The 114,143-nt window shown below is 68.1% G+C and carries 108 protein-coding genes and 1 riboswitch; of the genes, 39 read left to right on the forward strand and 69 right to left on the reverse strand.

Annotated elements, in window-relative coordinates; translation table 11 throughout:
- Positions 1-169 precede the first annotated feature (169 nt).
- The 3 genes from ACFVHY_RS18915 to ACFVHY_RS18925 form a co-directional block, all read right to left on the reverse strand.
- On the reverse strand, positions 170-1,570 hold the full coding sequence (locus ACFVHY_RS18915; protein ID WP_068970116.1) for a wax ester/triacylglycerol synthase family O-acyltransferase: 1,401 nt from the start codon (positions 1,568-1,570) through the stop codon (positions 170-172).
- 132 nt (positions 1,571-1,702) lie between these two features.
- Positions 1,703-2,527 carry a fibronectin type III domain-containing protein gene (locus tag ACFVHY_RS18920; protein ID WP_390274613.1) on the reverse strand — a complete coding sequence of 275 codons (825 nt, stop codon included), beginning with the start codon at positions 2,525-2,527 and terminating at the stop codon, positions 1,703-1,705.
- The gene (locus tag ACFVHY_RS18925; RefSeq protein WP_390274615.1) at positions 2,527-4,419 is read right to left on the reverse strand and encodes a protein kinase; all 1,893 of its coding nucleotides are present in this window, start codon (positions 4,417-4,419) and stop codon (positions 2,527-2,529) included. Before ACFVHY_RS18925 ends, ACFVHY_RS18920 begins: the two co-directional genes overlap by 1 nt.
- 105 nt (positions 4,420-4,524) lie before the next feature.
- Here ACFVHY_RS18925 and ACFVHY_RS18930 point away from each other — a divergent pair, with 105 nt between their 5' ends.
- The 6 genes from ACFVHY_RS18930 to ACFVHY_RS18955 all read left to right on the forward strand — a co-directional run bounded on the left by ACFVHY_RS18930 (position 4,525) and on the right by ACFVHY_RS18955 (position 11,093).
- Positions 4,525-5,076 (forward strand): nuclear transport factor 2 family protein, encoded by a 552-nt coding sequence (locus ACFVHY_RS18930; RefSeq protein ID WP_390274616.1) that lies wholly within the window; start codon positions 4,525-4,527, stop codon positions 5,074-5,076.
- A gap of 347 nt (positions 5,077-5,423) precedes the next feature.
- Positions 5,424-6,416, forward strand: a complete 993-nt coding sequence (locus tag ACFVHY_RS18935; protein ID WP_058253529.1) for an acyl-ACP desaturase — start codon at positions 5,424-5,426, stop codon at positions 6,414-6,416.
- A complete protein-coding gene (dusB, locus tag ACFVHY_RS18940) occupies positions 6,413-7,576 on the forward strand; it encodes a tRNA dihydrouridine synthase DusB (RefSeq protein ID WP_390274802.1) in 1,164 nt (387 codons plus the stop codon). Before ACFVHY_RS18935 ends, dusB begins: the two co-directional genes overlap by 4 nt.
- Before the next feature lie 176 nt (positions 7,577-7,752).
- On the forward strand, positions 7,753-10,008 hold the full coding sequence (locus ACFVHY_RS18945) for an LCP family protein (RefSeq protein WP_390274619.1): 2,256 nt from the start codon (positions 7,753-7,755) through the stop codon (positions 10,006-10,008).
- Positions 10,009-10,115: 107 nt separating this feature from the next.
- On the forward strand, positions 10,116-10,778 hold the full coding sequence (gene phoU / locus ACFVHY_RS18950) for a phosphate signaling complex protein PhoU (RefSeq protein WP_390274621.1): 663 nt from the start codon (positions 10,116-10,118) through the stop codon (positions 10,776-10,778).
- A 165-nt stretch (positions 10,779-10,943) separates the two neighbouring features.
- Positions 10,944-11,093, forward strand: coding sequence for a hypothetical protein (locus ACFVHY_RS18955; RefSeq protein ID WP_165629676.1), 150 nt, complete (start codon positions 10,944-10,946; stop codon positions 11,091-11,093).
- Positions 11,094-11,173: 80 nt separating this feature from the next.
- Here ACFVHY_RS18955 and pstB read toward each other — a convergent pair whose 3' ends face one another.
- From pstB to ACFVHY_RS18985, 6 genes are all read right to left on the reverse strand, one after another.
- Positions 11,174-11,950 (reverse strand): phosphate ABC transporter ATP-binding protein PstB, encoded by a 777-nt coding sequence (pstB, locus tag ACFVHY_RS18960; protein WP_004022008.1) that lies wholly within the window; start codon positions 11,948-11,950, stop codon positions 11,174-11,176.
- Positions 11,951-11,995: 45 nt separating this feature from the next.
- Positions 11,996-12,895 carry a phosphate ABC transporter permease PstA gene (gene pstA, locus ACFVHY_RS18965; RefSeq protein ID WP_390274623.1) on the reverse strand — a complete coding sequence of 300 codons (900 nt, stop codon included), beginning with the start codon at positions 12,893-12,895 and terminating at the stop codon, positions 11,996-11,998.
- A gap of 2 nt (positions 12,896-12,897) precedes the next feature.
- Positions 12,898-13,926, reverse strand: a complete 1,029-nt coding sequence (gene pstC / locus ACFVHY_RS18970) for a phosphate ABC transporter permease subunit PstC (protein WP_137810317.1) — start codon at positions 13,924-13,926, stop codon at positions 12,898-12,900.
- A gap of 142 nt (positions 13,927-14,068) precedes the next feature.
- Positions 14,069-15,148, reverse strand: a complete 1,080-nt coding sequence (pstS, locus tag ACFVHY_RS18975; protein ID WP_211540040.1) for a phosphate ABC transporter substrate-binding protein PstS — start codon at positions 15,146-15,148, stop codon at positions 14,069-14,071.
- Between the two features lie 544 nt (positions 15,149-15,692).
- Complete coding sequence (gene mshD, locus ACFVHY_RS18980) at positions 15,693-16,622, reverse strand: mycothiol synthase (protein ID WP_390274626.1); 930 nt, start codon at positions 16,620-16,622, stop codon at positions 15,693-15,695.
- Positions 16,603-17,409, reverse strand: coding sequence for a winged helix-turn-helix domain-containing protein (locus ACFVHY_RS18985; protein WP_390274628.1), 807 nt, complete (start codon positions 17,407-17,409; stop codon positions 16,603-16,605). The genes mshD and ACFVHY_RS18985 overlap by 20 nt, the downstream gene beginning before the upstream one ends.
- A gap of 211 nt (positions 17,410-17,620) precedes the next feature.
- Here ACFVHY_RS18985 and ACFVHY_RS18990 point away from each other — a divergent pair, with 211 nt between their 5' ends.
- The 4 genes from ACFVHY_RS18990 (at position 17,621) to ACFVHY_RS19005 (ending at position 21,059) form a co-directional block, all read left to right on the forward strand.
- Entirely contained in the window at positions 17,621-18,478 is an 858-nt protein-coding gene (locus tag ACFVHY_RS18990) for a DUF2993 domain-containing protein (protein ID WP_390274631.1), read from the forward strand.
- 388 nt (positions 18,479-18,866) lie between these two features.
- Positions 18,867-19,706 (forward strand): sulfurtransferase, encoded by an 840-nt coding sequence (locus ACFVHY_RS18995; protein WP_390274633.1) that lies wholly within the window; start codon positions 18,867-18,869, stop codon positions 19,704-19,706.
- 5 nt (positions 19,707-19,711) lie between these two features.
- On the forward strand, positions 19,712-20,017 hold the full coding sequence (locus tag ACFVHY_RS19000; RefSeq protein WP_010840619.1) for a DUF1416 domain-containing protein: 306 nt from the start codon (positions 19,712-19,714) through the stop codon (positions 20,015-20,017).
- Between the two features lie 340 nt (positions 20,018-20,357).
- The gene (locus ACFVHY_RS19005) at positions 20,358-21,059 is read left to right on the forward strand and encodes an FABP family protein (protein ID WP_390274636.1); all 702 of its coding nucleotides are present in this window, start codon (positions 20,358-20,360) and stop codon (positions 21,057-21,059) included.
- 6 nt (positions 21,060-21,065) lie between these two features.
- On the opposite strand, the gene ACFVHY_RS19010 is transcribed toward ACFVHY_RS19005, so the two are convergent.
- The 14 genes from ACFVHY_RS19010 to ACFVHY_RS19075 all read right to left on the reverse strand — a co-directional run bounded on the left by ACFVHY_RS19010 (position 21,066) and on the right by ACFVHY_RS19075 (position 36,669).
- Entirely contained in the window at positions 21,066-22,154 is a 1,089-nt protein-coding gene (locus ACFVHY_RS19010; RefSeq protein WP_390274638.1) for a hypothetical protein, read from the reverse strand.
- A gap of 118 nt (positions 22,155-22,272) precedes the next feature.
- Positions 22,273-24,396 carry a heavy metal translocating P-type ATPase gene (locus ACFVHY_RS19015; protein WP_390274640.1) on the reverse strand — a complete coding sequence of 708 codons (2,124 nt, stop codon included), beginning with the start codon at positions 24,394-24,396 and terminating at the stop codon, positions 22,273-22,275.
- A gap of 344 nt (positions 24,397-24,740) precedes the next feature.
- On the reverse strand, positions 24,741-25,436 hold the full coding sequence (locus ACFVHY_RS19020) for a hypothetical protein (RefSeq protein WP_390274642.1): 696 nt from the start codon (positions 25,434-25,436) through the stop codon (positions 24,741-24,743).
- Positions 25,436-26,425 (reverse strand): hypothetical protein, encoded by a 990-nt coding sequence (locus ACFVHY_RS19025; protein ID WP_390274645.1) that lies wholly within the window; start codon positions 26,423-26,425, stop codon positions 25,436-25,438. The genes ACFVHY_RS19020 and ACFVHY_RS19025 overlap by 1 nt, the downstream gene beginning before the upstream one ends.
- A complete protein-coding gene (locus ACFVHY_RS19030; RefSeq protein ID WP_390274646.1) occupies positions 26,389-27,822 on the reverse strand; it encodes an MCE family protein in 1,434 nt (477 codons plus the stop codon). Before ACFVHY_RS19030 ends, ACFVHY_RS19025 begins: the two co-directional genes overlap by 37 nt.
- Positions 27,822-29,099 (reverse strand): MCE family protein, encoded by a 1,278-nt coding sequence (locus ACFVHY_RS19035; RefSeq protein ID WP_390274648.1) that lies wholly within the window; start codon positions 29,097-29,099, stop codon positions 27,822-27,824. Before ACFVHY_RS19035 ends, ACFVHY_RS19030 begins: the two co-directional genes overlap by 1 nt.
- Positions 29,096-30,370, reverse strand: a complete 1,275-nt coding sequence (locus tag ACFVHY_RS19040; RefSeq protein ID WP_390274650.1) for an MCE family protein — start codon at positions 30,368-30,370, stop codon at positions 29,096-29,098. The genes ACFVHY_RS19035 and ACFVHY_RS19040 overlap by 4 nt, the downstream gene beginning before the upstream one ends.
- Position 30,371: 1 nt before the next feature.
- Positions 30,372-31,592: an MCE family protein gene (locus ACFVHY_RS19045; protein ID WP_390274652.1), complete on the reverse strand. Its 1,221-nt coding sequence runs from the start codon at positions 31,590-31,592 to the stop codon at positions 30,372-30,374.
- Entirely contained in the window at positions 31,589-32,647 is a 1,059-nt protein-coding gene (locus ACFVHY_RS19050) for an MCE family protein (RefSeq protein ID WP_390274654.1), read from the reverse strand. Before ACFVHY_RS19050 ends, ACFVHY_RS19045 begins: the two co-directional genes overlap by 4 nt.
- Complete coding sequence (locus ACFVHY_RS19055; protein ID WP_269555093.1) at positions 32,640-33,761, reverse strand: MCE family protein; 1,122 nt, start codon at positions 33,759-33,761, stop codon at positions 32,640-32,642. Before ACFVHY_RS19055 ends, ACFVHY_RS19050 begins: the two co-directional genes overlap by 8 nt.
- Positions 33,762-33,818: 57 nt before the next feature.
- Positions 33,819-34,670 carry an ABC transporter permease gene (locus ACFVHY_RS19060; RefSeq protein ID WP_004022039.1) on the reverse strand — a complete coding sequence of 284 codons (852 nt, stop codon included), beginning with the start codon at positions 34,668-34,670 and terminating at the stop codon, positions 33,819-33,821.
- 3 nt (positions 34,671-34,673) lie between these two features.
- Positions 34,674-35,438: an ABC transporter permease gene (locus ACFVHY_RS19065; RefSeq protein WP_065629749.1), complete on the reverse strand. Its 765-nt coding sequence runs from the start codon at positions 35,436-35,438 to the stop codon at positions 34,674-34,676.
- 63 nt (positions 35,439-35,501) lie between these two features.
- The gene (locus ACFVHY_RS19070) at positions 35,502-36,392 is read right to left on the reverse strand and encodes a 3-oxoacyl-ACP reductase (protein ID WP_277243034.1); all 891 of its coding nucleotides are present in this window, start codon (positions 36,390-36,392) and stop codon (positions 35,502-35,504) included.
- 82 nt (positions 36,393-36,474) lie between these two features.
- Entirely contained in the window at positions 36,475-36,669 is a 195-nt protein-coding gene (locus tag ACFVHY_RS19075; protein ID WP_010840635.1) for a ferredoxin, read from the reverse strand.
- A 147-nt stretch (positions 36,670-36,816) separates the two neighbouring features.
- Between ACFVHY_RS19075 and ACFVHY_RS19080 the strand changes: the two genes are divergently transcribed.
- The 6 genes from ACFVHY_RS19080 to ACFVHY_RS19105 all read left to right on the forward strand — a co-directional run bounded on the left by ACFVHY_RS19080 (position 36,817) and on the right by ACFVHY_RS19105 (position 44,040).
- On the forward strand, positions 36,817-38,019 hold the full coding sequence (locus ACFVHY_RS19080) for an acyl-CoA dehydrogenase family protein (RefSeq protein WP_390274657.1): 1,203 nt from the start codon (positions 36,817-36,819) through the stop codon (positions 38,017-38,019).
- Positions 38,020-38,191: 172 nt separating this feature from the next.
- Complete coding sequence (locus ACFVHY_RS19085; RefSeq protein ID WP_390274659.1) at positions 38,192-39,316, forward strand: acyl-CoA dehydrogenase family protein; 1,125 nt, start codon at positions 38,192-38,194, stop codon at positions 39,314-39,316.
- The gene (locus ACFVHY_RS19090) at positions 39,313-40,845 is read left to right on the forward strand and encodes a long-chain-fatty-acid--CoA ligase (protein ID WP_390274661.1); all 1,533 of its coding nucleotides are present in this window, start codon (positions 39,313-39,315) and stop codon (positions 40,843-40,845) included. The genes ACFVHY_RS19085 and ACFVHY_RS19090 overlap by 4 nt, the downstream gene beginning before the upstream one ends.
- Positions 40,846-41,634: 789 nt before the next feature.
- A complete protein-coding gene (locus tag ACFVHY_RS19095; protein ID WP_390274663.1) occupies positions 41,635-42,021 on the forward strand; it encodes a hypothetical protein in 387 nt (128 codons plus the stop codon).
- A 232-nt stretch (positions 42,022-42,253) separates the two neighbouring features.
- The gene (locus ACFVHY_RS19100; RefSeq protein ID WP_390274665.1) at positions 42,254-42,850 is read left to right on the forward strand and encodes a hypothetical protein; all 597 of its coding nucleotides are present in this window, start codon (positions 42,254-42,256) and stop codon (positions 42,848-42,850) included.
- A gap of 437 nt (positions 42,851-43,287) precedes the next feature.
- Positions 43,288-44,040 (forward strand): DUF1275 family protein, encoded by a 753-nt coding sequence (locus ACFVHY_RS19105; RefSeq protein WP_390274668.1) that lies wholly within the window; start codon positions 43,288-43,290, stop codon positions 44,038-44,040.
- Between the two features lie 49 nt (positions 44,041-44,089).
- On the opposite strand, the gene ACFVHY_RS19110 is transcribed toward ACFVHY_RS19105, so the two are convergent.
- Entirely contained in the window at positions 44,090-45,229 is a 1,140-nt protein-coding gene (locus tag ACFVHY_RS19110; protein ID WP_086537599.1) for a nitronate monooxygenase family protein, read from the reverse strand.
- A gap of 22 nt (positions 45,230-45,251) precedes the next feature.
- Positions 45,252-46,877, reverse strand: coding sequence for an acyl-CoA synthetase (locus ACFVHY_RS19115; RefSeq protein WP_065629757.1), 1,626 nt, complete (start codon positions 46,875-46,877; stop codon positions 45,252-45,254).
- 102 nt (positions 46,878-46,979) lie between these two features.
- Between ACFVHY_RS19115 and ACFVHY_RS19120 the strand changes: the two genes are divergently transcribed.
- Complete coding sequence (locus tag ACFVHY_RS19120) at positions 46,980-47,801, forward strand: crotonase/enoyl-CoA hydratase family protein (protein ID WP_058253560.1); 822 nt, start codon at positions 46,980-46,982, stop codon at positions 47,799-47,801.
- A gap of 47 nt (positions 47,802-47,848) precedes the next feature.
- Here ACFVHY_RS19120 and ACFVHY_RS19125 read toward each other — a convergent pair whose 3' ends face one another.
- Positions 47,849-48,583 carry a PAS and ANTAR domain-containing protein gene (locus ACFVHY_RS19125; RefSeq protein WP_390274670.1) on the reverse strand — a complete coding sequence of 245 codons (735 nt, stop codon included), beginning with the start codon at positions 48,581-48,583 and terminating at the stop codon, positions 47,849-47,851.
- Between the two features lie 132 nt (positions 48,584-48,715).
- Positions 48,716-49,753, reverse strand: coding sequence for an LLM class F420-dependent oxidoreductase (locus ACFVHY_RS19130; RefSeq protein ID WP_390274672.1), 1,038 nt, complete (start codon positions 49,751-49,753; stop codon positions 48,716-48,718).
- Positions 49,754-49,844: 91 nt separating this feature from the next.
- Between ACFVHY_RS19130 and ACFVHY_RS19135 the strand changes: the two genes are divergently transcribed.
- The 3 genes from ACFVHY_RS19135 to ACFVHY_RS19145 are packed head-to-tail and all read left to right on the forward strand — an operon-like array spanning position 49,845 to position 53,104.
- Complete coding sequence (locus tag ACFVHY_RS19135; protein ID WP_390274675.1) at positions 49,845-50,876, forward strand: OB-fold domain-containing protein; 1,032 nt, start codon at positions 49,845-49,847, stop codon at positions 50,874-50,876.
- The gene (locus ACFVHY_RS19140) at positions 50,876-51,919 is read left to right on the forward strand and encodes a thiolase domain-containing protein (protein WP_390274678.1); all 1,044 of its coding nucleotides are present in this window, start codon (positions 50,876-50,878) and stop codon (positions 51,917-51,919) included. The genes ACFVHY_RS19135 and ACFVHY_RS19140 overlap by 1 nt, the downstream gene beginning before the upstream one ends.
- 6 nt (positions 51,920-51,925) lie before the next feature.
- The gene (locus ACFVHY_RS19145; protein ID WP_058253563.1) at positions 51,926-53,104 is read left to right on the forward strand and encodes a thiolase domain-containing protein; all 1,179 of its coding nucleotides are present in this window, start codon (positions 51,926-51,928) and stop codon (positions 53,102-53,104) included.
- Positions 53,105-53,121: 17 nt separating this feature from the next.
- On the opposite strand, the gene ACFVHY_RS19150 is transcribed toward ACFVHY_RS19145, so the two are convergent.
- The 5 genes from ACFVHY_RS19150 to ACFVHY_RS19170 form a co-directional block, all read right to left on the reverse strand.
- Positions 53,122-53,694 carry a carboxymuconolactone decarboxylase family protein gene (locus ACFVHY_RS19150; protein WP_390274681.1) on the reverse strand — a complete coding sequence of 191 codons (573 nt, stop codon included), beginning with the start codon at positions 53,692-53,694 and terminating at the stop codon, positions 53,122-53,124.
- The gene (locus ACFVHY_RS19155) at positions 53,691-54,269 is read right to left on the reverse strand and encodes a hypothetical protein (protein ID WP_390274684.1); all 579 of its coding nucleotides are present in this window, start codon (positions 54,267-54,269) and stop codon (positions 53,691-53,693) included. Before ACFVHY_RS19155 ends, ACFVHY_RS19150 begins: the two co-directional genes overlap by 4 nt.
- Positions 54,270-54,301: 32 nt before the next feature.
- Positions 54,302-54,562 carry an RNA polymerase sigma factor gene (locus ACFVHY_RS19160; RefSeq protein ID WP_390274685.1) on the reverse strand — a complete coding sequence of 87 codons (261 nt, stop codon included), beginning with the start codon at positions 54,560-54,562 and terminating at the stop codon, positions 54,302-54,304.
- A 119-nt stretch (positions 54,563-54,681) separates the two neighbouring features.
- Entirely contained in the window at positions 54,682-55,134 is a 453-nt protein-coding gene (locus ACFVHY_RS19165) for a nuclear transport factor 2 family protein (protein WP_065629762.1), read from the reverse strand.
- Positions 55,131-56,450, reverse strand: coding sequence for a cytochrome P450 (locus ACFVHY_RS19170; protein WP_390274687.1), 1,320 nt, complete (start codon positions 56,448-56,450; stop codon positions 55,131-55,133). The genes ACFVHY_RS19165 and ACFVHY_RS19170 overlap by 4 nt, the downstream gene beginning before the upstream one ends.
- Before the next feature lie 338 nt (positions 56,451-56,788).
- Between ACFVHY_RS19170 and ACFVHY_RS19175 the strand changes: the two genes are divergently transcribed.
- Both ACFVHY_RS19175 and ACFVHY_RS19180 read left to right on the forward strand, forming a co-directional pair.
- Positions 56,789-57,952, forward strand: a complete 1,164-nt coding sequence (locus tag ACFVHY_RS19175; protein ID WP_269553362.1) for a steroid 3-ketoacyl-CoA thiolase — start codon at positions 56,789-56,791, stop codon at positions 57,950-57,952.
- Complete coding sequence (locus tag ACFVHY_RS19180) at positions 57,952-58,443, forward strand: nitroreductase family deazaflavin-dependent oxidoreductase (RefSeq protein ID WP_058253570.1); 492 nt, start codon at positions 57,952-57,954, stop codon at positions 58,441-58,443. The genes ACFVHY_RS19175 and ACFVHY_RS19180 overlap by 1 nt, the downstream gene beginning before the upstream one ends.
- A gap of 93 nt (positions 58,444-58,536) precedes the next feature.
- Here ACFVHY_RS19180 and ACFVHY_RS19185 read toward each other — a convergent pair whose 3' ends face one another.
- Positions 58,537-59,154: a TIGR03086 family metal-binding protein gene (locus ACFVHY_RS19185; RefSeq protein ID WP_390274690.1), complete on the reverse strand. Its 618-nt coding sequence runs from the start codon at positions 59,152-59,154 to the stop codon at positions 58,537-58,539.
- A gap of 94 nt (positions 59,155-59,248) precedes the next feature.
- Between ACFVHY_RS19185 and ACFVHY_RS19190 the strand changes: the two genes are divergently transcribed.
- Together ACFVHY_RS19190 and ACFVHY_RS19195 are read left to right on the forward strand one after the other, a co-directional pair.
- The gene (locus tag ACFVHY_RS19190; RefSeq protein WP_390274693.1) at positions 59,249-60,205 is read left to right on the forward strand and encodes a helix-turn-helix transcriptional regulator; all 957 of its coding nucleotides are present in this window, start codon (positions 59,249-59,251) and stop codon (positions 60,203-60,205) included.
- Positions 60,206-60,281: 76 nt separating this feature from the next.
- Positions 60,282-61,400 (forward strand): DUF5685 family protein, encoded by a 1,119-nt coding sequence (locus ACFVHY_RS19195; protein ID WP_390274695.1) that lies wholly within the window; start codon positions 60,282-60,284, stop codon positions 61,398-61,400.
- A 26-nt stretch (positions 61,401-61,426) separates the two neighbouring features.
- Here ACFVHY_RS19195 and fadD8 read toward each other — a convergent pair whose 3' ends face one another.
- Positions 61,427-63,073, reverse strand: coding sequence for a fatty-acid--CoA ligase FadD8 (gene fadD8, locus ACFVHY_RS19200; RefSeq protein WP_390274697.1), 1,647 nt, complete (start codon positions 63,071-63,073; stop codon positions 61,427-61,429).
- Between the two features lie 156 nt (positions 63,074-63,229).
- Here fadD8 and ACFVHY_RS19205 point away from each other — a divergent pair, with 156 nt between their 5' ends.
- On the forward strand, positions 63,230-63,886 hold the full coding sequence (locus ACFVHY_RS19205; RefSeq protein ID WP_390274699.1) for a GNAT family N-acetyltransferase: 657 nt from the start codon (positions 63,230-63,232) through the stop codon (positions 63,884-63,886).
- A gap of 74 nt (positions 63,887-63,960) precedes the next feature.
- Here the strand turns inward: ACFVHY_RS19205 and ACFVHY_RS19210 are convergent, their stop codons facing one another.
- From ACFVHY_RS19210 to ACFVHY_RS19220, 3 genes are read right to left on the reverse strand one after another with little or no spacing between them, the layout of a single operon-like run.
- Entirely contained in the window at positions 63,961-64,341 is a 381-nt protein-coding gene (locus ACFVHY_RS19210) for a hypothetical protein (protein ID WP_390274701.1), read from the reverse strand.
- The gene (locus ACFVHY_RS19215; protein WP_390274703.1) at positions 64,338-65,234 is read right to left on the reverse strand and encodes an SDR family oxidoreductase; all 897 of its coding nucleotides are present in this window, start codon (positions 65,232-65,234) and stop codon (positions 64,338-64,340) included. Before ACFVHY_RS19215 ends, ACFVHY_RS19210 begins: the two co-directional genes overlap by 4 nt.
- Positions 65,235-65,283: 49 nt before the next feature.
- On the reverse strand, positions 65,284-66,072 hold the full coding sequence (locus tag ACFVHY_RS19220; protein WP_390274705.1) for an SDR family oxidoreductase: 789 nt from the start codon (positions 66,070-66,072) through the stop codon (positions 65,284-65,286).
- A 91-nt stretch (positions 66,073-66,163) separates the two neighbouring features.
- Here ACFVHY_RS19220 and echA20 point away from each other — a divergent pair, with 91 nt between their 5' ends.
- The 6 genes from echA20 to ACFVHY_RS19250 all read left to right on the forward strand — a co-directional run bounded on the left by echA20 (position 66,164) and on the right by ACFVHY_RS19250 (position 72,315).
- Complete coding sequence (gene echA20, locus ACFVHY_RS19225; protein ID WP_390274708.1) at positions 66,164-66,949, forward strand: (7aS)-7a-methyl-1,5-dioxo-2,3,5,6,7,7a-hexahydro-1H-indene-carboxyl-CoA hydrolase; 786 nt, start codon at positions 66,164-66,166, stop codon at positions 66,947-66,949.
- Between the two features lies 1 nt (position 66,950).
- A complete protein-coding gene (locus ACFVHY_RS19230; protein WP_390274710.1) occupies positions 66,951-67,880 on the forward strand; it encodes a CoA transferase subunit A in 930 nt (309 codons plus the stop codon).
- Entirely contained in the window at positions 67,877-68,647 is a 771-nt protein-coding gene (locus ACFVHY_RS19235) for a CoA-transferase subunit beta (RefSeq protein ID WP_390274713.1), read from the forward strand. Before ACFVHY_RS19230 ends, ACFVHY_RS19235 begins: the two co-directional genes overlap by 4 nt.
- The gene (locus ACFVHY_RS19240; protein WP_390274715.1) at positions 68,644-69,756 is read left to right on the forward strand and encodes an NAD(P)H-dependent flavin oxidoreductase; all 1,113 of its coding nucleotides are present in this window, start codon (positions 68,644-68,646) and stop codon (positions 69,754-69,756) included. Before ACFVHY_RS19235 ends, ACFVHY_RS19240 begins: the two co-directional genes overlap by 4 nt.
- A gap of 199 nt (positions 69,757-69,955) precedes the next feature.
- Entirely contained in the window at positions 69,956-70,756 is an 801-nt protein-coding gene (locus ACFVHY_RS19245) for an ABC transporter ATP-binding protein (RefSeq protein WP_390274718.1), read from the forward strand.
- Positions 70,757-71,070: 314 nt separating this feature from the next.
- The gene (locus ACFVHY_RS19250; RefSeq protein WP_390274720.1) at positions 71,071-72,315 is read left to right on the forward strand and encodes a DUF222 domain-containing protein; all 1,245 of its coding nucleotides are present in this window, start codon (positions 71,071-71,073) and stop codon (positions 72,313-72,315) included.
- A 225-nt stretch (positions 72,316-72,540) separates the two neighbouring features.
- Here the strand turns inward: ACFVHY_RS19250 and ACFVHY_RS19255 are convergent, their stop codons facing one another.
- From ACFVHY_RS19255 to ACFVHY_RS19285, 7 genes are all read right to left on the reverse strand, one after another.
- The gene (locus ACFVHY_RS19255; protein WP_390274722.1) at positions 72,541-74,277 is read right to left on the reverse strand and encodes an ABC transporter ATP-binding protein; all 1,737 of its coding nucleotides are present in this window, start codon (positions 74,275-74,277) and stop codon (positions 72,541-72,543) included.
- Positions 74,274-76,178 carry an ABC transporter ATP-binding protein gene (locus ACFVHY_RS19260; RefSeq protein ID WP_390274724.1) on the reverse strand — a complete coding sequence of 635 codons (1,905 nt, stop codon included), beginning with the start codon at positions 76,176-76,178 and terminating at the stop codon, positions 74,274-74,276. Before ACFVHY_RS19260 ends, ACFVHY_RS19255 begins: the two co-directional genes overlap by 4 nt.
- Before the next feature lie 60 nt (positions 76,179-76,238).
- Positions 76,239-76,886, reverse strand: a complete 648-nt coding sequence (locus ACFVHY_RS19265) for a TetR/AcrR family transcriptional regulator (RefSeq protein WP_390274727.1) — start codon at positions 76,884-76,886, stop codon at positions 76,239-76,241.
- An 87-nt stretch (positions 76,887-76,973) separates the two neighbouring features.
- Complete coding sequence (locus ACFVHY_RS19270; protein ID WP_068971976.1) at positions 76,974-78,503, reverse strand: aldehyde dehydrogenase family protein; 1,530 nt, start codon at positions 78,501-78,503, stop codon at positions 76,974-76,976.
- Positions 78,504-78,987: 484 nt separating this feature from the next.
- Positions 78,988-80,145, reverse strand: coding sequence for an acetyl-CoA C-acetyltransferase (locus tag ACFVHY_RS19275; protein WP_390274730.1), 1,158 nt, complete (start codon positions 80,143-80,145; stop codon positions 78,988-78,990).
- Between the two features lie 37 nt (positions 80,146-80,182).
- Positions 80,183-81,022 (reverse strand): SDR family oxidoreductase, encoded by an 840-nt coding sequence (locus ACFVHY_RS19280; protein WP_390274732.1) that lies wholly within the window; start codon positions 81,020-81,022, stop codon positions 80,183-80,185.
- 1 nt (position 81,023) lies between these two features.
- Entirely contained in the window at positions 81,024-82,319 is a 1,296-nt protein-coding gene (locus tag ACFVHY_RS19285; protein ID WP_390274734.1) for an acyl-CoA dehydrogenase family protein, read from the reverse strand.
- A gap of 42 nt (positions 82,320-82,361) precedes the next feature.
- Here ACFVHY_RS19285 and ACFVHY_RS19290 point away from each other — a divergent pair, with 42 nt between their 5' ends.
- On the forward strand, positions 82,362-83,948 hold the full coding sequence (locus ACFVHY_RS19290) for a FadD3 family acyl-CoA ligase (protein WP_390274736.1): 1,587 nt from the start codon (positions 82,362-82,364) through the stop codon (positions 83,946-83,948).
- A gap of 98 nt (positions 83,949-84,046) precedes the next feature.
- The gene (locus tag ACFVHY_RS19295; RefSeq protein WP_390274738.1) at positions 84,047-84,505 is read left to right on the forward strand and encodes a type IV toxin-antitoxin system AbiEi family antitoxin domain-containing protein; all 459 of its coding nucleotides are present in this window, start codon (positions 84,047-84,049) and stop codon (positions 84,503-84,505) included.
- Between the two features lie 242 nt (positions 84,506-84,747).
- Here the strand turns inward: ACFVHY_RS19295 and lysS are convergent, their stop codons facing one another.
- The 3 genes from lysS to ACFVHY_RS19310 form a co-directional block, all read right to left on the reverse strand.
- Positions 84,748-86,316, reverse strand: a complete 1,569-nt coding sequence (lysS, locus tag ACFVHY_RS19300) for a lysine--tRNA ligase (protein ID WP_390274741.1) — start codon at positions 86,314-86,316, stop codon at positions 84,748-84,750.
- 59 nt (positions 86,317-86,375) lie between these two features.
- A complete protein-coding gene (locus ACFVHY_RS19305; RefSeq protein ID WP_068971970.1) occupies positions 86,376-86,858 on the reverse strand; it encodes a hypothetical protein in 483 nt (160 codons plus the stop codon).
- Positions 86,859-87,033: 175 nt separating this feature from the next.
- Entirely contained in the window at positions 87,034-88,176 is a 1,143-nt protein-coding gene (locus ACFVHY_RS19310; RefSeq protein WP_390274804.1) for an FAD-dependent monooxygenase, read from the reverse strand.
- Positions 88,177-88,257: 81 nt separating this feature from the next.
- Here ACFVHY_RS19310 and ACFVHY_RS19315 point away from each other — a divergent pair, with 81 nt between their 5' ends.
- Entirely contained in the window at positions 88,258-88,728 is a 471-nt protein-coding gene (locus ACFVHY_RS19315; protein WP_390274806.1) for a TetR/AcrR family transcriptional regulator, read from the forward strand.
- Between the two features lie 12 nt (positions 88,729-88,740).
- Here the strand turns inward: ACFVHY_RS19315 and ACFVHY_RS19320 are convergent, their stop codons facing one another.
- Complete coding sequence (locus tag ACFVHY_RS19320) at positions 88,741-89,706, reverse strand: alpha/beta hydrolase (protein ID WP_390274744.1); 966 nt, start codon at positions 89,704-89,706, stop codon at positions 88,741-88,743.
- Positions 89,707-89,766: 60 nt separating this feature from the next.
- On the opposite strand from ACFVHY_RS19320, the gene ACFVHY_RS19325 reads away from it, so the two are divergent.
- Complete coding sequence (locus ACFVHY_RS19325; RefSeq protein ID WP_390274747.1) at positions 89,767-90,354, forward strand: TetR/AcrR family transcriptional regulator; 588 nt, start codon at positions 89,767-89,769, stop codon at positions 90,352-90,354.
- Between the two features lie 39 nt (positions 90,355-90,393).
- On the opposite strand, the gene ACFVHY_RS19330 is transcribed toward ACFVHY_RS19325, so the two are convergent.
- Genes ACFVHY_RS19330 through ACFVHY_RS19345 form a run of 4 tightly spaced genes read right to left on the reverse strand, consistent with a single transcriptional unit; the run spans position 90,394 to position 93,660 of the window.
- Positions 90,394-91,197, reverse strand: a complete 804-nt coding sequence (locus tag ACFVHY_RS19330) for a type III pantothenate kinase (RefSeq protein ID WP_058249901.1) — start codon at positions 91,195-91,197, stop codon at positions 90,394-90,396.
- A 17-nt stretch (positions 91,198-91,214) separates the two neighbouring features.
- Positions 91,215-91,655 carry an aspartate 1-decarboxylase gene (gene panD / locus ACFVHY_RS19335; protein WP_058249900.1) on the reverse strand — a complete coding sequence of 147 codons (441 nt, stop codon included), beginning with the start codon at positions 91,653-91,655 and terminating at the stop codon, positions 91,215-91,217.
- 2 nt (positions 91,656-91,657) lie between these two features.
- Positions 91,658-92,605: a pantoate--beta-alanine ligase gene (panC, locus tag ACFVHY_RS19340; RefSeq protein WP_265967053.1), complete on the reverse strand. Its 948-nt coding sequence runs from the start codon at positions 92,603-92,605 to the stop codon at positions 91,658-91,660.
- A gap of 20 nt (positions 92,606-92,625) precedes the next feature.
- Complete coding sequence (locus ACFVHY_RS19345; protein WP_390274749.1) at positions 92,626-93,660, reverse strand: Rossmann-like and DUF2520 domain-containing protein; 1,035 nt, start codon at positions 93,658-93,660, stop codon at positions 92,626-92,628.
- Positions 93,661-93,960: 300 nt separating this feature from the next.
- Between ACFVHY_RS19345 and ACFVHY_RS19350 the strand changes: the two genes are divergently transcribed.
- Positions 93,961-95,373: a protein kinase gene (locus tag ACFVHY_RS19350; protein WP_390274751.1), complete on the forward strand. Its 1,413-nt coding sequence runs from the start codon at positions 93,961-93,963 to the stop codon at positions 95,371-95,373.
- Positions 95,374-95,399: 26 nt separating this feature from the next.
- Here the strand turns inward: ACFVHY_RS19350 and ACFVHY_RS19355 are convergent, their stop codons facing one another.
- The 9 genes from ACFVHY_RS19355 to hpt all read right to left on the reverse strand — a co-directional run bounded on the left by ACFVHY_RS19355 (position 95,400) and on the right by hpt (position 103,832).
- The gene (locus ACFVHY_RS19355) at positions 95,400-96,185 is read right to left on the reverse strand and encodes a hypothetical protein (RefSeq protein WP_390274753.1); all 786 of its coding nucleotides are present in this window, start codon (positions 96,183-96,185) and stop codon (positions 95,400-95,402) included.
- 124 nt (positions 96,186-96,309) lie between these two features.
- On the reverse strand, positions 96,310-97,662 hold the full coding sequence (locus ACFVHY_RS19360; protein WP_390274756.1) for a DUF6779 domain-containing protein: 1,353 nt from the start codon (positions 97,660-97,662) through the stop codon (positions 96,310-96,312).
- A 115-nt stretch (positions 97,663-97,777) separates the two neighbouring features.
- On the reverse strand, positions 97,778-98,293 hold the full coding sequence (locus ACFVHY_RS19365) for a DUF3180 domain-containing protein (protein WP_068971963.1): 516 nt from the start codon (positions 98,291-98,293) through the stop codon (positions 97,778-97,780).
- The gene (folK, locus tag ACFVHY_RS19370; RefSeq protein WP_390274758.1) at positions 98,290-98,808 is read right to left on the reverse strand and encodes a 2-amino-4-hydroxy-6-hydroxymethyldihydropteridine diphosphokinase; all 519 of its coding nucleotides are present in this window, start codon (positions 98,806-98,808) and stop codon (positions 98,290-98,292) included. The genes ACFVHY_RS19365 and folK overlap by 4 nt, the downstream gene beginning before the upstream one ends.
- The gene (gene folB / locus ACFVHY_RS19375; protein WP_390274761.1) at positions 98,805-99,176 is read right to left on the reverse strand and encodes a dihydroneopterin aldolase; all 372 of its coding nucleotides are present in this window, start codon (positions 99,174-99,176) and stop codon (positions 98,805-98,807) included. The genes folK and folB overlap by 4 nt, the downstream gene beginning before the upstream one ends.
- Entirely contained in the window at positions 99,169-100,023 is an 855-nt protein-coding gene (gene folP / locus ACFVHY_RS19380; RefSeq protein WP_390274809.1) for a dihydropteroate synthase, read from the reverse strand. Before folP ends, folB begins: the two co-directional genes overlap by 8 nt.
- A gap of 50 nt (positions 100,024-100,073) precedes the next feature.
- The gene (gene folE / locus ACFVHY_RS19385; protein ID WP_390274763.1) at positions 100,074-100,685 is read right to left on the reverse strand and encodes a GTP cyclohydrolase I FolE; all 612 of its coding nucleotides are present in this window, start codon (positions 100,683-100,685) and stop codon (positions 100,074-100,076) included.
- A gap of 9 nt (positions 100,686-100,694) precedes the next feature.
- Positions 100,695-103,097 carry an ATP-dependent zinc metalloprotease FtsH gene (gene ftsH / locus ACFVHY_RS19390; protein ID WP_390274765.1) on the reverse strand — a complete coding sequence of 801 codons (2,403 nt, stop codon included), beginning with the start codon at positions 103,095-103,097 and terminating at the stop codon, positions 100,695-100,697.
- Positions 103,098-103,268: 171 nt separating this feature from the next.
- A complete protein-coding gene (hpt, locus tag ACFVHY_RS19395) occupies positions 103,269-103,832 on the reverse strand; it encodes a hypoxanthine phosphoribosyltransferase (RefSeq protein WP_390274768.1) in 564 nt (187 codons plus the stop codon).
- A gap of 334 nt (positions 103,833-104,166) precedes the next feature.
- Between hpt and ACFVHY_RS19400 the strand changes: the two genes are divergently transcribed.
- Positions 104,167-104,871 carry a glycine zipper family protein gene (locus tag ACFVHY_RS19400; protein WP_390274770.1) on the forward strand — a complete coding sequence of 235 codons (705 nt, stop codon included), beginning with the start codon at positions 104,167-104,169 and terminating at the stop codon, positions 104,869-104,871.
- Between the two features lie 27 nt (positions 104,872-104,898).
- On the opposite strand, the gene tilS is transcribed toward ACFVHY_RS19400, so the two are convergent.
- From tilS to dacB, 3 genes are read right to left on the reverse strand one after another with little or no spacing between them, the layout of a single operon-like run.
- A complete protein-coding gene (gene tilS, locus ACFVHY_RS19405) occupies positions 104,899-105,831 on the reverse strand; it encodes a tRNA lysidine(34) synthetase TilS (protein ID WP_390274773.1) in 933 nt (310 codons plus the stop codon).
- On the reverse strand, positions 105,828-106,958 hold the full coding sequence (locus ACFVHY_RS19410) for a zinc-dependent metalloprotease (protein ID WP_390274775.1): 1,131 nt from the start codon (positions 106,956-106,958) through the stop codon (positions 105,828-105,830). The genes tilS and ACFVHY_RS19410 overlap by 4 nt, the downstream gene beginning before the upstream one ends.
- Positions 106,955-108,352 carry a D-alanyl-D-alanine carboxypeptidase/D-alanyl-D-alanine-endopeptidase gene (dacB, locus tag ACFVHY_RS19415; protein ID WP_390274778.1) on the reverse strand — a complete coding sequence of 466 codons (1,398 nt, stop codon included), beginning with the start codon at positions 108,350-108,352 and terminating at the stop codon, positions 106,955-106,957. Before dacB ends, ACFVHY_RS19410 begins: the two co-directional genes overlap by 4 nt.
- A gap of 164 nt (positions 108,353-108,516) precedes the next feature.
- On the opposite strand from dacB, the gene ACFVHY_RS19420 reads away from it, so the two are divergent.
- Positions 108,517-109,029 carry an inorganic diphosphatase gene (locus ACFVHY_RS19420; RefSeq protein ID WP_058249886.1) on the forward strand — a complete coding sequence of 171 codons (513 nt, stop codon included), beginning with the start codon at positions 108,517-108,519 and terminating at the stop codon, positions 109,027-109,029.
- Positions 109,030-109,152: 123 nt separating this feature from the next.
- Here the strand turns inward: ACFVHY_RS19420 and ACFVHY_RS19425 are convergent, their stop codons facing one another.
- On the reverse strand, positions 109,153-109,644 hold the full coding sequence (locus tag ACFVHY_RS19425; RefSeq protein WP_390274780.1) for a hypothetical protein: 492 nt from the start codon (positions 109,642-109,644) through the stop codon (positions 109,153-109,155).
- A complete protein-coding gene (locus tag ACFVHY_RS19430) occupies positions 109,641-110,561 on the reverse strand; it encodes an aminotransferase class V-fold PLP-dependent enzyme (protein WP_390274782.1) in 921 nt (306 codons plus the stop codon). Before ACFVHY_RS19430 ends, ACFVHY_RS19425 begins: the two co-directional genes overlap by 4 nt.
- Before the next feature lie 19 nt (positions 110,562-110,580).
- Positions 110,581-110,694, reverse strand: a riboswitch (SAM riboswitch).
- Positions 110,695-110,801: 107 nt separating this feature from the next.
- Between ACFVHY_RS19430 and ACFVHY_RS19435 the strand changes: the two genes are divergently transcribed.
- Entirely contained in the window at positions 110,802-111,878 is a 1,077-nt protein-coding gene (locus tag ACFVHY_RS19435) for an isochorismate synthase MenF (RefSeq protein ID WP_390274811.1), read from the forward strand.
- 18 nt (positions 111,879-111,896) lie between these two features.
- On the opposite strand, the gene ACFVHY_RS19440 is transcribed toward ACFVHY_RS19435, so the two are convergent.
- Genes ACFVHY_RS19440 through ACFVHY_RS19450 form a run of 3 tightly spaced genes read right to left on the reverse strand, consistent with a single transcriptional unit; the run spans position 111,897 to position 113,991 of the window.
- A complete protein-coding gene (locus ACFVHY_RS19440; RefSeq protein ID WP_137809956.1) occupies positions 111,897-113,114 on the reverse strand; it encodes an O-succinylhomoserine sulfhydrylase in 1,218 nt (405 codons plus the stop codon).
- Positions 113,111-113,524 carry a rhodanese-like domain-containing protein gene (locus ACFVHY_RS19445; RefSeq protein WP_390274785.1) on the reverse strand — a complete coding sequence of 138 codons (414 nt, stop codon included), beginning with the start codon at positions 113,522-113,524 and terminating at the stop codon, positions 113,111-113,113. The genes ACFVHY_RS19440 and ACFVHY_RS19445 overlap by 4 nt, the downstream gene beginning before the upstream one ends.
- Positions 113,521-113,991 (reverse strand): hypothetical protein, encoded by a 471-nt coding sequence (locus tag ACFVHY_RS19450; protein ID WP_065629636.1) that lies wholly within the window; start codon positions 113,989-113,991, stop codon positions 113,521-113,523. Before ACFVHY_RS19450 ends, ACFVHY_RS19445 begins: the two co-directional genes overlap by 4 nt.
- Between the last annotated feature and the right edge of the window lie 152 nt (positions 113,992-114,143).

Raw genomic sequence — 114,143 nt, forward strand, 5'->3', positions numbered from 1 at the left:
TGCGGAGGCCGTCACGAAGGGTCCTGGCGAGATGCGTGACAGACCCTTCGTGACGCGCCCTCCGCAAGCTCCGGCCGCTCCTCAGGGAGCAGGGGGGTCGCGCCCTCCGCAGGCTCCGAGCGTTCCTCAGGGAGCAGAACGGCACCAGAGGTGATGCGGTTCTTGCGGATCAGTCGCAGGCGGCCAGGAGCTGCTTGATCTCGTCGTCGAAGGCGTTCGCGATGGCCCAGGGGTCCGGGGTCTGATCGGTACAGCCGACGATGCCGATGTTGAGGTTGCCGTCGGCGGAGAAGACCGTGATGTTGAGTCCCAGGCCATGCATGATCGGGCCCAGCGGGTACACACCGGTCACGCGCGCGCCGAGGAAGTAGAGCGGGAAATCCGGGCCGGCGACGTTGGACACCAGGACGTTGAACACCGGCGGATGCGCCGACGCCCAGTTGCGGTCACCGTAGATCTTCATCGCGGTGGACAGCGTCGTACCGGGAGCGAACTGCGCCCAGGACCGCAGGATGTTCGCGTCGATCTCGGCGTGGTGCTCCTTCGAGGTCCGGCTCAGCTCGGCCTGCTTGCGCAGTCGCGCGACCGGGTCGGGCTCGTCGGAGGACAGCAGGGTGAACATGCCGGTCACCTTGTTGGTGCCCTCGACGACGAGGTCCTTCTCGTCGGCGCCGTGCACCGAGACCGGGACCATCCCGACCAGCGGACGATCGGGGAGCTCGTCGTGGCCGAGCAGGTAGGTGCGCAGCGCCCCGCCGACCATCGCGAGCACGACGTCGTTGAGCTTCACCTCGAAGTGGTCTTTCACCCGCTTCACATCGTCGAGCGAGAGCTGGGTGACGGCGATGCTGCGGTGCGGGGTGATGGGCGCGTTGAACCGGGTGCGTGGGGCACGGAACGGTGCGGGCATCGCCGAATCCTGTTGTGCCCGACGGAACCAGCCGACGGGCACGCCAAGCGTGCGGGGCAGCAGTTTGGCCATGGCGAGAGGCCGCTGCACGAAGTAGTTGACCGCGCCGCCGGCGGCCATCGCGACGCGCGACGACGGCCCGGCCGACTCCCCCACCTTCTCGGCGTCGAGATCCGGCGGTTCGGGCGTGAGCGTGCACATCTGGGCGAGCATCTCGGCGCCCGTCACACCGTCGGTCCCGGCGTGGTGCATGCGCAGCATCGCGCAGACCCGGCCGTCGGCGAGACCCTCGATGATCCACAGCTCCCACAGCGGCTTGCCGCGGTCGAGCGTCTGTCCGGCCAGATGACCGCACAGTTCGGCGACCTCGCCGGCGCCGCCGGGGGCCGGCACGCCGACCCGGTGCACGTGCCGCTCGATGTCGAAGTCGTCGTCCTCGATCCACACCGGGTGGTCGATGTTGAACAACGAGTTGTCGAGTTTCCGCCGGAACGCGGGTATGGCAGCGATGCGTCGCTCCATCTCGGCGCGGAGTTTGTCGAAGCGGTAGCCGCCCGGCATTGTGCTCGGATCGATCTCGAACAGACCGATGACATGCATCAGTTGCGAGCGTGTCTCGAGGTAGAGAAACGATGCGTCCAGTCCGCTCAAGCGCTGCATGGGATTCGCCTTCCCTCGACGTCGGGCACCCGACCCCGTGGGCACCCCACGCCATCATGCCGCACGTGACGACCCCTTCGGGGCCGGTTCCGGCACAGCCGTGACGGCGTCGAGATGGCAGGTGATCCGTGCTCAGAGCGGCAGCGAGTCGACCATGTCCAGAATGTCCTGTCCATCCGTTTCGAGCACGACGATCATGGCCAGCTCGCGCGACGGGTCGTCGGTGATCTTGAAGACCCCGCGTCCGTTCTCGTCGATCAACCCCGTCCCGTGCCGCCATCGCACCGGCCGCGACGTCTCCGAGGAACGCGAGTACTCCGCGTTCAGCGCATCTCGGGACGCGAACCAGAACACCCCGAAGGGGCGATCGACCGAGCCCGCGGCACATCGGACGACGAAGACGGTGCGCACCTGACCCGCTCCGGTCTCCGACGGCCCGACCTCGTCCCGTCCGCCCGAGTATCGGCGGATGCACTCGGTGTTCATCCACTGCGCCGCGGTGTCGGGGGCCTGCGGGAGCAACTCGGGGAACTGCGCCACCAGCGGCGCGAACTCCCCCCAGCTCGCACCGGTCCGTACCCGCTGCACGGGCCCGGGCTCGGAGTACACACCCGCGCGGATCGCGATCACCCGGTAATCATGTTCTCCGGCAGGCACACTCGTGTCCACGGCCGAGGTCTCGGGACCCTGGTGGACGACGTAGCCGTCGCCGCGGAGCAACTGGTATGCCGACGCCCCGGACACCGGGTCCCAGGATGCGACCACCCGTCCCGGTCGCGCCTGCAGGGTCAGGCCGCCGGGGGTGTCCGGCGCGTCGGGCGCGGTCACCGACCGGACCACGACGAAGCCGCCGACGGCGACCACTGCGGCGACGAGCACGATCAGCCCGATCAGCCACGGCCCCGACTCGAAACGGCGTGTCGTGGTGGGAGATGTCGAGGGTGTCGGTGAAGTCATCAGATCGGCAGCCTTCTCAGGACGTCGCCGGCTGCGGCGGCGGGCTCACCCGGGACGACCACCCACACCACCGACCGGGCATGGTCGCCGTCGTTGAAAGTGAGGATCGCCTGCCCCTGATCCCGCTGCTTGTCCGACAGGTACAGGGTGCCGGTGTGTCCCTGCGCGGTGGTGTAGTCGACGCCGCGGAGGTCGTGGGCGGTCACCTTCGCCGCCGAGACCGCTTCCTCCGGGGTCTCGTAGGTATCGACGATCACCTGATACGCCGCCACACCCGGGTCCGACGGCCGCCCGCTGTCGTCGCCGGTCGCGGCGTCGGCGTCGCGGGTACACGACACGGTGCGTTTGCTCGACGAGAACGCGAGATCGCCGTCCTCGCCCCAGCAGCGCATCGCGTCGAAGCCGTTGGTGCTCAACGGCGTGGCCGGGATCAGGTCGTGATACAGGTCGGCGATGGGTTGCAACTCGCCCCATGTCATGAAGACATCGACCTGTTCGGAGTTCCGGGAGAAGTCCGACACCCGGCCGCCGTCATGCGCGGCGACCTGATACGTGTACGTGCCGGGCACCGGCCGGGGCGCCGTGAACTCGGTGGCGGGCCCGGAATAGATCACGTCCTCGTTCTGGGTGACCACGTAGTCGGTGGCCCCGGCCACCCCGTTCCAGGTCAGTTCGACTGCGGTGGTCGTGACCTCCACGTCCGGGGGATCGGGGGTGTCCAGGGAGGTGGCCGACATGCGCGCGAAACCGATTCCGGCGCCGAGGATCCCGGCGACGAGCACTGCCACGATGCCGATCGCGGCGAGGTGGCGGGGCCGACGGACGGGAGTGGGTTGCGTCGCATCGTCATCGGGTGGCCACATCTGCGACGGACCCGGTTGCACGGGCGGTGGCGTGTACCCCGCGCTCCCCGCGAGGCCGGCGCCGACGTGCCGGAACCCCGGGCTCGGTTCCGGACCATCCGGTGGCGTCCCGGCGGAGGTCCCGGCCGGGGGCTCGGTCGGGGGCTCGGGCCGGATCGCCGGGCCGATGAGCGTTGCGCGGGAATCGAAGACGTCGGTGAGCGCGGCGGCGAACTCCCCCGCCGTCGGGTGGCGACGACCCGGCTCCTTGGCGATCGCCCGCGCGAGCACGGCGTCGACCCCGGCGGGCAACGCCCGATTGCGGGCGCTCGCCGACGGGGGTTCGTGATGCATGTGCGCGGTCATCAGTCCGTGCAGCGACGGCGAATCGAACGGCGGTGCACCGGTGAGGAGTTCGTACGCAGTGGCGGCGAGAGAATAGATGTCGCTCCGGCCGTCGACGCGCAACCCCTCGATCTGCTCCGGCGAGGCGTAGCGCATGGTCCCGATGGTGATCCCGGTGCCGGTCAGGTGGGTCACCTCGTCGAGGACCTGGGCGATGCCGAAGTCGGTGAGTTTGACGGCCTCCGGGGCGCTGTCGGTGGCGCCGTCCGCGCCCGGCGTGATGAGGATGTTGGCCGGTTTGATGTCCCGGTGCATGACGCCGCGCCGGTGCGCCGCGTCCAGGCCCGCCGCCGCCCCGGCGATGATCGTGCACGCGAGACCGGGGTCGAGGGGCGACTCCCGGGCGAGCATCCGGGCCGCGTCGGTACCCGGCACGTACTCCATCGCGATCCACAGCAACTCGTCGAAGACGCCACGGTCGTAGACGGCCACGATGTTGGGATGGTGCAGCGGCGCGACGATGTCGGCTTCGCGTTCGAACCGCGTGCGGAAGACCGGGTCCGCGGCGTGGACCGAGCGGAGCACCTTCAGGGCGTCGGCGCGCGGCAGCCGGGGGTGCGCGGCCTGATAGACCTCGCCCATGCCGCCGCGACCGAGCACGTCGAGGACGCGGTACCCCGCGATCAGGTCCCCTACCTGGTACATGACGTCCTCACCGATCCGTGTGCGGTGGCTGTGCTGGGGACGAATGGTACCGATTGTCGCGAAACGCGGTGGACCACACCGGTGCGGACTCTACGATCGGCGGCGATGGAAACCACCGAGACCCCGACCCCCACGACCGCCGAATTCACCCCGGCAGAGCTCGACGAGGCCTTCGCGCAGTTCCAGCGCACGGTCGCCGAGATCGCCGTGAGCCGGGACTGGGATCGCTTTGCCGAACTGTTCACCGAAGACGCCGACTACATCGAGCACGCCCTGGGCACCATGCGCGGCCGCGAGGAGATCCGGACCTGGATCTGGCGGACGATGACGTCGTTCCCCGGCAGTCACATGACCGGGTTCCCCTCGCTGTGGCATGTGGTCGACGCGCCGACCGGCCGGGTCATCTGCGAAGTCGACAACCCGATGCGCGATCCGGGCGACTCGACGCACATCACCGCCACCAACATCACCATCCTCACCTACGCCGGCGACGGCCGGTGGAGTCGCGAGGAGGACGTCTACAACCCGATGGAGTTCGGGCGCGCGGCGATGCGCTGGTGTGAGAAGGCACGCGAACTGGGCACCATCGACGAACCGGCCACGGCGTGGATGGAGACGACGGGCGCGATGTTCGCCTCGCGTCCACGTTCCGGTTGAGGGCCCGCCGACCTGCGCGAACACCGGTTCCCGCGTCGCCCGTACCGACGTGACCGACACCACCGGCCGGACGCGTAACGCGGCGCGCGGGCGAGAACGACACCCAGGCGACGGACTTGGGACACCGGTGTGCGTGCCGTACGCTAGAACTTTGACCAGTGGCGACGGGGCGGCGCGGGGGACCCGGCCCGACACACCACGGTTCGGTGGGCGGGGTGCGCACCTCCCCACGATGACGTCGTGAACCACGGTCGTGGCCGCCGGCCACGCACGTGGATCGATACACACGACGCACGACGACGACACGCAATGACGACACACGCGGACACCGTTCGGAGGACATCTACATGGCACGCGACCTGACGCAACTCGAGCTACTCAAGGAGCTGGCCCCGGTTGCCGAGGACAACGTCAACCGCCACCTCAAGATCGCCAAGGACTGGAACCCGCACGACTACGTGCCATGGGACGAGGGCCGCAACTTCGCCGCGCTGGGCGGCGTCGACTACGACCCCGAGCAGTCGCAGCTCGACGAGGTCGCCAAGGCCGCGATGATCACGAACCTCCTCACCGAGGACAACCTGCCGTCGTACCACCGTGTCATCGCCGACAACTTCTCGATGGACTCCGCCTGGGGCCACTGGGTCGGTCGCTGGACCGCCGAGGAGAACCGCCACGGCATCGTCATGCGCGACTACCTCGTGGTCACCCGCGGTGTCGATCCCGTCGCCCTCGAAGAGGCGCGAATGATCCACATGACCAATGGTTACGACCCGATGCTGGCCGCCGCCGGACGCGTGGACGAGCTCGAGGAGCACGCCGACGAGCTCGGTCTGCTGCATTCGGTCGCGTACGTGACCTTCCAGGAACTCGCTACCCGCGTCAGCCACCGCAACACCGGCAAGGCGTGCAACGACCCGATCGCCGACAAGATGCTGCAGCGCATCGCGGCCGACGAGAACCTGCACATGATCTTCTACCGCAACATCTGCGGTGCGGGCTTCGACATCTCCCCCGACCAGACGCTGCGCGCCGTCACCGACATCGTGACCAACTTCCAGATGCCCGGCGCCGGCATGCCCAACTTCCGTCGCCACGGCGTACTCATGGCCAAGCACGGCATCTACGACCTGCGCCAGCACCTCGAAGAGGTCGTCATGCCGGTCCTGCGCAAGTGGAACGTCTTCGAACGCGACGACTTCAGCAGCGAGGGCGAGAAGACCCGCGAGGAGCTCGCCGCCTTCCTCGAACAGCTCGAGAAGGACACCATCCGCTTCGAGGAGATGCGCGACCGTTCGCTCGCCCGCGAGGCCAAGAAGCGGGAGCAGCAGGCATCCTGAGCACCACCCTCGCTCCGCACCCGGCGCTGCGCATCGGGTCCATCGAACTGGCCAGCCCGGTCGTGCTGGCCCCGATGGCCGGTGTCACCAACGTCGCGTTCCGGACGCTGTGCCGCGAGCTCGAGCTCGCCCGTACCGGTACCGTCTCCGGGCTGTACGTCTGCGAGATGGTCACGGCCCGCGCGCTCGTGGAACGGCACCCGGTCACGATGCACATGACGACCTTCGGACCCGACGAGAACCCGCGGTCGATGCAGCTCTACACCGTCGACCCGGAGTACACGTACCAAGCCGCGAAGATGATCGTCGACGAGAATCTCGCCGACCACATCGACATGAACTTCGGCTGCCCGGTCCCCAAGGTGACCCGCAAGGGCGGGGGGTCGGCGATCCCCTACAAGCGCACGCTGTTCCGCAAGATCGTCGCGGCGGCCGTCCGAGCCACGGAGGGCACCGACATCCCGGTGACGGTGAAGTTCCGCATCGGCATCGACGACGATCACCGCACCCATCTCGACGCCGGCCGGATCGCCGCCGAAGAAGGTGCCGCGGCCGTCGCCCTCCACGCACGCACCGCATCGCAGCGATACTCCGGTGAGGCCGACTGGGACGAGATCGCCCGCCTCAAGGAGCACGTCACCACCGTCCCGGTGCTCGGCAACGGCGACATCTTCGAACCCGCCGATGCGGTCGCGATGATGCGCCGGACCGGCTGCGACGGCGTCGTCGTCGGTCGCGGTTGCCTCGGCCGGCCCTGGCTGTTCGCCGAACTCGCCGCCGAACTCGGCGGTTTCGACGCTCCCGCACCGCCGAACCTGGGCGAGGTCGCCGACATCATGGTCCGGCACTGCCAGCTCCTCGTCGATCACCACGGCGAGATGAAGGGTTGCCGCGAGATCCGCAAGCACGTCGCCTGGTACCTTCGCGGCTTCCCGGCCGGCTCGGAGATCCGGCGGCGGATGGCGCTCGTCGGCAGCGTCGACGAACTACGTGAACTGCTCGCCGAGCTGCCGGCCGACGCGCCGTTCCCCTCCGACGGTCACGGCCCGCGCGGTCGGCAGGGTTCGCCGGCGAAGGTCGCGCTGCCGGACGGCTGGCTCGACGACCCCGACGAGGACGTGATCCCCGCAGGCGCCGAGATCATGCACTCCGGCGGTTGAACCGGATTGCGAAAACCGTCACAACCGGTGCCTGGCTGAGACGCTTTCTCAGGTGGGATCAGTACTATTGCGCGGAGGTCCCGGCCGCCGGGGCCTCCATTCTGTGCGCACCGCGCTGGTCGAGCCCCGATCCGCGGTGACTCCGCGACACGACCACGGGGCATGAGGAACGTGCATTGAGTCGTAGGACACCGGGCCCGGACGACCCCGAGGTGGGCGACGCCGATCGCTCTCGTCGTGGTCGACGCGCCGGACGCTCCCGCGACGACTTCGAGCCCGTCCCCGGTCCGGACGCACCCGGCCCCACCGACCCGGGCTCCACTGCCCCGGCGCACCCCAGCCTCCGCGAGCCACGCTCGGCAGATCGCTTCGTCCGGGGACGCACTCGCCTGACGGTCCGCCAGCTCATGGAGCAGATGAACGCGGAGGAGTCGTCGCCGTCGGAGCCCCCCGCCGGCGCCGGCCGGTCCGGCACCCGCCGCGCGACTCCGCCGCGCCCGGAGTCGCGAACGTCCGAGCCCCCGTCGTCGACCCGCGGGCGGTCCCGCCGCACCGCACCGCCGTTCGGTGGGAATGCCACGCCACCGTCGGCCCCGGGCGGGCGGGTCCCCGCCGCCCCGCAGCCGGCGCCCGACGACCGCCCGACGACCGCCCATCGTTTCGACAACGAGGTCACCCAGAAGATCCCCACCGTCGGCGACGCCGCGCCCGACCTGTCCGATCGCGCCACCGAGCAGCGGGTGATCGAGGAATCCCGCGCCCAGGAGCCGGTCGCCGGCGGCCCCGCCGGACCGCCGGCCCCACAGCCCCCGCTGGAACGCACACCCGACCTCACCGAACCCCTCGCCCTGCGTTCGGCGCCTCGACGCCATCCCGGACGCGACGAGGACCGGCAGGGCGCGATGCTGCGAAAGACCGCCGCGACCGGACGCATCCTGGTCGCCATCTCGTGCGTGCTCGCACTGGTGGGCACCGGCTTCGTCTGGGGCTACCTGCAGTCGTGGAACGGCAACTGGCGCAACGTCACCGCTGTCGACCCCGACGACCAGAACATCCGGAACAAGGACGCCCAGTACGGCGACGAGACCTACCTCATCGTCGGTACCGACACCCGCGGCGGCCAGAACTCCAGGGTCGGCGCCGGCACCACCGCCGACGCCGAGGGCGCCCGTTCGGACACCGTCATCCTGGTGAACATCCCGGCCAACCGCAGTCGCGTCGTCGCGGTGTCGTTCCCGCGAGACCTGCAGGTCGACCAGCCGGCCTGCCGCGCCTGGGACAACACGACCGGCGCCTACGGCGCCGAGATGCAACCCGCTTACGACGTGAAACTCAATGGCGTCTACGCCGCGGGCGGCCCGCAGTGTCTCGTGCGCGTGATCACCGCGATGAGCGGTTTGAACATCAACCACTTCATCGGGATGGATTTCGTCGGCTTCGAGAAGGTGGTCCGCGCGATCGGCGGCGTCGAGGTCTGCTCGACGGTGCCGCTCTACGACTACGAGATCGGCCAGATCCTGCGTAAGCCGGGCAAGCAGAAGCTGACCGGCCGGCGCGCGCTGAACTACGTGCGCGCCCGCAACATCAGCACGGAGGGCAACGGCGACTACGGGCGGATCAAACGCCAGCAGCTCTTCATGTCGTCACTGTTGCGGTCGAGTCTGTCGGGCAATGTGCTGTCGAACCCCAACAAACTCAACGGGATCGTCAACACGTTCATCGAATACAGCTACGTCGACGGCGTCGACACCCAGTCGCTCATCAACCTGGCCGAGTCGATGCAGGGCATCGAGGCCGGCCGCGTCTCGTTCCTGACGATCCCGACGTCGGGCACCTCCACCGACGGCGCCAACAACGAGATCCCGCGCACCAACGACATCGACGCGATCTTCGACGCCATCATCGACGACCTGCCACTCCCCGGCGAGCAGGCGCGCAAGAAGCCGCCGTCGTCGTCGAAGGCGCCGACGAGTCCCGGCGCACCGAGCACCGACTCGAACGCCAGTGCTCCCGGACCCGTGACCGCGACCGCCCAGAACCCCGGTAATGTCGGCGTCCGGGTTCTCAACGGCACGGGCCAGACGGGCCTCGCCACCGAGGTGTCCGAGCAGCTCACGCCGTACGGTTTCGACGTGCGGGGTGTCGCCGATGCCTCGGAGAACCGGGACGACACCGTCGTGCGCTACGGGCCGGGACAGCGCGACGCCGCCGCAACGCTGGCCGAGATGTTCCCGAACGCGAGCATCCAACTCGACCGCACGGTCAAGTCGGGTGTCGAGCTCATCGTCGGTGCGGATTTCAGCGGCTCTCTGGAGTCGGTACCGGCCTCCGGGGCGACCCTGACGGCGAACCAGCTCGCACCTGCGGAGAACACCGGCAATCTGCCCAACGACCTGGCCATCACGAACGCGGGCGACACCACCTGTACTTGATCGCAGGGCGTCGGTGCACTCGCAGGTGGATGGATCTGCACCCGACGTTCACTGGACGTTCATCGGTCGGAGTCGGCCTGGAGTGATCGCGCACGTATCCTGGGACCATGCGTACCGCCTACCAAGAGCAACTCGAGGCGCTGACCTCGGTATTGGGTGAGATGTGCGAGCTCGCCGGCACCGCGATGGCGCGCGCCACGCAGGCACTGCTGCAGGCCGATCTCGCCATCGCCGAAGAGGTCATCGGGGACACCGACCGGATGAGCCGGCTGACGGCTCGCGCGGAGGAACAGTCCTTCGCGCTCCTCGCCCTGCAGGCCCCGGTCGCCGGTGACCTGCGTGGAGTCGTGAGTGGATTCCAGATCGTCGCCGACGCCGATCGGATGGGTGCACTGGCGCTGCACGTCGCCAAGGTCGCCCGCCGGCGGCATCCCGCCAAGGCACTGCCGGAGGAGGTCAACGGCTACTTCGCCGAGATGGGCCGCCTGGCCGTCACCCTGGCCAAGAACGCACATGAGGTCCTCGTGACCAGCGACCCGCAGGCCGCCCTTCGTCTCCAGGAAGACGACGACGCCATGGACGACCTCCACCGCCACCTGTTCACCGTCCTGATGGACCGCGACTGGAAGCACGGCGTCGCCGCCGCGGTGGACGTGACCCTGCTCGGCCGCTACTACGAACGGTTCGCCGACCACGCCGTACTCATCGGACGCCGCGTGGTGTTCACCGCGACGGGCAAGACCCCGGAGCAGTTCCAGAGCGTAGGGTGATTTCTCTCGCTCGGTGCTGATCATCGAGCGAGGACCACACCGAAAAAGGCCGAGAATTCAGTTTCCGACACTGAATCTCGGCCTTTTTTCATGTCCGTGAATATCTGAGCCCCAACGAGGTCGGGGAGATTTCACACGCGCCGAGGTCGTCGTTAGGGTGGCGACATGGCCCAGCACTATCCGACCGAGCCCGACTTCAATGCGGTGACCGACGAGGACGCAGAGGCTGCCGCCCACCGCCGCAAGATCCTGGCGTACCTGGGTGTGACCGCTTCGCTGGTCGCCCTGCTGGTGATCCTGCTGCTCAACATGTGACACCCCGACACGACGACCCAGGCACGACGAGGCCCGCTCCCCCGGACGGGTGAGCGGGCCTGTTCGTGTCCTGCGGAACCTCAGCCGAAGCGGCCCGAGATGTAGTCCTCGGTCTCCTTCTTCGTCGGGTTCGAGAACATCGTCTCGGTGTCGTTGATCTCGACGAGCTGTCCCGGCTGGCCGACCGCCTCGAGATTGAAGAACGCGGTCTGGTCGCTGACGCGGGCGGCCTGCTGCATGTTGTGGGTCACGATGACGATGGTGTACTCCTTCTTGAGTTCACCCATCAGGTCTTCGATGGCCAGCGTCGAGATCGGGTCGAGCGCCGAACACGGCTCGTCCATGAGCAGGACATCGGGAGAGACCGCGATGGCGCGGGCGATGCACAGACGCTGCTGCTGACCACCCGACAGTCCGCCGCCCGGCTTGTCCAGGCGATCCTTGACCTCTTCCCAGAGGTTGGCGCCGCGCAGGCTCTTCTCGGCGACGTCGTCGAGCTGTGATCGGTTCCGCACACCCTGCAGACGCAGGCCGGCGACGACGTTGTCGCGGATCGACATCGTCGGGAACGGGTTCGGCCGCTGGAACACCATGCCGATGGTCGCGCGCACGCTCACCGGGTCCACGGTCTTGCCGTAGATGTCCTCGCCGTCGAGCAGCACGCTGCCCTTGGCGTAGGCACCCGGGGTGACCTCGTGCATCCGGTTGAGGGTCCGGAGCACGGTCGACTTGCCGCAGCCCGAGGGGCCGATGAACGCGGTGATGCAGCGCGGCGGAACCTCGAGGGTGACGTCCTTGACCGCGTGGAAGTCGCCGTAATAGATGTTCAGGTCTTTGATGTCGAGGCGCTTTGCCATGTCATTGGTCCGTTCTGGAAATGATGACCCGAGAAGGGTGGGAGGTCAGGAAGTCTTGGGGGCGAAGAACTTCGACACCACCTTGGCGCCGAAGTAGACGATGGCCACGAGGATCACCAGCGTCATCGCTGCTCCCCACACCTGGTCGAAGGCGCCCGGCCCGTTGTTGTACTGCTGCACCATCATGAGCGGCAGCGACTGCTGATTGCCCTCGAAGGGATTCCAGTTCATCGCCCGGGTGGCACCGACGAGGATGAGCACCGGTGCCGACTCGCCCATGACCCGGGCGATGGCCAGCATGACGCCGGTGACGATGCCCGACAGCGCCGTCGGCAGGACGATCTTCACGATCGTCTTCCACTTCGGGATACCCAGGGCATACGACGCCTCCCGCAGGTCCTGCGGGACGATCTTCAGCATCTCCTCGGTGGCACGCACCACCAGAGGGACCATCAGCAGCACCAGCGCGATGGCCACCACGAAGCCCGACCTGGGAAGGCCGAGCGTGGTCCGCCACACCGCGTAGACGAACAGCGCGGCGACAATCGACGGGACACCGGAGAGGATGTCGACCATGAAGGTGGTGACGCGGGCCAGGAGCGATTTCTTGGTCGCGTACTCCACCAGGTAGATGGCGACGAAGATGCCCAGCGGGATCGAGATGACGGCGGCGAGCGCGGTCTGCATCAGGGTGCCGACGATCGCGTTGGCGGCACCGCCGTAACGCTCGGACTGGGTCCACCAATCGATGTCGAGGATCGTCTCGATACCCCGCGACACCAGCGTGAAGACCAACCAGAGCAGGGGAACCAGCGCCAGCAGCAGGGCGCCCATGACGGCGACGCGGACGGTGCCGTCGGTGAAACGCCGACGCCCGGACATCGGGGTGAAGCCGGAGGGCTTCTTGACCGGATCGGCCGCGGAAGTAGTCGTGGTCACAGACATGGTCACTTCTTTCCGGCGACGACCGCGCGGGCGGCGGCGTTGACGATGAAGGTCAGGACGAACAGGGTCAGGCCGGCCGAGATGTAGGCGCCGGTCTTGGCGGGCGAGTCGAATTCGGCCGCGTTGTTGGCGATCTTGGTCGCGAAGGTCTCGCCGCTCTCCATGAGGTTGAAGTTCATGGGACCGGCGGTCGAGATGATGAGCAGCAGCGCCATCGTCTCGCCGAGCGCGCGACCCAGACCGAGCATCGAACCGGAGATGTAGCCGGAGAACCCGAAGGGCAGCACTGCGACCTTGACGACCTCGAACTTGGTGGCGCCCAGGGCGAGCGCGGCCTCACGATGACCCTTGGGGGTCTGCATGAAGACCTCGCGCGTGACCGCGGTGATGATCGGCAGGATCATGACCGCGAGAACGATGCCCGCGGTCAGCAGCGTGCCGCCGGTGCTCATGTTCGCGATCTGGGTGGGCTCCTGGAAGAACGGCAGGAAGCCGAGATTGCCGACCAGCCACTCGTTCACCGGCACCAGCGCCGGGCCGAGCACGAGGATGCCCCAGAGGCCGTAGACGATGGACGGCACCGCGGCGAGGAGGTCGACGGTGTAGGTGATCGGGCCGACGAACCGCTTCGGCGCGTACTCGGTGAGGAAGATCGAGATACCCAGCGCCACCGGCATGGCGATCAGCAACGCGATGACCGACACCACGACCGTCGCGTAGAACAGCTGGGGGATACCGAAGGCGAGCTGATCTCCGCTGGTGATCCACTGCCCGGTGTAGGTGAAGAAGTTCTCCTCGTTCTGCGCCAGCGACGGAATCGCCTGTGCGAGAAGGAAGAGTGCGATCAGCGCGATGACGATCGAGACCACGAATCCCGAGCCGACGGCCAGGGTGCGGAACACCCGATCGGCGACGCGGTGATGCGCGGCCGCGTGGAGCGAGGATCCGGGTTGGTCGGGCGATGACCCGGGGGCCTGGAATTCGCCGGTGTCCGGCGGAATCGCGCCACCCTCTTTGCTCAGCGAGGTCATGCGTCCTTCTTGTGATTCGGCTCTGGTCATTGGGGCCACTTCCCGCCGTCTCGTGGACACGCGAAATGTCGTGTCAGTGTGTCAACCACACGCGCGGGGCCGCAACCGAGGCGGCCCCGCGCACGTGATCAGAGGGGATTGATCAGGCGTTTCCGGACCCACCGGACAGCGAGTCGATGGTCCCCTGCAGCTTGGTCTTGAAGGCGTCGGGCACCGGCACGTAGCCGATCTCCTCGAGGCCGGCCTGGCCGTCGTTCAGGACCGCGGTGAACGCGTCCTTCAGCGTCTGGCTGGTGGCCTCGTCCTCGTAGCCCGCCGAGCAGACGATCGAGTACGGGGTGAGCAGCAGCGGGTAGGCGCCCGGAGCCTTCGAGGCGAACAGGGCGTCGGTGTCGACGACGAGGTCCTTGCTGGCCGGATCGGCGAACGCGAGCGACTCGAGGGCGTTGCCCGCGCTCTCCGCGTTCAGCGTGACCGGGCCGGCACCGAAGTCGACCTGGGCGACACCGAGGTCGTTCTCGGTGGCGAAGCCCCACTCGACATAGGTGATCGAACCGGGGGTCTTGCTGACGGTGTCGCCGACGCCGGTCGACTTCGAGGCACCGGAGCCGACACCCTTGGGCGCGAATTCCTTGCTGTGCTCATACGGCCAGTCAGCCGGAGCCGCGTTCTCCAGGAAGCGCTGGAAGTTGTCGGTGGTACCCGAGCTGTCCGAGCGGTAGACCGGGACGATGTCGGTGGTGGGCAGCGACACACCGGGGTTCAGCGCGGCGATCTTGGGATCGTTCCACGTGGTGATCTTGCCGTTGAAGATCTGCGCGATGACGCTGGGGTTGAGCTTGAGGTCCTCGACACCGTCGAGGTTGTAGGCGACCGCGACGGGCCCGACGACCAGCGGGAGGTGCCAGGGGGCGTTGCCGTTGCAACGTGCGGTGGCGTCGGTGACCTCGTCGTCCTTGAGGGCCGAGTCCGAGCCGGCGAAGTCGACGTCGCCCGCGATGAACTTCTTGATGCCGTCGCCCGAGCCGCTACCGGTGTAGTCGAGCACGATGTCGCTGTTGTCGGTGAGGACCTGGCTGAAGTGCTCCATGGCCTTCTGCTGCGCGGTCGAGCCCTCGCCGCTGACAGTCTGTTCGCTTCCCCCACCGCCGCACGCCGTGACGAGTGTCAGTGCCGCGATCGCCGACACCGACGCCAGGGCGCCGTTCCGATTGATTTTCACCGCTGGTGTTGCCTTTCCGTTCGCGTTCCCCGCACCGACTGGCGTCGGCTCCGGAGTGTCCGAGTGGAAAGCTATGGGGGCGTGGTGGACTGATCCCCTCCAAAAGGTGAACGACAGGTGAACTGGCCAAGGCAGACGGGGTGCGACCTGCCCAGGCGTGATCGTACGTGATCTGCGTAACCCGAGATTCGAGACTCAGGCAAGCCTTGCTGGAATTCTGGCTCCGGCGTAACCGAAGCGCGGGACCGACCAGTTGCACGAACACAACCGGGCGCCGCTGGTCATCGACCCCCTGGACCTGTCGTCCCGCGCGGTCGCCGCCGAACGGATCGTCCGCCCGCACGAATCGGTCCACACATTCGGGTCGGGCTCCTGCCCCGCCCCACCGGGACGCCGGGTCTTCGATCCGGACGTCGGTGTGGCGCCGGCACATCGTGACCGGGGACGTCGACGTCCTCCGTCTCGAGTGAAATCACCTGTCCGTGGTTCGCGGGCCCCACATCGGCGACGTCGTCGACGCCATCGGCGCCGTACTCGGGCAGCCTCAGCCGTAGGCGACGTCGACGGCGTATCGGGTGAACCCGAGGCGCTCGTAGGTGTGCAGCGCGGCGACGTTGTCGCCCTCCACGTAGAGGTTGATCTCCGAGACGCCCTCGCGCGCGAGATGATGCAGGCCGGCGAGCGTCAACAACCGCCCCAGTCCGCGACCCTGCGCCGCAGGATCGACGCCGACGATGTAGACCTCGCCGAGGTCCGCGTCGTGCCGCTTCGTCCAGTGGAACCCGAGGAGCTTGCCATCTCCCCCGCCCGATCCGTCGCCGGCACGGTCGAAGGCGAGGAACAAACCCGCCGGATCGAACCAGTCGGCGGCGACCCGTTCACGGATCTGCTCCGGCGACCAGCCGCCCTGCTCGGGATGCCAGTCGAAGGCCGCGTTGTTCACACGCAGGATCTCGGCGTCATCGGCCGGTCCGGCATAGGACCGGAGATCGACCGTCGGGTCGACGACGAGTTCGGGGAGTTCGTCGCCGGGGCCGACCGGCCGACGCAGTTGCAGTAGTTCGCGACGTTTCGTCAGGCCCATCGCCGCGGCGAGCGCCACCGCGCCAGGCAGGTCACCGTGTGCCCACACCCGGACCCCGGACCCCGTTTCGGGCGCGGACGCCGCCGCGAACGCCGCATCGAGCAGCGCTCGGCCATGTCCCTCCCGTCGGTGCGCCGGGTCGACAACCGCCTCGATCATCGCCGGCTCGCCGTCGCGACCGGGGACGATGACGGCGTACCCCGCCTTCGACCAGACGTGCACGATCGGCGAACCCTCGGGGGCGTCGATCGCGGCGACCGCCCCCTCCGAGAGCGGGGCGACACCATCGGCGTCGTTCGCCTCGCGCACCAGCCGGTGAGCGAAGTCAGCGACGTCGTCGGGCAGTGCGCCTCGACGCACCTGCGGGTCCTCAGTTCCCGGCACTGGCACTGAACTCCTCGTCGAACGGATCGGGACCGTCGAGCGCGTCGTCGTAGTCATCGGTGTCGACCGCATCGGGGCCGGATGCGTCCTCGGACAGGTCGGCGTCGGCCGCGGGCGCCCGGCCACGCGTCGGACGGACTGCCTTGTATCCGACGTTGCGGACGGTTCCGATCAGCGACTCGTGCTCGCTGCCGAGTTTGGCGCGGAGTCGACGGACGTGGACGTCGACGGTGCGGGTGCCGCCGAAGAAGTCGTACCCCCACACCTCCTGGAGCAGCTGGGCGCGCGTGAACACGCGACCCGCGTTCTGCGCCAGGTACTTCAGGAGCTCGAACTCCTTGTAGGTCAGGTCGAGCGGACGTCCGCGCAGGCGTGCGGTGTAGGTCCCCTCGTCGATGACGAGTTCCCCCAGCGTGACCTTGCCCGAGGACTCCTCCGCGGCAACCCCGCGGGTACGGACCACGAGCAGGCGCAACCGGGCGTCGAGTTCGGCCGGACCGGTACCCGGCAGCAGGAATTCGTCGATGCCCCAGTCCGCGTTGACCGCGACCAGCCCGCCCTCGGTCAGCACCGCCGCGACCGGCACCGAGGAGCCGGTGCTGCCCAACAGGCGGCACAGCCCGCGGGCCGCCGCCAGGTCGGCGCGGGCATCGACCAGCGCCACATCGGCGTTCCCCGCCTCCATGAGTGACGACACCTCGGTCGGAGCGGTCCGCACCGTGTGCGCGAGCAGCGACAACGACGGCAAGACCGACTCCGGATTCGGGTCGGCCGTCAACAACAAGAGATCCACCCAGCACTCCGATCTCGTTCGTCCCCGTCCCGGACCATCCAGATCGCTCACCACGACGTGAACGCCACCCGCGCGTGGCTCGGCGATTGTTTACGCCGCCTTACCAACGTGTGCGAGATAGGTGACAGAATAGCGCCACCGGCGCGCTCACCTGTTAACAAGGCGACCACGACCGCCGGATGACCACGACGGGGAGGGTGATCGGCCGAGCATGCCGCGCATCCGGAAAGTGCTTGTCATCGGTGTGGTCGCCGCCCTGGCCGCCGCGGGAGTAGCGCTCGGCGCCGACGTCGGGGCCGCCGTTCGCGGGGAGCATCAGTTCTCCCGCGCCCTCGCCCAATCCCCTCGCGTGACATTCGATCCCGAGGTCACCATCGCGGGTTTCCCGTTCACCTCGCAGTCGTCCGCCGGTCACTTCGACGGGGCCACGATCGCCGCCCGCGGCGTCGAACTACCCGGATGTCCGCCCGCCCGCGGCGTCTGCCGCGGTGAGCTGGGTGCTTCTCTCGGCCCGTTCGACGTGGCCGACGGCAGCGGATTCTCGGCGAGTGATGTTCTCCACACCGGCTCGATCTCGGCGTACACCCGCCTCGATGCCGTCACCCTGGCCCGGTATCTGCGCATCGTCGACCTGACCGTCAGCACCCCGGGACCGGACGACACGGCGGGCGCAGGCGGGCCCCAGGACGGCATCGTCAGTCGCGAGAGCGGCGTCGTGCTCACCGGCACGGTCGCACTGCCGCCGGGCGACGGGCTCGATCCCGCCGACCCGCCGTCGGCGTCGTCCTACGACGGCCCCAAGGTGCGCGTGAGTGTGTCCGTCGACCTCTCGGTCGTCGACGGCGCACTGGACATCCGAGCCACCGGCTTCTACACCGGCCCCGAACGCCACGTCGACCCCGAGGTCCCGGCGGAATTCCACGCCGCGGTGCTCGATCGGTTCAGCCTGACGCTCCCGCGCCTGCCGATGGCCTGGGATGTCGAACCCGATCGCGCGGAGAGTTTCGGCGGGGACGTCCAACTGGTCGGCGACTCCGGTCCGGCATCGGTGCGTCTCGACCGCTTCTGAGCAGTTCAGACCGTGTTCTCCCAGCCTCGGCGGCAAAGCACCCCGGCCGTTGGGGGCCCGATCGGCTCTGTTGTACCCTCGTGGGCATGCAGCAGCGCCGTGAGTACTTGCTCACACGACGCCGGGCGATCGACTTCTGTCGTGTCGCCGACTGCTGTTGTCGCACTCGCCGTTGACGGTGTGACCACCCGTGCTGCGCGAGCAGCCGGTCCGCCCACACCGTCGATGAGAACGGGGGCGTCTCCACCGAGGTCTGCGACCTCGTTCCCATGCGCCGTCACCCCGTGCTCATCTCACCGAGACGCGGACATCCTTCTCGCGCCTCATCGTCTCCACCATCTCCATCCGTTCGACGACCATCACCGATCCACTCCGAAAGGACACCGCCATGGCACGTTCCGACGTCCTGGTCAGCACCGAATGGGCTGAGCAGAACCTCAATGCCGACAAGACCGTCTTCGTCGAGGTCGACGAGGACACCTCGGCCTACGACGGCGGGCACATCGCCGGCGCCGTCAAGCTCGACTGGAAGACCGACCTGCAGGATCCGGTCCGCCGCGACTTCCTCGATGCCGAACAGTTCGGCAAGCTGCTCTCCGAGCGAGGGATCGCGAACGACGACACCGTGATCCTCTACGGCGGCAACAACAACTGGTTCGCTGCGTACGCCTACTGGTACTTCAAGCTGTACGGCCACAACGACGTCAAGCTCCTCGACGGCGGCCGCAAGAAGTGGGAACTCGACGGGCGCCCGCTGTCCAGCGACGCCGTCAGCCGCCCCGCCACGACCTACAAGGCCGGCGAGCCGGATGTCAGCATCCGCGCGTTCCGCGATGAGGTCGTCGACGCCATCGGCACCAAGAACCTCGTCGACGTGCGTAGCCCGGACGAGTTCTCCGGCAAGATCCTCGCGCCGGCCCACCTCCCGCAGGAGCAGAGCCAGCGTCCCGGTCACATCCCGAGCGCGATCAACGTGCCGTGGAGCAAGGCCGCCAACGAGGACGGCACCTTCAAGTCCGACGAGGAACTCGAGGAGCTCTACGGCGAGGCCGGACTCGACGGCTCGAAGGACACCATCGCGTACTGCCGCATCGGCGAGCGGTCGAGCCACACCTGGTTCGTGCTGAAGGAACTGCTCGGCCAGCAGAACGTCAAGAACTACGACGGCAGCTGGACCGAGTACGGCTCGCTGATCGGCGTCCCGATCGAACTCGGAGAAGGAAAGTAAGAGATATGTGTGCTGCACCCAAGCAGGGACAGAAGCTGCCCGCAGGCGTCGATGTGGAGAAGGAGACCGTCCTGACCGGACAGGTCACCGACGGCTCGGGTTCGCCCGTCGCCGGCGCCTTCGTGCGTCTGCTCGACTCGACCGGTGAGTTCACCGCCGAGGTCGTGGCATCGCCCACCGGCGACTTCCGTTTCTTCGCCGCCCCCGGCACCTGGACGCTGCGCGCCCTGTCCGCGGTGGGCAACGGCGACGTGACGATCAGCCCCGAGGGCCCCGGCATCCACGAGAAGGACATCACCGTCTCGAAGTGACGCCACGCTCGACCCGGCAGCCCGGTCACCGCACCCGCGGTGACCGGGCTGTCTCGTTCTCACCGCCCCCCGAGGAGGGAGCCTGCGACCGTCACCGCCCCCTGAGGAGGGAGCCTACGACCGTCACCGCCCCCTGAGGAGGGAGCCTGCGACCGTCACCGCCCCCTGAGGAGGGAGCCTGCGACCGTCACGAAGGGTCCACCCCTCGACGGCGCCCTGACCACGCCGGGGTTAGAATTTCCCTCGTGGTCCTCTTCTTCGAAATCCTGCTGATCCTGGCCGCCGTGCTGATCACCTGGTTCGGTGTCTACACCCTGTACCGTCTGGTGACCGACGAGTCGTGACGTCCTCACCCGGAGATCCGGCCGCGGACGGTCCCGCCGGCGCGGAGTCATCCGGTGACGGGTTCGCCGCCGAAGCCCGCCGGTCGGGCGACGAGGCGATCAGTCAGGCCGAGGCACGGGCTCTGGAGTCCGGCAGCCGTGAGCGCAACGTCCCCACATGGGACGACCTGCCGCTCCCTGCCGACACCGCCAACCTCCGCCTCGGCGCCGACCTCCACCCGGGCCTCCTCGCACTCCTCCCGCTCGTCGGCGTATGGCGCGGCGAGGGCGAAGGCCACGATCCCGGGACGGACACCGACTATCACTTCGCCCAGCAGATCGTCGTGTCCCACGATGGCCAGAACTTCCTCACCTGGGAGTCCCGCTCATGGGTGATCGACGACGACGCGGCCTATCAGCGGCCCGACCTCCGCGAGTCCGGGTTCTGGCGGATCGGTGAGGACGACACCATCGAGTTGCTCCTCGCTCACGCCGAGGGCTCGATCGAACTCTTCTACGGCGCTCCCCTGAACCAGACCACCTGGGAACTCGCCACCGACGTCGTCATCAAGGCCGAGTCCGGTCAACGCACCGGCGGCGCCAAACGCCTGTACGGGCTCGTCGCCGACGGCGACCTCGCCTACGTCGAGGAGCGCGTCGACGCCGACGGGGACCTCACCCCACGGCTCTCCGCCAAGCTGCGCCGCCACGTCGGCTGATCCACCTCATCGACCGAGCCCGCGGCAGTGACGCGCGCCCTGTTCCCGACGGCTCGCACACTCGCCCCGCTCGCTGCGCTCCCGGCGGCTCGCACATTCGCCCCGCTCGCTGCGCTCCCGGCGGCTCGCACATTCGCCCCGCTCGCTGCGCTCCCGGCGGCTCGGCCCTCTGCTCCCTGAGGTGCGAGCGAAGCGAGCCTCGAAGGGCCGCCGATCCGAGAACGCAAGGTACAGATTGCGTTTCGGCAGCGCGCTGTACACCGGCGCGCCGAGCATGACGACGACCGAACCGTAGGCGGTGACCTCCCCCGGCCGACCCGCCCAACCGGGATGCACGGTTCCCGACCTCGACATGTACGGTGCGTGCCCGGCCGTGCCGCCACCCCGGCGACCGACGACCGAGAACACCTCGGCGCGGGCGGACTGCGGGGAGAGTTCGAAGACGGCACGCTCACCCGGTGGGCATTCGACGAACGTGAACTCCGTGCCGGACCGGTGGACCACCCCGATCCAGTCGCTGCCCGAGTTGCGTACGACGAACGTCGAACCGCCCGTCCGGTACTGGTACGAGACACCGGCCGCCGCGGCATCGAGCATGTGCCGACCGGAGACACCGCCGTTCCACTCCGCGCTCCACGGGGTGAGATATCGCTGGTCGAGGAACTCGCGGCGGGTGGGGATCGGAACCGTCACCGGCATCACCCGCCCGTCGCGCACCCACACCGCGCCGTACAGAACCGGCCGGCCGTCCGCGGTGCGGGGGGCCTCGAGGTAGGTGAGCGAATCCATCTCCGGCAGAGCGATTTCCGAACCGGGAGTCAAGAGTTCGACATACGACCGTCCATCCGCGAGCAGGACCACGGCAGCCACGTCGTGAACGCCGCGGTTGTGGACGGCGATGCGGTCACCGGCCTCCCGCGACAGGTCCTCGGCGTGGAACAGGCCGGCGGCGTGCGGGTCGGCGAACGCGAATCGGGGTGCCGACGCCGTCCCGAAGTCCGGGTCGCCCGGGGTCCAGTAGTTCTCGCCCACCACGGATTCGATGCGATCGCGATCCTGTGTCCCGACCGCCGCGGCGACATGCATGGTCACCATCTCTTCTTCTCCCTCTCGACGCCGCGGTGGGCGCCGTGGACTGTGCTGTGCTCCCAGTCCAGCGGTTTCACGCCGCGGTTTCGCGAGTACTGCGCTACGCGAATCTTGTAGCGCTGCCCTACCTGCGCCCGGGTCGGTTTCGGATGGAACCGGGACGCAGATCGAGTCGACGCAGCAGCTGTGCGTTCAACGCCACGACCACCGTCGAGGCGGACATCAGGATCGCGCCGACACTCATGGGCAGGACGAACCCGATCGGCGCCAGGATCCCGGCCGCCAACGGCACCGAGATGAGGTTGTAACCCGCTGCCCACCAGAGGTTCTGCGCCATCTTCCGGTAGCCGGCACGCGACAGCTCGATGACCGACAGGACCGACCGCGGATCAGAGGAGGCGAGGATGACGCCGGCCGAGCCGATGGCCACGTCGGTGCCGGCACCGATCGCGATCCCGACGTCGGCCTGCGCGAGTGCGGGGGCGTCGTTGACGCCGTCGCCGACCATCGCGACACGACGACCTTCGTGCTGCAGGTCCGCGACGATGGCGGCCTTGTCCTCGGGCCGGACCCCGGCGTACACCCGGTCGATGCCCAACCGGCCGGCGACATCGTCGGCCACCGCCTGCGCGTCGCCGGTGATCATCACGACCTGCACGTCGCGAGCGTGGAGTTCGTCCACGGCCACACGCGACTCCGGACGGACCTCGTCGGCGAGCCGGAACGCCCCCACGACACGATCGTCGATGAGCACGTGCAGGATGATCGCCCCCCGCTCCCGCCACGACGACGCGACGGGCAGTTCGTCGAGGCCGTGCTCGGCGAGCAGGTTGGGTCCACCCACCCGAACCCCCTGACCGTCGACGGACGCGGACACCCCCACCGCAGGCGACGATGAGAAGTCCTGTGCGACGGGCAGATCGATTCCCTCATCTCGAGCGGCCCGCACGATCGCCGAGGCCAGCGGATGCTCACTGCCCGTCTCCGCGGCGGCCGCGAGGGTCAGCACTCGACGCCGGTCCTGCCCGGGAGCCGGTTCGAGCTCGAGGACGGTCGGTTCTCCCTTCGTCAGGGTGCCGGTCTTGTCGAAGAGCACGGCGTCGACGTTGCGCATCGACTCGAGGGCGAGCCTGTCCTTGATCAGGACCCCGGCACGCGCGGCTCGCTCTGTCGCGATGGAGACGACGAGCGGGATCGCGAGCCCCAACGCGTGGGGGCAAGCGATGACCAGCACCGTGATCACGCGCACGACAGCCTCGTCTGGCGATCCGACCGCGGTCCAGGCGATCGCGGTGAGCACCGCGGCGCCGAGTGCGAACCAGAACAGCCACCCGGCCGCGGTATCGGCGAGCCGCTGGGCCCGTGACGACGATGCCTGCGCATCGGCGACGAGGCGTCCGATCCCGGCCAGCGCGGTGTCGTCGCCGGTCGCGGTCACGCGGACCCGCAGTCCGGAATCGGTCGCGACGGTGCCGGCGACCACGACGTCACCGACCTCCCGCCGAACGGGTGCCGACTCCCCGGTGACCATCGACTCGTCCATGCTCGCCGAACCGTCGACGATAGCGCCGTCGGCGGGCACGGACCCGCCGGGCCGGACGACGACCACGTCGCCGACGACCAGTTCGTCGGGAGATACCGAGATGATGTCGCTGCCCACGACCATCTCGGCCTCGTCCGGGAGGAGCGCGGCGAGTGAGTCGAGAGCCGATGTCGTCCGGGCCAGCGAGCGCATCTCGATCCAATGACCGAGCAGCATGATCACGACGAGCAGTGCCAGCTCCCACCAGAAGTTCAGGTGGTGGTCGAACAGGTGCAGCGTCGAACCCCAGGACGCAACGAAGGCGACGGTGAGCGCGAGGGAGATCAGAAGCATCATCCCCGGGCGACGAGCTCGGAGCTCGGCGGCCGCGCCGACAAGGAACGGGCGCCCGCCCCACACGTAGAGAAGTGTGCCGAGCAGCGGTGACACCCACCGGACCCACTCCGCGTCGGGCAGACCGTAGCCGAGTATGTCGGCGAACATGTCGTTGAAGGCCACTGTCGGGACCGCCAACACGAGCATGATCCAGAACAGTCGCCGGAACTGCGCGACGTGGTCGCCGTGGCCCGCATGGCTGTCATGTCCGCCGTGGCCGGTGTGGCCGGTGTGGCCACCGTGGTTGTCGTGTCCTGCAGTGGCCCGGGGGCGGTGCGCGTGGTCAGCCGTGTTCCCCGTCGTGTGTAGATGGTCGTGGCGCGTGTCCATGCGTCGAGACTATACCCCGGTATGGTATTGCGCCAGGGATACTTCTACCCTGTAGGGGTATTCTTGCAGCAACCCGCCAGCAGACATGGAACGGCCCCCGCACCGCCCTCGAAGGGCCTGCGCCGACCGGACCGGGTCGGGATGCGGGGGCCGGGTGACCACCTGGTATTCGCTTGCGCCGACCGGCGGGAATCCCGCCTCGGTGCGACACGAATGCCACACGGTCAACTGCTAACGGATGGTCACCTCACATGTCCGACGAGAAATCACTATCAGACCACCTCCTTCCTTGTGTACCCGCGAACGTACGCCCGATTCGGGCGGGCCGCAACGGATTAAGGCGGTCAGGGAGTCGGCACCGGCGCCACGGACGGGCCGGGAGCCGGGGACGGCGCACCGGCGGGTGCCGAGCTCGGGCCGGGCAGCGGCTTCGCGTCGGGCGGCAATGACTCGACGACCTCGATCTTCGATCGGAACGTGTCGTCGGTGATCACCTCGATCGAGTTGATCATCCAGCGGTCGCCCTCGCGTTTCATGTCGAAGGTCAGCCGCGACGGGTTGATGCTCACGAGTTCCTTGTTGCCGCGGGTCACCGACTGGTTCATGAAGATCAGGACCTGCGAGGTGTCCGCGGTGTTGGTCACCACACCCGCGTCCTGGATCGTCACCTCGGACACCACCGACTGCTTGCGGACCTCGGCGGCGAGGTTGTTGTCGGTGATCAGCTTCGTGTACTCCGGCTTCGCCGGCCCGGTGAGCACACTCATCGACTGGTCGATGTGCTCGGTGACATTCTCGGCGTTGTACCCGAACATCGTCGTCGCATAGTCCCGGGCCGCCGCCAGCGACGATGCGCGGGCGTCCTCGACCGCGCGGCCCTGGGTGAAGCGAAAACCGAGAAATGCGGTCACGGCGATCGCGGCGACCAGCACCACGCCGAGTGCGATCAGACCCAGGCGCCCCTTGCGCAGGGCGAATCGAGACCCGGTCGACTTCCGCGCGGACTCGGATCGGGGCGCGGACTCGGAGCGGGCCGCCATCACGCCACCCACTCGAAGTCGGTCATCTTGAGGTCGCCGTTGATCCGCGTCATGTCCACCCGCCAGCGGAACACCTTCTCCTGTGACGGCACCTCGCCGTCGAGCGATCGCTGATGCCAGCCGAACACCATGATGACCGAGCCTTCGTCGGGTTCGGCCTTGGTCACCGCGGACGAGAGGATAAGCGAGCGGGTCTCGAGCTTGCCGTCCCGGACAAGGGCCGCCACCTGCTGGATGTTGTTCTCCACCTCTTGCTTGACCTTGCCGCTCGTGTCCTCCTGGACCGACGTCAGCGTCTGGTCGACGGTGTCGGGATTCATGCTGGTCAGATTCACGAGAACCTGCGAAGCGAACGCGGAATACTCGGCCCGCAGGTCGTCGGTCCGGTCCTGGCGCGCGATGCCGAGCGCGAACACCACCGATGCGATGGCGCACACGACGATGACCACCAGTGCCACGACAACGCCCACGACGGCGCGCGGCGAGCGACGCCCCGACCCGCGATACCTGATGCCGCGCTTGCGTTTCGGCGTGCCCGTGGACGCCGACGCCGCGGCCGTCCGGGCACGCCGGCGCTCACGGTAGCTGACGGTCTTCTCGACCTCGGACGGGTCGGGCGCGATCGCCGCCCCGACGGACTCGGGCTCCGGCGCGGTGTCAGCCGCCGGGGACGCCGTCGACGTCGCGTCCTGCGTCGCTTCCGCGGGCGTCGTCGGTGGCGCGGGCGTCGGCTCCGCGGATGTCGGTGAGGCGCTGTCGACGTCTTCCGCCGCGGTGCCGGGCTCGTCGACCGGCGGCACCGAAACCGCCGGCGTCGACGACTTCTTCCCGGCCGGACGTCCACGCCGGATCGGCGCCGACCGCACGGGCCGCTTCGTGTTCCGGCGATCGCCCGAAGCCGCACGATCCGCCCCGCTGCGACTCGGAGACGTCGTGCCGGGACCGTCGGGCGTCACGGGGTGACCGTCCCGCTGATCATCGTCTGCCATGTACTGCTCTGTTCCTGCTCATCGCTACCGGCCCCGGCGTTGTAGGTCTTGCCGTCGGGTCCGATGAAGTTGCCCGAATCCGGGTCGTAGGTCGTGGCATACACCGCAGGCTCCGCGTCGAAATCCTTCGGTGTGCCCGGTGTCACCGTACCGGAGGACGCCGGCTGCCATTTCAAGCCGAAGGGCAACCCGCTCTGGAACGGGTCGACCGAACCCGGCTTCGGCACGTAACCGGTCGCGCACTCCGCCGGCGTGGGGGCTCGGCGTCCCGGGAACTCCGCGCACGGATAATTGCGCGCACCGCGGACCGCGATGTTGGAGTTCTGCGGCACCCGGCACAGCATGCCCGGCGGCAGCTCACGAGCGGTCTGCTCCGACGGCCAGCGCCAGTCCTCTTTGGGCAGGAAGCCGATGTTGCACGGCGGCCGATCCTGGAACGCGAGCGAGAAGTTCACGTTCGGACCGAATCTGGTGGTACCGGTGTTCAGCGCCGTGATCAGTGAATTGACCAGTCGCGGATATAGAACCAGCACCTGCTTCCAGTTCGGCAGGTACACCACCTGGGTCTTGGCGATGGTCCCCAGGTTCGACACCAGCAGCGGGTACGACGCGCCGAGGGACTCGAACAGCTCCTGGCTCTTCGATGCGGTCGACGGACCCTTGCGCAGGATGTCGCCGATCTCCGGCCGGTTCGCGCGCAGCTGATCGGTGAAGGCGGTGACGTCCCGTGTCCAGGAACGGATGTCGTCAGCCGTCCGCGACTGGGTGGCCAGCAGCGGGGCGCCCTGCTCGACGAGCTGGATCGTGACGTCGGTGTTCTTGTTCGCCTCGTCGACGAACAAGACCATCGAGTCCAGCAGTCGCTGAAGGGCTTCCCCGGTGCCGTTGAACGCGACGAAGGCCTCGTCCATCAGCGAACGCAACTTGGTGTCGCCGATCTCGGCCAGCAGCCGGTCGGCCTGGTCGAGCATCGCCGAGATCTCCACGGGGACCTGATCGGTGGACACCGTGGCGCCGTCCTGCAGGTACCCGTCGGACTCGCCGGCCTCGGGATCGGGGGTGAACTCGACGAACTGCTCACCGATCGCGGACACACTCCGCACCGACGCCGTCGCCGACGCCGGGATCTCCGCCCCGTTCTCGATCGTCAGTTGCGCCTCGACACCGGTGTCGGTGAGCTGCACCGAGTCGACCTTGCCGACGTAGACGCCGCGATAGCTGACATTGGCGTTCTGGTACAGACCACCGCTGGTCGGAAGCAGCAGCTGCACACGGTAACTGCCGACCCCGAACATCGACGGGATGCGGATGTAGAACAGGGCCATGACCACCATCGCGACCACGGTCACGATCGCGAAGATCATCAGCTGCATACGCACGAACCGCGTGATCTTCATCAGCGACCACCTTCCGTGGCCGGCACCGGGGTGACCACCGGGGCCTTCGGGACCATGTTCGCCGGAACCGGTTCGGCGGAGTCCGGCAGGCGCTCACCGCCCGGCTGCAGCGGGGCGACGAACGGGTCGAGTCCCCTTGCGGCCGCGCCGGCGGGCCGGCCGAAGACTCCCTCGGGACCGGTGACGCCGAGGCTCGCGAACATCGTCTTGCTCAGGCGTTCGAGGGTCAGGTCGAGTGTGAGGTCCGAGTTCACGTAGTCACCCTTGACGATCCGCCGGATCGTCGGTTCGTAGAACGGGAAGGTCAGCAGGATGTTCAGCGACTGCGTCATCGCGGGTCCCGCGGCCTGGAGCTGATCGAGGGCCGGCTCGATCCCCTCCACGATCGTGACGATGTCCTCGGAGTTGGCGTCGAGGATGTCGTTGGCGGTCTTCGACAGCGTCGTGACCGAACCGAGCGTGTCGAGGAACTGCTGACGCTGGTCGACGAGCAGCTGCAGGATCTGCGGAGCGTCGGCGAGCGCCCGCTCGATGGTGCCCTTCTGCTCGTTCATGGTGCGCGACAACCGGTCGAGTCCCTCGGTCGCGCGGATGATGTTGCCCTTCTGTGCATCCAGATCGGCGACGAGGGTGTTCAACCGCGGGATGAGTTCCTTGATCTGCTCCTCGCGTCCCCCGAAGACATCGCTCATCTCGTGCACGATGTCGCCGATCTGCGACAGCCCACCGCCGTTGAGCACCACCGACAGCGAACTCAGCACCTGCTCGGTACTGGGGTAGGTACATGCCGACACCTGTTGTGCCGCATTGATGTCGGGTACCGCGGGCACCGACGGGTCGGTCACGATGTTGGACTGCTCGGGACACTTGGTCAGGGGGATCTGGTCACCGGGTTCGAGCCGGCCGCCCTCGGGCTCGGCCGGTTGCACGATCTCGAGGTGCGTCGAACCCAGCACACTGGTCAGCCCGACCATGACATGCGAACCGCGCGGGACGATCACGCCGTCGTTGAGCCGCATCGTGACGAGCGCGTTCCAGTCCTGGACCTCGATGTCGCCGATGCTGCCGACCGTCGCGTCGTCGATGAGCACCGGCGCGTTGTTGACCAGTCCGGCCGCCGACGGGATGACCGCGGTGATCTCGTAGGAACCACCGCCGGTACCTTCGGCCCCCGGGACCGGGAGTGAATTGGGGCCGTCGAAGGAACATCCGGCGAGGACGAGCGCGAGGCTCGCCGCGCCCGCGATGAGCGAACCACGGGGTCGTGCCGATCTCATCGCTCACCCCCGAACGGCACCAGCAGATCCTCGAGCGGACTGCCCCGGTTGTCCCGCCGGGTCTCGTTGTCCAACCGGGTGACACCGGCGTTCGCCCGTGCGCGAACGCTGGCGTTCTGATACTCGAGCTGACTCGGCAGAGCGTTGCGACCCTGCACCGGATTCGTCAGGAACGGAGGGTAGTTCATCGAGATCGACGACAGGACGGGCGCGAGGATCTCCACGCACTTGTCCACGTCGGCCATCGTGGTACCGGGCCGTTTGGTCGATTCCATCGAACCGCACAGCAGCGTGATCAGGTTCGTGCCGTTGCCCAGGCCGAACACGCCCGACAGCGAACCCGACAGCGGGTTGTAGATGTTGTAGAAGTTCGCGAGCTGATTGGGTGCCGAATGCAGCACGCCGCGAACCTGTTCGTCCTTGTCCGCCACGATCTTCGTGCTCGCGGCCAGGCGTTCCACCGACGACGCCAGCGCCGTCTTGTTGGTGTCGATGAAGAGCTGCACATCGGTCATCGCTGCGTCGAGACCCTTCAGCGCCTCGTCGAGCTCGGTCGTGTTGTCCGCGAGAACCGAACTCACCGAAGCGATCCGGCCGTTGAACTGCACGAGCTGCTCGTGACTGCCCGACAGTGCGTCGGTGAGCTTCTGCAGGCTCTGGATGGTGGCGAACAGGTCTCCGCTGCCGGCCGCCAGGGTGCCGATGACGTCGGACACCTCGCGGATCGAGGAGTTGATCGCCTCCCCGTTGCCCTCGAGGTTCTCGTCGAAGACGTTGACCGCCTTGGCCGCCGAGCCCGGGTCGGCCCCCTCCGGTCCGATGGCCTCGGTGAGCCGGGTGAGCTGGGCCTTGATGTCGTCCCACTCCATCGGCACCGCGGTGCGGTCCATCGGGATGTCGGCACCGTCGGACATCTTCGGACCGCCCGAGTAGACCGGCGTCAACTGCACGAACCGGCCCGACACCAGGCTCTGGGCGACGATGACGGCCTTCGCGTCCTGCGGGATGTCGACGCTCTTGTCCACGCGCAGTTCGACTTTCACGTCGTTCTCGCGCGGCGTGATCGCGGAGACACTGCCGACGTTCACACCGAGCACCCGGACCGGGTCACCTTTGTACAGGCTGGCGACACCGGCGAAGTAGGCGGTGAAGGTGTTCGTCGTCGACTTGGTGAACACCTTCCAGCCCACGAGGATCAGCGCGATGGCCAGGACCACGGCGAGCACACCGAACAGCACCTTGCGTCCGATCGAGAGACGTCCGACGGTCATGTCACCTCCCCCTCGTGGTCGGTGCGGGCGATGGATAGGTCGGCGAGGGCAGCGGACCGCGGGGCGGATCGCTGCCGACCGGCGGACCGGGCTTCCACGCGTCCGGGAACAGCGGGAAGCTGGTGTACATCAACGACTGCCAGAGCTGCGGATACCGGCCGCGCAGGGCATTGAGGAAGACCGCGGTGTAGTCGCCGAAGGTGTTGAGCCCGACCAGCGAGTCGAAGTTCGGACCCGACGCCACGGCCTCGCCGAGGGTGTTGGCGAACGGCCCGAGCCGGTCGATCGTCTCCTTCAGTTCCTTCTCCTGATCGGTGAGGATCGTTGCGACACGGTCGAACTTCTGCAGGACCGGCGTCAGCTGGGCGTTGTTCTCGGCGATGAAGCCGCGCAGCTGGGCGGTGACGTCACCGATTCCCTTGATCAGCTGGTTCAGCGCGTAGCGACGCATCTCGATCTCGCCGACGAGCGCGTTGGCGTCGATCAGGAGCCGGTTGATCTGCTCGTTGCGGTCGCCGACGATCCTGCTGACCTGGTTGGCCTTGGCCAGCAGTGCCCGTAACTCGTTGTCGCGGTCGGCAACTGCTTTCGACAGCCGGGCCACCCCGTCGACCGCGCCCTGGACCTGATCGGGGGTCTCGGAGAAGGTGATGGTCAGGGTGTTCAGCGCCTCGTTGAGTTGGTCGGTGTCGGTCTCGGCCACGGTGTCGGTCGCACCTTCGAGCGCATCCTGCAGCGAGTAGGGCGAGATCGTGTTGCCGACCGGGATCGAGCCTCCGGGCTTGATCCGATCGCCACCGTGCGGGATGACGGTGAGATTGCGTCGGCCGAGCACGGTCTCGGTCCGGATCGCGGCCTGAGAGTCCGCACCCATCTCGACGGTGTCGTCCATCCGGAATCCGACCTTGACCTTGGTCCCGTCGTCGGTGCCGGCCAGTTCGATCGACTCGACGGTGCCCACCTGGACGCCGGAGACCGACACGATGTCGCCCTTGGTCAGCCCGCCCGCATCGTCGAAGTAGGCGCTGTAGGTGCTGATCGGCGAGATGTAGGGCAACTTGTCCATCTGCATGGCGGTGATGACCACCAGGCCGATGACCACGATGCCGATGACGCCGACCTGGGCACGGCTGCGTTGCCCGCGCTTCTCCTCACGGGCGACGTCGGCCTCGTCGGACTCGGATCTGCGGCTCGAGAACATGCCGCCGAAGGGAAGACTCATGAGCCGTCACACCTTCCACCGGCCGTCGTGGAGTTGCCCATCACGTTGTTCGACGTGTACAGGATGGTCTGGCCACCGGGCGCCGGGAGCATCAACCGGATGCGGCAGAAGTAGATCTGCAGCCAGGCACCGTAGGAACCCAGGTTCGACAGCGTCTTGTAGTCCTCGGGGAGTCGGGAGATCAGGTTGCGGATGAAGGGCTCCGCGGCGAGCAGCTCCTCGGAGACGCGGCCGGTGTTGGTCACCATCGACTGCAGGGTCGGCCGTGTGGTCCCCAGGAGGTCCGCGAGGCCGTTGGTCACCCGCGAGGTCTGCGTCAGCGCGTTGCCGACGGTGCTCTTCTGCTCCGCCAGTCCGGTGACCAGCTGCTGCAGGAGGTCGACGCTGGTGTCGAGGCCTTCGCGATCGCCGTCGAGTGTGGCGAGGGTCGTGTTGAGGTTGTCGATCACGTCGCCGATCAACTGGTCGCGGTCGGCGAGGGAGTCGGTGAACGACGCGGTGTTGCCCAGCAACGTGTTCAGGGCGCCGCCCTGGCCCTGGAAGACGGCGATGAGCGAACTGGTCAGGGCGTTGGCGTCGTCGGCGTCGAGGGTCCGGAACAGCGGCTTGAAGCCGCCGACGAGCTTGTCGAGATCGAGAGCGGGCTCCGTGTTGCCGACCGGGATCTGCGCACCGTCGGCGAGGAAGGTCGAGGTGTTGCCGGTCCCCTGCTGCAGCTCGAGATACCGGTCGCCGGTGAGGTTCTCGTACCGGATGAGTGCGCGGACCGATTCCGGGAGCGGGTACTGCTGGTCGACACTGAAGGTGATCACGGCCTCGTTGGCGCGGTTCAGTTCGACGCCGCCGACGGAACCGACCTCGACGCCGGCGATCTTGACCTTGCTGCCGGACTTCATCGCCGACGCGCTGGTGAAGACGGCGCTGTACTCGTTGGACGCGCCGGAGCGATAGCGGCTGAAGACGACGACCAGTGCCACGAACACCAGGATCATCACCACCGTGAAGGCGCCCAGCTTGATCAGGGTCGCGCGGAACGCGCGAGCGCGGTTATCCACGGGGCGGCTCTCCGAACAGGATCTGGAACAGCTTCTGCGAGTTCGCTTTCGGCTTGGTCCTGGGCTGATAGGGCTGCGGCGCGTTGTCGCCGACGTAGAACGGGGCGGGCACCGTCGTGGCGGGATCGCTGAGCCCGCCCTGGCACGTCGGCGGTCCCTCGACCCCGACGCGCGGCAGGTCGTAGGGGTAGGCGTAGGGGTCCTTGCCCGGCAGCAGACCGGCGTCGAGCATCAGCATGCCGTTGCGTTCACCGAGGAACGGGGCGGCGACCTCCGAGGCGATCGCGCCGGCGGTGAGGAAGCACTTGATCCCGGGCGCGTTGTAACCGAGCAGGGCGGCAATGGGATCGAGGTCCGAGAGCGCCCCGATGAGCGTCTTCTTCGACGGCGCGATGACCCCGTCGATGGTGTTGGCCATCCCGGTTGCATTGATGAGCAGCGCGTCGAGGTTTGATGTGTTGTCCACCAACGTGTTCCCGACGACGGTGAAGTTGTCGACCGTGCGCAGGAGATCGGGCATCGAGTCGGCGTAGACGTTGGTGACGGTCGCGCCTTCCCGGAACAGCCGGTTGAGGGCCGGCAGATGCGGGTTGGTCTTGCCGAGCAGCGCGGTCAGCTGTTCGAGGGCGACGCCGATCTCCTCGCCCTGCCCCTGCAATGCGGTGTTGATCGCACCGAGCGTCGCGTTGAGTTTCTCCGGCTGCAGCTGGGCGAGCACCGAGACGAGTTGCTGGTACACGGTGTTGAGCTCGACGACCACCCGGTCGGCGGGGATCTCCGCACCCGCGGTCAGCGTGCCCTCCGGCTCGCCCGGCACCACGAAGTTCACCGCCTTCGCACCGAAGATGGTGTTCGACTTGATGTCGGCGGCGACGTTGGCGGGAATCTTCGCCATGTCGGCGTCGGCGATGTCGAGGGTCAGGATCGCGTCACCGCCGCGCTCGGTGATCTCCGCGACGCGCCCCACCTCCACGCCGCGCAGTTTGACCTTGGCGTCGGGGTTCATCACCAGTCCCGCGCGGGGGGCCACGAGGGTCACCTGCTGGGTGCCCTTGAAGGCACCGAGGAACGACGCGCTCGCCCCGATGATCAGGGCGAGCAGCACCGCGACCATGACCACCGCCGCCGTCCGGCGGGTGGCCCGTGAACGTTCTTGTCTCCTGCTCATCTGTCAGCCCGCCAGGTTGAACTTGCCGTCGGCGCCATAGATGGCGAGGGAGGTCAGCAGTGTGATCACGACCACAACAACGAGGGACGCGCGGACCGCGTTCCCGACCGCGACGCCGACGCCGACCGGCCCGCCCGAGGCGTTGTAGCCGTAGTAGGTGTGGATGAGCATGACGGCCACCGCCATGCAGATCGCCTGCACGAACGACCACAGGATGTCCGACGGTATGAGGAAGGTGTCGAAGTAGTGGTCGTAGACGCCGGGCGACTGTCCGTACAGGAACACCGTCGCCGACCGGCTCGCGAGGAACGACGCCAGCGAAGCCAGCGCGTACAGGGGGATGATCGCGATGAGGCCCGCGATGATGCGCGTGGACACCAGATAAGGGATGGACGAGATCGCCATCGTCTCCAGGGCGTCGATCTCCTCCGAGACCCGCATGGCGCCGAGCTGCGCGGTGGCGCCCGCGCCGATGGTCGCGGCGAGCGCGATGCCGGAGATCACGGGGACGGCGATGCGCACGTTGATGAACGCCGAGAAGAAGCCCGTCAGCGCCTCGACGCCGATGTTGGCCAGCGAGCTGTACCCCTGGACCGCGATCGTCCCGCCGGTGAACAGGGTCAGGAACCCGACGACCACGACGGTGCCGCCGATCATCGCCAACGCGCCGGTGCCCATGGAGATCTCGGCGATGAGCCGCAGGGTCTCCTTCTTGTAGTGCTTGATCGCGCGCGGGATCGACACGACGCTGTCCCAGTAGAACAGCGCCTGATCGCCGATCTGATCCCAGTCCTCGCCGGCGCGCTTGACCGCGACCCGCGCGGTCCGGAACCGGGTGGTGAACGGAAGTACCATCGCTCAGCCCGCCGTTGCCTTGAGACCGACCGCGGTGACCACGACGTTGACGACGAACAGCGCCATGAACGAGTACACGACGGTCTCGTTCACGGCATCGCCGACGCCCTTCGCACCGCCCTTGACGTTGAGCCCCTGATAACAGCCCACCATTCCGGCGAAGAGCCCGAACAGCGCTGCCTTGACCATCGAGATCATCAACTCGCCGAATCCGGTGAGGAGGGTCAGGTTGGCCACGAACGCACCGGGATTCACGTCCTGCAGGTACACGGAGAAGATGAATCCGCCGCCGATGCCGATCGTGCAGACGAGGCTGTTCAGCAGCAGCGCCACCCCGGTGGAGGCCACGATCCGCGGCACGACCAGACGATGGATCGGGTTGATGCCGAGGACCTTCATCGCGTCGATCTCTTCGCGGATGGTCCGGGCGCCGAGGTCGGCGCAGATCGCGGTGGCGCCGGCACCGGCGACGATCAGCACGGTGACGATCGGGCCGATCTGGGTGACGGTGCCGAGAGCGGCACCCGCGCCCGACAGGTCCTGCGCGCCGATCTCGCGCAACAGGATGTTCAAGGTGAAGCTGACGAGAACCGTGAACGGGATGGCGACCAGGAGGGTGGGCACCATCGACACGCGGGCGATCGCCCAGGACTGTTCGACGGTCTCCCGCCACTGGAACGGACGGTGGAACAGCTCGCGCGCCGACTCGACGCCGAGCGCCACGAAATCACCGATCCCACTGAGGGGTGTGGCCAGTTTGCTCAGCATCGCCCAACCCCCTTCACCCTCGCACCATCGCGAAACCTATCACGCACAATCGAGCTGAATTGGTCAGTTGACCAGAGCGCTTGCCGAGAATGTGCGTCCCGGATCGCGGTCGGCGAAGTGTCCCGTCAGGGTCTTCGCGAGGTCCTCGGCGGACCACGCATCACCCTCGGCGACGAAGACCTCGTCGACGGTCGGCGCGGCCATCAGCGTGACCTTGGGGCCGTAGACGACGAACACCTGGCCGGTGACGGCGTCGGAGTCGGGGCCGGCGAGGTAGGTGACCAGCCGCACGACGTGCTCGGGATCGAGAGGGTCCACTCCGTCGGTGGGTGCATCGCCGAAGACGGCGGCGGTCATCGCGGTCCGCGCCCGCGGGCAGATGGCGTTGGCGCGCACGCCGTATCGCTTGAGGGCACGCGAGGCCGACAGCGTGAGTGCGGTGATGCCGGCCTTGGCGGCGCCGTAGTTGGCCTGCCCTTCGGGACCCAGCAGCCCGGCCTCCGAGGCGGTGTTGATGATCCGGCCGTATACCGGGCCGCCCGCCTCCTTGGAGGCCGCGCGCCAGTGGGCCGCCGCATTGCGGGTGAGCAGGAAGTGTCCGCGCAGGTGTACGCGGATCACCAGGTCCCACTCGTCGTCGGTCATGTTGAACAGCATCTTGTCGCGCACCACGCCGGCGTTGTTCAGGACGATGTCGAGCGAGCCGAGCTGGTCGGTCGCCGTCGTCATGATGGCGGCGGCGGTGGCCGAGTCGCCGATGTCGCCGGGCACCGCGACCGCGCGGCCGCCGGCGGCGGTGATCGTGTCGATCACGTCGCTCTGATCGAGCGCCGCGGGGAGGTCGTTCACGACGACCGTGGCCCCCTCGGCGGCCAATCCGATGGCCTCCGCGCGACCGAGACCAGCACCTGCACCGGTGACGACCGCGACGCGACCGTCCAACGAGTAACCCACCCGATATCCTCCTGAGCTAAAACTAGAACCTGTTCTAGCATGATTCACGGATGGATGGAACAGATCGGCGTTTTCGCTCGGGTCAGTCCTCGACGACGGCCAGCGCCGACTTCGGACAGTTGGCGGCGACCTGACGCAGTTCCTCGACACGGTCCGCGGGGATGTCTTCTTGGAGAATCACCAGGTAGTCGTTGTCATCCAGATCGAAGAAGTCCGGAGCCATCCCCACGCAGATGGCGTTGGACTCGCAGAGGTCGAAATCTGCCTTGATACGCATCGGAACCGTCTCCTCGTCGATGGGTCACCTGTTGACTGGGCTGTGAGAACAGGTTAGAACGTGTTTCAGAAGTGCACGAGCACTTCGTCTGTCAACTTGACCATAAGCCGGGACCGGACGCTAGCCGATCCACCCCTTGGAGTGTCGATGCGCATCGCCTATACCGACCAACAAGCCGAGCTCCGAAGGGAACTCCGCGACTACTTCTCCGGCCTCATGACCGAGGAACGTCGTGCCGCCCTGTCCGGCGGCGACGGTGAACTCGGCGAGGGCGACGCGTACCGCGACGTCGTCGCGCAGATGGGCGCCGACGACTGGCTCGCCCTGGGTTGGCCCACCGAGTTCGGTGGCCAGAACCGGTCGATGATGGACCAGCTGATCTTCACCGATGAGGCGGCGATCGCGGGTGCACCCGTCCCGTTCCTCACCATCAACTCGGTGGCGCCGACGATCATGAACTACGGGTCGGACGAGCAGAAGGCGTACTTCCTCCCCCGGATCGCGGCGGGCAAACTGCACTTCTCGATCGGGTACTCCGAACCGGGTGCCGGCACCGACCTCGCCGCACTGCGGACCACCGCGGTCCGCGACGGCGACGACTACGTCATCAACGGCCAGAAGATGTGGACCAGTCTGGTCGCCTACGCCGACTACATCTGGTTGGCCTGCCGCACCGATCCGTCGACGCTGGAACCGGGCGGCAAGAAGCACAAGGGCATCTCGATGCTCATCGTGCCCACCACCGCCGAGGGCTTCAGTTACACGCCGGTGCACACCATGTCGGGGGTGGACACCAGCGCGACCTACTACCAGGACGTCCGGGTCCCCACGTCGTCGATCGTCGGCGAGGAGGGCGGCGGGTGGCCGCTGGTCACCAACCAGCTCAACCACGAGCGGGTCGCGCTCTGCAGCGCGGCGCCGATCCAGACCGCCCTGCGCGAGACGATCGCGTGGGCTCAGCAGACCAAGACCGGCGACGGGCATCGGGTGATCGACGCCCCGTGGGTGCAACAGAACCTGGCCCGCGTCCACGCCAAGGTCGAGTTCCTCAAGCTGATCAACTGGAAGATCGCCTCGGTCGCGAGTTCCGGCGGATCGCCGAGCCCGGCCGACGCCTCCGCGACGAAGGTCTACGGCACCGAGTTCGCTACCGAGGCCTACCGACTCCTCATGGAGGTCGTCGGACCGGCCGCGACGCTGCGAACCGGAAGCACCGGCGCGCACCTGAACGGTCGCCTGGAGCGGTTCCAGCGCACGTCGCTGATCCTCACGTTCGGCGGCGGCACCAACGAGATCCAGCGCGACATCATCGCGATGCTCGCCCTCGGCCTCCCGCACCAGCGCAGATAGCCCCGCCCGCTGGTCGAGTAGCCAGCGAGCACGCCCCCCCCGCTGGTTGAGTAGCCCCGAGCGAGCGCAGCGAGCACCCGCCCCACCCGCTGGTTGAGTAGCCCCGAGCGAGCGCAGCGAGCACGCGGCGTATCGAAACCACCACCCGCACCCCTGAACCTGGAGACCCACCATGGACTTCTCGCTTCCCGAATCCGGCGCCGATGTCCGCGGGCTGGCCCGCGACATCGCGACGTCGATCAGCACCCCCGAGCGGGTCGCCGAACTGGAGACCGCTCGTGCCGCGCTCGATGCGGACCTGTGGCGCGAACTCGGCGGCGCCGGACTCCTGGGCCTCGAGTTGTCCTCCGAGACCGCCGGGGATGCCGGCGGCGACCTCGGGGTCGTCGAGAATGCGCTCGTGGCAACCGAACTCGGACGCGTGCTGGCCCGCGTACCGTTCGGTCCGCACGCGATCGCCGCCCTTCCGGTGATCGCCACGCACGGCTCGTCGGAACTCCGGGAGCGGATCCTGGGGTCGGGGGCCACCGGCGACTCGGTGCTCACGGTCGCGGTCGAGGAGGACCTGGCCACCGACTTCAGCTCGCCCGCAACCACCTTCTCGTCCGACGGCGGCCTGACCGGCGTGAAGGTCGACGTCCCCTACGCCGAGGCCGCGGACATGTTCGTGGTCACCGCGTCCGGACCCGACGGTGTCGTCGCGGTGGTCGTGGCCGCCGATGCCCCGGGCGTCGTCGTCACCCCGACCCCCGCCACCGGGCTGATCCCGTCGGCGCAGGTCGAATTCGACGGCACACCGGTGTCCGACGACGCCGTTCTCGACGGCGGCGCCGACACGGCCGCGACGCTCATCGCGCGTGCGACCCTGGCCTGCTGCGCCGAACAGACCGGCATCGTCGAACGCGGCCTCGAGCTCACCGCCGAGTACGCCCGCGAGCGCGAACAATTCGGCCGCGCCATCGGGTCGTTCCAGGCGGTCGCCCAACGTCTTGCCGACGGGTACATCGATGCCCAGGGGCTGGCACTCACGACGACGCAGGCGGCCTGGTTGCTCGACCATTCGACCGGCTACACCCCGGAGCTGCAGAATGCGGTCGCCACCGCCAAGTTCTGGGCCGCCGAGGCCGGGCACCGGGTGGCGCACACGGCCGTGCATGTGCACGGTGGTGTCGGCCTCGACACCAGTCACCCGGTCCATCGTTACTTCCTGCGCGCCAAGCACAACGAGTTCGCATTCGGCTCCGCGACCGCCTCGGTGCGGGCCATCGGAGCCGAACTGGCCGCCACGCCGGCGTGAACCGACCGGTCGCGGCGACCCGCGCCTCGACGGTCGCCGATCTGCTCGCTCCGCTGATCGAGGTCGACGACCGCGGGGCCTGGTTCGAAAGCGAATTTCGTTCCTGGACCGATCATCTCGTCGACGCGGCGCTGCTGGCCGGGGCGTTGGGCGGCCGGTTGTCGGATGATCGTCCGCGTCACGTGGGCGTGCTGCTGGCCAACACGCCGGTGTTCAGCGCGCTGTTCGCCGCGGCGGCACGTCACGGATTCGTGCTGGTCGGCCTGAACACCACCCGCCGCGGCGACGCGCTCGCCGCCGACATCGCCCGTGCCGAATGCCAGATCGTGCTGTGCGGCGACGACACCCGGCATCTGCTGGACGGCCTCGACCTGGGCGGAACCCGCGTTGTCGATGTCGATTCGCCCGAATGGGCGGCCGCGGTGGCCGCGGGTGAGCCGGCACCCTGTGCCGAGGCGGCGCCGGACGACCTGTTGATGCTGATCTTCACGTCGGGGACGACCGGCGACCCGAAGGCCGTGCGGTGTACGCACCGGACCTTCGCGACCAGCGGTCCGATGCTGGCCGAGCGCTTCGGTATCGGTCCGGACGACGTCGCGTACCTGTCGATGCCGATGTTCCATTCCAACGCGATGATCGCCGGGTGGTGCGTCGCGGTGGCGGGCGGGGCGTCGATCGCGTTGCGGCGCAGCTTCTCCGCGCGGGGGTTCGTCGACGACGTCCACCGGTACGGCGTGACGTATGCCAACTACGTCGGCAAACCGATGCACTACATCCTCGCGACCGATCCGCGCCCCGACGACGCGGCAAGCCCGTTGCGGGTCATGTACGGCAACGAGGCGTCCGCACGCGATCGGCTCCGGTTCTCCGAACGCTTCGGGTGCCGGGTGATCGACGGTTTCGGATCCACCGAGGGCGGCGTGGCCATCACGCGCACCCCTGACACACCCGATGATGCCCTGGGCCCACTGCGCGAACCGACCGCGGTCGTCGACGTCGACACCGCCGAGCCCGTTCCGGCCGGCGTGGTCGGTGAGATCGTGAACCTCTCGGGGCCCGGCCTTTTCGCCGGCTACCACAACGATCCCGACGCCACCGCCGAGCGCATGCGCGGCGGGATCTACCACACCGGCGACCTCGCCTGGGTCGACGACGCCGGTTACCTGCACTTCGCCGGACGTCTAGGCGACTGGCTGCGCGTCGACGGCGAGAACATCGGCACCGGCCCTATCGAGCGAATCCTGCTGCGCCACCCGGCGATCCGGCAGGTCGCCGTGCACGGCGTGCCGGTCGAGATCGGGGACGAGATCGAGGCGGTCCTGGTCGCCGACGAGCTCACCGCCGACGATTTCAGCCAGTTCCTCTCCGCGCAGGAGGATCTCGGCCCGAAGCAGTGGCCGCACCGGGTGCGGCTCGTCGACGAACTCCCCGAGACCGCGACCTTCAAGACCGTCAAGCGGCTCCTGGCCTCCGATGCCACCCCACCGACGTGGGTGCGGGACGGTCGGGTCTATCGCGCGCCGACGTAGGACCCCCTCCGCTCCCTAAACCGAAGTAACCGCATAACACTTGGTCCCTGAGGTGCGAGGAGCGCAAGCGACAGCACCCCTGCTCCCTGAGGTGCGAGGAGCGCAAGCGACCCACCCCTGGTCCCTGAGGTGCGAGGAGCGCAAGCGACGAGCCACGAAGGGCCCCGTTCGGATCCGTATGACGTAACGCCCGGTTTCCGGGCACAACGTCACACGGATCTTCTGCCCCCTGTGGATGGCGTTCCGCGTTCGCGATCGTCACGCACTACGTTGACAGCGCACAGTTCTGGTAAGCGCTGATCGTGCTAGCTTCTACGCACACTCTCGGGGGGGAGACGATGGCAGATCTGACCGTAGATCCGGCGGCGCTGGTCACAGCCGCCATGGAGATACAACAGTGCGCTTCGAACATCGGGGGGTTGCACCTCAGTGCAGGACTGGGGACCACCTACGCGACCCAGACGTTCGGTGGCCTCGCCGGCTCCTTCCGAGGCGCGACCGTGAATGCACGCGGAAATGATTCATGATGAACGACCAGACCGACGGCGTCGCAGCCCAGGGCGCCAGTCAGATAACGTACGTCGCCCAGTCGGTGGCTGCAGTCGCGGTCGCTGTTTCCACTTACGTCTGCCTACTCCTGTTCGATGAGAACCGACGTGTAGTCATACTCATAGCGGCTACCGCGACACTAGTTTCCGGATGCCTACTTGCTATTTTCCCGCGCACTCGATCATGGGGAGGCGTCGTGGCCGCTGCCGGCCTCGCAATCTATTCAGTCGCGGCACTGAGTTGACCACCTCGCGTAGCCGTCCGCAGGTCACACCCCTTTTTGGGCCCGTCACCCCGTACGCCACAATCGCCTCACTGTTTCTCGCACTGACCACCTTCGCTTACCTATGGGCCCTCGGTATTGTGCTGAACGTCGTGCTTCTTTTTGTCGGTATCGCCCTCACGGCCAATCGGGACAAGGTACGTCAGGTCGGGACCGGAATGACCATCGGTTATCTGGTGTTCGTGGTCGGTTTCGCACTTCTCATCTTCGTGGACTACCTCAAGACAAAAGACCTGTCCGCAGAGTCATCATCTGATGGCACTTCAATCTCGCGGGTATTAGACGATCGTCGGGCTTCTTCATCGGCCGACACCTTCACCACATCTCGTCCCGAGTCGAATTGAGTCGACACTTGGATTGCGGTGCTTCCAGCCGAGCTGTCAATGATCGCTCCGACCACGTGCCGCAGGGGCCCGCCACCCGACATCGTCAACGATTTGAGGGCGAGTACGCATCTCCGTGGGCGCACACCAACCACACGAACCCGATCAAGCGATGGCGAATGTGTCCGTCAGTGGTGGGTTCACAGAGGTTCGGGGACACTGACACCACCCACGTGACGAGAGGCACGACACCATGACCGGTAGGTACCTGCTCCGCACCCTGGGCATCGCACTCGGATGTGCAACCGCGGCAATCCTCTCCCCCACGATCGCGAACGCCGCACCGGACGACGTGACGATCACACCGTCGGTGTCGGGCAACTCGGTCACCGTGACCGTCACGAACCGGTCCACTGCGGTGATCGGGTGCAAGATGTTCGGGCTGCCGGCCGGGTCCGTGGCCGACAGCGACTCGCGACCACCCTTCGGATACGTCAATCCGGTCGACCCGCGCGCATTGATCGCGCCGGGCGGCACGCGCACCGTGGCGCTCGAGGTGTTCACCGACGAGGGCCCGAGCGGGTCCACCGTCCTGCCCGACGGCGCCTACGACCTGTACTGGGGATGCACGACGGTGCCGGGCTTCGACGGCGTCGAACAGTGGGGCACGCTGGGCCCGACCGGAAAGCCGTCGACCGCACGAACCACGCGGCTGACACTTCCCGCCGAAGTCGGCACCCTGATCGCGCCGACCCCCATGCCGCCCGGGCCGTGCCCCGACGCGAGCTGCCTCCCGCCCGACGTCGCCGACATCGTCGACGACCTGTGGGGCGAGTACACCTCGCCCTAGTTTGAGCGAAGCGGCGAGCCCGTTTCCGTCGGGGACACTCGCCCGGTCACCCAGTGGCTTCGACTCGGCTCCTCGCTCCGCTCGGTGCCGGCTCAACCAGCGGGGGGTGGCCGACCGCGCGGGCACCAGCCCGCCGGCTCAACCAGCGCGGGGTGGCCGCTGGCGCGGGATCAGACGACTGGCGGCCACGACGCAACGGTCGTTCCGCTGTGTTGGTTCCGCCGACACCGCGATCGGTGACGAACTGCCCGGCGTGGGCGTGCATGTGGTCGGACTCACGTGGCGCCGACGGCCGACTTCCGGTGCTCTGGGAGATAGGGAACCGCTCAATTCGGGATTCCCCGACGGGACAGACCGCCGATGCCGCCGGGACACACACTCCCCGTTCGAAGGCCGATCACGACCACAGCCCTACCGACAGGACTGGAGCCGATCCGATGACCGTTGTCGAACGCACCGCATCCACTTCCGACTCTCGCAGCGGATCAACCCGAAAGGAATTGCTGGGTCCCTTCCACGACGGGCGGGAGATGGTGCTCGCCGCCGTCCTCGCCGCGTTGGCCGGCGCCACCGGCGCCGCGGCGTGGCTGTACTCCTCCGGGTGGTACGTCACCTTCATGACGGGCAACAGCGAGCGGCTCGTGCTCGAACACGTCAAGGGCGCGCACCGGCTCGGCTTCACGGCTCTGCTCACCGTCGTGGTGTTCGTTCTCGGCGTGTTCGTGGCCACCCTGGCCAGGATGTACGTCTGGCGCAAGGCCCGGCACGGGGCGACAATGCTGACCGCGGGCTCGACGATCGCCGCGTGGCTCATCGACATCAACCTCGACAACGGCAACCGAGAATTCGGCGCCGGCCCGGTGCTCTGCCTGGCCTTCGGTCTCGGCGCACTCAACACCTCGATCAGCCGCAAGGGCGAGGTCGTCATGCCCTTGTCCTACGTGACCGGCACCCTGGTGAAAATCGGCCAGGGTGCCGGGTTGCACGTATCCGGCGCCAAGCGATGGGGATGGGTCGCTCACCTGAGCACCTACGCGGGATTCCTCGCCGGTGCAGGATTCGGCGGCCTGCTGTTCAACGCCTTCGACGAACGGAACTCGCTACTGACCCTGGCCGTGGTCGCGGTGGTCGCCGCGGCGATCACCTGGCGTCTGGATCATCCCAAGTTCTTGCGTGCCGACGTCCGCTGACATGACTGGCCGCGTCGTCGGCCGGTCGCGTCGACTCCTGGACAGGCGATCAGCCGCCCAGCGTCTTGTTCATCCGGCCGACGGCCTCGTCGTATTCGCTGACGAGGTCGGCGATGAGGTCGGCGACGGGCGTGATCGCGTTGCAGCGTCCGACGATCTGACCGGCCGGCATGGCGACGACGTCGGGGTTGTCGGCCTGTGAGATCCGTGCGTGCGCCTCGGCGACGAGGAGGTTCTGCAGCGGCATCGGCAACGGTTCGGGCGCGGACTCGGCGTCCCAGGCATCGGTCCAGGCCGTCTTCAGCAGTCGCGCAGGTTTTCCCGAGTAGATGCGGCGGCGCACGGTGTCCCGCGACGTCGCCTTCAGCAGTGCCTGCTGGACGGTCGACGGCTTGTCGGAACCCTCCGGCACGCCGAGCTTGTACTCCGCCGCCGTCAGCCAGTACGTGCCCATCCACACGCCCTGCGCACCGAGCGCGATCGCCGCGGCGATCTGGCGGCCACTGCCCACGCCACCGGCCGCGAGGACCGGCGCGGTGTCGCCGACGGCGTCGACGAGATCGGGCCACAGGATCATCGAGGTGACCTCACCGGTGTGCCCGCCGCCCTCGTAGCCCTGGGCGATGACGATGTCGACGCCGGCCTCGACGTGATGCAGCGCATGCTCTTTCGCGCCCGCGAGCGCGGCGACCAGGACGCCGTTGTCGTGCGCGGTCTGGATGACGTCGGCCGGCGGCGAGCCGAGTGCGTTGGCGATCAGCTTGATCTGTCCGTACTTACGACGATGCTCCATCGCGACGTCGACATGCGAGCGCGCGACCGAGTGCAACCAGCCGAGCACCCCGGCGTCGACCCGGTCTCCACCCGGGAGCGGGGGCACACCCAGATCGTCGAGCGTGCGTTCGACGAACGCGCGGTGCTCCGGCGGGATCATCGAGTCGAGGTCCATCTTGGAGCCCTCGGTCGGGATCTTGGCGGGCATCACCACGTCGACGCCGAACGGTTTGCCGTCGGTGTTCTCGTGCATCCACTCCAGGACTTCGTCGAGCTCCTCGGCCTCGTTGAAGCGGACACAACCCAGCACACCGAGGCCACCGGCCCGGCTGATCGCCGCCGCCACGTCCTGGCTGGGGGTGAATCCGAAGATCGGATACTCGATGCCGAACTTCTCGGCCAGTTCAGTACGCATGTTTCAGCTCGCTTCCGGCGCTCTACTGCGCCTCGTCGGCGGGACGTTCGGTGGTGACCGACGCTCCCCATCGATAGTCGGGTTTGCCTGCGGGAGAACGCTTGATCTCGTCCACGAACCACACGCTGCGCGGACACTTGTAGCCCGCCAACTCTTTTCGGACGACGTCGTTGAGACTCGTGAGCGACGGGCGCGCCCCGTCCCGAGTGGCGATGACCGCTGCGACGCGCTGACCCCACCGGTCGTCGGCCACACCCACCACGACGGTGTCGAACACGTCCGGATGGGCCTTGAGCGCCCCCTCCACCTCCTCGGGGAAAACCTTCTCGCCGCCGGTGTTGATCGACACCGACCCACGGCCGAGCATGGTGATCGTGCCGTCGGCCTCGAGGACGGCGTTGTCGCCGGGCAGCGAGTAGCGCACGCCGTCGAAGACCTTGAACGTCTTCGCCGACTTCTCCGGGTCGTTGTGGTAGCGCAGCGGTACGTGGCCGGATCGCGCCAGCACACCGACCTCGCCGCTGCCCGGCTCGACCGGCGTACCGTCCTCCCGCAGGACGTGGGTCTCCTTGTCCGCCTTCACCCGCGGACCGCCGGTGTGCGGTGTGTCCTTCGCGACGACGCCCATCCCGCCGAAGCCGGTCTCCGACGATCCGATCGCGTCGATGATGACCGAATTCGGGAACCGGTCGAGGAACTGTTCCTTGACGCTCGGTGAGAACAGGCAGGCCGACGACGCGATCGACAGCACGCTCGACAGGTCACGGTCCCCACCGCTCTCCAGCGCCTCGATCATGGGGCGCCCCATCGCATCTCCGGTGATGAACACGACGTTGACCTTGTGTCGTTCGACGATGTCCCACGCCGACGATCCGCTGAACTCGGGGTACACCACCGCTTTTCCGCCGGCGAAGAGGGACTGGAAGATCGCCCACTGCGAGCCGCCGTGAATGAACGGCGGAATCGGGTACCGGACGAGCTGCCCGCCCTCGGCACCGGTCTTGGCAAGATGCCACTCGTCGGGTACGGGTTCGCTGGTGTACCAGTCGATTCCACCACCGAGGACGCGCCACACGTCTTCCTGCCGCCACACCACGCCCTTCGGCTTCCCGGTGGTACCGCCGGTGTAGAGCATGTACAGGTCGTCGTCGCTGCGTTCCTCGAAGTCGCGTTCGGTCGACGACGCCGCGATCGCCTCCTCGAAACGGATCGCATCGCTGTGGCCCGCGCAGCACAGGTCCTCGTCCGACCCGTCCTCGATGACGACGCGGTACTCGAGATCGGGCGCTTTCGGCAACGTGTTGCACACGCGACCGGCGAAGCTCCGCTCGTGGATCAGCACCTTCATCCCGGAGTCGGTGAAGATGTGTTCCAACTCGGCTTCGACGTAGCGGTAGTTGACGTTGACCATCACCGCGCGCGCCTTGAAGATGGCGACCATCGCCTCGACCGACTCGATGGTGTTCCTGCTGTACAGACCCACTCGGTCGCCCGGTTGTACGCCCAGTTCCCGGAGTTTGTGGGCGAGGGCGTTGGCACGCGCCTCCAGGTCGGCGTAGGAGCGCAAGCGGTCGCCCGACTCGAGCGCGACGCGCTCGGGAACCAGGTCGACGGCATGCTCGATGAGGTCGGCGATCGTGTAGGCCATGGGTTCAAAATTAGAACGTGTTATCGTTCTGGGCAAGCGGCAAAACACGCCCGCCGCCATCACCTGATCACCACCCGAGCACAGCGACACCGGAGTGCAGCGATGACCACAGCAACCCCCGCCGAGTCCGTCACCGAAAAGGCACCCGAGTGCCTCGTCGAGAAGCGCGGGCACATCCTGATCGTGACGATGAACCGACCGGAGGCGCGCAACGCGTTGTCGACGGAGATGATGCGGATCATGACCGAGGCGTGGGACCAGGTCGATGCCGATCCCGACATCCGGGTGGCCATCCTCACCGGCGCCGGTGGGTACTTCTGCGCGGGCGCCGACCTGAAGAGCATGAACAAGAACGCTCCCGGCGACACCGTCGACTCCGGTGCGTGGAATCCGGCCTCGTTGCCGGCCCTGCTGAAGGGACGCCGCCTCACCAAGCCGCTCATCGCCGCGGTGGAGGGACCCGCCATCGCCGGCGGTACCGAGATCCTGCAGGGCACCGACATCCGGGTCGCCGGCGAGAGCGCGAAGTTCGGTGTCTCCGAAGCCCGTTGGGGCCTGTACCCGATGGGTGGCAGCGCGGTTCGACTCGTCCGGCAGATCCCGTACACCGTGGCGTGCGACATCCTGCTGACCGGCCGCCACATCACCGCGCGCGAGGCGCTCGAATACGGACTGATCGGCCATGTCGTCGACGACGGGACCGCTCTCGACAAGGCACTCGAACTCGCCGGGAAAATCGCGGCCAACGGTCCGCTCGCGGTGCAGGGCATCCTCAAGACCATCCGCGACACCGAGGGCCTACACGAACTCGACGCCTTCGAGATCGATGCGAAGATCGGTATCTCGGTCTTCAAGTCGAAGGATGCGAAGGTCGGACCCCGCGCGTTCGCGGAGAAGCGCACGCCGGAGTTCACCGGGGAGTAGCGGCACCGGGCGGTCGCGCCGCGCAGCGACTTCCGCGACGCCCCCGGTCAGCGGACGGCGTTCGACGTATCCTCCGACGACCTGCGTGGACGCAGCACGATCTCGTCGAGACGCCGACGATGATGCTCTTCGATGGTCATGCCCGCCTGGATCTCGTCGACGAGGGCTGCGGCGACGTCGCGGATCTTCACGTTCTCCTGCTGTGAGCGCCACCGGAGCACGTCGAACGCAGGGTCGGCGTTGACTCCGTAGACCAGCATGAGCATGCCCTTGGCCTGCTCGATCACGCCGCTGCTGTCGCGGAAGGCTCGTACCTGGTCGTCGACCCGCCGTTGCACCACGGCCATCTCGGCGTCGGTCAGGTCGAGGTAGAAGCCCTCGGTGCCGATGGCCCGCCCCGTGGCGTCGGTGATGGAATGCGCGATGACCGCGACCGGTCGGACCCGCCCGGACGTGTCGACGATGCGGTGCCGACTCGAGAACGGCGCGTGATTGGTGAGCATCTCGGCCAGCACGGCGTCGAAGTGGGCACGATCGTCGGGGTGCTTGTGACGACGCATGAGTTCGGTGGTCGGTTCGACCTCCCCCGGCGCGTAACCGTGCAGGGCGGCGACCTCATCGGACCATTCCCACTTCTCGCCCTCATAGAAGAAGCGGAAGTCGCCGATACGTTGCATGCCCGACGGCATCCGGCCGGACCGGTCGGTCTGCCGACCCGCCGGGAGGCCATCCCGTCCGTGGTCGGCGTCCCCGCAACGGGGGCCGTGATCACTTGGCTGCACGCGAGAAATTCTATGGTTCGATGTCCGGTCACGGCCGGAGTTCGCCGGTTACGGCTGTCGCCGACGACGGTCGCACGCGGCGGATGACCGATACCGTGTCCCGTCGGGCACACGCCGACACCGGGTGCGTCGTCACACCAACGTCGCGAGTTCCCGGATCGTGTCGGTGTCGCGGGCGGTGACCATGAGCATGGTGACGCCGGCCGCCTCCCACTCCTTGATCTGAGAGCGCACCTCGTCGGCCGTGCCGACGAGCATCGTCTCGCGGACCATCTCGTCGGGCACCGCGGCCATCGCCTCGGCCTTCTTGCCGCTGAGGAACAGGCTCACGATCTCGTCGACGGCGTCGGCGTAACCCATCCGCTTGTACAGCTCGGCATGGAAGTTCTTCTCCTTGGCGCCCATTCCGCCGACGTAGAGCGCCGTCGACGGCCGGTAGCGATCGATGGCCGCGGACACATCGTCGGTGATGACGACCTGGACCGTCGCGGCCACCTCGAAGTCGTCCCGGGAACGCCGTGCCCCCGGCCGGGCGAACCCCTCGTCGAGCCACGAGTTGTACTGGTCGGCAAGGCCGAGGCTGAAGAAGATGGCCAACCAACCGTCGGCGATCTCGGCGGTCTGCGCGACGTTCTTCGGCCCTTCGGCGCCGAGCCAGATCGGCACGTCGGCACGCAGCGGGTGCGTGATCGGCTTGAGCGGTTTGCCGAGCCCGGTCGCACCGGGCGCGTCGGCCGGATACGGCAGCGGATAGTGCGGACCCGAGTTGGTCACCTTGTCCTGCCGGGCGAGCACGTCCCGGACGACACGGACGTACTCGCGCGTGCGCGCCAACGGTTTTGCGAAGGGTTCGCCGTACCAGCCCTCCACCACCTGCGGGCCCGACACCCCGAGCCCGACGATGTGCCGGCCGCCGGAGAGATGGTCGAGGGTCAGCGCGTGCATGGCGAGCGAGGTCGGCGGCCGCGCCGACAGCTGGGCCACCGCCGTGCCCAGACGGATGCGCGAGGTCGCCGCGCCCCACCAGGCGAGCGGCGTGTACGCGTCGGAGCCCCACGATTCGGCGGTGAAGACCGCGTCGAACCCGCATTCCTCCGCGGTGGCGATCAACTCCGGCGCTTCTCGAATCGGATCGGCACCCCAGTACCCCAGTTGCAGACCGAGCTTCACAACCACTCCCCTTCTCGCCGGGCCGCGCTTCCCACGGCCTGACATGCATCTTGTGCCCAATACTAGAACGTGTTCTACTCGAGATGTGAGCATGAGCGTAACGTCTCCGGCCGCCCCGAATCCCGTCGCCGAGGTGCCCGAGCCGAAGTCCCCCATCCTGACCGCTCCCCTGACCAACTCCTTCGACTACACACGGTCGCTGGGCCCGGTCCTGAGCCAGTTCGCGCTCGCGTTGCGCGACGGCCGGATCATCGGGTCCAAGGGCAGTGACGGCAAGGTGTCGGTTCCCCCGGTCGAGTTCGACCCCGTCACCGGCGTCCAGTCCGCCGAGTTCGTCGAGGTGTCGACCGTCGGCACGGTGACCACGTGGACGTGGAACCCCGAGCCGGTGCCGGGTCAACCGTTGGACACGCCGTTCGCGTGGGCGCTGATCCGTCTCGACGGGGCGGACACCACACTGCTGCACGCGGTTTCGGCCGACTCGCCCGACGACCTGTCGACCGGCCTGCGGGTCCACGCCGTCTTCGGCGCCGCGCGCATCGGCCGGATCGACGACATCGCGTACTTCGCCCCGGGCGAGGAACCCGCCACCGCTCCGGCCAACACCGCCGACGCCCCCCAGGGCGCGGAGGCGGGGCTGCTCGTCATCCCCACCCCGGTCAGTACCGCGATCACGCACTCGGCCAACGAGGAAGAATCCGTGTACCTCGAAGGGCTCAAGGCGGGCAAGCTGATCGGCACCCGCATCGGTTCGGGAGTCGACGCCGGGCGCGTGTACTTCCCGCCCCGCGGCGTCAGCCCCGCCGACGGTTCACCCGCATCCGAACGGGTCGAGCTGGCTCACACCGGGATCGTCACCACCTTCTGCATCGTCAACGTGCCCTTCCAGGGACAGCGGATCAAGCCGCCCTACGTGGCGGCCTACGTGCTCCTCGACGGGGCGAACATCCCGTTCCTGCACCTGATCCTGGATTGCGAGGCCTCCGAGGTCCGGATGGGCATGCGCGTCAAGGCCGTCTGGCTCCCCGAGGACGAATGGGAGTACTCGATCGGCAACATCAGTCACTTCGCGCCCACCGGAGAGCCCGACGCCGAGTACGAGACCTATAAGGACCACCTCTGATGACACTGCCACCCATCGCGATCATCGGTTTCGCGCACAGCCCCAACGTCGTCGGCTCCCACGGCACCACCAACGGCGTCGAGATGCTGATCCCCTGCTTCGACAAGCTCTACGCCGAACTCGGCATCGCCCGCACCGACATCGAGTTCTGGTGCAGCGGTTCCTCCGACTACCTTGCCGGACGGGCGTTCTCGTTCATCTCCGCGATCGATTCGATCGGTGCGATGCCGCCGATCAACGAGTCCCACGTCGAGATGGACGGCGCCTGGGCGCTGTACGAGGCGTGGGTCAAGATCGCGACGGGCGAGGTCGACCTCGCCCTCGCCTACGGATTCGGCAAGGCCACCGCGGGCAACGCCGACCAGACGCTCACCCTGCAGACCGATCCGTACACCGTCGCCCCGCTGCATCCGGATGCCCGGTCGCTCGGCGCCCTGCAGGCTCGCGCCGGCCTCGACGCGGGCGTGTGGACCGAGGCCGACATGGCCGCGGTCGGTGCGCGGACCTTCGGCGGTTCCGTCGACGAGCTGCTCAACCGCGACTACGTCGCGAACCCGCTGCGACAGCACGATATCGCGCCATACACCGATGCCGCCGCAGCGGTCGTCATCGCCAGCGAGCGCAAGGCCCGCGAGCTGGTGGCCAACCCCGCCTTCGTCACCGGATGGGATCACCGCATCGACACACCCAACTTCGGGGCGCGCGACCTCACCGTCTCACCGTCGACGAAGCTGGCCGGCGACACCGCATTCGGCGACCGCAGCCGAGCGGTCGACGTCGCCGAGATCAACGCGTCGTACACGCACCAGGAGATCATCGTCCGCAACGCACTCGGACTCCCCGACTCGGTGCGGATCAATCCGTCCGGCGGTTCGTTGGCCGGCAACTCGCTGTTCTCCGCGGGTCTCCAGCGGATCGGGTACGCGGCCAACGAGATCCTCGGCGGCAACGCCGGCACCGCGGTCGCCCACGCCTCGAGCGGCCCGCTGCTGCAACAGAACATGGTGGTCACCCTGAGTGCCCAGAACAACGAGGGGGCCTGAGAACTGATGGGACACAACAATCGTGCCGCGGTGCTGGGCACCGGGCAGACACGGTACGTCGCGAAGCGGTCCGACGTCACGATGGCGGGCATGGTCCGCGAGGCCATCGACGCCGCGCTGATCGACTCCAAGGTCTCGCTCGACGACATCGACGCGATCGTCATCGGCAAGGCCCCGGACCTCTTCGAGGGGTCGATGATGCCGGAGCTCGCGATGGCCGAGGCCATCGGCGCGGTCGGCAAACGCCTCATCCGCGTACACACCGCGGGTTCGGTCGGCGGTTCGACGGCCAATGTGGCCGCGTCGCTGGTCTTCGCGGGCGTGCACAAGCGGGTCCTGGCCGTCGCCTGGGAGAAGCAGTCCGAGTCCAACGCGATGTGGGCCCTGTCGATCCCGGTGCCGTTCACCAAGCCGGTGGGCGCCGGCGCGGGTGGCTTCTTCGCCCCGCACGTCCGCGCCTACATCCGGCAGTCCGGCGCGCCCGAGCACATCGGGGCGATGGTCGCCGCCAAGGATCGCCGTAACGGCGCGCTGAATCCGCTTGCGCACCTGCACCAACCGGATCAGACGGTCGAGAAGGTCATGAGCTCGCAGATGCTCTGGGACCCGATCCGTTACGACGAGACCTGCCCGTCATCGGACGGGGCCTGCGCGGTCGTCATCGGCAGCGAGGATGTCGCCGATGCCGCGATCGCCGCAGGCGATCCGGTGGCGTGGATCCATGCCACCGCGATGCGCACCGAGCCGCTGTCCTACGCGCACCGCAACGTCGTCAGCCCGCAGGCCGGTCGCGATGCCGCGGCCGCGTTGTGGAAGGCCGGCGGCATCAGCAACCCGCTGGAGGAGATCGACGCCGCCGAGATCTACGTGCCCTTCTCCTGGTTCGAGCCGATGTGGCTGGAGAACCTGGGATTCGTGGCCGAGGGCGAGGGGTGGAAGCTCACCGAATCCGGCGACACCGAGATCGGCGGGCGCATCCCGCTCAACGCGTCCGGTGGTGTGTTGTCGTCGAACCCGATCGGGGCGTCGGGCATGATCCGATTCGCCGAGGCCGCCATCCAGGTCATGGGCAAGGCGGGCGACCATCAGGTCCCGGACGCCCGGAAGGCACTGGGCCACGCCTATGGCGGTGGCTCGCAGTACTTCTCGATGTGGCTCGTCGGCGCCGACAAGCCCCTGCACTGAGCGGAACTTCGTGGCATTCATGCGCCATGTGCGCATGAATGCCACGAAATACGTTCGGGAACAGCGCAGGCGAGGCCGTCGGCCATTCCCGTGGGTCGCACACCCAGCGACTGGTTGAGACGCGCCCGCTGATTCTCCCAGGCCACGGTCATGGCGAGTTCGACGATCTGCGTCTCCGAGAGATGTTCGGCCAGCCGGCGGCGCAGCTCCGCCAGATCGTCGCCGACAGCCGGCGTACGGGTCATCGCCTCGGCGTAGCCGATGACGAGTTTCTCCAGATCGGTGTAGGCCGTCGACTCCTCATAGCGCGGCAGATCGCGGAGTTGCTGCTCGGTGATCCCGGCGCCGGACGCCAGCGCGGAGCCGATGTCGAGGCAGAACTCGCAACTGACCATGCCGGCGGCCTTGAGCTCGGCCAGTTCTTTGACTTTCGGGTCCATCCGGTTGGACAGCAGCATCGCGCTCTCCATCCCGGCGATCCCGCCCGCCAGCAGCGGCCGACGAGCCAGATGGCCGACGAGTTCGGTGCGATGACGCCGGGCCCGCCGCATCGCGCGTACATGATTCCGGATTCGATGCAGTGCTCTCATACCCGTCCTTCCCGATCCGGCCGAAAGCTGTAACGCCGCCCCAGCACATAGGTGACCAGCAGCACCAGCGCAACCACACCGACCGCACCGTGGGCGACCGCACCCCAGGCGAAGACGCCGATCTCGTGGAGACCGCGTCCGCCCATGACGAGTCCGAGCGGCACCCCCATGATGACGGCGACGGGTAGCCACTGCCGACGCGTCGAGGCGACCGCGATCGCCGCGCCGACGGCGATGAACGCCAATCCGCCGTCGACCATCGCGTGCTTGTTGACCGGCTCGCCGAGCGACGCCGAGATCCATTCGCCGGCAATCATGTTCCCGACGCCATGGATGATCAGGATCGCGCCGAGCACGGCCGCGGCCACCTGCGCAGTCGACCACCGCCCTCTCCGACGCCCGGCAGGCAAAGGATGGAGTATCCGGTCGACCGCCGCGTAGGTCGACGCGGGCGGGTCGGGCCGCAAGGCACCGGCGAGCAACTCGAGTTCCGGGTCCGGAGCATTCGGGACGTCCCGCCCGTCGAGAACTGCCGATATCGCGTCATCGAGTCGTTCGGCCGCAGCGATGTCCACGGGGTCGAACTGTTCACTCGGATCGTGAGGCGTCACCTCGGCATCACCTCCCTCAACTTCGCCACCCCGCGATAGACGAGCATCCGTGCGGCCGTCGCCGAGATCCCCATCGCCGCGCCGATCTCCTCGGAGGTGAGTTCGGTGGCGAATCGGAGGGTCACGGCTTCTCGTTCGCGCGCCGTCAGAACCCACAACCGGCTGCGCACGTCGTCGGCCGCGGCGGCCCGCAGCATCGCGGTCTCGGGATCGCCGTCGTACCCGGCGTCGCCGAGGTCGACCTCGGCGACCGGCACCTCGCGGGATCGCCGTGCCCACCAGTCCGCGACGACGGATGGCAGAAACCCGGCCCACAAACGACCGCGGGCGGGACAGGGTGAGCACCCTGTCCCGCCCGTGGCGGCTCGTGTTGCGACTATCCGGCCTTGCGCACCGAGTTGATCGTCTTCTCGACTTCCCAGAAGGCGCGCAGCGCCGACAGCTTGCCGTCGGCGTCGGCGCGATAGGTGAACACCCCTCGCGCCTCGGAGACGTGGCCGGCGATGTGGGTGACGATGCTGCCGATGTAGGCGACCTCGTTCCCGCAGATGATCTCCTCGTCGAAGCGGAACTCGATGCTCTCGGTCGTCCCGATCGATTTGTCCCAGAACTCGGAGATCTGCTCGTGCCCGCGGAATCCGACACCGTCCGGGTCGAACATCGACGGGCCGACCGGGTCCTCGACCGTGGCGTCGGCCGCGAAGTTGTCGATCCAGGCCTGTTTGTCCCGGGATTCCACGAACTCACGCGAACGACGACCCGCCACGACTGCGGGATGGTTCTCCCGGTCGATGCCGAGATAGGCCGGCGTCTGCTCTGCTGCGGTCACTTGGTGCCGTAGTCGACGCGGAGTTCCTTGACGCCGTTGATCCAGCCATGGCGCAGACGGCGCGGGGCGTCGAGCTTGGTGATGTCGGGCACCAGGTCGGCGAGCGCGTTGAACATCAGGTTGATCTCCATCCGCGCGAGGTTCGCACCGACGCAGAAGTGCGCACCGTTGCCGCCGAACCCGACGTGCGGGTTGGGATCGCGCATGATGTTGAACGAGAACGGATCGTCGAAGACGTCCTCGTCGTAGTTCGCCGAACCGTAGAACATGCCGACGCGCTCACCCTTGGCGATGTCGACGCCGCCGATCTGCGTGTCGCGCTTGGCCGTCCGCTGGAAGCAGTTGACCGGGGTCGCCCAACGCACGATCTCGTCAACCGCGGTCGCCGGGCGCTCCTTCTTGAACAGTTCCCACTGATCGGGGTTGTCCAGGAACGCGTTCATCCCGTGGCTGATGGCGTTGCGGGTGGTCTCGTTGCCGGCGACGGTCAGCAGGATGAAGAAGAACCCGAACTCGGTCTCGTCGAGCGACTGCCCGTCGATGTCCGCGTTCACCAGCGTGGTGACGATGTCCTCGCCGGGATTCTTACGCTTCTCCTCGGCCATCGTGTAGCCGTAGCCGAGGATCTCAGCGTTGGCCTGCTGCGGATCCGTCGTGTAATCCGGGTCGTCGGCGTTCATCATCGAGTTCGACCAGTCGAACAGCTTCTCCCGATCCACCTCCGGCACGCCGAGGAGGTCAGCGATGGCCAGCAGCGGCAGGTCGACGGCCACGTCTTTGACGAAGTCACCGCTGCCCTTCTCCGCGGCCTTGGCGACGATGTCGCGGGCGGCGTCGTCGAGCTTCTCCTCGAGTGAATGCACGGCGCGCGGCGTGAACAGCTTGGAGACCAGCTTGCGCAGGCGGGTGTGCTCCGGCGGATCGTGGTTGATCAGCAACGCCTTGGTGATCTCGATCTGATCGGCGGTCATGTCGTCTTCGAAACGCATGATGACGCCGTTGGCGTTGGTTTCCCAGTCCTCGTTGTTCTTGGAGATCTCGCGGACATGGGCGTGCTTGGAGATCACCCAGTACCCGCCGTCGTGGAAACCACCGCCCTTGCCGGGCGCCTGGGCATTCCACCAGACCGGCGCGGTCTTGCGCAGTTGCGCGAACTCCTTCACGGGGATTCCCTGCTCGAGCAGATCGGGGTTGGTGAAATCCCACCCCTCCTGCTCCATGAACGGGCACTTCGCGACTACGTCGGAAGGGCTCGTGCGCGCAGAATCCGCCGGGGTCGGCTCGCTGCCGATCGGGGCGCTCTGGGCCTGGGTCACGTCACACCACCTCGCTGTGAGATTTAGAACCTGTTTCAATCACATTGAAGCACACTGTGACGCATACGACACCCTCAGACGAGAACTTGTTCTAGTTTTGTTCCCGACCCGGTATCCCGACCTGCGATCTTCTCTCACAGATTCGTTCGCGTTCGTCGTCGTGCAGCGTCGACGCATTGCGTCGAACACCCGCCGAGTGGGCCGTCCTGCCCGCATCATCCACCCCAGCGTAGACGCAAACATAGAACGTGTTCTAGCGTGATCACAGCGGCCTCGACGGACCGTCGTGGCCTCATCCGTGGACATCCGGGTTCACCGGTACGAACGAAGGAGTGGCGATGGGCGTTCCCGTCATCGTGGAAGCGGCGCGCACGCCGATCGGCAAGCGCAACGGTTGGCTCTCGGGCCTGCACGCCGAGGAGTTGCTCGGCATCACCCAACGCGGCCTCCTCGAGAAGGCGGGCCTCGACCCCGCCCTCGTCGAGCAGGCGATCGGCGGCTGCGTGACCCAGGCAGGCGCCCAGGCCGGCAACATCACGCGCAAGGCCTGGCTGTCCGCGGGTCTGCCGGAGGCGACCGGAGCGACCACCATCGACGCGCAGTGCGGTTCGGCGCAGCAGGCCAACCATCTGATCGCCGGGCTCATCGCCTCCGACGCGATCGACATCGGCGTCGCCTGCGGGGTGGAGACGATGTCGGTCGTTCCGCTCGGTGCGAACGTCGGCACCAATGCCGGTCCGTATCACGCGGATTCGTGGGACGTCGACATGCCGAACCAGTTCGAGGCCGCCGAACGGATCGCCAAACGCCGCGGTATCACGCGCGCCGACATCGACGCGCTCGGCGAGCGCAGTCAACGCAACGCCCGTAAGGCATGGGACGAGGGTCGGTTCGACCGCGAGGTCCTGAGCCTCAAGGCGCCCGAGCGCACCAAAGAGGGCGAACTGACCGGGAACATCCTCGACGTCAGCCGTGACCAGGGTCTGCGCGACACCACGCTCGAATCCCTGTCCGCGCTCAAACCCGTTCTCGAGGGCGGTATCCACACCGCTGGAACGTCGTCACAGATCTCCGACGGCGCGGCCGCCGTGCTCATCATGGACGAGTCCCGGGCACGCGAGCTGGGCCTGACACCGCGCGCACGCATCAAGGCGCAGGCGCTCGTCGGCGCGGAGCCGTACTTCCATCTCGACGGTCCGGTCCAGGCGACCGAGCGCGTCCTGGCCAAGTCGGGTATGTCGTTGTCCGACATCGACATCGTCGAGATCAACGAGGCGTTCGCGTCCGTGGTTCTCAGCTGGGCCCAGGTCCACGGCGCCGACCTGGACAAGGTCAACGTGAACGGCGGTGCCATCGCCCTGGGACACCCCGTGGGCAGCACCGGGTCTCGCCTGATCACCACCGCCCTGCACGAACTGGAGCGTCGGGACGGTCAGACCGCGCTGGTCACGATGTGCGCCGGCGGCGCCATGGCCACCGGCACCATCATCGAGCGCATCTGATGCCCGCACTCGACCCGAACAACAAGCCCGCGCAACTCGATTCGCCGATCGTCAGCAAGATCATCAAACTGGGATCGAAGGCGAACACCGCGCTGTACAAGGCCACCGGTGGTCGCGTCGGGGGCACCTGGCGGGTGGGTGCGGGTCTGCGCAAGCCCGCGCCGGTGTGCTTGCTGACCACCATCGGCCGCAAGTCGGGACAGCCGCGCACCGCGCCGCTGATCTACCTGCGGCGCGGGGACTCCTTCGTCGTGGTCGCCTCCCAGGGCGGCTCGGCGAAGAACCCCGCCTGGTACCTCAATCTCCGGGACAACCCGCAGGTCACCATCCAGATCGGCAAGGAGAAGCACGACCTCGTGGCGCGCACCGCCACCGATGCCGAGCGCGCCGAGCTCTGGCCCGATCTCGTCGACACCTACGCCGACTACGACACCTACGCCGCCTGGACGGAACGAACGATCCCGGTCGTCATCTGCGAGCCGGCTCGATAGCGCCGATCGCGTTGCCGCGGTGCTGTTTCCGTCCCGCTTATCGGATCTGATCAGCGGGACGTAAACGAGCTCGCGGGAGTGCCGGTCGGCCGGTTAGACCACCCAGCCCACGGACTGCCGGCCGGTCCAATTGGCCAGTCGCTCGGTGGGTCCGGCGCCGGGGCGGGGTTCGACGACGACGCCGAACGGCACGTTCGGGTCGGTGCGGATCTCGGCCGGGATGAACTGCTGCGCGACCGCGAGGGTCGCCTCGGCCGTCTCGGGATCGGCTTCCGCGGGTTGGCCCGTCGCGACGGCGAGGTCCCAGCCGTGCACGAGGGTCTCGCTGACATAACCCCAGAGCGCGCCCGCGCCGGGTACCTCACCCCACGGCACCTGGACCATGCGGGTCAGCGACGCATCATCGGCCCATCCCTCCAGGGCGGCCTCGACCAGCGCAGAGTAGGTGGCAGCGTCGTGCTCCTCGGCGATCGTCCTCATCGTTCGGACGTCGAGTCCGTCGGCGAGGGCCCGGGCACGCTCGGCGGTCGCCACGACGTGCTCCGAGAGTGTCCGGACGTCGAAGTCCTCGCAGGGAGTGGGCGCTTCCAGCTGCTCGTCGGCGATTCCGGTCAGCAGTGCGGTGACCCAAGCAGTTGCCACTCGGAATGCGGGACGGGGGTCGGCGGGTGCGGCCGGGGCGGGCACGGCCTCTGGTGTGGTTGCGGTCATGATGACGTCTCCTCCTGGTGGTTGGTCGGTCTGACACCAGTGAATCCGCAATACACGACATCTCCTGTCATGTATTCGCGAAATAATCACACTCGTGCGCGCCGAACGTCTCATCGCCCTACTGATGGTGCTGAAGAAGCACGAGCGGGTGACCGCTGCCGAGTTGGCCGCCGAGCTCGGGGTCTCCGAACGAACCGTGCTCCGCGACATCGACGCGCTGTCGCTGTCCGGCGTGCCGGTCTACGCCGAGCGCGGCCGGCACGGCGGCTTCGCGTTGTTGCCGGGATATCGCACCGATCTCACCGGACTGACCGTCGACGAGGCCACGTCGTTGCTCGCCGGTACCGGACGGGTCGACTCCCCCGCGTTCACCAGCGCCATGCGCAAGGTGACCGCCGCCCTGCCCGAGGCGCATCGAAGTCATGCCGTGCGCGCCGCGCAGCGGATCCTGGTCCGTCCGGAGGGTTTCGTCAGAACCCCGGAGATCCTCGACGGCCTCCAGGCCGTGCAGCTCGCCGTGTTCGAGGGCCGACGAATCCGTGTGAGCTACCGCAGCCGGGGTGCGCCCACCCCGCGCGAGCACGTCCTCGACCCGATCGGACTCATCGTGGCGGGCGAGACCTGGTACCTCGTCGCCACCTCACCGCGCAGCACGTCGCACGACGGCGCCGGCTCGGCGGAACGCATGTACCGCGTCTCCCGGATGAGCGACGTGGACGTCCTCGACGAACCGGCGCACCGGTCCGAGGACGTCGACCTCGGCGAGATCTGGGAGCGGCATCGTGACGCGTTCCGACGCTCCTTCGAACCCGTCGACGTGGTGATCGACTGCTCGGCCGACGATGCCGAGCAGATCGAGTCGATCGCCGCCGCAACATATCTCGACCGCTCACCAGACCGACGATGCCGGCTCGGACTCCGGTTCGCCGACCGTCGCCACGCCACGCGCGCGTTGTGGGCGTCGATGTTCGACCACGACTTCGTGGTCTGCGAGCCGGAATGGCTCCGAACCACGCTCGCGGCCCGCGCCCGCGTTGTCGGCGGCGACTAGGCGAGCACATCGGGCCGCCTGCACCGAACGAATGAATCCTCTGGCGAGGCCCCCGTGCCTGTGGTCTGATTCTCGAATGTTCGGGGTTCTCACTCCATGTCGGCACGCACTCGACGACGACCTGATGGACCAGTGGCGCTCTCACCTGTGCGGGGTCTGTCTGTCGCTGCGCGACAACCACGGCCAGTCGAGCAGGTTGACGGTCAACACCGATGCGGTGATGGTCTCGATCCTCACCGCGGCCCAGTCGACGGCGGAGTGCGCCTCCACCGAGGCCGGTCGGTGTCCCCTACGCGGAATGCGCACGGCGACAGTCGTGTCCGCCGACGAACCGGGTGTCCGCCTCGCCGCGACCGCCTCCCTCACCCTCGCCGCCGCGAAGGCGGCCGACGTCGGCAACGAGCAGCGGCACGCGCTGGCGCCCCGTCGGCCGGTACGCGCCAAGCTCGCCGACTATGCCGGGAGCCACCTGCGCCGCAATGCCGCGGCCGACACCGAGGTCGCCCGACGTCTCGATGTCGACGGGATGATGACGACGCTCTCTCGTCAAGCCGAGATCGAGTCGACGAGCGTCGTCCTCGACGACCTCACCCAGGCATCGGCAGTGGCTGCGGCACAGGTCTTCTCCGCGTCGGCGCTGCTCGCCGACGCACCCCGCAACGAGGCAGCGCTCTCCGACATCGGGGCCGATTTCGGCCGGATCGCGCACCTCTTGGACGCGGTCGACGACCATGACTCCGACGCCGAGCAGGGGCGGTACAACCCACTCCGGTCCACCGGAACGTCGCCGGAGACCGCGCTCGAGCAGTGCCGGCGACTGGCCTCCGCGATCCGGACCCGCTACTCCGACCTCGAACTCGTCGACGACCGACTCCTACGGGTGGTGTTGCTCGACGGACTGCGCCACGCCATCCACAAGCGCATGCACCCGCACGCCGAGGCTCCTTCGGTGGTCGCCGACTCGCGCACCCAGTGGCCGCCGCACCGGCCGTTCGGCTACCCGACCGAGTGGCCGTACCCGCCACCCTTCAAACCGAATCGATCGTTCCACGAACGGATTCTGCCGTTCATCGGCGTCTCGTGCTTCGGCAAGGCCTGCTGCGTCGACCACTGGAATCACTTCACCGACAAGTACAAGGACGCGGTCTGCGACGACTGCGACTGCTGCGATTGTTGCGACTGCTGCGACCTGTGACCCGCCCGGGCGGGCGGGTCAGAGACCTAGCCGACGCCGCGGTCGGAGTCGGCCCAGTACTGGGACCGCAGCGCCTTCTTGTCCGGCTTGCCGAGCGCGGTCAGTGGCAGGGCATCGGCGAAGATCACCCGCTTGGGTGACTGCACCGCACCCTTGCGGTCCTTCACGGACTGCTGGATCTCGGCGGTGATCCGGTCCTTCGCCGCGTCGTCGGCGTCGGCATCGTTGCGCAGCACCACGATCGCGGTGACCGCCTCGCCCCACTTGTCGTCCGGGACTCCGATGACGCCGACCTGACCCACTGCCGGGTGTTCGGCGACGACGTCCTCGACTTCGCGCGGGAACACATTGAAGCCACCGGTGACGATCATGTCCTTGGTGCGGTCGACGATGAACCAGAATCCGTCCTCGTCCTCGCGGGCCACGTCGCCGGTGCGCAGCCAGCCGTCGCGGAAGGTGTCCGCGGTCTGTTCGGGGAGGCCCAGGTACCCGCCGGCGAGAAGTGGTCCCGCGACGCAGATCTCGCCGGGTTCGCCCTGCGGGACCGGCTTGTCGTCGGGCCCGAGCAGGGCGGTACGCAGGAAGGCCGACGGCCGTCCGCAGCTGCTCAGCCGACGCTGGTCCTCACCGGGACCCGGATGATCGCCCTTGGCCAGGTAACTGATGACCATCGGCGCCTCGGACTGGCCGTAGTACTGCGCGAAGATCGGACCGAAGCGTTCGATGGCCTCGGCGAGCCGGACCGGATTGATCGGCGACGCACCGTAATACACGGTCTCCAGCGAGGACAGATCACGCGTCTGGGAGTCCGGGTGGTCCATCAGTGCGTACAGCATCGAGGGCACCAGCATGGTCGCGGTGATCTTCTGCTCCTCGATCGTGCGGAGCACCTCGGCCGGGTCGAATTTGGACAGGACCACCATCGACCCGCCCTTCATGAGGGTCGGGACGAAGAAGGCGGCGCCGGCGTGCGAGAGGGGCGTGCAGAGCAGGAACCGCGGATGTTCGGGCCATTCCCATTCGGCGAGCTGGATCTGCGTCATCGTCGACATCGCGCGCGCCGTCCCGATGACGCCCTTCGGCTTGCCGGTGGTGCCGCCGGTGTAGGTGATGGAGACGACGTGGTCGGGTGAGAGATGGGCGGCGACAAGGGGCTTCGGCTCGAAGTTGTCGGCTTCGGCGATCACGTCCCGCGCGTGGGCGGCGAGTTGCTCCGGCACCGGCCCGAGCGTCAGCACCTGCTTGAGACCGGGAACCCGTTCGAGCAGTGCCGCGGCCCGCTCGACGAACATGGGCACCGGGTCGATGATGAGAGTCGACACGCCGGCGTCGGAGAGCACGTACGCGTGGTCGTCGAGTGAGCCCAGGGGATGCAGTGCGGTGCGGCGCCATCCCTGCGTCTGGCCGGCGCCGATCACGAATAGCACCTCGGGCCGATTCAGCGCGAGCAGGCCGACCGCGGTTCCCGTACCGGCCCCCAAGCCCTCGAACGCCTGGATGTAGCGGCTGATCGACGCCGCCATCTCACCGCCGGTCATCTCGGTGTCGCCGAGAGACAGCACGGTGCGGTCGGCGTGCCGCCGCAGCGCCGCGACCATCAGGTCGCCCATGTGCGTGCCCCCGCGCAGGTGATCGAAGTCGGCCGGTGCTGTCGTCGTACCCTCGTTCGTCATGACCACCAGACTAGGACGTGTTACAGCTCTAGGGAAGAATCTCCACCAAAACAGCACCGCCACTCACTAGAACGTGTTCTAACAATCGCTGACGGATGTGACTTCCGCGCACCTGATGTCCGCCACCGGTGAGGAGTGGTGACCTAGGATCGAACCATGACTGATCTCGACCTCGCCACCACCCGGCGTGACATCGCCGACGCCCTGCTGACCGCCCTCGAGCGCCGCCACGAGGTCCTCGATGCCATCGTCGACGCCGAGGATCACGACGAGGCCGTCACCGCGATCGTCGACCTGCTCGGCAAATCCAAACTCGGCGCCGAGGCCATCCTCGACATGAAGCTCGACCAGCTCACCAAGGACGACCGCCGCAAGAACCAGGCCGAACTCGACGACCTCAACAGCGCTCTCACCTTCACGCTCGCCGAACGTCCGGCCAGCAGCGGGGACACCCTTGATCTCCGTCCGTTCGACCCGTCCGCCGACGCCGAACTGTTCTCGGCGCGTACCAACGAGATCGGCACCGCCGGCGACGGTTCGGGCGCTCCCGCCGGCGATGTCGCGGCCGAGATCGATGCCGCCACCGCCCGAGTCGACGCCGAGGAGGCCGTCTGGCTGGTCGCCGTCGAAGGCGAGTCGAAGGTCGGCTTCGTGTTCGGCGAACTGAAGGACGGCGAGATCGACCTGCGCATCTGGATCCACCCTCAGTTCCGCAAGTCGGGTTACGGCACCGCAGCGCTACGCAAGTCCCGTTCGGAGATGGCGGCGTACTTCCCCGGCGTGCCGATGGTCGTCCGCGCGCCCAGCGCCTGACGGTCCACCTACAGTCGACGAACCCACCGCCCGTTCGGGGTGGTGGGTTCGTCTGTTGGTTGCGTGCCGGGCGGTCAGGCCCGTTGGGGCCGCGGGAGGCCGAAGTGGGCGACGATCGCGCGGATCCGGTTGTCCTCGTCGACCACGAAGGTCTCGGACACCGTGGCCCCCAGCCGAAGGGTCTTGGGTCGGACGTGGACGACGTAGCGCGTGGTGACGCTGTGCCCGTCCACCGTGGCGGTGAAGTCCGAGATCCGGTGGATGAGGCGGAATTGCGGGCCACGCGCCAGGCTGCGGGCGATGTGGTCGCCGTCGCGCCCGGTCCGCACACCGAACTCCACGCGGGTGCAGTCCGGATGCAGGACGACCTCGGACGGATCGTGACTCACCAAGGCGTCCACATAAGCGCGCGCCGCGGCGATCCGCTCGGCCGAGGGATCTCGGGGCGAGGTCATCGCGCGCCGTACACCGGCATCGGCACCGGCGCCTTGGCCAGGATCTCCTCGATCACCGGGCCGAGCTCGCTGGCCTCCCACCGAGAACCCTTGTCCCGCTCGATGCTTCGCTGCCAGCCATCGGTGACCGAGATCTTGCCGCCCTCGACTTCGAACACCCGGCCGGTCACCGAGCCCGCCGCGGGCGAACCCAGCCAGACCACGAGGGGCGAGACGTTCGCCGGATCCATCGTGTCGAAGGAACCGTCGGCGGGCGCCGCCATCTGAGCGGCCATCGCCTCACCGGCACCCATGGTCATCTGGGTACGGGCGGCCGGAGCGATCGCGTTCACGGTCACACCATACGACCCCAGTTCCGCGGCCGCCTGGATCGTCAGGGCCGCGATGCCGGCCTTCGCCGCGACGTAGTTGCCCTGCCCCACCGAACCGTACAGTCCCGCACCGGAACTCGTGTTGATGATGCGCGCCTGCGGAACGTCGCCGGCCTTCGCCTGGGCGCGCCAGTGCGCGGCCGCGTGCCGCAGACCGACGAAGTGCCCTTTGAGATGTACGCGGACGACCGCATCCCACTCGTCCTCTGACAGCGAGACCAGCATCCGGTCGCGGACGAAACCCGCGTTGTTGACCAGTATGTCGAGGCGTCCGAACGCGGAGAGTGCGGTCTCGACCATGGCCGCACCCGAATCCCAGTCCGCGACGTCGCCCACCGACGCGACTGCTTGCCCGCCGGCGGCGACGATTTCGTCGACGACCTCACTCGCCGGGTCCTCGGCGTAGTCGTTGACGACGACCTTCGCGCCGTCAGCGGCGAACGCGAGGGCATGGGCGCGTCCGATGCCCTGGCCGGCACCGGTCACGATGACGACACGACCCTCATTCAACTTGCTGGTCACTGATGTTTCCTTTCCGAAGTGTCTGCGGCCCCGAACCGCACACCGGGTCTCAGACTGCGTTACCGGCCGTGGCGGCGTCGAGGAATGCCGGCTTCTCGCCACCGCCGTGCACGGTCAGCGTCGAACCGGTGATGTAACCGGCGAGCGGCGACAACAGGAAGGCGACCGCGTGGCCGACATCGGCGGGCGTGGCCATCCGCCCCATCGGGATGGTCTCGCCGACGGCTGCGACACCGGCGTCGTCGCCGTAGTGCAGGTGGGACTGCTCGGTGACGACCGGGCCGGCCACCACCGAGTTCACCCGCACCCGCGGCGCCCACTCGACGGCGAGTGAGCCCATCAGGTTGTCGAGTCCGGCCTTCGCAGCACCGTAGGCCGAGGTGCCGGGTGACGGCCGGTGGCCGCTCACGCTCGAGATGTTCACGATCGCTCCGCCATCGGGCTGCGTCTGCATCACCGCGTTGGCCGCGCGGGCCACGGCCAGCGGGGCGAGCAGATTGAGGTCGACGATCTTGCTCGCGAACCGGACCGACGCGTCGGCGGCCAACGCGAACGGGGACCCGCCGGCATTGTTCACGACACCGTCGATGCGTCCGGCCCGCCCGATGATGTCGTCCATCATCGCCTCGACCGCGTCTGCGTCGCGGACATCGCAGGACACGAAGTCGAGATCGCGGAGGTCGTCGGCGAGATTGTCGGCGTTACGACCGCAGATCACCGGACGGGCGCCGAGCGAGCCCAGGACGCGGGTGATCCCGGCACCCACCCCGCGCGCCCCGCCCGTGACCAGGATGACCTTCCCGACCAGGCCCAGCTCGACCTGTGACTGCGTCTGCATGGGTGCTACCCTACCAAACAACCAAGCACTTGCTTGGTGCGCTTCCACAGTCCCCCCGGACTGTTCGGACCGCCCCATGAGAGGAGCCCGCGTGCCGATCACCACGACACGTTCCGATACCGGGATCGTGACCGTCACCGTCGACTATCCGCCGGTCAACGCGCTGCCATCGGCCGCATGGTTCGAACTCGGCGACGCCTTCACCGCCGCCGGTCAGGACCCCTCCACCCACGTGGTGGTGCTCCGTGCAGAGGGTCGGGGCTTCAACGCGGGCGTCGACATCAAGGAGATGCAGGCGACCGACGGCTTCGACGCCCTGATCGGCGCCAACCGCGGATGCGCCGCCGCATTCAGCGCCGTCTATGACTGCGCCGTACCCGTCGTCGTCGCCGTCAACGGGTTCTGCGTGGGCGGCGGCATCGGCCTCGTCGGGAACGCCGACGTCATCGTGGCCTCCGACGACGCCGTCTTCGGACTACCCGAGGTCGACCGCGGAGCACTCGGCGCGGCAACACATCTCGCACGTCTCGTCCCCCAGCACATGATGCGCACCCTCTACTTCACCGCCAAGAACGTCACCGCCCAGCAACTCGAGCACTTCGGTTCGGTCTACCGGGTCGTGCCCCGCGAGGAACTGCTCGGCGCGGCACTCGAGGTCGCAGAGGCCATCGCCGCCAAGGACACTCGCGTGATCCGCGCGGCCAAGGAAGCGATCAACAACATCGACCCCGTCGACGTCAAGGCGAGTTACCGCCTCGAGCAGGGGTACACCTTCGAGTTGAACCTGGCCGGCGTCGCCGATGAGCACCGCGACGCGTTCGTGTCGACCGGCAAGCCACTTGCCGCGAATTCCGCCTCGGATGGAGGACGTGCCTGACATGCCCACCGACAAGACAAGCACTTTCGACGACGTCATCGCCGAGCTGCGCGACGGCATGACCATCGGCATCGGCGGATGGGGTTCGCGCCGCAAGCCGATGGCGCTGGTCCGTGCGCTCGCCCGCTCCGACGTCAAGGACCTCACCGTGGTGACCTACGGTGGCCCCGACCTCGGATTGCTCTGCGCGGCAAAGAAGGTGCGCCGCGCGTACTACGGCTTCGTCTCCCTCGACTCGGCCCCGTTCTACGATCCGTGGTTCGCCAAGGCGCGCACCAACGGCGAGATCGAGGTACGCGAGATGGACGAGGGCATGGTGAAATGCGGCCTCGAAGCAGCCGCCGCACGCGTGCCGTTCCTGCCCATTCGTGCCGGCCTCGGCTCCGACGTCCTCAACTTCTGGGAGGGTGAGTTGAAGACCGTCACCTCGCCCTATCCCGACGCCGACGGCCGGACACAGACGCTGGTGGCCATGCCGGCACTGAAGCTCGACGCCGCCTTCGTGCACCTGGATCTGGCCGATGCCCACGGCAATGCCGCCTACACCGGGGTCGACCCGTACTTCGACGACCTCTACTGCGCGGCCGCCGAACGACGCTATCTCGAGGCCGATCAGATCGTCTCCACCGAGGTGCTCGTCAAAACCGTCCCGCACCAACGTCTTCTGTTGAACCGGATGGCCGTCGACCGGGTTGTCCACGCACCGAACGGGGCGCACTTCACTTTGACGGGCGCCGGGAGCGGAGCGAGCGGGCCCAATGGCACAGCCGAGTACGGCCGGGATGAGAAGTTCCAGCAGTTCTATGTGGCCTCGGCCAAGGAACCCGAGACCTGGGATGCGTTCTCCCGCCGGTTCCTCCAGGTCGACGAGGAGACCTACCAGCGCGAGGTCACCGCGTGGCAGGCCGAGCAGAAGGAGAACGAGCAGTGAGCACCGCCGAGACCCAGACGTCCACGGACGTCACGCGCGCCGAGTACTGCGTCATCTCCTGCGCCGAGATCTTCTCCGGGGCAGGCGAGATCATGGCATCGCCGATGGCGCCCACTCCCCTGCTCGGCGCCCGCCTGGCACGCCTCACCACCGAACCCGATCTGCTGATCACCGACGGTGAGGCGCTGATCCTGGCCGACACCCCGCCGATCGGGAAGAGCGGGCCCATCGAGGGGTGGATGCCGTTCCGCAAGGTCTTCGACGTCGTCGCGTCGGGGCGTCGTCATGTGGTCATGGGCGCCAACCAGATCGACCGTCACGGCAATCAGAATCTGTCGGCCTTCGGACCGCTGCAGCACCCGACGCGCCAGATGTTCGGTGTGCGTGGCGCGCCCGGCAACACCATCAACCATCCGACGAGCTACTGGGTGCCGCGGCACTCGGCACGCGTCTTCGGCGAGTCCGTCGACATCGTGTCAGGCGTCGGCTTCGACAAGGTCGATCCGGAGAACCCCGCCTTCGACGATCTGAACATCCACCGCGTCGTCACCAACCTGGGCGTCTTCGACTTCGGCGGCGCGGGCCACACGATGCGGGCCCTGTCGCTGCATCCGGGAGTCACGGCCGACGAGGTCGCCGAGAACACCGGCTTCGAGATCGACGGCCTCGCCGATGCACCGGAAACGCGCAGGCCGACGGCAGAGGAGCTCGGCCTGATCCGGGACGTCCTCGATCCGAAGGGCATCCGCAACAAGGAAGTCCGATGAGCGAACCCACCGCCGCGCATCCGAGCCCGGCACGTGCAGCCGGATTGTCGACGTCGTTCACCGAGCTCGTCGGCATCGAGTACCCGATCGTCCAGACCGGCATGGGATGGGTGTCCGGACCGTCGCTGACCTCGGCCACCTCGAACGCCGGCGGGCTGGGCATCCTGGCATCGGCCACGATGACGTTCGCGGAACTCGAGGCGGCCATCACCAAGACGAAGTCGTTGACGGACAAGCCATTCGGCGTGAACATGCGCGCCGACGCGACCGATGCCCCCGAACGCATCGACCTGTTGATCCGAGAGGGCGTCAAGGTCGCCTCCTTCGCGCTGGCCCCGAAACCCGAACTGATCGCGAAGCTCAAGGACAACGGCATCGTCGTGATCCCGTCGATCGGTGCGGCCAAACATGCCGTCAAGGTCGCCTCGTGGGGTGCCGACGCGGTGATCGTCCAGGGCGGCGAGGGCGGTGGTCACACCGGACCGGTCGCCACCACCCTGCTGCTGCCGTCGGTGCTGGATGCGCTGTCCGCCAAGGGCATCGACATGCCGGTGGTCGCCGCGGGTGGGTTCTTCGACGGCCGTGGGCTCGCCGCCGCACTCGCCTACGGGGCTCAGGGCGTGGCCATGGGCACCCGGTTCCTGCTGACGTCGGACAGTGCCGTGCCAGACTCGGTCAAACAGGAGTACCTCGCCCGCGGACTCGGGGACACCGTCGTCTCGGTCAAGGTCGACGGTATGCCGCACCGCGTGTTGCGTACCCCGTTGGTGGAGGCGCTCGAGAGTGGGAGCCCGGCCCGGGCCCTCGTCGCCGCGGCCCGCAACGCCAACGAGTTCAAGCAGATGACCGGCATGCGTTGGACGACGATGCTCAAAGACGGTCGCACGATGAAGAAGTCGGGCGAACGCACATGGCAGCAGGTCATCATGGCGGGCAACACCCCCATGCTGCTCAAAGCCGGCCTCGTCGAAGGTGACACCCGCGCCGGCGTGCTCGCCTCCGGCCAGGTCGTCGGCATGATCGACGACCTGCCCAGTTGTGACGAGTTGATCCAGTCGATCATGACGCAGGCACACGAACGGCTGAAGGCTCTCGGGTCGTTGGGCTAGGCACCCGCTCCCTGATGAGGCCCGGAGCTTGCGGAGGGCCGTCACCCTCCGCTCCCTGAGGAGGCCCGGAGCCTTCGAGGCTCGTCGCTAACGCTCCTCGCACCTCAGGCAGCGTAGGGAGGGCCGTCACCCCCCCCGCTCCCTGAGGAGGCCCGGAGCTTGCGGAGGGCCGTCACGAAGGGTCCGGTACCTTCAGACCGTGACGACCCCGGAAGTACTGCGCCTGGAATCGGTCGACTTCGTGCGGCAGTCCCGCGCGATCCTCGCGGACATCGACCTCACCGTCCGCGCCGGCGAGCGGTGGGCGCTCATCGGCCCGAACGGCGCCGGCAAGTCGACGATCCTGAGCCTGTGTGGCGCGGAACAGCATCCGACGCGCGGGACCGTCCATGTGCTAGGACACCAACTGGGGCGCGCCGAGACCCGGAAGCTGCGCGAGTCCATCGGCCACGTCAATCCGCGGCATCCGCTGCGGTCACCGCTGACGATCCGGGAGGTGGTGCTGACCGGTGCGACCGGCACGACCGAGCTGATGGACCACCGGGAACCCGCACCGGAGACACTGGCCCGCGCCGACGAACTGATCGAGATGCTCGGCCTGAGCGCGCTCGCGTCGGCGCCGTGGACGAACCTGTCGCAGGGCGAACGCGGCCGGACCCTGATCGCCCGGGCGCTGCTGTCCGATCCTCGACTCCTCCTGCTCGACGAACCGTCGACCGGCCTCGATGTGGCTGCCCGCGAGCGTCTTCTGCAGACCGTCGACCGGCTGCACCACACGCATCCCGATCTCGCGACGGTGCTCGTCACCCATCACCTCGAGGAACTACCCGAGACGACCACCCACGCCGTGCTGGTGACCGGCGGCCGAGTCCTCGCCGCGGGGCCGGTTCACGACATTCTCACCACAACCCTGGTGACCGAGTGCTTCGACTACCCGATCGAGATTGCCCATCAGGAAGGGCGGTGGTCGGCGCGGGGCGTCGCGACCACCGCTCCCTGAACTCGAGCACCGCGAGTACGGGCCCCGCCAATCCCCGAGCAGTTGGCAGAGCGGACACGCTCCTCAGGTCCCCAGTGCGAAGGCCGCCGGCGACGAGATGGCCCTGCAGATTTCGTGCGCTCCAAGGTCGGTGGCGAACCCAGGCCCTGTGCTCGGCCAGCCGCCGTGTGACTGCTGGGGTTTCTGTTCACCACGGTTCACTGCGGTTCACCGCTGATGCGTATGTGGCATCGGTTGTCGCGCAGTAAAAATCGACGATCTTCGCGCTGTGGAGAAACCTCGTCGTCGAACGTTTTGGCGAGTACCTTGGAGTCATGACCCCGATCACCGAGCTCCGCGACACCCTCATCGGTCTGCAACCCCCACCCGACGACGGAAGTGGTCGCGCGGTGGTCGAACGTCTCGACGAACTACGCGTGCTGCGCAACGTCCTCGATCACCAGATCGCCGTCCACATCGCCCGGCTGGACGACTCGGGGGCACCAGCACGAGCAGGGTCGACGACCCGATCCTGGCTGATCGAGATGGGCCTGCCCCCGACGGCCGCGCACCGCGGTGCACGCATCGCCGCCGGACTGGGATCGTTGCCGAAAGTCGCCGACTGCGCCGCCGACGGGTATCTATCTACCGAGTGTGTTGATGCGATGGTCCGCGGCATCGCGTTCATCGACACCCACGCAGCGACTCCGTTGTCCGACAACGACCAGTCGGCGTTCGAGAGCGAACTGCTCGCGCAGGCGTTCTCCGGTGCCACCCCCGCCGAGATCAACACTCACGCCCGGAGTATCGCCCTGCGGGTCGCCGATGACGATCCGCACGCGGTCGCAGCAGCCGATGATGCGTCGCTGAACACTGTGCACACCAGGGTGACCGACGAAGGCCGGGTCGCGATCACCGCAGACGTCACCGCAGTGATCGGCGAGAAGTTCCTGGCGATGATCGACGAACGCTCCTGCCCGCGCCCCGAACCCGACGGCGCCGACGACCGCCGCGATGCCGGCCAACGCCGCGCGGACGGTCTGGAACTCCTGCTAGACCAGGCCGCCACCGGTGCAGCGATGACCACCGCAGGCGCACCACGAACGCAGCTACTCATCACCATTCCCGCTGATGGCGTTGGCCAGGCAACGTTGCCGTGGGTCGGAGCAGTGACAGGCTCGACAGCACAACGACTGTCGTGCGACGGCGCGGTGGCCGAGATCGTCCTCGACGACGAGGGGGTGCCGCTGCGGATGGGAACCACGAAACGGTTGTTCCCGCATCATCTCCGTCAGGCGATCGTCGTGCGGGATGCGTGTTGCGTGAAATGCGGTGCACCAGCGGCACACACGCAGGTGCACCATCTGGTGCCCTGGGCTGACGGCGGACCGACCGATCTGGACAACGGATGTCTACTGTGTCAACGCTGTCACACCCAGGTGCATCATCATGGGTGGCAGGTCGTGATGGGCCCCGACCGTCATCCCTGGCTCATCCCGCCCGCCGACATCGACCCGCGGCGTCTACCCCGGCCAGCCTACAACCGGCGCACCATGCGCCTGGACGACGCCCTCGTCTAACCGCACCCCGCCCCCACCAGACCCACCGGCGTCGGCACCGACCGACGCCACACGACCCTTGACAACTCCACAGTGTGAAAACAAACCCCTGCCCACCGGGATCTGGTAGCGAAAATCGTTTGCGCAGTGCGCAATTTCGCTTCGGGATCCCGGTGGGCGGGGGCGATCGGTCTTGGAACGAGGTCGACAGGTCCAGCCCGCTCTCACCGCCTCGGAAGGGCGCGCCTAAGCCGACGGCGTCAGCGTCCAGCCGGCGGCTGCGGTCCGCTGGTTCCAGAACTCGGTGTATCGCCCACCGCGGGTGAGCAGTTCGTCGTGGGTGCCGATGTCGTCGACGCCGCCTAGATCGTCGAGCACGACGATCTGGTCGGCGGCGATCACGGTGGACAGCTTGTGCGCGATGACCAGCACCGTGCTCCGGTCGGCGAGGCGGCGGATGGATTCCGCGACGTGGGACTCGTTCTCCGGATCGAGCGCGCTGGTCGCCTCGTCGAACAGCACGATCGGCGCGTCCTTCAGCAGGGCGCGTGCGATCGAGACTCGTTGCCGCTCACCGCCGGACAGGGCAGAACCGCCCTCACCGACGGCGGTCTGCCAGCCTTCGGGCAGCCGGTCGACGATCGAGGTGACCCCCGCGGTCTCGGCGGCTGCTCGGATCTCGGCGTCGGTCGCATCTGGCCGTCCGAGTTTGATGTTCTCCCACAGGGTGTCGTCGAAGAGATAGACGTCCTGGAACACCTGGGACAGCTGCCCCATCAGCGCACCCGTCTCCTGCTCGCGAACGTCGACACCGCCGACCTTCACGACGCCGCCGTCGACGTCGTAGAACCGTGCGATGAGACGGAAGATCGTCGACTTGCCCGACCCGGACGGGCCGACGAGTGCCGTCATCGTTCCCGGGCGGGCCCGCAGGGACACATCGCGGAGGACCTGCGCTCCGGTCTCGTATCCGAAAGCGACACCGTCGAGTTCGACAGCACCCGGTTCTTTGATCGGCGTGGGTTGATCGGGGGTGGGCATCCGGTCGGTGTCGAGCACCCCGGTGATGCGGTTGATCTCATCGGTGGACATGCGCAGGGTCGAACCGAGTTCGGCGAGTTCGCCGATCGGGCCGAAGAAGCGTGCGGCGAGGCCGAAGACGGCGATCAGCAGGGCCGGCTCGATGTGGCCCGCCACCGCGAGCCCCGCGCCGAGCGCGAGCACGGCGCTGAAGACGACCTGCACCGACAATCCGTTCAGCAGGATGCCGAGGATCGAGCGCCAGAGCATCGACTTGCCCACGCGTGCTTGCTGCCCGAGTGCGTCGGCGAGCGGCTTGTGCGCGGAGTCCGAGTCGCCGAAGGCCCGCAGCACCGCCTGACAGCGGGCGAACTCCAGGACCCGGTTGTTGACCTTGACGGCCTCGGCACGCTTACGGCCCTCGGACTTCGCGAGGAACGAACTCGACAGCTTGCCGACGTACATCAGCAGCAGCGTCCCGGCGACCATCAGAAGGCCGATGCGCCAGTCGAAGAAGCAGATACCGATGACGACCACGACGGAGCTCACCATGTTGACGACGACCGGCGTGATGTAGTGCGCCCCGGTGCTGCCCACGAACATCGTTCCCTTGACCGCGATCTGGGAGACGTCACCGACGCGGTCGCGGGTGAACCAGCCGAGCGGCAGCGTGACCATGTGATCGCCGAGACGGTGGTGCAGCATGCGCATCGCGTAGAGCGCCATCGTCATGCCCTTGAGCGACTGCACGTAGGCACTGACCGCACAGATGACGACCAGAACGGCCAACGGCCACAACCACATCGCGGCGGCGGAGAGGTCACCGGTCAACAGGTGTTCGACGATCGGGACCAGGGTGAGCATCGCCAAGCCCTGCGCGACGCCGTAGACGACCACCCAGGTCAGGAAGACGACCATCCGGGCACGTTCGGAACCAAGGATCGTGTAGAAACCGCGGATCATCGTGCCACCTCGTTGCTCGTGACCGCGCCCCGCGCGATCTCCTCGTCCTGCCTGGTGGTCCCGGCCTCGTAGGAGGCCCACATCGACGCGTACAGCCCGCCGCGGGCGACCAGTTCGTCCTGCCGGCCCTGTTCGACGACCCGACCCCGATCCAGGACGACGATGTTGTCCGCGTGCGTGATCGAGCCCAGACGGTGCGCGATGACGAGCACCGTGCGCCCGACCATCAACGCGCCGATGGCCTGCTGGATCTGCGCCTCCGACTCCGGGTCGGCGAAGGCGGTGGCCTCGTCGAGGACGAGGATCGGGGTGTCGGCGAGCAGGGCCCGCGCGATCGAGACACGTTGCGCCTCACCGCCGGAGAAGTGCGCCCCGTCGCCGACCACGGTATCGTAGCCGTCGGGCAGCTCCAGGATGCGGTCGTGGATCTGGGCGGCGCGGGCGGCGTCGTAGACCTGCTCGTCACTCGCGTCCGGACGGCCGAGCCGGATGTTGTCGCGCACCGACATCGTCAGCAGCTGCACATCCTGGAGCACGAACCCGACGTGGCGATAGAGCTCGGTGGGCGCGATGTCGCGGACATCGACCCCACCGATGCGCACCGCACCGGAGTCGGGATCGCCGAAGCGAGGCAGCAGCGTCGCAAGCGTCGACTTACCGCTTCCCGACGGTCCGACGAGAGCGGTCACGGTTCCCTCGGCCAGTTCGACACTGACCCCGTCGAGCGCCTTCACCCCGGACGGGACCCCGAGGCGCGGCGGATAGGTGAAGTGCACGTTCTCGACCCGCACGTCGTGCCCGGCAGGCACCTGGGGGTTCTCCGGAACGGTCAGCTCCGGTTCGGCGAGCAGCGAGGCGATACGCAGGGCGGCGGCCGAGGCCTGCTGACGGGTGTGCACCGCGGTCGAGACCGTGAGCAGCGCGGTCGGCAGCACCATCGCGATCAGCGTCGACCCGACGAGCTCGATCGGCTGGACCCAACCCCGGTCCACGAGCCAGTACCCGACTCCGAGGTTGACCAGCAGGATCAGCGGCGCACTGATCAGGACGGTGGTGACCGCCTGTACGCGGAGCATCGGCCCCATGTAGCCGGCGAAGTCGTCGTTGAACTCATCGGCGGCATCGACGAACCGCCGGTGCGCCTTGCCGGTCTGCCCGAAGGTCTTCACGACGGCGACGCCCGAGATGAACTCGACGATCGTGGCGCTGATCCGCGCGACGCCCTTGTCCATCTTCTCCATCTCGGTCGTGAGGTCCCGAGCCATGTAGGAGTAGGTCAGCGCGTACAGCGGCACCGTCGCGATCGCGAGTAGCCCCAGGCGCCAGTCCAGGTAGAAGCAGTAGATCAGCGCGAAGATCGGCGAGAGCATCGCGGCCGTGGCCTCGACGGTCGCATGCGCGACGAGGTAATGCAGGTCGGCGACGTCGTTCTGCACCGACTTGCGGACCGCACCCGAGCTGGTCCGGCTGAACCACCCCAGCGGCAGCCGACCCAGCTTGTCCGCGATGCGGATTCGAAGTCGCGCCTGGAGATCGAGATCGGCGAAGTGGGTGATCGCGAGGGCGAGGAAGCTGAAGGCGGCGCGAGCGCCGAGCCCACCGACCACCAGCCACACGACCAGCCAGACGCGCCCGGAGTCGACCGGTCCCGCCTCGAGCAGGATGCGCCCGAGTTCGACGATCCCGATGAACGGCACCACCGTGGCGGCGGAGGCGAAGATCTGGACGAACTGGGCGAGCAGCGTGCGCTTCTTCACCGGGGCCAGGACGTCGGCGAGGGCAGCGGCTTTCGCCTTGGACTCGGATCTGGCCTGAGCGCGCGCGGCTTTCGGATCGTCGGGTTCGACGTCGACGTCGGAGACTGGTGCCGGCGCGGCCACATCGGTTCCGCCAATTGTCATACGCGCACAATAACGGCCAGACGCTGGGAAAGGAAAGCTACCCTAACTCGACGTCGGCGCTCAGCGCGGCAGGATGCCGTCGAGAACCACCGACAGGTACTGATCAGCGATCGAATCGACCGACATTGTGCCGCCGGGCCGGTACCACCGCACGGCGACCCACACGGTGTCACGCATGAAGCGGTAGACGAGTTCGACGTCGAGATCGGCCCGGAACTCCCCGTTTTCGACGCCGCGCTGCAGCACCGACTGCCACAACTGCCGGAACTCGACGTTCAGTTCGGAGATGTAGGCGAACCGTTCCTGGCCTGAGAGACGCTTCGCCTCGTCCTGGTAGATCGCGACCGCGTTGCGTTCGGCATCAATGGACTCGAACGACGCGATGACGAGCCCCCGCAGGGTCTCGGTCGCCGACTTGCTCGACGCCGCAATCTGCCGGTAGCGAGCGAACAGGTCGTCGAGGAAGCTCCGCAGGATCTCGTCGACCATCGACTCCTTCGAGTCGAAATGGTGATACAGACTCCCAGAGAGGATTCCGGCCGCATCGGCGATGTCCCGGACCGTCGTCGAGCGCAGCCCTTGCTCGGCGAACATGCGCCCGGCGGTCGCCAACAACTCGTCCCGGCGGGACGAACGAGCCGGCGCGTCGGCGGTACTCGCAGCGGTCCGTCCGTTCGCGTCGATCCTGGTCTGACCTCGTGGTGACAAGCGCATCCTCCTGGAAGAGTCTGCGCTCACCCTAGCAAGCGCTTGGCCGGGACCGTCGGACGACGATCCCGGCCAAGTGCACCGATGTTATGCGCCGAGACGCTTGCGCACCTTCTTCATGGCGCGGTTGTTGAAGAACTTCCACAGCTTGAGCTGGTTGTTGGTCAGTCTGGTGTCCTTGGGCAGGAACGGCGGCGACATCATCTCGGCCACGCTGACCGGCAGTGTCGAGAACGCGACGGCCCGAGCATGGCTGAAGGTCTCGAAGCCGGTGCGGCCGTGATACCCGCCCATCCCGCTGTTGCCGACGCCCGCGAACGGCAGTTCACCGCTGAACAGGTGGATGGCGAAGTCGTTGCCGTTGATCGAACCGCTGCGGGTGTTGTCGGCCAGCTTCTGGAACCGCTCGTTCTGATCGCCGCACCAGTACATCGTCAGCGGATGCGGGTGTGAGCCGATCTGGCTGATGACCTCGGACAGGTCACGGTAGGGGTACACGGTCAGCACCGGACCGAAGACCTCGTCCTCCTCGATCTTCATCCCCGCCTTGACACCGGTGAGCAGCGTCGGGGGGATCTTGCGGCGTTCGGCGTCCGGCAGCGGTTCGCCGCCGGGGATCACCTGACGCTTGGTGGCGCCGAGCTGTTCGGCGTCGTCGATGAGCCCGAGGATCCGCTCGTAGTTCTTCTGGTTGATCGTCGACGTGAACTGCTCGTTGTCGATGATCGTCGGGAAGTTCTCGGTCCACCGCGCGACGACCTTGTCGGTGAATTCACCGAGCTTGGCTTCAGGGACGAAGACGTAGTCCGGGCACAGGCACACCTGGCCGCCGTTGACCATGCGGGCGTCGGCGAGCATCGTCGCGGCTTTGTCGATGTCGGCGTCGACATCGACGACGGCCGGGTTCTTGCCACCGAGTTCGAGGGTCACCGGGATCAGGTTTTTCGCGGCTTCCTGGGCCACCGAGGCGCCCACGCCGGGCGAGCCGGTGAAGAACATGTGGTCGACCTTGAGCTTGGCGAAGTCCGATCCCGAGCCGTGCTTGGAGGTGGCGATCGCCAGCTCCTCGATCGAGAAGTAGTTCGGTGCGTGCTTGGCGATCACGTCCGTGGTCTTCGCGGTCACCGACGACGGTCGCATGATGACCCGGTTGCCGGCCGCGAACGCCGAACCCGCGGGCACGACTGTCAGCTGCAGCGGGAAGTTCCACGGCCCCATGATGCCGACGACGCCCAGCGGGTCGTGGCGGATGCTCTGCTTGTATCCGAGCAGGCCCTGCACCTTCGCGACCTTCGACTCGGCCATCCACTCCTTGACCCCGCGACGCTGGTGGGCGAGGTCGATCATGCAGCCGGCGACATCGGCGGCGAGTGAGAGCTCGCGCGGGCGGGCACCGAAGTCCTCGGCCAGCGCGGCGGCGATCTCGTCGGCGTTGTCGAGGAGCAGGGCCGCGAGCCGCGTGATGCGGTCGATGCGGGTGTCGGCGTCGGGGATCCCGTCGCGCAGGAACGCCGCGCGCTGGATCTCGACCAGTTCGGTCAAACTATGCGCTTCCGACGAGACGCCACGCGTCGCGCCGGTGGCGCCGGTGCTGGTGTGCTCAGCAGGCTTGGTCATCGAGATCCCCTCAGCTAGGTCGTGCTGCACCTGACGTGTGGCGGTTGGAACGAAATAGTCCGCCTGTGCCACAGAATAGTATGCACCAGATCACACCCGTATGTGGGCACGCCTGTTGTCAGAATGGTACGGCCTCGAGAGGGGAACGTCGAGGATCGCCCCCTGCTCCCTGAGGAGCGAGCTTGCGAGCCAACCCCCTGCTCCCTGAGGAGCAAGCTTGCGAGCCAACCCCCTGCTCCCTGAGGAGCGAGCTTGCGAGCCAACCCCCTGCTCCCTGAGGAGCGAGCTTGCGAGCGTCACGAAGGGTCTTCGCAGCCCAAGTCACCAGACCCTTCGTGACGCGCCCTCCGCAAGCTCCGGGCGCTCCTCAGGGAGCAGAGGGGTGGCCCTCAGGCAGCAGAGGTGGTGACTCTCAGCCGAGGCGCTCGATGATCGTGACGTTGGCGGTCCCGCCGCCCTCGCACCCGCGGCTGACCGCCGCAGCTCAGCCGAGGCGCTCGATGATCGTGACGTTGGCGGTCCCGCCGCCCTCGCACATCGTCTGGAGTCCGTAGCGGCCGCCGGTGCGCTCGAGTTCGTTGAGGAGGGTGGCGAACAGCTTGGCGCCGGTGGCGCCGAGGGGGTGACCGAGCGCGATGGCGCCACCGTTGGGGTTGACCTTCGCCGGGTCCGCGCCGGTCTCCTTGAGCCACGCGAGCACGACCGGCGCGAACGCCTCGTTGATCTCGACGACGTCGATGTCGTCGATGGACATGCCGGTCTTGTCGAGGGCGTACTTGGTGGCCGGGATGGGCGCGGAGAGCATCATCACGGGGTCGTCGCCGCGCACGGACAGGTGGTGGATGCGGGCCCGCGGTGTCAGGTTGTGTTCCTTCAGTGCGCGTTCGGAGACGACGAGGGTCGCCGACGACCCGTCGGCGATCTGCGAGGCGACGGCCGCGGTGAGCCGGGACCCGTCGGCGAGGACCTGCAGGCCGGCCATCTTCTCCATCGAGGTCTCGCGCGGGCATTCGTCGACGACGCAGTCACCGAGGGCGACGTTCTCGTTGTCGAACTTGCCGTCGGCTATCGCGGCCCGGGCCCGCTCGTGCGACTGCAGCGCCCAGCGCTCCATGTCCTCGCGACTGATGTCCCACTTCTTCGCCATCATGTCGGCGCCGAGGAACTGCGAGATCTGCGCGTCGCCGAAACGCTCTTGCCAGCCGACGGATTCGGCGGTGGGCGTGGTGAATCCGAACTCCTTGCCGGAGATCATCGCCTGCGAGATGGGGATGGCGCTCATGTTCTGCAGGCCGCCGGCGACGACGATGTCCTGGGTTCCGCTCATGATGCCCTGCGCCGCGAAGTGGATGGCCTGCTGGCTGGACCCGCACTGCCGGTCGACGGTGGTGCCGGGCACCTCGAGCGGGAGACCGGCTGCGAGCCAGGCGGTCCGGGCGACGTTGCCGGCCTGACCACCGATGGTGTCGAGGCAACCGAACACCACGTCGTCGACGGCTGCCGGGTCGATGCCGGTGCGCTCGACGAGGGCGGAGATGATGTGGGCGCCGAGGTCGGCGGGGTGGGTTTTGGCCAGTGAGCCGTTACGCTTGCCGACCGGGGTGCGGACGGCGTCGACGATGTAGGCCTGGGGTGTGGTCATGGTCGGTGCTCCTTGGTTCGGTGGAAGTCGTTGTCCGTCAGGCGCGTTGGCTGGAGATCGAGACGACCTCGCCGGTGAGGTAGGTGGTGTAGTCGCTGGCGAGCATGGCGACGGTCGCGGCGACCTCCCAGACCTCGGCGGCGCGCCCGTAGGCTTCTCGGGACGCGAGTTCGTCGAGGAGGTCGTCGCTGGTGACCTTCGCCAGGAACGGGTGTTTGGCGATCGACGGTGCGATCGCGTTGATGCGCACCCCGACGTCGGCGGCTTCGAGTGCGGAGCAGCGGGTCAGTGCCATGACGCCCGCCTTGGCCGCGGCGTAGTGCGCCTGTCCGCGTTGGGCACGCCAGCCGAGGACGGAGGCATTGTTCACGATCACCCCGTTGTGTTCGACCGAGCCGAAGTACCGCAGGGCGGCGCGGGTGGCGCGGAAGGTGCCGGTGAGGGTGATGTCGAGGACGCGGTCCCATTCCTCGTCGGTCATCTCGGCGACCGGGGTCTCGCCGCCGAGCCCGGCATTGTTCACCAGGACATCGATGCGTCCGAGCCGGGTTGCGGCGTCGGCGATCAGCGCATCCACCTCGGCGGTGACCTGGACATTGCAGGTGCGCTGGGTGATCGTACGGTCGGGGAATTCCGCCGCGAGCTTCTCGGCGGCCTCACCGAGACGCCGCTCGTGCCAGTCGCTGATGAGCACGTCCGCACCCTCGAGCAGTGCGCGACGTGCCGACGCGAAGCCGATGCCCGTTCCGGCGGCGGCGGTCACCACGACTTTCTTGCCCAGCAGCAGGCCGTGGCCGGCGATCTCGTCCGGCGGTGTGGCCAGCGGAGAGACCGCCCGGCCGCCGACATGCGCCCCGTTGACGTCGATTCCGGTCATCTCAGCGTGCCTCTCGGGGTAGGCCGAGCACCCGCTCGGCGATGATGTTGCGCTGCACCTCGTTCGAGCCGCCGTAGATCGTATCGGCGCGCGTGAAGAGGTACAGCCGTTGCCATTCGTCGAGTTCGACGTGCTCGGGGTCGGTGATGTCGTTGACCCGGCCCTCGGCCGTCGCGGCCGGGCCGATCAGCGCCGGTGCGCCGACGACGTCCATGGCGAGTTCGCCGAGATCGCGATGCCAGTTCGCCCACAACAGCTTCGAGACCGACGCCGCGCCCGCCGGATTGGGCCCGCTCGCTCCGCTCCCGGCGCCCGCTTGCGAGGTCACGTCGCCGTCGAGTGTCCGCTGGGCGTGGGCGCGCATGACCGTCAACCCGATGTCCGCCCGGGCCAGCCGCGACGCGATCTCCGGGTCGTCCAGCGCCCCGTTGGCTCGCGCGAGATCGGTGAGATTGCCCAGCTCGCGCGCGAATCCGACCTGCTGACCCAGCGTCGACACCCCGCGCTCGAACTGCAGCAGCCCCATCGCCACCTTCCAGCCGTCGCCCGGGTCACCGACGATGAGATCGGCATCGGTTTCCGCGTCGTCGAAGAACACCTCGTTGAATTCCGAAGTGCCGGTGAGCTGTTGGATCGGACGGACGGTGACGCCCGGTTGGTCGAGCGGCACCAGCAGGAAACTCAGTCCGGCATGGCGCGACGATCCCTTCTCGGTACGCGCGATCACGAACACCCATTGCGCCACGTGGGCGAGCGAGGTCCAGATCTTCTGGCCGTTGATGATCCACTTGCCGTCTTCGAGCCGCGCCGACGTGGACACGCCCGCGAGGTCCGATCCGGCGCCCGGCTCGGAATAACCCTGCGACCACAACTCGGTGACATCGACGATGCCGGGCAGGAAACGCCGCTTCTGCTCGTCGGTCCCGTAGGCGATGAGCGTGGGGCCCAACAGTTCCTCGCCCAGATGATTCACGCGCGCAGGTGCGTTTGCGCGTGCGTACTCGCGATGGAAGATGATGCGCTGTTCGAGCGTCGCACCACGACCGCCGTACTCGACCGGCCAGCCGATGCAGGTCCACCCGGCGCGCGCGAGGTGACGATCCCATTCGAGGCGCTCGGCGAAGAACTCGTGTTCGCTGCCCGGCCCCCCACGACCCTTCAGATCGGCGAAGTCGCCGGCGAGGTTCTCGTCGAGCCACGCACGCACCGCGGCCGCGAACTCGGTGGTGGCGTTCGGTGTCGATTTCGCCCATTCACCCAGGTCGACGGCACGATCGGCGAGATTCGTCGTGGTCATGGGCGCTAGCATAACGCACCAAGCAAGTGCTAGGTTGGGCGCATGGCGCAGACCCCACTGCACGAGGTCCTCCCCACGCCCACGACCCCGGCCGCACTGCGCCGGGCGGCGCAGACCTGGCCCGACCGTATCGCTCTCGTCGACGGTCAGTGGCAGTCTTCGACGCATCCGCGCATCGAGTCGACCTGGACCCGTCTCCACGAGTCCGTCCGGGATTTCGCGGCAGCGTTGGTGGCCTCGGGTATCGAGGCCGGCGACCGGGTCGCCATCTGGTCGCCGAACAGCTTCCACTGGCCGATTGCGGCGCTCGGGGTCCACTACGCCGGTGCGACGCTCGTCCCCTTGAACACGCGCTACACCGCGGGCGAGGCGATCGAGATCATCGAACGGTCCGGGGCCCGGGCCGTCGTCGTGTCCGGCGAGTTCCTCGGTGCCGATCATGCGGCCGAGTTGTTGCGCGATCACCGCGCCACGATGCCCGACGTCGTGATCCGGGTGTCGCTCACGGACGACGCCGCCCCGCTCGACGGTGCCGTCGACTGGGATGAGTTCCTCAGTCGGGCGGCAACCCCCGACGCACTCGCCGAAGCCGACCGACGCGCCGATGCCGTCTCCCCCGACGATCTCTCCGACATCCTCTTCACCTCCGGCACGACCGGAAAGTCGAAGGGTGTGCTGGCGACCCACCGGCAGACCCTGACCGGCTCGTACGGCTGGGGCGCGAATGCCGGCCTGGGCCCGGACGACCGCTACCTGATGGTCAACCCGTACTTCCACACCTTCGGGTACAAGGCGGGCATCCTGCCGAGCGTGCTGTTCGGCGTGACCATGTTGCCACTTGCCGTCTATTCACCGGACCAGGCGATGAAGCTCGTGTCCGACGAGCGCGCGACGGTCTTCCCGGGCGCGCCCACCATCTTCCAGACCATCCTCGACGACCCAAAGCGCGCCGACCACGACCTCTCCAGCCTGCGCATCGTCATCACCGGCGCGGCGATCGTGCCCGTCGTCCTCGTCGAACGCCTCCAGCACGACCTGGGCGTCGACACCGTCATCACCGCCTACGGCCTGACCGAGGCGAGCGGCTTCGTCTCCACCTGCACCCCCGACGACGACGATGCGACGGTCGCCAACACCTGCGGACGTGCGTTCCCGGGCATGGAGATCACGCTCTCCGACGACGGTGAGGTGCTGGCGCGCGGAGACATGGTGATGGTCGGCTACCTCGACGACCCGGAGGCCACCGCCGCGACGATCGACGCCGACGGGTGGCTGCACACCGGCGACATCGGGACCCTCGACGAGCGCGGCAACCTCAAGATCACCGACCGGCTCAAGGACATGTACATATGCGGCGGGTTCAACGTCTACCCCGCGGAGATCGAGCAGACCCTCGCGCGGCTCGACGGTGTCACCGAGTCCGCGGTCGTCGGCGTGCCCGACGACCGGCTCGGCGAGGTCGGCCGCGCCTACCTGACGGTCCGGGCGGACGCCGACCTCGACGAGGCGCAGGTCATCGCGTTCGCCAAGGAACACCTCGCCAACTTCAAGATCCCCCGGTCGGTGGTCTTCGTCGACGAGTTCCCCCGCAACGCGTCGGGCAAGATCCTCAAGCGCAACCTCACCTGACCCCGGGATTTCGTAGCGCCAATGCGCGCTATTCACCTACTGACGCTACGAAATTCGGGGCTGGGAACCGGCCGGACGTGCGGTGCGTCGAAGTGTGTATGACCGACGACCTGCGCGCCATGATCGCTTCCCACGACGGCGTCTTCACCACGCATCAGGCACACTCGCACGGCGTATCGGCCGACGGCATCCGGCATCGGGTTCGGACCGGACAGTGGGTCCGGGTCACGCGAGGTGTCTTCCGGGTGGCCGACCGAACGGTCGACGATCGGATGCGGATGCGGCTCGCCGTACTCCAGACCGGACCGGGCGCAGCCCTGGCCGGCGCCGCAGCCGCGTGGTGGCACGGCCTCGTCAGCCGGGTTCCGGATGTCCCGGTCGTGGTGGCACCGCACGGCCGGCACGGGACCCGCGTCGAGGATGTGACCGTGTGGCACCGTACCGTCGCGCCTCGCGATCTGACCGAGGTCGACGGGCTGACGGTGACCGGCCTCGAGTTGACGGTGCTCGACGCCTCGGTGGAGCTCGGGGTGAAGGTGATGGACTCCGCGCTCTGAACAAGAAGGTGACCGTCGCGGCCCTCGACACGGTCCAGTGCCGCAACGCGGGTCGTCGGGGTTCGCCACGCGCGCGGGCGATGCTGGAGGCGATGTCGTCGGGCGCGAGGTCGGAGGCCCGAGACCGCACCCGACAGAACGACCTCGTCGCCAACGGCTGGACTGTCCTCCGGTTCACCTGGACGACGGAAATCCGTAGCGTAGATGCGGATATAGCGCGTATCCGCGCTACGAAATACCGGTCAGGAGCGGGGCTTCACCAGCGGGAACAGGATGGTGTCGCGGATACCGAGACCGGTGAGGGCCATCAGCAGGCGGTCGATGCCCATGCCGGTGCCGGTGGTCGGGGGCATGCCGTACTCCATCGCGGCGAGGAACTCCTCGTCGAGGACCATCGCCTCGTCGTCGCCGGCGGCGGCCAGGCGGGCCTGATCGGCGAAGCGCTCGCGCTGGATGACGGGGTCGACGAGTTCGGAATATCCGGTCGCCAGCTCGAAGCCGCGAACATAGAGGTCCCACTTCTCCACGACGCCGATCTGCGACCGATGTGCGCGGACGAGCGGCGAGGTCTCGACCGGGAAGTCGCGGACGAAGACCGGGCGGTCCAGCTTCGCGCCGACCATGTGCTCCCAGAGTTCCTCGACGAGCTTGCCGTGCCCGTATCCCTTGTCTTTCGGCGTCTCGAGGCCGACGCGCGCCGCGATGGCCAGCAGCTGCTCGACGGTGGTCTCGCCGTCGGCGCCGGCCGGGACGATCTGCTCGCCCAGCGCCTCCGACAGCGACGGGTACATCTCGAGTGCGGTCCACTCACCCGAGAGGTCGTAGGTGGAACCGTCCGGCATGGTCGGGGTCTGGGTGCCGAGCGCCGCCTGCGAAACCTCTTGCACCAGTTCGCGGATCATGACGGCGGAGTCGTCGTAGGTGCCGTAGGCCTGATAGGTCTCGAGCATCGCGAACTCCGGCGAGTGCGTGGAGTCGGCACCCTCGTTGCGGAAGTTGCGGTTGATCTCGAAGACGCGCTCGATGCCGCCGACCACACAGCGCTTGAGGAACAGCTCCGGTGCGATGCGCAGGAACAGGTCGATGTCGAAGGCATTGGAGTGCGTGACGAACGGTCGCGCGGCCGCCCCACCGTGCAGGGTCTGCAGCATCGGGGTCTCGACCTCGAGGAAACCCCGACGGCCCAGCGCCGCACGGAGTTCGGCGATCACCGAGATCCGGGTGCGAGCGATGCTGCGGGCCTCCGGACGCATGATGAGGTCGACGTAGCGCTGCCGGACGCGAGTCTCCTCGTTCATGTCCTTGTGCGCGACGGGCAACGGCCGCAACGACTTCGACGCCATCTGCCAGCCGTCGGCCATCACCGAGAGTTCGCCGGTGCGCGAGCTGATGACCTCGCCCGAGACGAACACGATGTCCCCCAGGTCCACCTCGGACTTCCACCGCGCCAGCGCTTCCTCGCCGACGCCGTTGAAGCTGACCATCGCCTGCAGCTGCGTGCCGTCGCCCTCCTGCAGCGTGGCGAAGCAGAGCTTGCCCTTGTTGCGCAAGAAGATCACGCGTCCGCTCACGCCGACGTGCTGCCCGGTCTCGGTACCGGCCTCGAGGTCGGTGTAGGCGGCGCGGATCTCACCGAGGCTGTGGGTGCGCGGGATCGCGACCGGGTAGGCCTCACGACCCTCGGCCAGGATCCGCTCACGCTTCTCGCGGCGGATGCGCAACTGCTCAGGAGTCTGCTCGTCGGTCGCTTCGGGGGTGGCGGTACTGGTCGGGCTGTCACTCACCCCACGCACCCTATCGGGGCCGGTCATCGACTCCAACTCACCGCCTCGCGGTGACCGCGGCCACAACCGGGTCGGCCTGGGCGGGTTCAGCTCTCGTGAGCGGAGATGACGGCGAGGTCGTCGGGCCGAATCCGACCGTTGACCCGTGCCGACCGCATCCGACGGTGCCCGCCGACGACGAACACCGCACCGTGCACCCCGCGCGCCTGCAGGTGCCAGGCGAGCCATTCGGCCTCGTGCCCGTCCTCGCTGACGAGGATCCATCGTGATTCCGGCCGGGCGACGCGCAGTGAGTCCGGGGTGTCCGGCGTGAGCCGGTCGAGAACCTCGACGGCGTCGATGGCCAGGGCCCCGAAAAGTGCGCCGTCGAGCTGACGGCGCCGGTGGGAGCGGACGTCGACGGGGGTGGCACCGGCGGCGACGGCGGACGCGTAGTCCTCGACCCGCAACGACAGCGGCGCAGACGGGGCCGGGGCGACGGTCGGCGGTACAGCGGCAAACACCGAAGCAGGGGCAAACACCGAACCGGCGGAAGAAGGACGAACAGAAGAAACAACCGAAGCGGTCATGAGAGGGAGTCCTCAGGTGATCGAGATCGAGCGGGGAGCGCGAAGGAGGGCAGCCGCAGACGCGGTATCAGCCCTGACAACACTCCCGACAGCTCGTGATCACGGCGACGAGTATGCCACAGCACACCCCAACCGGCCAGACCCCGACCCGACCGAGGTCGTCACACCGACGTCGTCACACTTCCGGCGGCTGCCACCGCTGCACGCGTCGCATCTGCGCGTTCAGGACGGCGTCGGGCGCCATGCGCAGAGCGAGATCGCGCGCCCAGACAGCGGGGCCGGCACGCAGTTGCCCGACCCGGCCGATCGTCGACGCCTGCCGCGCGATCCGCTGGGTCCGCGGGCGTCGGAGCCGGTCGTAGGTGCGCAGCGCCTCGTCGAGGTCACCGCGGCCGTGCCGGCGTAGCAGCGCCGTCAGGGTGGCCGCGTCCTCCATCGCCTGATTCGCGCCTTGCCCCAGGTTCGGGGTCATCGCGTGCGCGGCGTCGCCGACGAGAACACTCGCGCACCCCCGGCCCGCTCTGACGAACGTGGGCAGCGGCTTGGCGAGCTCCTCGATCGGCAGGTATCCGACGGTCGCCGGATCGGTGGCGTCGAGCAGCTCCCCGATCGGTCGATGCCACCCCGAAAACCGTTGCCGCACTGCATCGAGACCGCCCGCCGTGTCGCCCCCGTCGTCCGACACCGAGGCGAACCAGTAGACATGCCCGTCAGGGAGCGGCGCGATCCCGAAACGCGCCCCACGTCCGGTCGTCTCGCCGGCCGCGTCGACCGACACCGGGGTCGTCGTGATGGCCCGCCACGCGGAGTAGCCACATCGCCGGACGCCCGGGTCCTCGACGACCGCGGCACGCACCCGGCTGCGCAGCCCGTCGGCGCCGACGATCAGGTCGCAGTCGCCGATCTCGGAACCGTCGACCAGCCGCACGAGACCGCGGTCGGGCGCGATGTCGTCGACCCCGGAACCGGTCCTGATGTCCACGACGTCGGCCGCGGCCGCAAGGAGGGCCGCGTGGAGATCGGTGCGGCGGACGACGCGCATGTCGGTCAGCGACGCCGGATCGAACCGACTGAGCCATCGCCCGCCCGGTGTCCGGGTTCCGCTCGTCGGCGGGGTCGCCGCTGCGGCGTCGCCGAGGACCGACCGCATACCCAATGCGTCGAGTGCGCGGACCCCGTTGGCGAAGATGCTCAGGCCGGCACCCCCGCCGCGCACCTCGGGCGCGCGCTCGACGACCGTCACCCGGGCACCCGTCGACGCCAGTCCGACCGCGCTACACAGGCCGGCGATCCCGGCTCCCACCACGACGACCTTCATCAGCTTCTTCTCCACATGGAGAAGACGCTAGCAGATAAACTTCTCCGCGTGGAGAAATCAGCCAAAGGGTCGACGCGTGATCTGCTGCTCGACACCGGCATCACCCTCATCGGCACCGTCGGGAGCCGGCAGGCGTCGGCACGCGCGGTCGAAGACGCGTCCGGGGTGCCACACGGGAGCGTTCGGCATCATTTCGGCGGTCAGAGCGGTTTTCTCGCGGCTCTCGTCGAGCATGTGTTCAGCGCCGACCGCGCTGCGGAGGGCGAGTCGACCCAGGAGGTGATCGCCCGCTGGCTGGGCAGTGACCGCGTCCGTACCAGGGCGAGGTATGAGCTCATGCTCCTGGCGACACGCGACGAGGACCTGCGACGGGCGATGGTCGGGCATCGGGAGCGCTACGTCGACGGACTCGTCGACGGCGGGTTGACCCGTACCGAGGCCCGGCAACTGGTCGCCGCGCTCGACGGCCTCGTCCTCGACGCCCTCCTGCGGAACTCCGACGGCACCGACTCCGACCACGATCCCACTCCCCTGCTGCGTGCGTTCCGCTGACGATCCCGGATGTCACTGCGTCCCGATGAGATCGGCGGCCAGCGCACGAAGGTGTGCCGCGAGTTCGTCGACGCCGGGCTGTTCGACCGGGAAGTGCCCGCACCCGGTCAGCAGATGGATGTCGGCGCGCGCCGCGATCCGCCGCGCGAAGCGCACGCTGACCTCCGGCGGCGTCCACGAGTCGGCCGCCGGGTGGACCAGCAGCACACGCGGTCCGCGGTACGTCTCCGGGGCAGGCACCTCGTGCGTCATCAGGTCCGCCAGGAACCCCAGCGACACCGACGATCCGGCACCGAGACGGTCGTCGACACAGGCCCGGGACAGGTCCGGATCGCGACTCATCGCCGACATCGGCGCCACCCAGCGGATCGGAAACCGCATCCGGGCGAGCACCCCGACGCGGGCGAGCACCGGCATCAGCGGGGTGAGGCGACCGAGCGCCGGCGTACGCGCGACGGCTCGACGCGCGTCGGGTTCCCCGGCCAGATCGAGCAGGCAGGTCGCGACGACCGCGGCCACCCGTCCGGTCCGGCTCGCGACCTCGTAGGCGAGCATCCCACCGAGACTCGCCCCCAGCACGATGAGCGGACGCGGATCGTCCTCGGTCTCGGCCGCCACGAGATCGCAGATCAGATCGACCCAGTCCTGGTAGCGGACCCTCCCCGGATCGGCCACCCGCGTGCGTCCGTACTGCGGCAGATCGGGGGCGAGGACCTCGAACCCCTCGTCCGCGAGGATCGCGCCCAGCGGCCAGACCAGGGCACTGTGTCCGCCACCGCCGTGCAGCAGCAACACGCGCAGCGGTGCCGCGCTCCGGCGCGCCCGCAGGATGTGGACGTCGACCTCCCCGCACGGCCGGCCGGAGCTCGACGGCCAGGTCCACCAGGTGGATTCGGCCGCGACCCCGGCGGCGACGGACCGCCACGGCTCGGGCAGGAACCGAAGGTAGGATTCGGGGGTTCCGGATCGGCGAATCATGTATCCATCGTCGAACCGGCGGCGGGACTCCACAACTCGCATTCCCCGAGGATCGATCAGATGCGCAAAAGGCCACGGCAGCAACGCTCTTCGTTCACCGTCGACACGATTCTCGAGGCGGCCACTCAGCTTCTCGACACCGAGGGCGCGGAGATGACGACCAACCGCATCGCCGAGAAGGCCGGGGTGTCGGTGGGGTCGATCTACCAGTACTTCGGCGACAAGCAGGCGATCTTCGACGAACTGGCGCTCCGCCATCTCGACGCCGCCGCCGGGGCGATGACGGCCGTCCTCGACGACCACCCGCCCGGTTCGTGCCCGTGGCCGGAGGTGCTGCATGCGGTGATCGAGGTCGCGGTCCGCGAGAACTCGACGCACGGCCGCGCCCATGGGCGGCTGCGCGAACTGGCCGACCCGACACGCCTGGCCACGGAGTACACCACCCTGATCGATTCGCTGATCGACCAATTGAGCGCTCATCTCGTCGCCGACGGCTGGACGGCGCAGTCCGCGGCAGCTGACCTCCGGCTCGCCTTCGCCGCGGTCGACGCACAGATCCACCAGCTGGCCGGCACCGACCTGACCGCCCGCGAACTGACCGACCGCATCACGGCCTACACCGAGGCAGCACTCCGCGCGCACCGTTGAAACAGCGAATCCCCGTGCCGCTGTTCGGTTCGCCGAGATCTACTTCCCGCGACGCGGATTCGCCTTAGCCCGTTCGTGGACCAGACGTAGACCATCCAGGGTCAGGTGCGGGTGATGATCGGTGAGGGAACGACATTCGTCGAACATCAGCGGGGCGAGAAATCCGGTGGCGACCACTGTCACGTCGTCGCCGTCGAATCCCGGGACGGTGTCGCAGACGCGGTCGACCAACCCGTCCACCTGACCGGCGAAGCCGTACAGGATGCCGGACTGCAACGCTTCGACGGTGTTCTTGCCGAGCACGCTGCGGGGCGGCATCAACTCGACCTTGCGCATGGTCACGGTGTGCTCCGACAGCGCCTCGACCGCGAGGTTGACGCCCGGTGCGATGGCCCCGCCGAGGAACTCGCCCGTCGCCGAGACCGCGTCGACGACCGTTGCGGTACCGAACGCGACCACGATGCAGGGCCCGCCGAATTCCGTGTGCGCGGCAAGGCAATTGGCGACCCGGTCGGTGCCGACCTCTTTCGGGTTGTCGACCAGGAGGGGAACCCCGGTCCGCACACCCGGTTCGAGCAGCACGTGTGGCCCGTTGCCGAAGTAGCGCGGCACCATCACGCGCAGTTCGCGCAGGAGCGACGGAACCGTCGACAGCGCACTCACCCCGGTCACCTGCTCGATGTCGTCGCCGAGCATGCCGCGGAACGCCCACGCCAGTTCGTCGGCGGTGTAATGCGGGTCGGTGTGGATTCGCCAATCACGCACCAGGCGCGCGTGATCCCCGACCCCGGCGTACACGCCGAGATGGATGTTGGTGTTGCCGACGTCGACGGTGAGCAGCATCGAAGGTCGTCGCCGCGTCAGAGCGAGGCGTCGGCGAAGACCGGACCGTCGAGGTGACGCGGGTCGAGTAGGCCCGACCCCGCGGGTACGTCGGCCGGATCGTCGCCCGTGGTCACGATGCGGTTCTGCGCGTCGACGAACACCACGTTCGGCGAGTACTCACGCAGCTCGGCCGCATCGAGCATGCTGTAGGCGATGATGATGACCAGGTCGCCGGGGTGAACGAGATGCGCTGCCGCACCGTTGATCCCGATGACACCACTGCCGCGCTCGCCGGCGATCGCGTAGGTCACCAGCCGGGCGCCGTTGTCGATGTCGACGATCGTGACCTGCTCACCCTCGAGCAGACCCGCGGCGTCGAGCAGATCGGAGTCGATGGTCACCGAGCCGACGTAGTGCAGGTCGGCCTGGGTCACGGTGGCGCGGTGGATCTTCGAGGTCATCATGGTGCGCAACATGGTCATCGTCCCTCTGTCGTGGTTGTGGTGGCATTGGTCCAGGCGATTTCTTCTTCGAGCGCGGCGACGCCGCCGACCGTCACGCCGACGTTGTCGATCAGGCGTGCGCCGCCGAGCCGGGCGGCGACGAGCAGCCGTCCCGCGCCCTTCTCCGGTGGTTCCTCGAGCTGGCGCCCGCGCAGGTCCAGGTAGTCGACCTCGATCTCCGGGACCGTGGCGAGCACCGACCGTGCGGCGGCGAGGATGGCTTCGCGTCCGCCTTCGGCCGCGTGGGCCCCCGCGACGAGCGACGCCGAGAGCGTCGTCGCCAGCTCCCGCTGCTCCGGGGTGAGGTAGCGGTTGCGTGACGACATCGCCAGCCCGTCGGACTCGCGGACGGTCGGGACGCCGACGATGTCGACGTCGAGGTTCAGGTCGGTCACCATCTGCTTGATGAGCACCAGCTGCTGATAGTCCTTCTCACCGAAGAACGCCGCATTGGGTCCGACGATGTTGAGCAGCTTGAGGACCACCGTCAGCATCCCGGCGAAGTGTGTCGGCCGCGAGATCCCGTCGAGGATTCGGCCCACCTCGCCCGGGTGCACCGTCGTCCGCGGACCGTTCGGGTACATCGACGACGCGGACGGCGCGAACACCAGCTCGACGCCCAGCGGCTCGAGGAGCGCGAGGTCGGCGTCGAGGGTGCGCGGATAGGCGTCGAGGTCCTCGCCGGCGCCGAACTGCAACGGGTTGACGAAGATGGACACCACCACCACGGTGTTGCCCTTCGCCTTGGCGGCCCGGACGAGCTGCAGATGGCCGGCGTGCAGGGCACCCATGGTCGGGACGAGCACCACACGTTTGCCCGCGGCCCGCAGCGCGCGGGTGACGCGGCTCAGGGACGCCGGCTCTCGATGCACGGTCATCGTGCCGGCCGAGTAGGTGGGCTGTGCGTCGGACGGGCCGCTCACGCCGTCTCCTCCGCTTGATGTCATCGGTCCTCCAATGCGTCGATCAACGCCTGCGGTGCGTGGCTGTGGTCCGCGGCGCGCCGGGCGAGTGTGCGATATGCCTCGGCGATGCCGTGCGGTCCCGGGCCGGCGGGGACGGTGCGCAACGCCGCCAGGTGTCGGGCGACCGCGGGCGCGTCACCGCGGGCGACGGGCCCGGTCAGCGCCGACGGGCCGAGTTCCAGCACGTTCCGCAGCGACGCCGCGGCCAACGGCCCGAGGATGCGTTCGGCGAGGCGGTTACCGTGTCCGTCGACGGTCGCGGTGTCGCGGCCGGAGTGGTCGATGGCGGCGTTGAGTGCGAGGACCGCGTCGGAGATCAGGGCGATCAGGTGGTTGGCGCCGTGGGCCAGTGCGGCGTGGTAGAGCGTGCGATCGGCTTCGGCGATCCGGACCGGGTCACCGCCCATCTCCAGCACCAGCGACGACGCGATGGCCTCGCCGACCGCATCGGCGGCGGTGATGGCGAAACAGGCGTTGGTGAGGCGCGCGGTGTCGTCCTCCGAACCCACGAACGTCATCGCCGGATGCAGTGCGATCCCGAGTGCACCGCGGTCGGTCAGCGGTTGCAGCACGGCCACCCCGTGCGCGCCCGCGGTGTGCGCGACGATCGTCCCCGGACGGAGCGAGTCGGACGCCGCGATCTCGTCGACCACGGCGGCGAGCTCGGAGTCGGGCACGCTGACCAGCAGCAACTCGGATCGCGCGACGACCGCGTCGAGGTCGAGGACCTCGGAATCGGGGAGTCGACTCACCGCGCGGGCCCGGGACTCGGGCGACCGCGCCACCACGGCTCCGACCACATGCCCGGCCTTCTCGAGCGCCTCACCCAGAGCGGTCCCGACGCGGCCGGCGGACACGAGGCCAACGGTGAGGCGAGCGGGTGTCGGCAGATTCGTCATGCCGGGAAACGGGTCGGTGAGACCGGAACGGAGGTGCGAGCCATCGCCGAAGGCGTCATCGCCACCGGTTCGCCGTGCAGACGGCATACCGGCATCACCGCTCGGTGAGGTCACCGCTGTCCTCCAGAGTGTCGTTCCAGTCCCGCCTCTGCCGAGACGTCCGTCGGATGAGCGGACTCATCGCGGCGGCGTCGGCACGGGTACCAGACGTTGCAGAGCAAGAGTAGGTCCGACACCGCGGCCGGTGCCAACGTCTGTGACAGGTGTCACCTCGAGGGCGTCCGGTCGTGCCGACCGATCCACCGAACCACCGGTGACCTGGGCCGACGCGGCGTAGTCTGAGACAGCCGCAATCCGCCCAGGACTGCCGGCCCGGACGACATCGACACACCCGCGCACACGAAGGTCCCGCCCATGAGCTTGGAACCGGGCACAGAGTTCGCCGGTTACCGGGTCGTGCGCAGGATCGGTGCGGGCGGGATGGGTGAGGTGTACCTCGTCCGCCATCCGCGACTCCCGCGCCACGACGTGATCAAGGTGCTCGCCGAGCAGGTGTCGAACGATCCGATCTTCCGAGCCCGGTTCACCCGCGAGGCCGACCTCGCCGCCCAGCTGGACCACCCGTGCATCGTCAGTGTCTACGACCGGGGCGAAGTGGACGGACGACTCTGGATCTCGATGCAGTACGTGCCCGGCACGGACGCCGCGGCACTGCTCGCCACCAGCCCCGGCGGGCTCCCGCTCGCCGACGTCGCGGCCGTGGGCGATGCGATCGGCGCGGCGCTCGATCATGCGCACCGCTCCGGACTGCTCCACCGCGACGTCAAACCGGCGAACATCCTGATCAGCCCCGGGGAGTCCGATCCGCGTCTCCCCCAGCACGTCACGCGCCGGCGTATCCGGCTGGCGGACTTCGGGATAGCGCGCCCGACCGACGGTGGTGCCACCTCGCTCACCTCGACAGATCTCGTCATCGGCTCGTTCCCCTATTCGTCACCCGAACAGCTCTCGGCCGAGACCCTCGATGCCCGCAGCGACGTCTACTCGCTGTCCTGCACCGTCTTCGAATTGATCACGGGCGCAGTGCCGTTCACCGCACGGACCCCCGCCATGATGATCCACCACCACCTCAGCACCCCGCCCCCGGAGCTGTCCGACCTCCGTCCAGACGTGCCGAGGGCGGTGTCCGACGTGGTGCGCTCCGGTCTCGCGAAGAGCCGGACCGACCGTCCGTCGTCGGCGGGCGCCTTTGCCGCCGAGCTCCGTTCGGCGATCGACTCGACGGTGTTCGCCCCGGCGCCACCGCGGCCGGAGCGCACCGTGCGCGGCCACGCCGCGGCGGCACCGATGTCCGGTCCATCGATGTCCCGACCCGCACCGCGGGCGCTGCCCCCGACCGCCTTCGCACCCACTGCTGCGATCCCGGTCACCGGTGCCACCCGGCCGGGGGACGACGGGTCTCGGCCCACCATCGCACGGGGCGCGACGGCGTACTCCGGACTCCCCGGACACGCTGTCCCCCAGCATGATCCCGGGTCGTCGACGGTCCGCGCCTCGCGCGATCTACCGGTGCTGGACCCACCTCGGCCCGGCCCGGGTGCGACCCGGCGGACCACCGCGTCGCTCGCATGCGGTGTGGCGGCGATCCCGTTGAGCGTCGTCGGTGGACTGGGCCTGCCGGTAGGCGTGGCCGGCTGGTATCTCGCCGGCCGTGGTCAGCCGGGTTCGGCCGGGCGGTTCGCCCGTGTGCTGTGCGTCCTGGGCGTCGTGCTGAGCCTGGGGTTCATCGCGTTCACCGTCGGACGCGCCGTGGCGATGCAGTTCTGACTTCGACGTCGTGGCAACGGATTTCGTCAGCGCCAGCTCCCCGGCCGGGACTGCTGCGGCTCACGCGCCTGCCTGGACAACGCGCCGAACACGGCGTCGACCACCCACAGGGTCAGGATGCCCGCCACGATGTCGACCACGTCGTCGAACGGTGAACGGAATCTCGGCGAGAACGGGTCCAGTACCTGCGAGGCCGGGACGTCGAGGAGTCTCCCGGTGCCGTCGACGATCGCGTCGACCGGGTTCGACGCCCAGCCCTCGTACGCGTTGATCGCCAGCAGCATGATGACCGGAATGGCCAGCACCCACCAGAATCCACGTCGACGCGCGACCGACCACGCCACGATCAGCATCACGACGAAGGCGGGCATGTGCTCCGAACAGAACGTGAGCACGGGGTAGTCTCCCGATCGCACCAGGACCGGGACCTGACCACCCCAGAATCCGAGTGCTCCGACCGCGCCGATCACCACCGCGATCCCCGACCGCATCGGATTACGAGCCCAGATCCCCAGCACGAGAACCATGTACAGCGGCATCAGAGCCGTCAGCGACCAGATGAGCAACAGGCTCGCCTCGGGACCGTTGGCCTGGAGGTTCGCGTGGTACTCGGGGAACGGGGTGCCGTCGAGCGGGTCGAAGGTGAAGAGCCACAACACCGTCGGCCACCACGCGATGACCGGCAAGAACACCGCGGTGCTCACCAGCGACTGCTTGACCGCGTTCCCGCGCTCGGTATGGCGGATCGCGGCCATCGACGGATCGGACCCCGGCCCGAGACCGAACTCCCCACCCGCGAGCGTCTCGCTCATACGGGAATACTAGGGCGATCGTCCAACTCGTATCGGCGAATCCGCGGCAACGCCGCAGATGCACCCGGACGGATGACAGAGGCATCGGACCGCGACCTGGAACTGCCGCAGGTGGCCGGGCGGATCAGCCGTTCCGTCGGCGCCGTCCGCCGCCGGAGGACTCCGTCTGTGACCGCAGCTGGCTCAGGAGCTCGGAGACGGGCAACCCCGCCGAGTGTGCCGATTCCGCGTCGTCGGCGACCGCACGGCGTCGACGACCACCGCCGAAGGACTCCGCGGGCCGACCGCCCGGCTGATTCTCGTGTCGTCCAGCGGACCCGAGGAAGGGCGGGGGCTCCACGTCGTCGGAAGCATCCGCGACGCCCGGGGTCTCATCGCTCTCGGGTGCTTCGCCCGACGCCGCCCGGGTCGACCATTCGTCGGTCGGGGTGTCGTCGGTGTAGAGCGGTTGATTCGCGTCCGCGACCGGCGACTGCGATCCCGGGCCTGGGGTATCCGCCGCGTCGGTGTCGTTCCCGAGGTAGAAGCCCCCGGAGAACGGCAATGACGCGGACTCTCCGGCGCCGGTCGACGCACCGTCCGCACCCGAGGTCTCGGCGCCTGCGGAGGCCTCCGGGCCGTCGGCGTGATCGGTGTCGACGATCTCGGCGTCGGAGACGTCTGAGTCGGACGTCCTCCCGGACGTCCCCGTCGCGGCAGCGGGTTCGGCCGGCGCGCTCGTCGCCGCGGGCTCGTCGGGCGATACCTCGGTGGCGATGCGGCCCGAGATCGGGTCGTCGGTGACGACCGGGATCACCTCGGTCATCTCGTTGGGATCGACCGGTCCCGTATGCCTGCCGTCGTCCGCGGTCGGAGCCGTCGCCGCGAAGTCGCGCGCGGCGAGCACCCCGTCGTCGGCGTAGGTGGCGCCGTAGGACGACACGCCACCGATATCACCGGAGAAGCCACCGCCGTAGGGTGCACCGGATCGACGACCCGCGCGTGATTCGTCGTTCAGGCCCGAGGCCAGTTCGCGCATCTTCTCACTCGACAGGGCGACCCGCTGATCCGGCAGCGGTTCACCGAGGAGCATCTCCAGGCTGGAACGCAACGCCAGCACCTGGGCCTTGAGCTCGGAGAGTTCTTCGTTCGACTCGGCGGTGACCTCCTTGCGGATGGTCGTCTCGACATCGAGTTCGTACTGCCGACGCGCGGCGATCTCGCGTTCCAGCTGCAGTTCGTAGACCAACCGGAGGTCACGGCTCTTCGCCTCGGCGCTCTCGGCCTGTCGACGGAACTTCGTCACCAGGATCGCGCCGATGACGGCCGCCCACAACGCCGCGATGACTGCCAGCGAGCCGGTGATCGACAGCCTGTCGGTGAAGACCATCAGGATGCTGGCGATCAACGCGAGCACGATCAGGAGGCCGAGCAACCACTGAGCCGTCGACCGACTCGAGCGGCGCGAGTCGGCGGCACGGCCGTTCGAGGTCGTCATGATCGTGAATTTACCCGCTGTGAGTGCATTCGGACCGCAGGCGGGTGCGGAGTTTCTCCGATAGTCGACATGTTAGGCGACGAGTGCGCGGGGCGTCCGAGACTCGCCCCGACTCTCACGGACCGCCGACGGCGGACGGATCGTCGGGTGCTCGGCAGCAGTACTCGAGCCACAGCGCGGCACCGACGAGGACCACCCCGCCGATCAGTCCGACGATCGCGCCCGGCCGGTCGTGGTCGGCGGCGGCCAGATCGTGTTGGCCGAGCAGGAAGGCCAGCAGACCCAGCCACACCCCGACGGCGATCGCGCCGAGGATCGCAGAAGCCTTGGCCAGGGCCAGCACTCGCGCGGCCGTGAGTGGATGGAGCTGTCCCCGCGCGCGACCGACATCCCGCGAATCGACCCGGGAACGGACGACGAAGGCGATGACGATCTCGAGTGCGGCAAGCACATACAGCACCACACCGGCGAGCAACGGCAGCGGCGGGAAGTCGGAGTAGTTGTACCGCACCAGGATCCACGCGACGATCGCCGTGACCGCCGCGATGACGGCGAGATCGCGGACCCGGGTGGGACCGAGACCGGTCTCCTCGTCGTCCTGATCCGGCCGACGCGGGTCCGGCGCGGTCACGACTCGACCCCGGTCAGGCGGCCGACCGGCCGCACCGCGTCCCGCTCTGCGGCGTCGAGCCCGGCCACGAGATCGGACACCGCGCGCGCACCGTCCATAGTCCAGAGGGTGGCATCGGGTTCGATCTCGAGCCACGGGACGAGGACGAAAGCCCGTTGCGCGGCACGGGGATGGGGCAGCGTCAGGTCCGGGTCCTCGGATACGACGACCTGGCCGGACTCGGACACGGTGATCACGTCGACGTCGAGAGTTCTTGGCCCCCAGCGGATCTCGCGCGTCCGATCGGCGGCCCGCTCGAGTTCGAATCCGCGCTCGAGCCACCCGCGCGCATCATGCGGGCCGTCGACGACGAGCGTGATGTTGCGGAAGTCCTCCTGCTCGACCCCGCCCCACGGCGGCGTCGCATAGACCGCGGACACCGCGACCAGCTCGTCGGCGAAAGCCTCGACGACCGAACGCAGGTGCGCGGTCGGGTCACCGATGTTGGAACCGGCCGACAGCACCGCGCGGCTCATCGCGTCCCCTTGCGGGAACGCCTGGTCACCACCGCGACGTCGTCGAAGGTCAGTGGGATCGGCGCCGACGGCTTGTGCACGGTCACCTCGCAGGCATCGATGCGCTCGTCGGTCATGATCGACTCCGCGACCTCGGCCCCCACCTTCTCGATGAGGTTGCGCGGTTCGCCCCCGACGATGCCGGCGACCTGCTGCGCGAGCGCGCCGTAGTCGACGGTGTCGGCGAGGTCGTCGGACTCGCCGGCGGCCCGTAGATCCAGCCAGAGCACGACGTCGATGTAGAAGTCCTGGCCGTCGACCCGTTCATGGTCGAACACACCGTGATTGCCGCGGACCTTCAGGCCGCGCAGTTCGATCCGGTCAGCCATTCGAGTCTCCTACCGAGGACGAGGTTCGGGAACCGCCGGTGCGCCAGGCCGCCGCGACCGCGACCGCGTCACGACTGCTCGCGACGTCGTGGACGCGCACCCCCCACGCGCCCGCGGCGGCGGACAGCGCCGAGACCGACGCGGTGGCGACATCACGTCCGGCGGGCGGCCGGTCCGCACCGTCGCGACGCAGCAGCGCCCCGAGGAAGCGTTTGCGGGAGGCTCCGACCAGCACCGGGAAGCCGAGACCGGTGATGGTGGGCAATGCGTGCAGCAGGGCCCAGTTGTGCTCGGCGGTCTTGGCGAAGCCCAGCCCCGGATCCAGGATGAGGCGGTCGGCATCGACGCCGGCCGACACCGCTGCGTCGACTTGGGCGAGCAGTTCCCCACTCACCTCGGCGACCACGTCCCGGTACCCGTCGACGTCTCCGCTGCGGTGCGTGAACCGGCGGTCCGCGCTGTCCCCGGCCGGGCGCCAGTGCATCAGGATCCACGGCAACCCCGCGTCCGCGACGACCCGCGCCATGTCGGCGTCGGCACGCCCGCCGGACACGTCGTTGACGATCGCGGCGCCGGCCCGGATCGCGGCGGCCGCGACCGGGGCGCGCATCGTGTCGACCGAGACGGTCACACCGCGCGCGGCGAGTTCGCCGATCACCGGGACCACGCGCTCCGCCTCGAGACCGGGGTCGACCCGGACCGCGCCGGGCCGGGTCGATTCGCCACCCACGTCGATGAGGTCGGCACCCTGCTCGATGAGTTCGAGCCCGTGTGCGATCGCCGCATCGGCGTCGAGGTAGCGGCCGCCGTCGGAGAAGGAGTCGGCGGTGACGTTCAGGACGCCCATCACGAGAGTCCGGTGCACACCGCCGCCGGCGGGGACTGCGTGCGCCTGCGTCACCGGGTGATCAGGTCGAGGGCTTCGCCGCGGGACACCGCACTGGTCTTGAAGATGCCGCGCACCGCCGACGTGGTGGTCGTCGCGCCGGGTTTGCGGATACCGCGCATGGCCATGCACAGGTGCTCGGCCTCGATCACCACGATCACCCCACGGGGTTCGAGCTTGCGCATCATCGCGTCGGCGATCTGGCTGGTGAGCCGCTCCTGGACCTGCGGACGCTTCGCGTACAGGTCGACCAGGCGTGCCAACTTGGACAGCCCGGTCACCCGGCCCGAGGTGCCGGGGATGTAGCCGACGTGGGCGACACCGTGGAACGACACCAGGTGATGCTCGCAGGTGGAGTACATCGGGATGTCCTTCACCAGCACCAGCTCGTCGTGGTCCTCGTCGAACGTCGTGGCGAGGACCTCGTCGGGCTCGGTGTACAAGCCGGCGAACATCTCCCGGTAGGCGTTCGCCACCCGCGTGGGCGTCCGGATCAGACCTTCCCGATCCGGGTCCTCGCCGACGGCGAGCAGCAACTCGCGGACCGCGGCTTCGGCGCGGGCCTGGTCGAAGTCGGACCGGGGTCCCTCGAGTACGGCGTCCCGCCGCTCGCTGATACTCATCCGGCCACTTTACGAACTCGGACGCGAGTCGTCGTCACCGGCGCGATGGCCCCAGCCGTTCGTGTCGCCGTTGCGACCCGTCCGCGGGTCGGGCTCGGGCGGCCAACCGGGTGCGGACCAATCGCGCGGCGCGCCGTAATCCGGGCGCGTGCCGCCCCCGTACGGCCCGCCCGACCCGGGTGCCGTCCGGCCGTTGCCCGGGTCCGGATACTGCGGGTTGGGGTAGTTCGGGTTCGGATACTGGGGGTTCGGATACTGCGGATTCGGATACTGCGGATTCGGATACTGGGGGCCGGGATCGGCCGGCGGATATCCGTGGTCGGGGTACCGCGGTTCCGGATTGCCCTGCGTCGGGGGGGTCGGACCACCCGGCTCGGGATACATCGGCGGGTAGTTCGGCACCTGGCCGGGGACCTGCGGCCCACCGGGATAACCGGCACCCACCGGCTCGGGGATCTTGGCCTGCTCCGGCGGCGGCCACGGCTCACCGCGTTCGATCGCCAGCTCTCCGGGCGTCTTCACCGGCGGTTTGTCGCTCGGGGTGCGTTCGCCGAAGTCGTTGAACGCGGTGATCCGCGGACGCTTGTCGACGTCGGCGAAGATCTTCTCGAGGTCCTTGCGGGTCAGCGTCTCCTTCTCGAGGAGCTGCGTCGCGAGCACGTCGAGGGTGTCCCGGTACTCGGTGAGGATGGCCCACGCCTCGGTGTGCGCGGCCTCGATGAGCCGGCGCACCTCGTCGTCGATCTCGCTCGCGATCTCCGCGGAGTAGTCGGTGTGCGAGCCCATGGACCGGCCGAGGAACGGATCGCCCTGGTCCTGGCCGTAGCGCACCGCACCCAGCTTCGAACTCATGCCGTACTCGGTGACCATCGCACGCGCGATCTTCGTCGCCTGGTCGATGTCCGACGACGCACCGGTCGTCGGCTCGTGGAAGACCAGTTCCTCGGCGGCACGGCCGCCCATCGCCATCACCAGCCGCGCGATCATCTCCGAGCGGGTCATCAGGTCCTTGTCCTGCTCGGGGACGGCGAGCGCGTGGCCGCCGGTCCGCCCGCGCGCCAGGATCGTGACCTTGTAGATCGGGTCCAGGTCGGGCATGGCCCAGGCAGCGAGGGTATGGCCGCCCTCGTGGTAGGCCACCACCTTGCGCTCGTGTTCGCTGATGATCCGGGACTTGCGGCGCGGACCGCCGATGACCCGGTCGACCGCTTCCTCGAGGGCCTCGGCGGTGATCGTCTGCTTGTTCTCCCGTGCGGTGAGCAGCGCCGCCTCGTTGACGACGTTGGCCAGATCCGCTCCGGACATCCCGGGCGTGCGCTTGGCGAGACCGTCGAGATCGGCGTCGGAATCGATCGGCTTGCCCTTGGCGTGCACCTTCAGGATGGCCCGGCGACCCGCCATGTCGGGGTTGCCGACCGGGATCTGCCGGTCGAAACGTCCGGGACGGAGCAGAGCCGGATCGAGGATGTCGGGCCGGTTGGTGGCCGCGATCAGGATGATGCCCGAGCGGTCGCCGAAACCGTCCATCTCGACGAGAAGCTGGTTGAGCGTCTGCTCACGCTCGTCGTGGCCACCGCCGAGACCCGCGCCGCGCTGTCGGCCGACGGCGTCGATCTCGTCGACGAAGATGATGCACGGACTGTTGTTCTTGGCCTGCTCGAACAGGTCACGCACACGCGACGCGCCGACGCCGACGAACATCTCGACGAAGTCCGAACCGGAGATCGTGAAGAACGGGACGCCCGCCTCGCCGGCCACCGCGCGGGCCAGCAGCGTCTTGCCGGTACCGGGAGGGCCGAAGAGCAGTACACCGCGCGGGATCTTGGCGCCCAGCGCCTGATACCTCGTAGGGTTCTGCAGGAAGTCCTTGATCTCGTAGAGCTCTTCGACGGCCTCGTCGGCACCCGCGACGTCGGCGAAGGTCGTCTTCGGCATGTCCTTGGTGAGCTGCTTGGCCTTCGACTTGCCGAAGCCCATCACGCCGCCGCGGCCACCGCCCTGCATACGGCTCATCACGAAGAAGAACAGACCGAACAGCAGGATCATCGGCAGCACGAAGATGAGGATCTGCCACAGGACGGACTGCTCGTTGACGTTGGTCGTGTACGGGGCGCCGGTGCCCTGGACGGCCTCGAAGACCTGGTCCCCCGCCTGCGCCGGGTACTTGGCGCTGATCTTGTCGGCGTCGGCGTCGTTGACCTTGATCGGGGTGTTCAGCTCGATGCGCAGCTGCTGCTCGCGGTCGTCGATGCTGATGAACTTGGTGTTCTTGTCGTTGAGTTGCTGCAGTGCGACAGAGGTGTCGACGCCGCGGTACTCCCGACCGGAGTCGCTCATCACGCTCCAGCCCCACAGGGCGAGCAGGATGAGCGCCAGGATGGCGAGGTTGCGGAAGACTGTCTTACGGTTCATGCCAGTTGGTGGGGGTCGTGCGGGCTCACGGGATCGAGTCCCGGTGCCGACGCCGTTCCCATGTCCTTCCCGTCGACGTACACATTGAGGCTACCGGTCAACGATCGCGCTGGTGAAACCGTTCCCTCGCAGGTCGGACACGCGGGCGCCGCGTCATGCGCCGGCGATGGATCAGTGCGTGTACACCGACGGCTTCAGTCGTCCGATGTAGGGAAGGTCGCGGTATCGCTCCGCGTAGTCGAGGCCGTATCCGACGACGAACTCGTTGGGGATGTCGAACCCGACGTCGGCGACCCGGATGGTGGAACGCACGGCGTCCGGCTTGCGCAACAGAGCGCACACCTCCAGGCTGCGTGGCGACCGTGTGGCGAGATTCTTCATGAGCCAGGACAGCGTCAGACCGGAGTCGATGATGTCCTCGACGATCAGGACGTCGCGTCCCTCGATGTCGCGGTCGAGGTCCTTGAGGATGCGGACCACACCCGAGGACGAGGTCGACGACCCGTAACTGGAGACCGCCATGAACTCCATCTGCGACGGGATCGGCAGCGACCGGGCGAAGTCGGTCATGAACATGATCGCGCCCTTGAGGACACCGATGAGAACCAGATCCTCTTCGATGTCGGCGTAGCGCGACGCCACGGAATGGGCGAGTTCGGCGGTGCGCTGTTTGATCTCGTCCTCGGTGATCAGGACAGCGTCGATGTCGGCGGCATACGGATCGGCAAACTGCACGGTCCCAGCTTCGCATGTTTTGGCCGCACCGCGATGAACGGGGGCCGCACCGGGGTCGCCGCCGTAGGCCGAAGAAATGACCGACCGTCCACCTGGGGGTTTTCCGAGAAATGCCTGATCAAATCATTGTCGCCCTTTCATATCGACATTTCGCCGAATTGCCGTGCAGATAACGGTCGCATAACAAGTCGCCACACCGGCACCATTCCGAGTGGTTGCGTTTCGGAGTGGATCAAGCGTCTGACATTCTCGAGAACAGAGGTCTGAGTAACCAGGCCTCGAAATTCCCCTCCCTTCTCACGCCCTGTCCTCGTGAGGACAAGAAGGAGCGCTCGTGTCCCCCACTTCGCGTTCTCCCCTGCGCAGAAAACGTTTCAGCGCCATTCTGTGCCTGGTCACCGCGGTCGTCACCGTATTCGCCGCGACCGCCGAAGCCGCACCTCAGCGGGCCTCCGCTGCGACCTACGATGCGTCGTGGAATGCCTCGGCCCTCACTCTCACGGTGCACAACGCATCGGTCAGCACGGAGAACGGAAATCTGACGATCCGGGACACCGCCGGCGCGGAACTCTTCCGCATGCCGCTCATGTATCGCAGCGAGTATCGGCAGTTCCCGATCGACACGCGGACGACGGGAAACAAGGTGACCCTCATTCCGTCCCGTGAGGTCGCACGTTCGACGGCACTCAATCCGACCGCGGTCGATCAATTACGCGGGGCGGCCCGACACAATGTCGCGGCGCCGCAAACGCGCCAGGAACGTGACGACCAGGCACTCGACCGATTCCGGTCCCAACTCGCCACCGGAACCTCGATCGGGACATTGGTCGGAACAATCGTCGGTGCCATTGTCGGCGGAGTGATCGGCTGCGTCATCGGACTCGCGGCCGCGGTGGTCGGCTGCCTGGTGGGTGTTGCACCGGCAGCCGCGATCGGCGGCCTCGCTGGACTCTCCCTGGTCGGCGGCGGCACGCTCATCGGTGCCGGCATCCACTACTTCCAGACGATCAACTCGCCGTTCACCCCGCCGCGTCGCTGATCGCCAGTAACCACACGACGGTCCGTCTCACCTTGCGGTGAGGCGGACCGTCAGTGTTTCCCCGGCACGTACGACGACGCGTCGTGCTTCGGGGTCGCCGCCGATGGCCACCTGCGACCGCGCGTTCCCGGTGGTCGCCACCAGATCGTCGACGGCCGAGATGACGCGGTGCGTCGGTTCGGTGGCGCCGACGACGAGCAGCCAGGCTCGCAGGACACGCGTCCGGACCGCGAGCGGCACGGCGAGCAGCGGCGCGATCGCCAGCCCCTCGTCTCGGCCGGCCCCAGCGAGGACACCGGCCGCCCACTCGTCCAGCGCGTCGTTGTCGGCCCGCAGGCCCTCGGCGGTGCGACCCAGCGCGTCGACGACCCCGCCGTGCAGAACCTCCTCCAGCAGCGGCAGCACCTCGGTTCGCAGTCGGACACGGGTGAACCGCGGATCGTCGTTGTGCGGATCGCGATGGGGCGCGAGACCGAGTTCGGTGCAGGCCGCCAGCGTCTGCCGCCGGCGGACGCCGAGCAACGGCCGGGCCCAGGGGTCGTTCCACGCACGCATACCCGCGATCGAGCGGGACCCGGACCCGCGGGCCAACCCGAGCAGCACGGTCTCGGCCTGGTCGTCGGCGGTGTGGCCGAGCAGGACGGGCCGATCGGCGCGGGCCTCGTCGAGCGCCGCATACCTGGCCTCACGGGCTCCGGCTTCGAGGCCGCCACGCCGCCCGACGCGCACCGGTAGCACCCGGACGCGGGCACCCAGACTCCCCGCCACGTCTCCTGCCGCCGCGGCGACCTGAGCAGAGTCCGGCTGCAGTCCGTGGTCGACGATCAGCGCGGTGACGTCCAGACCCGCGCCGACGGCGGCCGCGGTCAGCGCGAGCGAGTCCGGTCCGCCGGAAAGGCCCACACAGACCTGCGGCCCGGAGAGATGAGCGGCCGCGAACTCCGCGACCGCCCGTCTCACAAGACCCGCTGAATCCATGCCTGCGGGTCGTCGATCTCGCTCGGCAGCGGCATCGTGTCCGGCGAGGTCCACACGACGTTGAACCGCTCCATCCCGACGGCCTCGACCACCGCGTCGACGAAGGTCTTGCCGCGGATGTACTGCGCGAGCTTGGCGTCCATCCCGATGAGCGCCCGGATGAGCCGCTGGACCGGGTTCTGGGGTGCGGTGCGTCGTTTGTCGAAGGCGGCGCGGATACTCGCCACCGACGGCACATGCGCCGGTCCCACGGCGTCCATGACATGGTCGGCGTGACCCTCGAGCAGCGTGCCCAGGACCATCATGCGTTGGAAGGCGGCGTGCTGCTCCGGGCTCTGCAGCAGTTGCATCGCCCCGATCACACCCTTTTCGCGCGGACCGTCGGAACCCTTGAGCGCCTTGGTCATCCGCGTGACGATCTCGGTGGTCGACTCGCCGGCGTCGGAGGTCAGCACGGCCACGTTGTCCTGCATGTAGTCGCGCAGCCACGGGTTGGCCGAGAACTGCACCCGGTGGGTGACCTCGTGCAGGCACACCCACAGGCGGAAGTCCGACGGGATCACCTTGAGCTGACGTTCGACGTTGATGATGTTCGGCGTCACCACCATCAGCACACCCGGTTCGCCGGTCTCCGGGTCGGGCGTGAACGGGTCGTACTGGCCGAGGATCGCGGTGGAGAGGAAGGCGAGCAACCCGCCGGCCTGGAGGCCGCCGAATCGCGCCCCGAGTCCGGGCGATCCCGCATCGATCGACTCGTCGGAGCCGAGCATCGAGCGCATCGACCGGGACGCGGCGTCGATCCACCCGGCCCGGTCGAGGACCCGGGTGGTCGGTACGCGCAGGCCGTCGGCGAGCCCGGTGACCTCACGGACCGGGGCTTCGGCCCGGGTCGCGGCGTCGGCCAGTTCCGCACGGGCCGCCTCGTAGGTGTAGGCCGTGGTCTTGGGACCGGGACGGGCGAGACGTTTCGCGGTCGACGCCGCGAGCGACCAGTCGATCTGCGACCCGATGCCCGGTTGACGGTCGGCGGTCTCGGCGACCTCGGCGGTCCCGGTTCCGGTGATCCCGGCGTCGGTGACGTCCGATCCGGCGATTCCTGAAGTGGTCATCGGCACCCGCACTCTCTCAGTTGACCCACCACGGCGTCGAGGGCGGGTCGCGCGTCCGCCGGCGAGGTGCCGCCGGACATCAGGGCGAACGACAGCACACGGCCGTCGACTGTCTGCACTATGCCGGTCAACGAACTGACCCCGGTGAGTGTTCCGGTCTTGGCGCGTGCCCAGCCCGCGCCCGGATTGCCCGGGGCGTCGAACCGGTCCGCGAGCGTACCGGTGCCACCGGCGATCGGCAGCCCGTCGAGCATCGGGCGCAGCGCCGGCCGGCTGGGCCCGCTGGCGGCCGTCATCACGGCGTCGAGCAGTTCCGGCGTGGTGCGGTTGGCGTAGGAGATCCCCGACGCATCGTGCAGGGTGGTGCCCGCCCACTGGTCCGGGAACATCGACGACAGGACTTGTTCGATCGCCTCCACGCCGCCGGCGTGCGTGGGCGGCCCGCCCCGGTGCACCGACAGTTCGATGGCCAGGGTCTCGGCGAGCACGTTGTCGCTGTAGCGCAGCATGTCGTTGACCCGGGTGACCAGCGGCGCCGACTCGACCTTCGCGATCACGCGGTCGTCTCCGGCCCCGGCGGTACCGGTCACCTCGGTGACGGGCCCCTCCACGCCGAGAGCCGCGGCCAGGGCCTCACCGGCCATGATGCCCGGTTCCGCGGTGCGCGGCGAGTACTCGTCGAGCGGTTCGAGCCGGGCGCCGTCGACCATCAGCGATTCGATCGGCGCGATGTCGCCACCCTGGATGTCCCGGCGGTCCCAGGTGGTGTCCATCGTCGGACCCGAGAACGCGCTCAGGTCGACGGCCACCGACGTCACCGGGATCTCGGTGTCCTCGATCTGCCGCGCGAGGTCGGCGATGCGACCGGGGTCGGTGTAGAAGGTGTCGGTGCCGGCGGGCTGTGCGGACAGGGTCGGGTCACCCGCACCCCGGAGGATGATCTGCCCGTTGCTGCCGGCCACCACCGTCGTGGTCAGTCGCTGATCGTGCGGCACGGCTTCGAGGACGGCCGCGGCCGAGAGGACCTTGGCGTTCGACGCGGGGATCCGCGGACGCTCGGGGTTGCTGGTCCACAGGACGGTGCCGGACAGCGAGTCGCTGATCATGCCGGTGAGTTCGCCGAGCGCCGGATCCCGCAGTGCCGGCGCGATGGCCCGCGACACACCGCTCGGCGTGGGCTCCGGCGCGGAGGCGACCACCGGGTCGATCCGGGGGTCGACGGCGATCGCGGCGGGCTGCGGGGGAACCCCCGGCGGCAGTTCGGGTTCCCGGTCGAGCCGGAGCGCGATGACCACCGAGGCCGTCGCGACGAGGGCCAGGATCACCACCGCGGTGATCGTCCACCACAGAAGTCTCCGACCGGAACGACCGCCGTTTCGGGTGGATGCGCCCACAAAGCCTCCGGGTCTCTCGCGGTTGACGGTCGATGGAACGGCCCGGACATACGCACAACGAGGGGTACGAACATCGAGGTCGCCGGACCAACAGTATCGTTGGGGCAGCGTGCGGGCGTTTCGGCCCGACGCGGCATCCCCGATCAAGACTGCCAGGAGGAACTGTGGAATTCGATGTGACCATCGAGATCCCCAAAGGTGGCCGCAACAAGTACGAGGTCGACCACGAGACGGGCAAGGTCTACCTCGACCGCTACCTGTACACCTCGATGGGCTACCCGGCCGACTACGGCTACATCGACGGCACCCTCGGTGAGGACGGCGACCCGCTCGACGCGATGGTCCTGCTCCCCGAGTCGGTGTTCCCCGGCATCATCGTGCGCGCACGGGTCGTCGGCATGTACACCATGACCGACGAGGCCGGTGGCGACGACAAGCTCCTCTGCGTCCCGGCCAAGGACGTGCGCTGGGACCACATCAAGGACATCTCCGACGTGTCCGAATACGAGCTGGGACCCATCGCCCACTTCTTCGAGCACTACAAGGACCTCGAGCCGGGCAAGGAGGTCGACCCGGGCGGATGGGTCGGCCGCGACCAGGCCGAGAAGATCGCACAGGAGGCCATCGATCGCCTCGCTGCGCACCCCGACGCGGCCAACGAGCCCTCGCGCGGCTGATCTCTCCCGCACACGAGACCGCCGGCACCATCATTCGAGGTGGTGCCGGCGGTCTTGTCTGTTCACCAAGTGGCTTCGACTCGGCTCCTCGCTACGCTCGGTGCCGGCTCAACCAGCAGTGGGTCAGGCCACGCGGTACCGCTGCTCGGCGAGCACCGGCAGGATCTGTTCGCGGATGCGGCGTTCGGTGGCCGCGCCGTCGATCGGGATGAGGATCACGGCGTCGGCGACCTCGGCTGCGTAGATGTCGCGGACCAGCGTGATCAGTCCGTGTGTCGTCCCGATGTAGCGGATGGTCCCCGAACTCGTCTCCGACGACGCGTCCTCCGCAGCAGCAGCAGCCACGCGCGCCGACGCGGCATCCGGCGCGACGGTCACCTCCACCTCGAGTGCGACCACGAACTTGGCCTGATCGTGGCTGCCGGCCCGGAGCAGGGAGCGGGCGCGCTGCGCCTCGCGGAGGGTCTCACGCCGCACGACGATCGGAAACGTCTGTGCGAGTTCGTCTCCCGCGAGCGCGATCTGGAATCCCGGACGTCCGATGCTGATCGGGGTGGCAGTCGGTGCGGCGATCACGGTGCCGCGGTCGGCACGTGCGTCGAGTTCGATGGTCATCTACTCACCCCTGTTCGGTCGGTCTGTTCGGTTCGCGCCCGGAATGCGTCGAGAATCCGGTCGATGTCGTCGGCGGTGGTGCCCGCTCCGAAACTCGCGCGCACCGTATCGGCCGGCGGTGTGAGGCCGTCGACGGTGTAGCCCGCGACTCCCGCGCGGTCGGTGGAATCGGTGAAGATCCGCCGCGGCGTGAAGCCGCCGATCGCGGCCAGGCCGGCATCGAGACGTTCGGCGAGGCGGCGTTCGTGCAGCCCGATCGTCTCGGGTCCGAGATCGGCGAGCACCCGACACGCCTCGGCGACCGCGATCGCTTCGGAAACGCCGTCGGCGTCCGGCGAGACGTAGACGTCGGCGGCGTCGAACCAGTCACGACGACCGATGAGGACGCCGGCGCCGCCCGTCTTCCGCCCCGGTTCACCGAACGCCAGGTAGTCGATGCCGTGGCTGACGACGGAGACGGGCCGGTGCCCGACGAGTTGCGCGGCGTCGACCAGGATGCGGGCCCCGGACCGGTGCGCGAGCGAGGCGAGCCGGCCGATCGGCAGCACCTCGCCGGTGATGTCCGATACCGCGGTCACGACCAGGAGCGATGCCGGCGCCGAGGCGAGCTCGGTCTCCAGCGCGACCAAGGTGTCCTCGATGGTCTCGCCGGCCGGGACGAACCGCGCCCGGTCGCGCCCCTGCCGTGGTGCGCACCACCGCAGCAGGTCGGCGCCCTGCCCGATGTCGAGGACGACGACGTCGCCAGGAGTGATGCGCGCCGCGAGGTCGAGGGCAACGGCGGCATCGCGGGTGAAGACGACGGTGTCGTCGACCCGCGCACGGACGAACTGCCGCACCGATTCCCGGGCGGCGTCGAAGCGGACGTCGACTGCGGGCGACAGGCGACCGGCGGGTGCGGACAGGACAGCGGTCACGGCAGGAAACTCCTCAGACAATTCGCGCTTGCCGCGTCCGGTCGGTACGCGGCCGGGTCGTCACCCGGAGCACCCCACCGCGAAGGAGGGTTGCCGACCAGCGAGCCGGGGCTTGTCACTGGCACTCATGACCTACGACCAAGGGTCGTCGATCTCGCGCGGACGTGTCAATTTTCACTCAACGTGATCGGAAGTTAGGGCACACTTACCTGTAGCGTGTCAGGGGTGTCAGCGACTGATGTGTTCGTGTTGTCCCGCCCGCACGGCACCGTGCGGGGCATGGGCGCGGTCCGTGCGTTCACCGACGTCGACGCCGCCTCGGCCGCCCTGCGCGCCGGGACCGTCGACGGTCTGACCGGCGCGATCCCCTTCGACCTCGCCGACCCCGCCGCGCTGGTGGTGCCCGAAGTCCTGCACGTCGACGCGGCGCCGCTGGCAGGCACACCACCGCTGACGCGCACCCCGGTGTCGACGACCCTGCACCCCACGGCCGACGAGCACCGCGAACGTGTCGCACACGCGGTGAAGCGGATCGTCGCCGGCGACGTCGGCAAGGTCGTACTCGCCCGCAGCGTCGACATCGTGCTCGACGCCGAGGTCGAGCCTCTGCAACTCCTCGACGCATTGGCGGGCGGCAATGCCGGACACAACGCATTCGGTGTCGATCTCGGCGCGGCCACCGGCTCGGGTTCGTGGCTGTTGGGCGCTAGTCCCGAAGTGCTGCTGCGCAAGTCGGGTTCAGTCGTCACCTGCCACCCGTACGCGGGATCGGCGCCGCGGTCACCCGACCCGGTCGTCGACCGCGCCGCCGCCGACGGATTGTTCTCCTCGGCAAAGGATCTCGCCGAGCACGCCTTCGTCGTCGACCACTTGCGGGACCGACTGGGACACCTCTGCGACGACGTCTACGCACCGTCGACCCCGCAACTGCAGTCGACCGGGGAGGTCTGGCATCTGGCCACCCCGATCCGCGCTCGGCTTCGGGACCCGGCGACCACCGCGCTCGATCTCGCACTCCTGCTCGGCCCCACCCCGGCGGTCTGCGGCACGCCGAGTGATGTTGCCGCGCAGATCATCCGCGAGGTCGAGGGTGAGCGCGGCTTCTATGCGGGGGCGGTCGGCTGGTGCGACGCCGCCGGCGACGGGGAGTGGATGGTCACCATCCGGTGCCTCGAACTCGAGGCCGATCGTCGCAGCCTCCGGACGTGGGCCGGCGGCGGCATTGTCGAACACTCCGACCCGCAGGGCGAACTCGAGGAAACCGCGTTCAAGCTGCGCACGGTCCTGAACGCGTTGGGCATCGCCGCACTCGACTGAGTCGCCCTCTCCCGCTTCTCAGCCCAGCGCGTGGTCCAGGTCGCCCAACAGGTCGTCGACCCCTTCGAGACCGACCGACAGCCGCACCACCGAGTCACTCAGACCGATCGCCGCGCGTCCCTCGGGACCCATCGCACGATGAGTAGTGGTCGCCGGATGCGTGATCAGCGACTTCGAATCTCCGAGATTGTTGGAGATGTCGACGATCCGCAGGCCGTTGAGGACCTCGAAGGCGCGTTTCTTGCCGTCGATGCCATCGTGGTCGTTGAGCTCGAAGGTCACCACCGTGCCGCCGCCGGACATCTGCGACTTCGCCAGGTCGTACTGCGGATGTGACTGCAGGAAGGGGTATTTGACCCAGCGCACGCGCGGATCGCTCTCGAGGAACTCGGCGATCCGCAGCGCCGACGACACCGAGGCGTCGACGCGCAGACGCATCGTCTCCAGCCCCTTCACGAGGGTCCAGGCGTTGAACGGACTGAGTGCCGGACCGGTGTGTCGCATGAGTTGCTGCACCGGACCGTCGACGTACTCCTTGGTTCCGAGTACCGCGCCACCCATGACGCGCCCCTGGCCGTCGATGTGCTTGGTGCCCGAGTACACGATGACGTCGGCGCCGAGTTCGAGACCCCGCTGCAGCAGCGGGGTGGCGAAGACGTTGTCCAGCACCACCTGTGCGCCCGCGGCGTGCGCCAGTTCCGAGACCTTCACGACGTCGACGAGACTCTGCATCGGGTTCGACGGTGTCTCGAAGAACACCGCGTCGGTGGGCTTGGACAGGGCCCGCTCCCACTGCTCGAGGTCTTCGCCATCGACGAACTCGGTCTCGATCCCCCAGCGCGGGAGGATCTCGTTGCAGACCACGAAGCAGGAACCGAACAGGCTGCGGGCGGCGACGAGACGGTCGCCGGCCTTCAACAGTGCACCGAGCGCGACGAACACCGCGGCCATGCCGCTTGCGGTGGCGAAACACGCCTCCGCGCCCTCGAGCCGGCGCAACCGCTCCTGGAACATCTCGACGGTCGGATTTCCGTAGCGCGAGTAGACGAATCGTTCGTCCTCGCCGGTGAAGGCTCGCTCGGCGGCCTCCGCGGAGTCGTAGACGTAACCGCTCGTGAGATAGAGCGCCTCGGCCGTCTCGTGGAAACCCGAACGCGCCAGCCCGCCGCGAACCGCGATCGTGTCAGCCGAGAGCCCTTCAGGCAGTTCACGACTGACGGGCAGATCAGAACTCACGATTGCCTCCACGGCAGGTTCTCGGCACGCCAGCCCGACGTCCCGCGGTGGTCGTTCTCGTCGAGGGCGCCTTCGAACCCGTCGATCACGTTGTACGCTCTGGCGATACCGTCGGCGGTCGCAGCTTCCGCAGCGCCGATCGACCGGTGCCCCGAACGGCAGATGAAGATGACCTCCTGGTCGTCGGAGACACCGGAATCACGCAGCTGTGCCACGAAGTCGTCGTTGCGACGCCCCTCGGGGAAGGTGGTCCACTCGGCGAAGATCGCGCGCTTGCCCAGGACCTCGAGGTCGGGCACGCCGACGAACGACCACTCCGCCTGCGTGCGACAGTCGACCAGCACCGCATCCGGGTTGTTCTCGAGCTTCTCCCACGCCTCGCGCGGGGTCAGGTCACCGGCATAGCTCATGAGGAACACACCTTCCACTCGCCGTTCTCGCGCACCACGATCGTGTCCACGACGTTCACGTCATCGGGGGTCTTGTCATAGTGCCAATGAACCTTCGCGGTCGCCCGGTCACCGTCGACCACCAGCTCGGTGATCTCCGGGATCTCGATGTGACCGTTGGCGAGCAGCGACTCCCGGTTGTCGGCGAGGAACTGTTCCTCGGAGACGAAGTCGGCCGCCTCGACGTCGGCCGCGCAGGTGTTCGCCCGGTATTCGCCGAAGTTCGGACCGTTGCGCGCGGTGTAGATGTCGTTGATCGCGTACTGAACCTGAGCCGAGTCGCCGGCCCGGTCCTCGGCCGGACGGGTCACATTCGACAGCACGACGCCGAGCACCACGAGTCCCACGACGCCGGCCGCGACGAAGAACGGCCAGGCGTTCTTCCACGACGGGGGCTTCTGGTCGCCCTCACCTGCAGCTTCGGCCATGGCGGGCAGTCTATCGAGCGTCCCGGCGGCGGTTGAGACCGGCGTCGTCGGAGCCCGGACACACCGGGCGGAGCGCCGAACGACGTCGACATCGAACACGTCCTGCGTAAGGTGGCCCTAAGTTCCGCGGCGAACGACGTCGCCGACCGCAA

It is taken from the genome of Gordonia sp. NPDC127522, from assembly GCF_042672305.1.
Classification (GTDB): domain Bacteria; phylum Actinomycetota; class Actinomycetes; order Mycobacteriales; family Mycobacteriaceae; genus Gordonia; species Gordonia hongkongensis.

What these genes read in the sequence shown, in the direction of transcription:
- ACFVHY_RS18915 (WP_068970116.1), bottom strand. Translation starts at nt 1,570, where the DNA reads ATGCAGCGCTTGAGCGGACTGGACGCATCGTTTCTCTACCTCGAGACA.
- ACFVHY_RS18920 (WP_390274613.1), bottom strand. Translation starts at nt 2,527, where the DNA reads ATGACTTCACCGACACCCTCGACATCTCCCACCACGACACGCCGTTTC.
- ACFVHY_RS18925 (WP_390274615.1), bottom strand. Translation starts at nt 4,419, where the DNA reads ATGTACCAGGTAGGGGACCTGATCGCGGGGTACCGCGTCCTCGACGTG.
- ACFVHY_RS18930 (WP_390274616.1), top strand. Translation starts at nt 4,525, where the DNA reads ATGGAAACCACCGAGACCCCGACCCCCACGACCGCCGAATTCACCCCG.
- ACFVHY_RS18935 (WP_058253529.1), top strand. Translation starts at nt 5,424, where the DNA reads ATGGCACGCGACCTGACGCAACTCGAGCTACTCAAGGAGCTGGCCCCG.
- phoU (WP_390274621.1), top strand. Translation starts at nt 10,116, where the DNA reads ATGCGTACCGCCTACCAAGAGCAACTCGAGGCGCTGACCTCGGTATTG.
- ACFVHY_RS18955 (WP_165629676.1), top strand. Translation starts at nt 10,944, where the DNA reads ATGGCCCAGCACTATCCGACCGAGCCCGACTTCAATGCGGTGACCGAC.
- pstB (WP_004022008.1), bottom strand. Translation starts at nt 11,950, where the DNA reads ATGGCAAAGCGCCTCGACATCAAAGACCTGAACATCTATTACGGCGAC.
- pstA (WP_390274623.1), bottom strand. Translation starts at nt 12,895, where the DNA reads ATGTCTGTGACCACGACTACTTCCGCGGCCGATCCGGTCAAGAAGCCC.
- pstC (WP_137810317.1), bottom strand. Translation starts at nt 13,926, where the DNA reads ATGACCTCGCTGAGCAAAGAGGGTGGCGCGATTCCGCCGGACACCGGC.
- ACFVHY_RS18990 (WP_390274631.1), top strand. Translation starts at nt 17,621, where the DNA reads ATGCCGCGCATCCGGAAAGTGCTTGTCATCGGTGTGGTCGCCGCCCTG.
- ACFVHY_RS18995 (WP_390274633.1), top strand. Translation starts at nt 18,867, where the DNA reads ATGGCACGTTCCGACGTCCTGGTCAGCACCGAATGGGCTGAGCAGAAC.
- ACFVHY_RS19000 (WP_010840619.1), top strand. Translation starts at nt 19,712, where the DNA reads ATGTGTGCTGCACCCAAGCAGGGACAGAAGCTGCCCGCAGGCGTCGAT.
- ACFVHY_RS19010 (WP_390274638.1), bottom strand. Translation starts at nt 22,154, where the DNA reads ATGGTGACCATGCATGTCGCCGCGGCGGTCGGGACACAGGATCGCGAT.
- ACFVHY_RS19015 (WP_390274640.1), bottom strand. Translation starts at nt 24,396, where the DNA reads ATGGACACGCGCCACGACCATCTACACACGACGGGGAACACGGCTGAC.
- ACFVHY_RS19020 (WP_390274642.1), bottom strand. Translation starts at nt 25,436, where the DNA reads ATGGCGGCCCGCTCCGAGTCCGCGCCCCGATCCGAGTCCGCGCGGAAG.
- ACFVHY_RS19025 (WP_390274645.1), bottom strand. Translation starts at nt 26,425, where the DNA reads ATGGCAGACGATGATCAGCGGGACGGTCACCCCGTGACGCCCGACGGT.
- ACFVHY_RS19030 (WP_390274646.1), bottom strand. Translation starts at nt 27,822, where the DNA reads ATGAAGATCACGCGGTTCGTGCGTATGCAGCTGATGATCTTCGCGATC.
- ACFVHY_RS19035 (WP_390274648.1), bottom strand. Translation starts at nt 29,099, where the DNA reads ATGAGATCGGCACGACCCCGTGGTTCGCTCATCGCGGGCGCGGCGAGC.
- ACFVHY_RS19040 (WP_390274650.1), bottom strand. Translation starts at nt 30,370, where the DNA reads ATGACCGTCGGACGTCTCTCGATCGGACGCAAGGTGCTGTTCGGTGTG.
- ACFVHY_RS19045 (WP_390274652.1), bottom strand. Translation starts at nt 31,592, where the DNA reads ATGAGTCTTCCCTTCGGCGGCATGTTCTCGAGCCGCAGATCCGAGTCC.
- ACFVHY_RS19055 (WP_269555093.1), bottom strand. Translation starts at nt 33,761, where the DNA reads ATGGTCGCGGTGCTGCTCGCCCTGATCATCGGGGCGAGCGCGTCGTTC.
- ACFVHY_RS19060 (WP_004022039.1), bottom strand. Translation starts at nt 34,670, where the DNA reads ATGGTACTTCCGTTCACCACCCGGTTCCGGACCGCGCGGGTCGCGGTC.
- ACFVHY_RS19065 (WP_065629749.1), bottom strand. Translation starts at nt 35,438, where the DNA reads ATGCTGAGCAAACTGGCCACACCCCTCAGTGGGATCGGTGATTTCGTG.
- ACFVHY_RS19075 (WP_010840635.1), bottom strand. Translation starts at nt 36,669, where the DNA reads ATGCGTATCAAGGCAGATTTCGACCTCTGCGAGTCCAACGCCATCTGC.
- ACFVHY_RS19080 (WP_390274657.1), top strand. Translation starts at nt 36,817, where the DNA reads ATGCGCATCGCCTATACCGACCAACAAGCCGAGCTCCGAAGGGAACTC.
- ACFVHY_RS19085 (WP_390274659.1), top strand. Translation starts at nt 38,192, where the DNA reads ATGGACTTCTCGCTTCCCGAATCCGGCGCCGATGTCCGCGGGCTGGCC.
- ACFVHY_RS19100 (WP_390274665.1), top strand. Translation starts at nt 42,254, where the DNA reads ATGACCGGTAGGTACCTGCTCCGCACCCTGGGCATCGCACTCGGATGT.
- ACFVHY_RS19105 (WP_390274668.1), top strand. Translation starts at nt 43,288, where the DNA reads ATGACCGTTGTCGAACGCACCGCATCCACTTCCGACTCTCGCAGCGGA.
- ACFVHY_RS19110 (WP_086537599.1), bottom strand. Translation starts at nt 45,229, where the DNA reads ATGCGTACTGAACTGGCCGAGAAGTTCGGCATCGAGTATCCGATCTTC.
- ACFVHY_RS19115 (WP_065629757.1), bottom strand. Translation starts at nt 46,877, where the DNA reads ATGGCCTACACGATCGCCGACCTCATCGAGCATGCCGTCGACCTGGTT.
- ACFVHY_RS19120 (WP_058253560.1), top strand. Translation starts at nt 46,980, where the DNA reads ATGACCACAGCAACCCCCGCCGAGTCCGTCACCGAAAAGGCACCCGAG.
- ACFVHY_RS19135 (WP_390274675.1), top strand. Translation starts at nt 49,845, where the DNA reads ATGAGCGTAACGTCTCCGGCCGCCCCGAATCCCGTCGCCGAGGTGCCC.
- ACFVHY_RS19140 (WP_390274678.1), top strand. Translation starts at nt 50,876, where the DNA reads ATGACACTGCCACCCATCGCGATCATCGGTTTCGCGCACAGCCCCAAC.
- ACFVHY_RS19145 (WP_058253563.1), top strand. Translation starts at nt 51,926, where the DNA reads ATGGGACACAACAATCGTGCCGCGGTGCTGGGCACCGGGCAGACACGG.
- ACFVHY_RS19150 (WP_390274681.1), bottom strand. Translation starts at nt 53,694, where the DNA reads ATGAGAGCACTGCATCGAATCCGGAATCATGTACGCGCGATGCGGCGG.
- ACFVHY_RS19175 (WP_269553362.1), top strand. Translation starts at nt 56,789, where the DNA reads ATGGGCGTTCCCGTCATCGTGGAAGCGGCGCGCACGCCGATCGGCAAG.
- ACFVHY_RS19180 (WP_058253570.1), top strand. Translation starts at nt 57,952, where the DNA reads ATGCCCGCACTCGACCCGAACAACAAGCCCGCGCAACTCGATTCGCCG.
- ACFVHY_RS19185 (WP_390274690.1), bottom strand. Translation starts at nt 59,154, where the DNA reads ATGACCGCAACCACACCAGAGGCCGTGCCCGCCCCGGCCGCACCCGCC.
- ACFVHY_RS19195 (WP_390274695.1), top strand. Translation starts at nt 60,282, where the DNA reads ATGTTCGGGGTTCTCACTCCATGTCGGCACGCACTCGACGACGACCTG.
- fadD8 (WP_390274697.1), bottom strand. Translation starts at nt 63,073, where the DNA reads ATGACGAACGAGGGTACGACGACAGCACCGGCCGACTTCGATCACCTG.
- ACFVHY_RS19205 (WP_390274699.1), top strand. Translation starts at nt 63,230, where the DNA reads ATGACTGATCTCGACCTCGCCACCACCCGGCGTGACATCGCCGACGCC.
- ACFVHY_RS19210 (WP_390274701.1), bottom strand. Translation starts at nt 64,341, where the DNA reads ATGACCTCGCCCCGAGATCCCTCGGCCGAGCGGATCGCCGCGGCGCGC.
- ACFVHY_RS19220 (WP_390274705.1), bottom strand. Translation starts at nt 66,072, where the DNA reads ATGCAGACGCAGTCACAGGTCGAGCTGGGCCTGGTCGGGAAGGTCATC.
- ACFVHY_RS19230 (WP_390274710.1), top strand. Translation starts at nt 66,951, where the DNA reads ATGCCCACCGACAAGACAAGCACTTTCGACGACGTCATCGCCGAGCTG.
- ACFVHY_RS19240 (WP_390274715.1), top strand. Translation starts at nt 68,644, where the DNA reads ATGAGCGAACCCACCGCCGCGCATCCGAGCCCGGCACGTGCAGCCGGA.
- ACFVHY_RS19250 (WP_390274720.1), top strand. Translation starts at nt 71,071, where the DNA reads ATGACCCCGATCACCGAGCTCCGCGACACCCTCATCGGTCTGCAACCC.
- ACFVHY_RS19255 (WP_390274722.1), bottom strand. Translation starts at nt 74,277, where the DNA reads ATGATCCGCGGTTTCTACACGATCCTTGGTTCCGAACGTGCCCGGATG.
- ACFVHY_RS19260 (WP_390274724.1), bottom strand. Translation starts at nt 76,178, where the DNA reads ATGACAATTGGCGGAACCGATGTGGCCGCGCCGGCACCAGTCTCCGAC.
- ACFVHY_RS19270 (WP_068971976.1), bottom strand. Translation starts at nt 78,503, where the DNA reads ATGACCAAGCCTGCTGAGCACACCAGCACCGGCGCCACCGGCGCGACG.
- ACFVHY_RS19275 (WP_390274730.1), bottom strand. Translation starts at nt 80,145, where the DNA reads ATGACCACACCCCAGGCCTACATCGTCGACGCCGTCCGCACCCCGGTC.
- ACFVHY_RS19280 (WP_390274732.1), bottom strand. Translation starts at nt 81,022, where the DNA reads ATGACCGGAATCGACGTCAACGGGGCGCATGTCGGCGGCCGGGCGGTC.
- ACFVHY_RS19285 (WP_390274734.1), bottom strand. Translation starts at nt 82,319, where the DNA reads ATGACCACGACGAATCTCGCCGATCGTGCCGTCGACCTGGGTGAATGG.
- ACFVHY_RS19290 (WP_390274736.1), top strand. Translation starts at nt 82,362, where the DNA reads ATGGCGCAGACCCCACTGCACGAGGTCCTCCCCACGCCCACGACCCCG.
- ACFVHY_RS19295 (WP_390274738.1), top strand. Translation starts at nt 84,047, where the DNA reads ATGACCGACGACCTGCGCGCCATGATCGCTTCCCACGACGGCGTCTTC.
- lysS (WP_390274741.1), bottom strand. Translation starts at nt 86,316, where the DNA reads ATGACCGGCCCCGATAGGGTGCGTGGGGTGAGTGACAGCCCGACCAGT.
- ACFVHY_RS19305 (WP_068971970.1), bottom strand. Translation starts at nt 86,858, where the DNA reads ATGACCGCTTCGGTTGTTTCTTCTGTTCGTCCTTCTTCCGCCGGTTCG.
- ACFVHY_RS19310 (WP_390274804.1), bottom strand. Translation starts at nt 88,176, where the DNA reads ATGAAGGTCGTCGTGGTGGGAGCCGGGATCGCCGGCCTGTGTAGCGCG.
- ACFVHY_RS19320 (WP_390274744.1), bottom strand. Translation starts at nt 89,706, where the DNA reads ATGATTCGCCGATCCGGAACCCCCGAATCCTACCTTCGGTTCCTGCCC.
- ACFVHY_RS19325 (WP_390274747.1), top strand. Translation starts at nt 89,767, where the DNA reads ATGCGCAAAAGGCCACGGCAGCAACGCTCTTCGTTCACCGTCGACACG.
- ACFVHY_RS19330 (WP_058249901.1), bottom strand. Translation starts at nt 91,197, where the DNA reads ATGCTGCTCACCGTCGACGTCGGCAACACCAACATCCATCTCGGCGTG.
- panD (WP_058249900.1), bottom strand. Translation starts at nt 91,655, where the DNA reads ATGTTGCGCACCATGATGACCTCGAAGATCCACCGCGCCACCGTGACC.
- ACFVHY_RS19350 (WP_390274751.1), top strand. Translation starts at nt 93,961, where the DNA reads ATGAGCTTGGAACCGGGCACAGAGTTCGCCGGTTACCGGGTCGTGCGC.
- ACFVHY_RS19355 (WP_390274753.1), bottom strand. Translation starts at nt 96,185, where the DNA reads ATGAGCGAGACGCTCGCGGGTGGGGAGTTCGGTCTCGGGCCGGGGTCC.
- ACFVHY_RS19360 (WP_390274756.1), bottom strand. Translation starts at nt 97,662, where the DNA reads ATGACGACCTCGAACGGCCGTGCCGCCGACTCGCGCCGCTCGAGTCGG.
- folK (WP_390274758.1), bottom strand. Translation starts at nt 98,808, where the DNA reads ATGAGCCGCGCGGTGCTGTCGGCCGGTTCCAACATCGGTGACCCGACC.
- folB (WP_390274761.1), bottom strand. Translation starts at nt 99,176, where the DNA reads ATGGCTGACCGGATCGAACTGCGCGGCCTGAAGGTCCGCGGCAATCAC.
- folP (WP_390274809.1), bottom strand. Translation starts at nt 100,023, where the DNA reads ATGGGCGTCCTGAACGTCACCGCCGACTCCTTCTCCGACGGCGGCCGC.
- folE (WP_390274763.1), bottom strand. Translation starts at nt 100,685, where the DNA reads ATGAGTATCAGCGAGCGGCGGGACGCCGTACTCGAGGGACCCCGGTCC.
- ftsH (WP_390274765.1), bottom strand. Translation starts at nt 103,097, where the DNA reads ATGAACCGTAAGACAGTCTTCCGCAACCTCGCCATCCTGGCGCTCATC.
- ACFVHY_RS19410 (WP_390274775.1), bottom strand. Translation starts at nt 106,958, where the DNA reads ATGACCACTTCAGGAATCGCCGGATCGGACGTCACCGACGCCGGGATC.
- ACFVHY_RS19425 (WP_390274780.1), bottom strand. Translation starts at nt 109,644, where the DNA reads ATGACCATCGAACTCGACGCACGTGCCGACCGCGGCACCGTGATCGCC.
- ACFVHY_RS19445 (WP_390274785.1), bottom strand. Translation starts at nt 113,524, where the DNA reads ATGAGCTATGCCGGTGACCTGACCCCGCGCGAGGCGTGGGAGAAGCTC.
- ACFVHY_RS19450 (WP_065629636.1), bottom strand. Translation starts at nt 113,991, where the DNA reads ATGGCCGAAGCTGCAGGTGAGGGCGACCAGAAGCCCCCGTCGTGGAAG.